Annotated in this window: 84 protein-coding genes and 15 pseudogenes; 62 read left to right on the top strand and 37 right to left on the bottom strand. The window is 68.6% G+C overall.

Going from position 1 to position 96,710, the window contains the following annotated elements:
- Positions 1-912: 912 nt before the first annotated feature.
- Both ACZ7LU_RS22320 and ACZ7LU_RS22315 read left to right on the top strand, forming a co-directional pair.
- On the top strand, positions 913-1,554 hold the full coding sequence (locus ACZ7LU_RS22320) for a ScbR family autoregulator-binding transcription factor (RefSeq protein ID WP_471917748.1): 642 nt from the start codon (positions 913-915) through the stop codon (positions 1,552-1,554).
- 364 nt (positions 1,555-1,918) lie between these two features.
- Entirely contained in the window at positions 1,919-2,701 is a 783-nt protein-coding gene (locus ACZ7LU_RS22315) for a glucose 1-dehydrogenase (RefSeq protein ID WP_471917747.1), read from the top strand.
- Between the two features lie 193 nt (positions 2,702-2,894).
- On the opposite strand, the gene ACZ7LU_RS22310 is transcribed toward ACZ7LU_RS22315, so the two are convergent.
- A complete protein-coding gene (locus ACZ7LU_RS22310) occupies positions 2,895-3,590 on the bottom strand; it encodes a ScbR family autoregulator-binding transcription factor (protein WP_468716244.1) in 696 nt (231 codons plus the stop codon).
- Between the two features lie 676 nt (positions 3,591-4,266).
- Positions 4,267-4,965: an HAD family hydrolase gene (locus tag ACZ7LU_RS22305; protein ID WP_471917746.1), complete on the bottom strand. Its 699-nt coding sequence runs from the start codon at positions 4,963-4,965 to the stop codon at positions 4,267-4,269.
- 754 nt (positions 4,966-5,719) lie between these two features.
- Here ACZ7LU_RS22305 and ACZ7LU_RS22300 point away from each other — a divergent pair.
- The 3 genes from ACZ7LU_RS22300 (at position 5,720) to ACZ7LU_RS22290 (ending at position 9,508) form a co-directional block, all read left to right on the top strand.
- Complete coding sequence (locus ACZ7LU_RS22300; RefSeq protein WP_471917745.1) at positions 5,720-6,739, top strand: ScbA/BarX family gamma-butyrolactone biosynthesis protein; 1,020 nt, start codon at positions 5,720-5,722, stop codon at positions 6,737-6,739.
- 587 nt (positions 6,740-7,326) lie between these two features.
- Positions 7,327-7,938 (top strand): HPP family protein, encoded by a 612-nt coding sequence (locus tag ACZ7LU_RS22295; protein WP_471917744.1) that lies wholly within the window; start codon positions 7,327-7,329, stop codon positions 7,936-7,938.
- A gap of 385 nt (positions 7,939-8,323) precedes the next feature.
- Positions 8,324-9,508, top strand: coding sequence for an alanine--tRNA ligase-related protein (locus ACZ7LU_RS22290; RefSeq protein WP_471917743.1), 1,185 nt, complete (start codon positions 8,324-8,326; stop codon positions 9,506-9,508).
- Between the two features lie 164 nt (positions 9,509-9,672).
- On the opposite strand, the gene ACZ7LU_RS22285 is transcribed toward ACZ7LU_RS22290, so the two are convergent.
- From ACZ7LU_RS22285 to ACZ7LU_RS22275, 3 genes are all read right to left on the bottom strand, one after another.
- Positions 9,673-10,203 (bottom strand): GNAT family N-acetyltransferase, encoded by a 531-nt coding sequence (locus ACZ7LU_RS22285; RefSeq protein ID WP_471917742.1) that lies wholly within the window; start codon positions 10,201-10,203, stop codon positions 9,673-9,675.
- A 40-nt stretch (positions 10,204-10,243) separates the two neighbouring features.
- Positions 10,244-10,795 carry a TetR/AcrR family transcriptional regulator gene (locus tag ACZ7LU_RS22280; RefSeq protein WP_468089188.1) on the bottom strand — a complete coding sequence of 184 codons (552 nt, stop codon included), beginning with the start codon at positions 10,793-10,795 and terminating at the stop codon, positions 10,244-10,246.
- A 198-nt stretch (positions 10,796-10,993) separates the two neighbouring features.
- Positions 10,994-12,394, bottom strand: a complete 1,401-nt coding sequence (locus ACZ7LU_RS22275; RefSeq protein ID WP_471917741.1) for an amidase — start codon at positions 12,392-12,394, stop codon at positions 10,994-10,996.
- A 440-nt stretch (positions 12,395-12,834) separates the two neighbouring features.
- Between ACZ7LU_RS22275 and ACZ7LU_RS22270 the strand changes: the two genes are divergently transcribed.
- Entirely contained in the window at positions 12,835-13,851 is a 1,017-nt protein-coding gene (locus ACZ7LU_RS22270) for an MBL fold metallo-hydrolase (protein ID WP_471917740.1), read from the top strand.
- 64 nt (positions 13,852-13,915) lie between these two features.
- On the opposite strand, the gene ACZ7LU_RS22265 is transcribed toward ACZ7LU_RS22270, so the two are convergent.
- Both ACZ7LU_RS22265 and ACZ7LU_RS22260 read right to left on the bottom strand, forming a co-directional pair.
- Positions 13,916-14,545: a phospholipase D-like domain-containing protein gene (locus ACZ7LU_RS22265; RefSeq protein WP_471917799.1), complete on the bottom strand. Its 630-nt coding sequence runs from the start codon at positions 14,543-14,545 to the stop codon at positions 13,916-13,918.
- Positions 14,546-14,888: 343 nt separating this feature from the next.
- On the bottom strand, positions 14,889-15,740 hold the full coding sequence (locus ACZ7LU_RS22260; protein WP_471917739.1) for an alpha/beta fold hydrolase: 852 nt from the start codon (positions 15,738-15,740) through the stop codon (positions 14,889-14,891).
- Between the two features lie 182 nt (positions 15,741-15,922).
- Between ACZ7LU_RS22260 and ACZ7LU_RS22255 the strand changes: the two genes are divergently transcribed.
- The 3 genes from ACZ7LU_RS22255 to ACZ7LU_RS22245 all read left to right on the top strand — a co-directional run bounded on the left by ACZ7LU_RS22255 (position 15,923) and on the right by ACZ7LU_RS22245 (position 18,308).
- Positions 15,923-16,414 (top strand): DUF6228 family protein, encoded by a 492-nt coding sequence (locus ACZ7LU_RS22255; protein ID WP_471917738.1) that lies wholly within the window; start codon positions 15,923-15,925, stop codon positions 16,412-16,414.
- 320 nt (positions 16,415-16,734) lie between these two features.
- Positions 16,735-17,139, top strand: coding sequence for a MarR family winged helix-turn-helix transcriptional regulator (locus ACZ7LU_RS22250; protein WP_471917737.1), 405 nt, complete (start codon positions 16,735-16,737; stop codon positions 17,137-17,139).
- Positions 17,140-17,222: 83 nt separating this feature from the next.
- Positions 17,223-18,308: an FAD-dependent oxidoreductase gene (locus ACZ7LU_RS22245; RefSeq protein WP_471917736.1), complete on the top strand. Its 1,086-nt coding sequence runs from the start codon at positions 17,223-17,225 to the stop codon at positions 18,306-18,308.
- Here ACZ7LU_RS22245 and ACZ7LU_RS22240 read toward each other — a convergent pair.
- A pseudogene (locus ACZ7LU_RS22240) lies at positions 18,295-18,812 on the bottom strand (transposase); the annotation flags it as partial. The gene ACZ7LU_RS22245 and the pseudogene ACZ7LU_RS22240 overlap by 14 nt on opposite strands.
- 1,653 nt (positions 18,813-20,465) lie before the next feature.
- On the opposite strand from ACZ7LU_RS22240, the gene ACZ7LU_RS22235 reads away from it, so the two are divergent.
- The 4 genes from ACZ7LU_RS22235 to ACZ7LU_RS22220 all read left to right on the top strand — a co-directional run bounded on the left by ACZ7LU_RS22235 (position 20,466) and on the right by ACZ7LU_RS22220 (position 24,704).
- Positions 20,466-21,524 (top strand): hypothetical protein, encoded by a 1,059-nt coding sequence (locus ACZ7LU_RS22235; protein ID WP_471917735.1) that lies wholly within the window; start codon positions 20,466-20,468, stop codon positions 21,522-21,524.
- A 93-nt stretch (positions 21,525-21,617) separates the two neighbouring features.
- The gene (locus tag ACZ7LU_RS22230; protein ID WP_471917734.1) at positions 21,618-23,147 is read left to right on the top strand and encodes an amino acid permease; all 1,530 of its coding nucleotides are present in this window, start codon (positions 21,618-21,620) and stop codon (positions 23,145-23,147) included.
- Positions 23,148-23,238: 91 nt separating this feature from the next.
- Positions 23,239-24,039 carry a GNAT family N-acetyltransferase gene (locus tag ACZ7LU_RS22225; RefSeq protein WP_471917733.1) on the top strand — a complete coding sequence of 267 codons (801 nt, stop codon included), beginning with the start codon at positions 23,239-23,241 and terminating at the stop codon, positions 24,037-24,039.
- On the top strand, positions 24,036-24,704 hold the full coding sequence (locus tag ACZ7LU_RS22220; protein ID WP_471917798.1) for a hypothetical protein: 669 nt from the start codon (positions 24,036-24,038) through the stop codon (positions 24,702-24,704). The genes ACZ7LU_RS22225 and ACZ7LU_RS22220 overlap by 4 nt, the downstream gene beginning before the upstream one ends.
- 34 nt (positions 24,705-24,738) lie before the next feature.
- On the opposite strand, the gene ACZ7LU_RS22215 is transcribed toward ACZ7LU_RS22220, so the two are convergent.
- A complete protein-coding gene (locus ACZ7LU_RS22215; RefSeq protein ID WP_471917732.1) occupies positions 24,739-24,954 on the bottom strand; it encodes a hypothetical protein in 216 nt (71 codons plus the stop codon).
- A gap of 123 nt (positions 24,955-25,077) precedes the next feature.
- On the opposite strand from ACZ7LU_RS22215, the gene ACZ7LU_RS22210 reads away from it, so the two are divergent.
- The gene (locus ACZ7LU_RS22210) at positions 25,078-25,659 is read left to right on the top strand and encodes a TetR/AcrR family transcriptional regulator (protein ID WP_471917731.1); all 582 of its coding nucleotides are present in this window, start codon (positions 25,078-25,080) and stop codon (positions 25,657-25,659) included.
- Between the two features lie 305 nt (positions 25,660-25,964).
- On the opposite strand, the gene ACZ7LU_RS22205 is transcribed toward ACZ7LU_RS22210, so the two are convergent.
- Positions 25,965-26,168: a hypothetical protein gene (locus ACZ7LU_RS22205; protein ID WP_471917730.1), complete on the bottom strand. Its 204-nt coding sequence runs from the start codon at positions 26,166-26,168 to the stop codon at positions 25,965-25,967.
- A gap of 853 nt (positions 26,169-27,021) precedes the next feature.
- Here ACZ7LU_RS22205 and ACZ7LU_RS22200 point away from each other — a divergent pair.
- Positions 27,022-27,624 (top strand): annotated as a pseudogene (locus ACZ7LU_RS22200) (GntR family transcriptional regulator); the annotation flags it as partial.
- Here ACZ7LU_RS22200 and ACZ7LU_RS22195 read toward each other — a convergent pair.
- Together ACZ7LU_RS22195 and ACZ7LU_RS22190 are read right to left on the bottom strand one after the other, a co-directional pair.
- On the bottom strand, positions 27,619-28,113 hold the full coding sequence (locus ACZ7LU_RS22195) for a hypothetical protein (protein ID WP_471917729.1): 495 nt from the start codon (positions 28,111-28,113) through the stop codon (positions 27,619-27,621). The pseudogene ACZ7LU_RS22200 and the gene ACZ7LU_RS22195 sit on opposite strands and share 6 nt — an antisense overlap.
- A 716-nt stretch (positions 28,114-28,829) precedes the next feature.
- Positions 28,830-29,281: pseudogene (locus ACZ7LU_RS22190) on the bottom strand (GNAT family N-acetyltransferase); the annotation flags it as partial.
- A gap of 126 nt (positions 29,282-29,407) precedes the next feature.
- Here ACZ7LU_RS22190 and ACZ7LU_RS22185 point away from each other — a divergent pair.
- The 7 genes from ACZ7LU_RS22185 (at position 29,408) to ACZ7LU_RS22155 (ending at position 33,924) form a co-directional block, all read left to right on the top strand.
- Complete coding sequence (locus ACZ7LU_RS22185) at positions 29,408-29,809, top strand: hypothetical protein (protein WP_471917728.1); 402 nt, start codon at positions 29,408-29,410, stop codon at positions 29,807-29,809.
- 1,137 nt (positions 29,810-30,946) lie between these two features.
- Positions 30,947-31,459, top strand: a complete 513-nt coding sequence (locus ACZ7LU_RS22180; protein ID WP_471917727.1) for a DUF6192 family protein — start codon at positions 30,947-30,949, stop codon at positions 31,457-31,459.
- 1 nt (position 31,460) lies between these two features.
- Entirely contained in the window at positions 31,461-31,547 is an 87-nt protein-coding gene (locus ACZ7LU_RS22175; protein ID WP_471917795.1) for a DUF6192 family protein, read from the top strand.
- A 50-nt stretch (positions 31,548-31,597) separates the two neighbouring features.
- The gene (locus tag ACZ7LU_RS22170; protein ID WP_471917794.1) at positions 31,598-32,173 is read left to right on the top strand and encodes a GNAT family N-acetyltransferase; all 576 of its coding nucleotides are present in this window, start codon (positions 31,598-31,600) and stop codon (positions 32,171-32,173) included.
- A 556-nt stretch (positions 32,174-32,729) separates the two neighbouring features.
- Positions 32,730-33,014, top strand: a complete 285-nt coding sequence (locus ACZ7LU_RS22165; protein WP_471917726.1) for a hypothetical protein — start codon at positions 32,730-32,732, stop codon at positions 33,012-33,014.
- Entirely contained in the window at positions 33,011-33,283 is a 273-nt protein-coding gene (locus ACZ7LU_RS22160) for a hypothetical protein (protein ID WP_471917725.1), read from the top strand. Before ACZ7LU_RS22165 ends, ACZ7LU_RS22160 begins: the two co-directional genes overlap by 4 nt.
- Positions 33,268-33,924 carry a hypothetical protein gene (locus ACZ7LU_RS22155; protein WP_471917724.1) on the top strand — a complete coding sequence of 219 codons (657 nt, stop codon included), beginning with the start codon at positions 33,268-33,270 and terminating at the stop codon, positions 33,922-33,924. The genes ACZ7LU_RS22160 and ACZ7LU_RS22155 overlap by 16 nt, the downstream gene beginning before the upstream one ends.
- A gap of 87 nt (positions 33,925-34,011) precedes the next feature.
- On the opposite strand, the gene ACZ7LU_RS22150 is transcribed toward ACZ7LU_RS22155, so the two are convergent.
- Entirely contained in the window at positions 34,012-34,269 is a 258-nt protein-coding gene (locus ACZ7LU_RS22150) for a WXG100 family type VII secretion target (RefSeq protein WP_471917723.1), read from the bottom strand.
- Here ACZ7LU_RS22150 and ACZ7LU_RS22145 point away from each other — a divergent pair.
- Entirely contained in the window at positions 34,234-34,476 is a 243-nt protein-coding gene (locus ACZ7LU_RS22145) for a hypothetical protein (RefSeq protein ID WP_471917722.1), read from the top strand. The genes ACZ7LU_RS22150 and ACZ7LU_RS22145 overlap by 36 nt on opposite strands.
- Positions 34,477-35,229: 753 nt before the next feature.
- Here ACZ7LU_RS22145 and ACZ7LU_RS22140 read toward each other — a convergent pair.
- Positions 35,230-35,931, bottom strand: a pseudogene (locus ACZ7LU_RS22140) (hypothetical protein).
- 294 nt (positions 35,932-36,225) lie between these two features.
- On the opposite strand from ACZ7LU_RS22140, the gene ACZ7LU_RS22135 reads away from it, so the two are divergent.
- From ACZ7LU_RS22135 to ACZ7LU_RS22115, 5 genes are all read left to right on the top strand, one after another.
- Positions 36,226-36,750 (top strand): hypothetical protein, encoded by a 525-nt coding sequence (locus ACZ7LU_RS22135; RefSeq protein ID WP_471917721.1) that lies wholly within the window; start codon positions 36,226-36,228, stop codon positions 36,748-36,750.
- Positions 36,751-37,262: 512 nt separating this feature from the next.
- Entirely contained in the window at positions 37,263-38,144 is an 882-nt protein-coding gene (locus ACZ7LU_RS22130) for a hypothetical protein (protein ID WP_471917720.1), read from the top strand.
- A gap of 515 nt (positions 38,145-38,659) precedes the next feature.
- Complete coding sequence (locus ACZ7LU_RS22125) at positions 38,660-38,914, top strand: hypothetical protein (RefSeq protein WP_471917719.1); 255 nt, start codon at positions 38,660-38,662, stop codon at positions 38,912-38,914.
- A gap of 195 nt (positions 38,915-39,109) precedes the next feature.
- On the top strand, positions 39,110-39,289 hold the full coding sequence (locus tag ACZ7LU_RS22120; RefSeq protein ID WP_471917718.1) for a hypothetical protein: 180 nt from the start codon (positions 39,110-39,112) through the stop codon (positions 39,287-39,289).
- A gap of 189 nt (positions 39,290-39,478) precedes the next feature.
- Positions 39,479-39,610, top strand: coding sequence for a hypothetical protein (locus tag ACZ7LU_RS22115; protein ID WP_471917717.1), 132 nt, complete (start codon positions 39,479-39,481; stop codon positions 39,608-39,610).
- A gap of 490 nt (positions 39,611-40,100) precedes the next feature.
- Here the strand turns inward: ACZ7LU_RS22115 and ACZ7LU_RS22110 are convergent, their stop codons facing one another.
- Positions 40,101-40,508 (bottom strand): hypothetical protein, encoded by a 408-nt coding sequence (locus ACZ7LU_RS22110; protein WP_471917716.1) that lies wholly within the window; start codon positions 40,506-40,508, stop codon positions 40,101-40,103.
- A gap of 458 nt (positions 40,509-40,966) precedes the next feature.
- On the opposite strand from ACZ7LU_RS22110, the gene ACZ7LU_RS22105 reads away from it, so the two are divergent.
- On the top strand, positions 40,967-41,473 hold the full coding sequence (locus tag ACZ7LU_RS22105; RefSeq protein WP_471917715.1) for an RICIN domain-containing protein: 507 nt from the start codon (positions 40,967-40,969) through the stop codon (positions 41,471-41,473).
- 248 nt (positions 41,474-41,721) lie between these two features.
- On the opposite strand, the gene ACZ7LU_RS22100 is transcribed toward ACZ7LU_RS22105, so the two are convergent.
- Together ACZ7LU_RS22100 and ACZ7LU_RS22095 are read right to left on the bottom strand one after the other, a co-directional pair.
- Positions 41,722-42,051 (bottom strand): hypothetical protein, encoded by a 330-nt coding sequence (locus ACZ7LU_RS22100; RefSeq protein ID WP_471917714.1) that lies wholly within the window; start codon positions 42,049-42,051, stop codon positions 41,722-41,724.
- Between the two features lie 61 nt (positions 42,052-42,112).
- Positions 42,113-42,978: pseudogene (locus ACZ7LU_RS22095) on the bottom strand (IS5 family transposase); the annotation flags it as partial.
- Positions 42,979-43,472: 494 nt separating this feature from the next.
- Between ACZ7LU_RS22095 and ACZ7LU_RS22090 the strand changes: the two are divergent.
- Complete coding sequence (locus tag ACZ7LU_RS22090) at positions 43,473-43,925, top strand: hypothetical protein (RefSeq protein WP_471917713.1); 453 nt, start codon at positions 43,473-43,475, stop codon at positions 43,923-43,925.
- A 127-nt stretch (positions 43,926-44,052) separates the two neighbouring features.
- Here ACZ7LU_RS22090 and ACZ7LU_RS22085 read toward each other — a convergent pair whose 3' ends face one another.
- The 5 genes and pseudogenes from ACZ7LU_RS22085 to ACZ7LU_RS22065 all read right to left on the bottom strand — a co-directional run bounded on the left by ACZ7LU_RS22085 (position 44,053) and on the right by ACZ7LU_RS22065 (position 45,683).
- Positions 44,053-44,532 carry a hypothetical protein gene (locus ACZ7LU_RS22085; RefSeq protein ID WP_471917712.1) on the bottom strand — a complete coding sequence of 160 codons (480 nt, stop codon included), beginning with the start codon at positions 44,530-44,532 and terminating at the stop codon, positions 44,053-44,055.
- 16 nt (positions 44,533-44,548) lie between these two features.
- Positions 44,549-44,740, bottom strand: coding sequence for a hypothetical protein (locus tag ACZ7LU_RS22080; protein WP_471917711.1), 192 nt, complete (start codon positions 44,738-44,740; stop codon positions 44,549-44,551).
- Positions 44,737-45,249 carry a hypothetical protein gene (locus ACZ7LU_RS22075; RefSeq protein ID WP_471917710.1) on the bottom strand — a complete coding sequence of 171 codons (513 nt, stop codon included), beginning with the start codon at positions 45,247-45,249 and terminating at the stop codon, positions 44,737-44,739. The genes ACZ7LU_RS22080 and ACZ7LU_RS22075 overlap by 4 nt, the downstream gene beginning before the upstream one ends.
- 89 nt (positions 45,250-45,338) lie before the next feature.
- Positions 45,339-45,519: pseudogene (locus ACZ7LU_RS22070) on the bottom strand (hypothetical protein).
- Entirely contained in the window at positions 45,519-45,683 is a 165-nt protein-coding gene (locus ACZ7LU_RS22065) for a hypothetical protein (protein ID WP_471917709.1), read from the bottom strand. Before ACZ7LU_RS22065 ends, ACZ7LU_RS22070 begins: the two are co-directional and overlap by 1 nt.
- Positions 45,684-45,969: 286 nt before the next feature.
- Here ACZ7LU_RS22065 and ACZ7LU_RS22060 point away from each other — a divergent pair.
- The 13 genes and pseudogenes from ACZ7LU_RS22060 to ACZ7LU_RS22000 all read left to right on the top strand — a co-directional run.
- Positions 45,970-48,506 (top strand): annotated as a pseudogene (locus ACZ7LU_RS22060) (RHS repeat domain-containing protein); the annotation flags it as partial.
- A complete protein-coding gene (locus ACZ7LU_RS22055) occupies positions 48,492-49,262 on the top strand; it encodes a DddA-like double-stranded DNA deaminase toxin (RefSeq protein WP_471917793.1) in 771 nt (256 codons plus the stop codon). The pseudogene ACZ7LU_RS22060 and the gene ACZ7LU_RS22055, both read left to right, overlap by 15 nt.
- A 935-nt stretch (positions 49,263-50,197) precedes the next feature.
- Positions 50,198-50,745 (top strand): annotated as a pseudogene (locus ACZ7LU_RS22050) (IS5 family transposase); the annotation flags it as partial.
- A gap of 194 nt (positions 50,746-50,939) precedes the next feature.
- On the top strand, positions 50,940-51,653 hold the full coding sequence (locus ACZ7LU_RS22045; protein ID WP_471917708.1) for a SpoIIE family protein phosphatase: 714 nt from the start codon (positions 50,940-50,942) through the stop codon (positions 51,651-51,653).
- Between the two features lie 297 nt (positions 51,654-51,950).
- The gene (locus ACZ7LU_RS22040) at positions 51,951-53,987 is read left to right on the top strand and encodes an ATP-binding cassette domain-containing protein (protein WP_471917707.1); all 2,037 of its coding nucleotides are present in this window, start codon (positions 51,951-51,953) and stop codon (positions 53,985-53,987) included.
- 65 nt (positions 53,988-54,052) lie between these two features.
- Positions 54,053-55,519 carry an NUDIX domain-containing protein gene (locus ACZ7LU_RS22035; RefSeq protein WP_471917706.1) on the top strand — a complete coding sequence of 489 codons (1,467 nt, stop codon included), beginning with the start codon at positions 54,053-54,055 and terminating at the stop codon, positions 55,517-55,519.
- Between the two features lie 67 nt (positions 55,520-55,586).
- The gene (locus ACZ7LU_RS22030; RefSeq protein ID WP_471917792.1) at positions 55,587-56,849 is read left to right on the top strand and encodes a methyltransferase domain-containing protein; all 1,263 of its coding nucleotides are present in this window, start codon (positions 55,587-55,589) and stop codon (positions 56,847-56,849) included.
- A complete protein-coding gene (locus ACZ7LU_RS22025; RefSeq protein ID WP_468088428.1) occupies positions 56,846-57,013 on the top strand; it encodes a hypothetical protein in 168 nt (55 codons plus the stop codon). The genes ACZ7LU_RS22030 and ACZ7LU_RS22025 overlap by 4 nt, the downstream gene beginning before the upstream one ends.
- The gene (locus ACZ7LU_RS22020; protein ID WP_471917705.1) at positions 57,010-58,383 is read left to right on the top strand and encodes an NUDIX domain-containing protein; all 1,374 of its coding nucleotides are present in this window, start codon (positions 57,010-57,012) and stop codon (positions 58,381-58,383) included. The genes ACZ7LU_RS22025 and ACZ7LU_RS22020 overlap by 4 nt, the downstream gene beginning before the upstream one ends.
- Positions 58,384-58,416: 33 nt before the next feature.
- Complete coding sequence (fxlM, locus tag ACZ7LU_RS22015; protein ID WP_471917704.1) at positions 58,417-60,786, top strand: methyltransferase, FxLD system; 2,370 nt, start codon at positions 58,417-58,419, stop codon at positions 60,784-60,786.
- A gap of 100 nt (positions 60,787-60,886) precedes the next feature.
- Entirely contained in the window at positions 60,887-61,645 is a 759-nt protein-coding gene (locus tag ACZ7LU_RS22010; RefSeq protein ID WP_471917703.1) for a hypothetical protein, read from the top strand.
- 245 nt (positions 61,646-61,890) lie between these two features.
- Complete coding sequence (locus tag ACZ7LU_RS22005) at positions 61,891-62,916, top strand: alpha/beta hydrolase (RefSeq protein WP_471917791.1); 1,026 nt, start codon at positions 61,891-61,893, stop codon at positions 62,914-62,916.
- A gap of 224 nt (positions 62,917-63,140) precedes the next feature.
- Positions 63,141-63,299, top strand: a complete 159-nt coding sequence (locus ACZ7LU_RS22000) for a hypothetical protein (protein ID WP_471917702.1) — start codon at positions 63,141-63,143, stop codon at positions 63,297-63,299.
- Between the two features lie 38 nt (positions 63,300-63,337).
- On the opposite strand, the gene ACZ7LU_RS21995 is transcribed toward ACZ7LU_RS22000, so the two are convergent.
- From ACZ7LU_RS21995 to ACZ7LU_RS21980, 4 genes are all read right to left on the bottom strand, one after another.
- On the bottom strand, positions 63,338-63,697 hold the full coding sequence (locus tag ACZ7LU_RS21995; RefSeq protein ID WP_471917701.1) for a RidA family protein: 360 nt from the start codon (positions 63,695-63,697) through the stop codon (positions 63,338-63,340).
- A 46-nt stretch (positions 63,698-63,743) separates the two neighbouring features.
- Positions 63,744-65,237 carry a carboxylesterase/lipase family protein gene (locus ACZ7LU_RS21990; protein WP_471917700.1) on the bottom strand — a complete coding sequence of 498 codons (1,494 nt, stop codon included), beginning with the start codon at positions 65,235-65,237 and terminating at the stop codon, positions 63,744-63,746.
- Between the two features lie 20 nt (positions 65,238-65,257).
- The gene (locus ACZ7LU_RS21985; protein WP_471917699.1) at positions 65,258-66,172 is read right to left on the bottom strand and encodes an MBL fold metallo-hydrolase; all 915 of its coding nucleotides are present in this window, start codon (positions 66,170-66,172) and stop codon (positions 65,258-65,260) included.
- Between the two features lie 354 nt (positions 66,173-66,526).
- A complete protein-coding gene (locus ACZ7LU_RS21980; RefSeq protein WP_471917698.1) occupies positions 66,527-66,685 on the bottom strand; it encodes a hypothetical protein in 159 nt (52 codons plus the stop codon).
- Between the two features lie 855 nt (positions 66,686-67,540).
- Here ACZ7LU_RS21980 and ACZ7LU_RS21975 point away from each other — a divergent pair.
- From ACZ7LU_RS21975 to ACZ7LU_RS21960, 4 genes are all read left to right on the top strand, one after another.
- Positions 67,541-67,750, top strand: a complete 210-nt coding sequence (locus ACZ7LU_RS21975) for a hypothetical protein (RefSeq protein ID WP_471917697.1) — start codon at positions 67,541-67,543, stop codon at positions 67,748-67,750.
- A gap of 507 nt (positions 67,751-68,257) precedes the next feature.
- Positions 68,258-71,044: a helix-turn-helix transcriptional regulator gene (locus tag ACZ7LU_RS21970; RefSeq protein WP_471917696.1), complete on the top strand. Its 2,787-nt coding sequence runs from the start codon at positions 68,258-68,260 to the stop codon at positions 71,042-71,044.
- Positions 71,045-71,598: 554 nt separating this feature from the next.
- A complete protein-coding gene (locus tag ACZ7LU_RS21965; protein WP_471917695.1) occupies positions 71,599-72,018 on the top strand; it encodes a nuclear transport factor 2 family protein in 420 nt (139 codons plus the stop codon).
- 522 nt (positions 72,019-72,540) lie between these two features.
- Complete coding sequence (locus tag ACZ7LU_RS21960; protein WP_471917694.1) at positions 72,541-73,290, top strand: VOC family protein; 750 nt, start codon at positions 72,541-72,543, stop codon at positions 73,288-73,290.
- Between the two features lie 108 nt (positions 73,291-73,398).
- Here the strand turns inward: ACZ7LU_RS21960 and ACZ7LU_RS21955 are convergent.
- Together ACZ7LU_RS21955 and ACZ7LU_RS21950 are read right to left on the bottom strand one after the other, a co-directional pair.
- Positions 73,399-73,958 (bottom strand): annotated as a pseudogene (locus ACZ7LU_RS21955) (IS701 family transposase); the annotation flags it as partial.
- Positions 73,957-74,235: pseudogene (locus ACZ7LU_RS21950) on the bottom strand (FAD-dependent monooxygenase); the annotation flags it as partial. The pseudogenes ACZ7LU_RS21950 and ACZ7LU_RS21955, both read right to left, overlap by 2 nt.
- Before the next feature lie 65 nt (positions 74,236-74,300).
- Here ACZ7LU_RS21950 and ACZ7LU_RS21945 point away from each other — a divergent pair.
- The 5 genes and pseudogenes from ACZ7LU_RS21945 (at position 74,301) to ACZ7LU_RS21925 (ending at position 76,523) form a co-directional block, all read left to right on the top strand.
- Positions 74,301-74,969 (top strand): TetR/AcrR family transcriptional regulator, encoded by a 669-nt coding sequence (locus tag ACZ7LU_RS21945; protein WP_471917693.1) that lies wholly within the window; start codon positions 74,301-74,303, stop codon positions 74,967-74,969.
- 5 nt (positions 74,970-74,974) lie between these two features.
- On the top strand, positions 74,975-75,187 hold the full coding sequence (locus tag ACZ7LU_RS21940) for a hypothetical protein (protein WP_471917692.1): 213 nt from the start codon (positions 74,975-74,977) through the stop codon (positions 75,185-75,187).
- A gap of 41 nt (positions 75,188-75,228) precedes the next feature.
- Positions 75,229-75,417: pseudogene (locus ACZ7LU_RS21935) on the top strand (NUDIX hydrolase); the annotation flags it as partial.
- Positions 75,418-75,571: 154 nt separating this feature from the next.
- The gene (locus tag ACZ7LU_RS21930) at positions 75,572-76,111 is read left to right on the top strand and encodes a hypothetical protein (RefSeq protein WP_471917797.1); all 540 of its coding nucleotides are present in this window, start codon (positions 75,572-75,574) and stop codon (positions 76,109-76,111) included.
- Positions 76,108-76,523, top strand: a pseudogene (locus tag ACZ7LU_RS21925) (hypothetical protein). Before ACZ7LU_RS21930 ends, ACZ7LU_RS21925 begins: the two are co-directional and overlap by 4 nt.
- 143 nt (positions 76,524-76,666) lie before the next feature.
- Here the strand turns inward: ACZ7LU_RS21925 and ACZ7LU_RS21920 are convergent.
- Complete coding sequence (locus ACZ7LU_RS21920; RefSeq protein WP_471917691.1) at positions 76,667-78,058, bottom strand: sporulation protein; 1,392 nt, start codon at positions 78,056-78,058, stop codon at positions 76,667-76,669.
- A gap of 331 nt (positions 78,059-78,389) precedes the next feature.
- On the opposite strand from ACZ7LU_RS21920, the gene ACZ7LU_RS21915 reads away from it, so the two are divergent.
- The 7 genes and pseudogenes from ACZ7LU_RS21915 (at position 78,390) to ACZ7LU_RS21885 (ending at position 85,621) form a co-directional block, all read left to right on the top strand.
- Complete coding sequence (locus ACZ7LU_RS21915; RefSeq protein WP_471917690.1) at positions 78,390-80,156, top strand: asparagine synthetase B family protein; 1,767 nt, start codon at positions 78,390-78,392, stop codon at positions 80,154-80,156.
- 28 nt (positions 80,157-80,184) lie between these two features.
- Entirely contained in the window at positions 80,185-80,619 is a 435-nt protein-coding gene (locus tag ACZ7LU_RS21910; RefSeq protein ID WP_468308829.1) for an NUDIX hydrolase, read from the top strand.
- A gap of 72 nt (positions 80,620-80,691) precedes the next feature.
- Positions 80,692-82,011, top strand: a complete 1,320-nt coding sequence (locus ACZ7LU_RS21905; RefSeq protein ID WP_471917689.1) for a UDP-glucose dehydrogenase family protein — start codon at positions 80,692-80,694, stop codon at positions 82,009-82,011.
- On the top strand, positions 82,008-82,604 hold the full coding sequence (locus tag ACZ7LU_RS21900) for a GFA family protein (RefSeq protein WP_471917688.1): 597 nt from the start codon (positions 82,008-82,010) through the stop codon (positions 82,602-82,604). The genes ACZ7LU_RS21905 and ACZ7LU_RS21900 overlap by 4 nt, the downstream gene beginning before the upstream one ends.
- 221 nt (positions 82,605-82,825) lie before the next feature.
- Positions 82,826-83,329 (top strand): hypothetical protein, encoded by a 504-nt coding sequence (locus ACZ7LU_RS21895; protein WP_471917687.1) that lies wholly within the window; start codon positions 82,826-82,828, stop codon positions 83,327-83,329.
- Positions 83,284-83,952, top strand: a complete 669-nt coding sequence (locus tag ACZ7LU_RS21890) for a hypothetical protein (protein WP_471917686.1) — start codon at positions 83,284-83,286, stop codon at positions 83,950-83,952. The genes ACZ7LU_RS21895 and ACZ7LU_RS21890 overlap by 46 nt, the downstream gene beginning before the upstream one ends.
- Positions 83,953-84,845: 893 nt before the next feature.
- Positions 84,846-85,621 (top strand): annotated as a pseudogene (locus tag ACZ7LU_RS21885) (IS5 family transposase).
- Positions 85,622-85,915: 294 nt separating this feature from the next.
- Here ACZ7LU_RS21885 and ACZ7LU_RS21880 read toward each other — a convergent pair.
- From ACZ7LU_RS21880 to ACZ7LU_RS21870, 3 genes are all read right to left on the bottom strand, one after another.
- Positions 85,916-86,170, bottom strand: coding sequence for a PIN domain-containing protein (locus ACZ7LU_RS21880; RefSeq protein WP_471917685.1), 255 nt, complete (start codon positions 86,168-86,170; stop codon positions 85,916-85,918).
- 300 nt (positions 86,171-86,470) lie between these two features.
- Complete coding sequence (locus ACZ7LU_RS21875; RefSeq protein ID WP_468308820.1) at positions 86,471-87,037, bottom strand: hypothetical protein; 567 nt, start codon at positions 87,035-87,037, stop codon at positions 86,471-86,473.
- Positions 87,038-87,048: 11 nt separating this feature from the next.
- On the bottom strand, positions 87,049-87,432 hold the full coding sequence (locus ACZ7LU_RS21870) for a hypothetical protein (protein ID WP_471917684.1): 384 nt from the start codon (positions 87,430-87,432) through the stop codon (positions 87,049-87,051).
- A 424-nt stretch (positions 87,433-87,856) separates the two neighbouring features.
- Between ACZ7LU_RS21870 and ACZ7LU_RS21865 the strand changes: the two are divergent.
- A pseudogene (locus tag ACZ7LU_RS21865) lies at positions 87,857-88,081 on the top strand (transposase); the annotation flags it as partial.
- 236 nt (positions 88,082-88,317) lie between these two features.
- Here the strand turns inward: ACZ7LU_RS21865 and ACZ7LU_RS21860 are convergent.
- The 4 genes and pseudogenes from ACZ7LU_RS21860 to ACZ7LU_RS21845 all read right to left on the bottom strand — a co-directional run bounded on the left by ACZ7LU_RS21860 (position 88,318) and on the right by ACZ7LU_RS21845 (position 91,146).
- Complete coding sequence (locus ACZ7LU_RS21860) at positions 88,318-88,593, bottom strand: hypothetical protein (RefSeq protein ID WP_471917683.1); 276 nt, start codon at positions 88,591-88,593, stop codon at positions 88,318-88,320.
- Between the two features lie 118 nt (positions 88,594-88,711).
- A complete protein-coding gene (locus tag ACZ7LU_RS21855; RefSeq protein ID WP_471917682.1) occupies positions 88,712-89,023 on the bottom strand; it encodes a hypothetical protein in 312 nt (103 codons plus the stop codon).
- A gap of 368 nt (positions 89,024-89,391) precedes the next feature.
- Positions 89,392-90,009, bottom strand: coding sequence for an SMI1/KNR4 family protein (locus ACZ7LU_RS21850; RefSeq protein WP_471917681.1), 618 nt, complete (start codon positions 90,007-90,009; stop codon positions 89,392-89,394).
- Positions 90,010-90,368: 359 nt separating this feature from the next.
- Positions 90,369-91,146: pseudogene (locus ACZ7LU_RS21845) on the bottom strand (IS5 family transposase).
- Positions 91,147-91,432: 286 nt separating this feature from the next.
- Between ACZ7LU_RS21845 and ACZ7LU_RS21840 the strand changes: the two are divergent.
- Both ACZ7LU_RS21840 and ACZ7LU_RS21835 read left to right on the top strand, forming a co-directional pair.
- Positions 91,433-91,954, top strand: a complete 522-nt coding sequence (locus tag ACZ7LU_RS21840) for an NUDIX domain-containing protein (RefSeq protein ID WP_471917790.1) — start codon at positions 91,433-91,435, stop codon at positions 91,952-91,954.
- Positions 91,955-92,012: 58 nt separating this feature from the next.
- On the top strand, positions 92,013-92,738 hold the full coding sequence (locus ACZ7LU_RS21835; RefSeq protein WP_471917680.1) for a nucleotidyltransferase domain-containing protein: 726 nt from the start codon (positions 92,013-92,015) through the stop codon (positions 92,736-92,738).
- 38 nt (positions 92,739-92,776) lie between these two features.
- On the opposite strand, the gene ACZ7LU_RS21830 is transcribed toward ACZ7LU_RS21835, so the two are convergent.
- A complete protein-coding gene (locus tag ACZ7LU_RS21830) occupies positions 92,777-96,526 on the bottom strand; it encodes an nSTAND1 domain-containing NTPase (protein WP_471917679.1) in 3,750 nt (1,249 codons plus the stop codon).
- Positions 96,527-96,710: the final 184 nt, after the last annotated feature.

Here is a 96,710-nt window from a genome sequence, read left to right as displayed (position 1 = left end):
CCGCCCACGGCCACCCACCCACCGCCGCACCCCGATTCAAAGCCAAACCCCCACCCCTGTCAATACAAAACCGCGCAGCTGGTTTCTACCCCCACTACACCACCCCTCCACCACCCCTCCACCACCCCACCACACACCCACAAGGCACCAACAGGACGCCCACAAGGCACCAACCCGACACCCAGACCCGCCCGGCCAGCAGACGGAAACCCACAACTCCAAAAGCCCCAGCCACCCCACCGACCCAGCACACCGCCAAAGCCCCAGCAGATCTGAAACCCGGTAACACGTCGGTCACCCGAACCGCTCCAGCAGCGCGAGCACCGGCCGGATGCCGCACCGCCCCGAAGACCCCAGCACCCGTTACTGCAACGGTGAAGCTGCGCCAGCAGACCGTGCTGCCATCTCGCCGACCCGGACCGCCCGCCGGGGCAATCCGAGGCCCAGCGACAGATGGCCGGCACGACAGCCCCACCCCGCGCAGGCGCCCGGACTCCACTACCGGCCCCACCCCCAGTGACGCCCCAACTCTTCCCCAATACCAAGACCCGGAAGGCACACCCCAAGGCGGTCCGGACCCGGGCGACCGGACGGCCGACCCAGCTCACAAACCGCATGAACGGTTTTTAGATAGCTGCCGTCCACCCACCCCGGACGGCCCAAAACTTCCCCCGGTGACACCAGGCCTGGAATCTGCGGCAAACCCCGCCTTCCGGCCAAAGCCCCAACCCCTCCACCCGGACCACACCCGGAAAGCCGTCGAGGTAGCCACCCGTCCACTCCCACCCACCGACAAGCGGAACGCGTCATACCCCAGCCGCCCCCAAGATCCGGCATGCCCCAGCCCTGGAGATCAAACCGGCAAGTTGGTTTTATACGCCGACGGGAAATCATTCTTGACGGGAGTCACCAGTGAGCAAGCAGGAACGGGCCACCCGTACCCGCAACGCCCTCATCCTCTCCGCCTCCACCCTCTTCGACCAACGCGGCTATACCCGCACCAGCTTGGAAGAGATCAGCACCCGCGCCGGCGTCAGCCGCGGTGCCCTGCACTTTCACTTCCCCAACAAGGCGGCCCTCGCTGACGCCATCGAGCAAACCGCAGCTCGCACCCTCCACCACACCGCACACCCCACACCCCCTACCAAGGTGAGTGCCCTGCAGCACCTCATGGACCTCACTCACCGCATGATCCACCTTCTCCACCACGACATCACCGTCCGCGCCGCATTCCGCCTCACCCACGACCCCGGCCCTCGCACCCACGACCTCCGCCACCAATGGCACACCTGCATCCATCAACTCACCACCCAAGCCGCCCGAGAACACACCCTGACACCCCAGACCACCCCGGAAGCCCTTACCACCACCATCACCGTCACCACGACCGGCCTCGAAGTCCTCACCCGCACCAACCCACACATGCTCACCCCCACCCCCCTCACTCACTTCTGGCAACTTCTGCTCCCGACCATCACCCACCCCCACACGCTTGCCACCCTGCACCCCAACGGCAGCCCCGCACCCGCCGACACCGCCAAGACCGCCAACTAGCAGCCCTGCACAGCCACTCCTCGGCAAGTCACGATCACGCCCCCGGCCTGCACGCCTAGCGCCACCTCCCCACACAGCAACGGGCGCACCCATGCCAACCAACCGCTGGACAGGCTCGGGAAAGGAGCGGAGCCTGTCGACGCCGCAGGCGGGGGCAAGGGCGAGGGCCGGGCGGTGCGGAGTCATCTGTCGCTTTCGCCGGTGCGCTTCCCCTTCGCTCACCGAACCGCCGACCCGGTCAGCAAGTAGTCAAGATCCAGCAATGCGACCTCTGTTATCGAACAGGCACGCTAGGCTACCGACAGGTCGTCACGCCTCGGCGGGAACGGCGTTGCAGCGGCATGTGCCGCCCGAGGCATGGAGGATGCCCCAGATGACGCAGGGTCAGGGTTCGCTTGCGGGGAAGGTCGCCCTTATCACCGGGGCGAGCAGTGGGATCGGCGCCGCGGCGGCCCGGGTGTTCACGCGGGAGGGCGCGCAGGTGGTGCTCATATCCCGGCGGGAGGACCGGCTCCAGGCCCTGGTCAAGGAGTTGCACGCCGAGGGGGCAGAGGCTGCTTCCTACTGCGTCGCGAACGTGCAGGTCGCCGCCGACATGCGGCGGGCCGTCGACTTCGCGGTGGAGACCTACGGGCAGCTGGACGTCGCGTTCAACAACGCGGGAGCAGCCGTGGCGAAGAGTCCGCTGCACCTGATGGACGACGCGGCCTACGACCTCATCATGGACACCAACGTCCGCGGAGTGTGGAACTGCCTGCGTCCTGAGATCGGCGCGATGCTGGAGAGCGGCGGCGGAGCGATCGTGAACACGAGCAGCGTGGCCGGCCTGGTCGCGACCTCGGTCGCGGCCCCTTACATCGCCTCCAAGCACGCCGTGGTCGGACTGACCAAGGTCGCCGCGGTCGAGTACGCGCCCAGCAACATCCGCGTCAACGCCATTGCTCCGGGCCTCGCCCGCTCCGAAATGGTCGAGGACTGGTTCGCCCGCTTCCCCGGACAGGAAGCCAAGAGCAAAGCCTCCTCCCCGCAGAACCGCATGGCCGAACCCGAGGAGATCGCGGAGGCCGCCGCCTGGCTCTGCAGCGACCGCGCCTCCTTCGTCACCGGCGCCACCATGCCCGTCGACGGCGGCGCCACCGCCTGGTAGCACACCGATCGGGCATCCGGGCCGGGGACCCGACCACCAAGTACTTCAGTGGGCCAGCGCCCCGGCGACCACAGTGCGGGTTCCACCTGAAGCCTAAGACCTGAAGCTGAAGCAGACGCGGACACAGACGCGAGCGCAGCCGTAACGCAGACGCAGACAAGGCTGGCCTGAGCAAAGCAAGCTCAGGCTCAGCTCAGTTAAGTACAGGCTGGTCGGCGTCAGTTGATGGATTGGTCGAGGAGACCAGGACGGGCTGAGGGACGGACACCGCCTGTGCGTACAGGCGTGCTCCCCGGTCAGGGGCGAGGTCGAGACGGGCCAGGACCGCGGGCACCGTGATCGCCGGTATCACGTGGTCGTAGAGCACCGAGATGCGCCGCTCGACGTCCGCCAGCCCACTCTCGAGCTGGGAGAAGAGCTGAACCCCGTGAAAAGAGCTGACGATGAGCTCCGCGGTCTGCCGGGGCACCACGTGGGAAAGGATCTCCCCACGATCCTTGGCCTCGGCGAGCGTCTGGGCGGACAGTTCTATCCAGGCCGGCCAGGCACTGCCATAGTGCTCCCGGCCCTGCGGGTCGGAAGAGAGCACCGCACCGGCTCGTACCACCGGATCACGCGGCAGCCGGTGTGCGAGCAACAGCCCCGCGTCCACCCACTCCTGGACCTTGAGATCCTGCGGCGGCCCCGCGTAGGCGACCTGCGCCTGCAGCACTCCGCGCGCCAAGGCTTCCTTGGAGTCGAAGTGGAAGTACAACGCGCCCTTGGTGACCCCGGCCTCCTGGAGGATGTCCGACACCGTGGCCGCCGAATATCCATGCTCGGCAAAGACCGTCGCAGCCGCCTCCAGTACTGCGCGGCGGGTTCTGACAGCACGCTCCTGCTGCGCCACGTGACCTCCCCTGCACTCGTGCCCGTATCGGGTATGCAGCGGACCCGAAAAAGAAACCGTCGTGGAGGTACCTTACCCACAACCCCACCTGCGGACTCGGCCGGGGATCTTTCCCCATCGTTCCCCCTGGCTCCACCCGCCCGACAAATCGACACTCAACCCACCAAGGCGCCCTCTCCGCAAGGACAACCCACGCCAAACGTCTCCACTCACACACCTTCCCACTCACACACCGTTCTCTGGGCCCCGGCACGTGGGGGGAGTGACACGGCAAGGAGGTGCGGATCGTGGACCGTTGACCAGTCGACGACCGCACGCAGGCCGGAACGAGACCTGTGCTGACGCCGACCGCTGAGCAACCGGCTCCACAAAGGAGAAGGGGCGCATAGCAGTGAGGATGATGGACGCCATCCACGCCATGCAGGCCTGGCCGATGGCCGATATCGCACCAGCAGACCAGCCAGTTCACGACGGCGTGCGGTCCGGCAGGTCGAGCGGGCCACCGCGGCGCACTCCCATGAGCCCGCGCCCCGCTCTCACTTACCCCATTTCAGCTCGACACGGCGAGGCGCCAGATGCACACCCGTCCCCTCAGGGCGGGTTGGGCCATCAGGCCAGGGAGCGTACACGCGTGAGGCTTGCCGCATACGCTCCCCAGGCCTCCTGCGTGCGCTCGTCAGCTCTGCCGCGAACGCTCGTCCGGCCAGTTGCGTCCGGCCGCTGCCTCCGCGTCCACCCTGCGCAGGAGCTCCTCGTCGATCTCGTCCAGCGATCGGACCACATGACGCACGCCGACCTGCTCCATCAACGGCCGCTGGTACCCGTGCTCGTAGTCGCTGGGGTGCCCGATGAACGCCACGCCGAGCTCCCGCGCCGTCTGCGCGACCCGTGCCACATCGTCAATGAAAAGCACCTGGTCGAAACGGAGCCGGAAGACATCCTCGGTGATCTCCCGGATACCCGGACGGAAATCATTGGTGCACACATACACCGGCTCGTCGAAATACTCCGCCAAATCACCCAGATAACGGTCGAAGTGCGCACGCTCCAAACCGCCGTAACACACCGTCCGCACGCCGAACGACCGCAGCCTTTCCATCAGACGATGCGCGCCTTCCAGCACCCGCACCGGGTGCTCCAGCAGATAGCGCTCCCGCTCCTCGAAATACGCGGTCAGCAAGTCCTCCGCGGTGCCCCCCAATACGTCCGCCGCCGCCTGCGCTGCAACTCGCTGCGACTGCGACAACAGCACCTGCTCCAACCCCGCCCCGTACTCACCGCCCCGCGACTCCACCAAGCGGCGGATCACCGGGCCGAAACTGTCATTCAGCAACACCCCGTCAATATTTACCGCCACCAGGCTCAGGTGCGCCAACCCCTTCGGACGTCCTCCCTCATGAACACGCGAATCCGAGCCGATCGCTCCAGCCTCGACCGGATCCGACCCGACCGAACCAACCTCAGACGAACCCTGATGACCCACCACGCCAACCCCCACAATCTGACGATCGATGCACAACAAACTCAAACAGGCCCAACTGGACGCGCCCCGACCAGACGTGACCTTGGAGCAAACCAACAGCCGCACCCAGCCAGGGACCCCCAGCCTCGCCACCCCAACCGGCAAGCAGCCGATCAGGCCTGGCGGAGCAGACCAGCCAGCATCAAGCAAACCAGAGCTGAACAGTCCCGCAATCTCCCGAAGCAGACGAACCAGCGGGCGATCCGAACGGGGACTATACGGACAGGCAGCGAGAAGGGCAGCAGGAAGGGCGGGCCGGAGATACAGCAGACAACGGGCGGCGCGGCAGGCAGACAGGAGACAGCGGGCAGGCGGAGCGACGGCCGGCCGGGCAAGACCGATCAACGCGAAAGCATAACAAGGGAACCGGACTGCCGGTTTTCCATGGATAAACGGACGGAATAATTCCCCTTTCACAGAAAACCGCAAACCGCCTCCCACCAGGAACGCAACTCGCCACCACTACTCAGCGTCACAGAAACTCGAATCTCCAGGAGCCCCATTTACCCTGCGCCCAACCCGTGTAATCGCCACCGACCCTTGAAAAGGAAACCGGTGGGTATGTATGTTATGGCGTCACTTTCATTCACCTCCGGGGGAGAGGTTCATGAGCAGCAGTCTCGCCATGCCCGAGTCGAAAGACGCCCAGGGCAACCGCAACACCCACACCGCCCGCATCGACGGTCAGCCGGCCCAACTACCCCGGCTCACCACGACCGTTCCCGCGGAATACGTCCACCGCGCCGCCCTCGCCGAAGTCTTCCTCACCGACTGCGAAAAAACCGGTGAGAGCACCTTCGTCCTCACCGGACAGTGGCCCCGCGCCCATACCTTCTTCACCACGTCGGACGGACGCCACCACGATCACCTCCTGGCCTGCGAGACCTTTCGCCAGACGGGCATCTACCTGGCTCACGCCGAGTTCGGCGTACCTCTGGGCCACAACTTCGTCATGCAGGACATGACCGTCACCACCCATCCGGAACACATGGTGATCGGCAGCACCCCCACCAATCTCACCCTCAACACCACGATCACCCGCGTTGGCCGCAGTCCCAACTTCACCATCAGTCTCACCATCGTCAATCAGCACCACCACACCATCGCCACCTGCTACGGCCACTTCACCTGCATATCCCCGGCTGCCTATCGACGTCTGCGCGCCGCCAACCCCACCAACCCCCACGCCACCAACCCCACTAACCACACCCTCGAAGCCCTCGAGCACACCCCCATTCACCAAGACCCCACCACTTACGGCCGCGTCCACACGCGCGACCTCGTGCTCGCCCCCACCCACGAGCCCCACCGGTACCGCCTCAACCCCGACCCCACCCACCCCATCCTCTTCGACCACGACGGTGACCACATTCCCGGCATGGTCCTCATCGAGGCGGCGCGGCAAGCCACACACCCCCACCCTCCGACCACCCATCTCACGCACAGCCACACCGAGTGGCACCACTACGTCGAGCTCAACGCCCCCTGCCACATCACCACCACTCCCCCCACCACCACCATCACCCCCACCGGTCACACCACCACGCAGACCGTGACCAGCCACCAGAACAACCACGCCACCCACACCACGACCCTCACTCACACCACCACTCACACGCCCACGTAGACCAGCAGTTGCAGCACTTCCCCCCACCCTTCGCGGGCCCATCCACACAGCACAGACCGCCGGCGGGCCCCACCCTGTCGGCGGCTACACCGCGATTGCCGGTCCGTGCTCAGCGCGCCCACGTTCCAGCTCAGTCCGTGCACGTCCCTGCCCCCACCCTGAGTGCGCCTCAGGCCCACCAGGGATGATCACTTGCACTCACGCACGCGCCGAAATGGCCATGCCTGCTGCCAGTCGGCTGACCTCTCGTCAGCGAGTGGAGGCGACTGAGCAGACGTGCCCGCGCGGCGGGACGGCCAGGTTCACAGTGACGCCATCGGCGCCGGCCAGCACCTCCCGGCCGGACGCGACCGGACCGGACCAGACCGGCGTGGCGACGGCCCCGGCCCGGCCCGGCCCCGGCGACCCTGACCTGCAGCGACGAGTCATCGCCCCATAGGATTCGGGGCGAGTACGCGGATATCCAGACCCCGGACCGCCGCCGGTGCCCCCGTCCCTGCCGACCCCGAGGGAAGCCGGGCCGACTCCTGCCCGCCTGCCCCGCCGTCCGGGTCTCCCGCCGGACCAGCCCCCGGAACACCACTGTCTTGAGCACCGAAGCAGTCACCGAAGAAATCACCGAAACAGTCATAGACGCAAAGCCGTCCCCGTCTCCGTCCCCCGCCTCGTGCCCCGCGCCGTCCCCGTCCACCCGGTCCCGCATCCGCGCTCGCCTCGCCGGGCGCGCGCCCGCCCCGCCGCCGGCGGGTACCGCGCTGCACAACGTCAGCGTCGCCACCGCCGTGCTCCTGGCCCTGGTGGCCATCGGCTCCCTCATTCATGAGCCCGTGCTCATACCCCCGCTCGCCGCGTCCGCCGCGATCATTCACGGTGCACCGAGGCTGCCACTGGCCCAGCCACGCAGTGTGATCGTCGGCCATCTGCTGTGCGCCGCCGTCGGCTATGCGGTCGTCGCCGCCTCGGGCAGCTCGCCGTGGGCGGCGGCCATGGCGGCCGGGATCAGCTTGGCCGTGATGACCGTGGCTCGGACCCCGCACTCCCCCGCGTGCGCGACCGCCGTCGTCATCGTCCTCAACACACCGCGGCCCACGACCTTCGTGCCTCTGCTCGTGGGCTCCGCCACTCTCCTCGTCCTCGTGGGCTGGGCCGCCTCGTGCGCCCGCCCCAGCGCGCCGCGCTACCCCGCCTACTGGTGGTGACCCGGGCCGCCGGCCGACCGGTCAGGCCGCAGGTGTCACACACGCATAGCGGACCCACCACAGTGCAGCCCCACCCCCCCCACCCCCCCCCGCAGCGCCCGGGTGTCGAGCACCTCGCGGAAAATCGTGTGACCCGGCGGGCCGGGCGCGTTATCGTCGGCTGCATGAACGTCACCGGCCCACGCAACACCGCGACCGCGCGAGCGACCAGCTCGCCGGTTGCCGCCGCCTGACGTCTTTCCTTCTTTCCATCGGCGACCGGAAACGGCCCGCCGATGTTCCCGTGGCCCCTGGCTCTCTCGCCGGCTCCCTCGCCACGATCCGACGACCGCGCGGACCCGTTGTCCGGTGCCTCCCCCGCTCGTACACGCGAAGGAGCCACCTCATGAACACCGACTCGGTAATCAGCACGTTCGTCGAGTACTTCCAGGAGCGCGGCCATCACCGCATCACCGGGTCGACTCTGCTGCCGCCGCCCGGGGATTCCGTCCTGTTCACCACTTCGGGCATGCACCCCCTCACCCCCTACCTGGAGGGGCGCCCGCACCCACTTGGCAGCCGACTCGTCAATGTGCAGCGCTGTCTGCGCACGACGGACCTCGAAGAAGTCGGGGATCCCACCCATCTGACCGTCTTCGAGATGCTCGGCACCTGGTCACTCGGCGACTACGAAGGGCCGCAGAGTCTCCACTGGGGATACGAATTGCTCACCGAGGGCCTCGGCATCGATCCCCGCATGATGCACACCACGGTCTTCGGCGGCGACGACCGCACCGGGCCGGACACCTCTTCCCTGGAAGTGTGGGAAGAGCTCGGGGTCCCAGTGGAGTTGACCGTGGAGGACAACTGGTGGTCCAACGGGCCGACCGGCCCCTGCGGTCCTGATTCCGAGATCTTCCTGTGGACCGGCGACACCCCGCCCCGGTCGACGCCCACGCATGACGACCGCTGGGTGGAGGTGTGGAACCACGTCACGATGCGCTACCGCAGGCTTGTCGACGGTTCGCTCGTGCCGCTCCCTCAGCAGAATGTCGACACGGGGCTTGGCTTGGAGCGGCTGGTCTCGTTGCTGCAGGGCAAGTCGTCGGTCTTCGAGTGCGATGTCTTCGATCCCTGGCGTCTGCTGGTGCCGGGGCTGTGGCAGCTCGACGAACCGTCGCTGCGGATCGTCTGCGATCACCTGCGTTCGGCCGTGGTCGTGATCGGCGACGGGGTGCGCCCGAGCAACACCGGTCGCGGCTACGTGGTGCGCCGTCTGATCCGGCGCCTGCTCACCGTGCTGTGGCGCGACGATCCCACACGCGGGCTCGGCGACCTGCCTGGCGATCTGATCCAGCACACTCTGGACCACTTCCACCAGGACGTGGACCCCGTCGACGTACGCGTCATCCTGCTCGACGAGGAGCGCCGGTTCCGTCGGCTTCTTGAGCGCGGGCAGCGGATCCTCACCCAGCCCCGATTCCAAGGGCCCCTCGACGAGGAGGACTTGCACTATCTCCACGACACCCATGGCCTGCCGCGCGACCTCGTCCTGAGCCTGCGTCCGGAGGGACGAGGGCCCGACGCCTGAGGAGCCGGAAGCCGGAAGCTGAAGGGCCTGAGAGCCTGAGGACCTGACCGCGCTGCTGCTGGTCCGGCTGCCCGACCCGGGTGGCCCGGGTGGCCCGGGGACGGCCGGACCAGCAGGAATATGCCGCCGCATCTCCTCGAAGCTGCTTCGAGCTGCTCGAAATCTCAGAGCCTTAGCAGACCGCCCACCCACCAGTCGTGTGGGTTGCCGTCGTTGGCGATTGCGCGGTTCCTCAGTGTTCCTTCCACGGTGAAGCCCAGCTTCTCGGCGACGGCGCGCGAGCCGGTGTTGCCGACCATGGCCCACCACTCGATGCGGTGGACATCGAGTGTGGCCCATCCCCAGTCGCACAGCGCTCGCGCGGCCTCGACCGAATAGCCGTGGCCACGCTGCTCCTTGACGGCCCAGTAGCCGAGTTCGAAGACGCCCCGACTCATCCGGGTGAGGCAGTATGTACCGACGAACGCCCCACTGCCCTTGCGGAAGGCACCAAGGTTGTAGTCCTTGTCCGTGGCCCAGCCAGCCGGCCACTCCTCGCAGACGCTCTTCTCGGCGTGCTCGCGCCGGTACGGCACCGGAACCGGCGTGTAGTACTGAATGTCCTCGTCCTGGCAGGCGTGATACACCGCGTCCACGTCACCGGGCGTGAAGGCCCGCAGCACCAGACGGTCGGTCTCTAGAGTCACCGGATCCATTGCGGCAGTATGAACATCTTCCGCCGATGGCGGCCAGGGATTATCCCGTAGAGGTGTCGAGCACTCCGGCCACCAGGCGGCGGGCGTACGCGGCGTCGTGGCCGGTCGGACGGAAGAGGATGCGGTACATCACCGGGGCGACGACGTGGTCCAGGACCGTCTCGACGTCAGGGACGGCCTCACCGCGGTCGGCCGCACGCGCCAGGATGATGTCGATCTGTTCGGCTGCGTAGGCAGAGCACTGCCCCGCGTTGCTGCCATCGGGATCGCCGAGCAGCGCGTCGCGGATGTAGGCCCGGCCTGCGGAGGACGACATCTCGTCGAGGAACTGCTCCGCCCAGGCTTCGAGATCGGAGGTCAGGTCCCCTCGGTCGTCCGGCGGCGCCTCGGGCCGCAGGCGCTCGACCGCCACATCCGACAGGAGCGCCTGCAGGTCGCCCCAGCGGCGATAGATGGTCGAGGGGGTGACTTCGGCACGGGCGGCGATCAGTGGAACCGTCAGTGCGTCACGGCCCACCTCGGCCGCGAGCTCGCGCACGGCGGTGTGCACCGCTTCTTGTACTCGGGCGCTGCGCCCGCCCGGGCGCGCCATCGGCTTACGACTCACGTCACCACCTTAGAGCGAATCCGTCACATGGCTGAATGTGTGATGTGTGTGCTGTCGAGGGCACGTCTGCACACACGTCGTGACAGCACACACATCGTGTGTGCAGACGTCGTGACAGCGCGCATGACGTGACAGCACGCGCGTCGCGACAACGCTCACGCAGGGTGCCGCGCCCGGTGCCCGTCACAGAGCGACTGCCGCCGGGGCGAACGAGTGGGCAGGGACTGTCTGCTCGTAGGCATGACCCACCCGCAGGAGCACGGCCTCGGCGAGCGGGCGGCCGAGGAGCTGCATGCCGATGGGCATGCCCGCGCGGTCGCGGCCGACCGGCACGGACAGTGCCGGTACGCCGGTGATGTCGGCGGGGGCGGACAGGCGTACATAGGCATCGGAGACGCTCTCCGAAGTGCCGTCGGCCCAGGTGATCGTCTCCTGTTCCGAGCGCACCGCGGTCGCGGGAACGGTCGGTGCGACGACCACGTCGACCTCGTCCAGCATGCGCAGCCAGGCCTGGCGCATGAGCGTGCGGGCTCGTTGCGCGCGCAGGTAGTCGCCGGCGGACATGAGTGCGCCGGCTTCCAGGAGGATCCGGACGTCGGCCCCGTACTGTCCGGGGGCCGAGCGCAAGGTCCGCTCGTGGTAGGCGGTGGCTTCCGGGACCATGAGGCCCCATTGCGTGGCCTGGACGTACCGGGTCATCGGGATCTCGACCTCGACGAGAGTCGCGCCGAGGGTTTCCAGTTGGGCGACGGCGGCTCGCACGGCGACCTCGACCTCGGGGTCGACGTGGTCGAAGTAGTAGTTCCGGGGGACGCCGACCCGCAGGCCTGTCAGGTCCGTGCCCGGGGTCGGCCGGTAGTCCACGGGAGGCACGGAGAGGCTGGCGGGGTCGCGCGGGTCGTGTCCGGCGAGGACGGACATCGCCAGGGCCGCGTCCTCGACGGTACGGGTCAGGGGGCCGACGTGGTCCAGCGTCCAGGACAGGGACGTCACGCCGTGCCGGGGAACGAGACCGTACGTGGGCTTGAGGCCGACGACGCCGTTCAGCGCGGCCGGCACGCGGATCGACCCGCCCGTGTCGGTCCCCAGGGCGAAGGTCGCCGCACCCGCCGCCACGGCGACGGCCGAACCGCCGCTGGAGCCGCCGGCCACCCGTTCCAGGTCCCAGGCGTTGTTGGTCTGCGGCGTGGTCAGTCCGTAGGCGAACTCGTGGGTGTGGGTCTTGCCGACCAGGGCGGTGCCGGCCGCGGCCAGGCGCGCCGCGACCGCACTGTCGGCGTCCGCCCGGTGGTCCGCCCGGACCCGGGAGCTGGCCGTGGTCGCCACACCGGCGACGTCGATGAGGTCCTTCAGCGCCACGGGGATTCCGTGCAGCGGGCTCCTCACGTGCCCGGCGGCGACTTCGCGTTCGGCATCGCGCGCCGCGACACGTGCCCGCTCCGCCGTCACTGTGACGTAGGCCTGGAGGTGGGGTTCCGTCTGCTCGATCCGGTTCAGTACCGAGTCGACGAGTTCCACGGGCGAGAGTCGACGCGCCTGTATCTCGTCCGCGGCAGCGGCGAGGGACAGCTCATACGGCTGCATGGTGGTTCTCCTCCGGGGTGTGGTGGGTGGTGGGCTGAGGCGACGGAGGGACCGGGGTCGGCGGGAGCAAGGACGGTGGAAGCGGGGGCGGCGGGGTGGGTGGGGTGTCCGCGAAGTCCAGTTCGCGGAGGAGGGCGACGACGGAGTGGATGTGGTCCGCCGTGGCGGCGACGGCCTGGTGCCGATCGGTTGCCAGCGGGAGGCCGGCTCGCGCTGCCCATCGGGCGGCCTCAGGTGGTGTGAGTTCTTCGATGGGGGTGGGCATGGGGATCCCTTCCGTGTCGGGGTGAGGTCGCATGTCTCAGGCGTTCCGAGGGCGGGCGTCGACTCCGCCACCACTACCAAAAGCTAAGCGTTTGCGTTAGGCCAACGGTAGGACCTACGCTCACTTAACGCAAACAGTTAGCTTTTAGCGCTCGACTCGGAACGGACGGACCGACATGAAGGCACCATCAATGAACAAGGCCCCATCAACAAACCAGGCGACCCAGCCCGCCGCGACCAACCAATCGGCACAGTCAGACCGGGCCAGGCCGACCGCGTCGCCCGCTGCCGCCAACGCGCTCCCCTACTGGACCGTCGGCGACATCACCGTCCACCGCATCGACGAAACACCTCTGCCGCCCGCGACCGGGCCCTGGCTGTTGCCCGACGCCACAGCCGACGTGGTCGCACAACAGCACTGGCTCCGCCCCGACTTCGCCGACCACCAGGGCGTCCTGCATCTCGACAGCCACAGCTTCGCGTTCGCCGTGGGCACGCTGCGAGTGCTCGTCGACGCCGGTATCGGCAACGGCAAAACACGAGCCAACCCGGCGTGGCACAACCTCCACACCGACTACCTGCAACGCCTCACCGACGCCGGGTTTCCCCCGGACTCGGTCGACCTGGTCGTCCTCACCCATCTGCACACCGACCACGTCGGCTGGAACACCCGGGAAGTGGACGGCGCGTGGGTCCCAACCTTCCCCAACGCCCGTTACGTCGCTTCCCGCACCGAGCGGGAGTTCTGGGCCGGGTACGACATGGACGAGGCGCGACAGGAGATGTTCCGCGACTCCGTGCATCCGATCGAGGACGCCGGACTGCTCGACCTCATCGACGTCCCGGCCGGTGGCACCGAAATCGCCCCCGGCCTACGCCTGATACCCACCCCTGGTCACACCCCGGGCCACATCACGGTCCAGGTGAGCGATCACGACGAAACGGCCGTGATAACCGGCGACTTGATCCACCACCCTGTCCAACTCCCCCGCCCGCACATCGGCAGCTGCGTCGACATCGACCCGGCCCAGGCCGAAGCCTCGCGCCGCGCTCTCCTCACCTCGCTCGCCGACACCGACGCCCTCGTGCTGGGAACCCACTTCCCTGACCCCACTGCCGGTCGCGTGGTGCTCCAGGGGGACGCCTATCGGCTGACACCGGTTCCACCGACGCGCCGGGCGCTCACACGGTGACGTTCTGGGGCAAACGCCGGTTCGAGGTCAGGCCAGCACGCCAGTCACTCCGTCACGCAAACCCTCAGTCCTCGAGCCCCTCAGTCACGTGGACGTCGAACATGGGGGTGGCATCCGCGTCGTACGGGAGGGTGGAGAGGACGTCGGCGTAACCGCGTTCCATGGCCTGCCGTTGGCGTGCGGTGCGCGGGTCGGCGGGGAGCGCGGCCAGGCGGGCCATATGTTCCTCGTGGGCCTGGGTGATCTGGTCGGCAGTCGCACGCCAGTCGGCGTCGTCCGGTGCGCGGGCCAGCTCCACGCAGACCGGTTCCGTACCCTCTGCCAGCGCGGCCGCGGCCCGGTCGTGACCGTCCAGGAGCAGCCATCCGTCCAGGAAGGACACCCACCACAGCAGGACGGGGGCGAGGGTACCCTCGCTGACATGCTTGCGGTATGCCTTCACGCGGGCGGCGTCCGGTGCCGGGAGCGGGCGCAGCGGCAGGATGCCGTGCCAGCCACCCCCACAGAGCTGTTCGAGAGTCACCTCGGGCCAGTCACGGACGAGGTCACAGCTCCAGATGCCCGGAGCGAAGGTGGTACGCGGGGTGAGCCGCCAGCGCCCGTCGTGGAGGGGGCCATGCTCCGCTCCTTCGAGCCAACGCGCGTATTGGTGCGCCCAGTTGGTTCGGTAGGGCCAGTTTGCACCGGTCCGCATCGCCGCCGCGGTCAGAGGCGGCAGCAGAGACCGATAGCCAGCCAGACGGCGCAGGTGAAGATCGCGACAGCAACCATCACCCTCGGACCGGGCCTGGATGAGCGGCTGTTCGTCCTGGAGAAGGATCCAACGGCGCTCCGTCGCCCGCTCGAAGCGCAAGGGCGGCCGGGTGACCTGCCCTCCGCCCGGAATGGTCAGGACGAGCCCGCCCCCGGGCAGTGGTTCCCGTGTGGCCCTGATCATGGGATCAGTGTGCCAGTACTAAGGCGGTGCTCGGCAAGAGATGTGCTCGGCGAGGACCGTCCAAGCGCCGTTCCAGCCGCACCCGTGCGCTGCGCGGCCTCTACGCAGCGAAGAAGTCGATGAGCGCGCGGGCGACCTGACCGGGGGCGTTCTCCGTGGGGATGTGATCCGCGTCCGGGACGCGGATGAGCGTGGCGTGCGGCATCTCCGCGGCGAAACGTTCGGCGTACTCCACCTTCTCGTGGAGGTCGTCTTCGCCCCAGACGAGCAACTTGGGCTTCGTGGACCGCTTCAGCGCGGGAACGAGGTCGAGGGTGTAGCGGCTGTCGGCCGCACCCGCCAGGGCCATCCAGGAGCGGCGAACCCGTGCGTCGTGCCACGGATCCACGTAGTCCGCGATCAACGCCTCGGTGGCGGCACCGGCGAGCGCACGCGTCACCGCCTGCCGCCGGGCCTCGAGCACACCGTCGACCGTGTCCGTATCCGGGTCCGGGCCCTTGCCCGCATCTCGGAACCGGGCCACGTGGGGTGCCGGCCAGGAGTCGTAGAGGACCGAGTTGACCAATGCGAGCCGGGATACCTCCAGTCGATCGCGGGCGACAAGATGCTGCGCGATGGCACCACCGATGTCATGGCCTGCCACGGCAATCGGCTCGGAGAGTTTCAGCGTGGTGGCGAATCGTGCCACCCACTCCGAGAGGGCCGGGACGGTGGCCGTCTCCGCGGTGAGCTCACCCCCCGAACGCCCAAGCCCGGGCAGGTCAACGGCGATGGGCCGCAGCCCTGCCTCCGCAAGGCGTCCGAGTACGGGGAGCCAGACCCGGCTCCAATACGTTCCGTGCAACAACAACACGGCAGGGCCGTCCCGCTCCACGGTCAGGTAACTGGCCTTCTCACCGTCGACCTGAACGGTGGTCCGCAGCACTTTCGCTTCGGCGCTTTTGTTACTCATGGGACGACGGTGACCGAATCCGACCTCCTGGCCGAGAGACCAGAAAGACAAGCACAGGTACATTCCTGCCAAGTTCCCCTGATGGACACCACCGATCCCGACCGTCTGCCTGAGCGCCCGTCCACCCGCCTGACAGGAAATCACGATGCCGCCGGTCGACAGGTCGGCCTACTGTTCAACCGATGAGCACTCACACGCACGACGTCGGCCACGACGAGTTGACCGAGGTGACCATCCGCTCCCAGGGCAACTCGGCAGTGGCGGTGAAGTTCTGTAACCGTTTCCGTCCGGACGAAGACTGCGTGCACTACTCCGTCGAAGCCTGCGCGCCAGGACTGACTGCCCGCATCGATGAAGTGGTCGCATGGGCTCGGGGCTCGGATTTGGTGCCCTTTCTCGAGGATCTGGCCCGGGACTTTCGAGGGTGGGACGGCGAGCGAAACTGGCAGAGCAACGACCGTGATCTCACCCTCTGCGCGGTTGCTCGGCCAGGCGGGCAGACCGGGTTGTCCTGGACTCTTCGCCCCTGGTCGGCCGCGACCGGCCGCTGGGAGGTTTCCGTCACCACATGGTTGGAGGCCGGCGAGCAGATGTCCGCCTTTGCCTCCGATCTACGCCACTTCCTTCGGGGCGAAGAGGTCGCGGGCTCGAATCACGCCGACCTCGAAGACTAAAACACCACGTCTCTGGACTCGGCCACGGTCGCCTTCAGCTTTCAGGAGTGGCAGCCCGGCAAGGCCATCTCCAAGAGTTTGACCATGGCCTGAGTGCGCGAGCTCGCATCTGCCCGGTGGAAGTCCAGGCCACTCGGAGGCTCTGACAGGAGTCGCACTGCGGCCTTGCGGTTCTCGGCTCCGGTTCTGCGTGCGGAGGTCCGGCGCGGCAGCGTGTGCGCCCATGCGGTGAGGCAAAGCCCTGAAGCTTGATAGTTAGCCCAACAACAGTTAGCGTGTTAACTATGGATAGATCGAACCGAGAGAGCACGTTGGAGCTGATGCGGTGGGTTGTGTGGGGGCAGCGGCGCATCGCTGAAGACTGGATACGGGAACGCGGCCTCACGCACGAGCAGAGTGCCGTGCTGTCGTACCTGTCGAAGAACCCGAACGCCATTCAGCGTGACGTCGCGCGGGCCATGCGCACCAGTGCGCCGAGCGTCTCGCGGCTCCTCGCCGGACTCGAGCGGCGCGGACTCGTGGAGCGCCAGACACAGGAGAGCGACACGCGCAGCCGCCGGGTGCATGTCACCGCAACGGGCTCCGAGCTGATCCAGGGGTTCGAAGAGGCCATGGACCGTGTCGAGGAGTCGATCCTCGCGCCGCTGGGCACCGCAGGGCAGGCTCAGCTCCATGAATTGGTGGAACAGCTCGCGTCCCGGATCGAGCCACCCAGCTCTCCCTGACCCGGCTCTACCGCCCCTCACGGCGGCCGGGAGCCTCGTGGGCAGGACCGCCGGTTCCTCCAGCAGCAGTAAGGAACACAGACATGACCCAGATAACGATCATCGGTGCCGGTCTTGCGGGGCTGACACTGGCACGAACTCTGGCAGTTCACGGAATCCCGTCCACGGTGTACGAAGCGGAGGCGTCTGCTCAGGCCCGGGGCCAAGGCGGCATGCTCGACATCCACGATTACAACGGACAGCACGGAATCCGTGCCGCCGACCTGATGAACGGCTTTCGGTCCCTTGTCCTCGAAGGCCGCCAGGCGTCCCGCGACGTGGCACCTGACGGCACCATCCTGGCGGACCGGCCCGATGACCCGGCCGGAGGCCGCCCCGAGGTGCAGCGTGGCGAGCTTCGGCAGTTGCTGCTGGAATCCCTGCCTCCCGGCACGGTCGTCTGGGGCCACAGGACTCAGAGTGTTCGGACCCTCCCTGACGGTCGTCACGAAGTGACCTTCGCCAATGGATCGACGATCGAGACAGACATCCTTGTCGGTGCCGACGGCGCCTGGTCGAAGGTCCGGCCGCTGCTCTCCGATGCCACGCCCGCCTATGCCGGACGCTCGATGGTCGAGACGTACCTGTACGAGAGCGACACCCGGCACCCTGCCACCTTGGCGCTGGTCGGTGGCGGGTCGATGACCGCCTACGACGAAACCACTCGCATCGGTCTCGGCGTGCAGCGTGAGCGCGCGGACACCTTGCACTCCTACGCCATGTTCGACCAGCCGCTCGACTGGTTCGACGGCATCGACTTCAATGACGGCCCTGCGGCCGCCCGTACGGTCGCGGCGATGTTCGAGGGGTGGGCGCCGGAGCTCGTCGCCCTGGTCGCGGACAGCGACATACCGCCGATCTTCCGCCCCTTGTACGGGCTACCGATCGGACACCGCTGGGAACATGGACCCGGGGTCACGCTCATCGGCGACGCCGCCCACCTGGCACCGCCGGACGGCGAAGGAGCGAACTGGGCACTCTTCGACGCAGGCCAGCTCGGCGACGCCATCGCCCAACAGCCCCAGAACGTCGACGCGGCCATCCGCGCCTACGAGGCCGCGCTCTTCCCACGGAACATCGACACGGCGACCGCCGCCGCAACCTACTACCCCGAATTCAAACCGTGCTGACCCACAGCAGCTGGGCAAGCCTGGGAATCCACCGCAGGCGTTGGACGTGGCGGTAGCTGATCAAGCAGCCGGCGAGGCCAAGGAAGGCTTCGCGGATGTCGTCGCGTCGTTCCCGCCGGATGCGTAGGCGGCGCAGGCCGTGCAGCCAGGTGCTCGTGTGCTCGACGACCTAGCGGAAGATGCCCAGGCCGGCGTCGTGTGGCTCGCCTCCATTCGCGATCACGGGGCGGATACTTCGCTGCCAGAGCAGGCGACGGTACTTGTCGTGGTCGTGGTCGTAGCCGTGGTCGTAGCCGCAGTCAGCCAGCAGCGCGTCGGGGGGCTGCCGACCCGGCCTGCGACGGCGGACGTTCTTGTCGAGCAGCGGCTCAAGTCGGGTGCCATCGTTGCGGTTTCCGCCTGTTAACGACACCGCGAGCGGTATGCATGTCCGTCAACGATGAGGTGGTGCTTGCTGCCCGACCGGGCGCGGTCGACCGGGCTGAGCCCGCTTTGGGCCCCGCCAAGCACTCAGCGATGGGGCGGCGACAAAACGACAAAACGGGGCCTGTACGCGCAGTGCGCGTACAGGCCCCTGATCGAGCGCCGGGCAGGCCTTGCACCTGCATCTCCCCGCAGGAAGCGGGGCGTCTTTCCTTGGACCACCAACGCATCACCAGACACCACGTGTTGTGGCGACCAGTTCAAGATCTACTATACCCCGGAAAGTTCGAGAAGCGGTCACCGGCTAGCGCCTGGACATACGGTCCAGAGCGTCGGCGAGTACGGACACAGCACTCGGACTCGTGGGCTTCCGTTCCATCAAACTGGCCGGCTCGGGCCCGCTGCGACTCCCGGGCTTTCCGTGACGAGGAACTTGGACAGATCGAGGGTGACCGGCAGACGTACTGGTTCCAGACCCTCATGGATGAGGCGAGATCAGGCACCGTAGCGGCTCCAAGCACGGTGCATCTCCGCTCGTGAAACCATCCGATCACATTCAGTGACCACCGCACCGAACTAGCCGAATAAGTCTGCGTCTTGGAGACCACCACTGGGAGCACCCGTCGCCGGAGCGCAGCGCCCCTCACAGCGTCTATGCGCCCAATAGCTTGCCTCTTGCCTGCACCGCACACAGCCTGCCTGCTCTACAACCAACTCGCTCATCTGCCAACAAATTGCAGGCCCCCTCCCCTCGGGTAGCGGTGGCCCCTGTGCGGTGAACGGCATCAGCGTCCACGAAGAAGAACGTGACACGACACCCCGGCAACGTGACGGTACCGACGCAAGGCGCTGTGGCCCGTCCCCGGCCTCCCCTCCGGCGGCGAGGAAGCGTCGTCCGGCAGTCTCAGCGGGTTCGCGTGGACCGGGCGCGCTCGTCGGCAGCGGTCGCGCGTTTCATCAAACGACCGGGCCCCGGCAACGCGCCGTCTCAGGGCCCCGACTGAACGATCCGATCACGGATGGCGACGCTCTCTTGGCACATGGCCGAAACCTGCGTCTGAACCACCGAACAATCTTGGTTTCACTAGTCATCCGCCACTCCAGGCACTTAAGTACCTGTCGGGCACTCGCTAGCGGCCACGGGCGAAAGCCGCCGGTCGGGGCCATGCGCCACGGCCGCCTCCGCGCTGCTCGTCGGCCCCACCGCTGTGCTCCACATGACCGTGCCACTCCGTGCCAACCCGCGCCAACTCGCCCCACACCGTGTCCCAACTGCCCCGAGAGTCCTCCTGCTTATGGCCGCCAGTGCACACCGGTCGGTGTCGTCTTCACACCACCCGGCGACGCGCAGCGCTCATGACAGCGGCCGACAGGCGGCGAGCCGCAGAGGATGCCTCGAGCAGCCGTGCCGCGCCCTGCGCCACCGGTTCGAGTCCGAGGACACCGAGACCCTGCAGCCCGCCGGGACCGGCGCCGCCAGGTCTGGGCAACGGTCATGTCAGCGGTCATGGCAGCACCGTCAGCACCGGCTGGTCGCCGCGTGAAGACCACCAGACCACCGACACGGCAGGCGCAGAAGTACGGACCGAAGACTTACCGCGTACGACTGCAAGCACAAGAGAAGCCCAACGGGCCGCCACCCGGCATGAAGCCCGGCCTACCCATGACCGCGGCGGCTCCAAATGCCGGTTCTCCGCTGCCCACCCTGTGTCCGGTCGACCCAGGGAGGCTTTGATGGAGAGAACCAGCGCAGCTGGCGCGGTGAATCCGGCCGGCCGGGACACCGACCTTTATGCGGCAGTGCAGGACATCCAGGCGGGTTACTGGCTGGAGATGCGGCAGGTACTGGCACGGACGGAGAACTGGCCGCAGTGGATATCCCGCACTCAGGTGCTGGGGGTCGTCGCGGCGCAGGCCAACGTCGTGGAGTTGTGGCTGAAAGAGGAACCGTCGAGCCTCGCCGCCCGGGTGATGTACGCCAGAGTCGCCACCGAACGGGTGCTGCAAGCCCACCGGAAGCAGTGGACGCGTGACTACCGGAAGGCAGGTGACCTGGAGAAACTGGTGACCCGGGCCCGGGAGGGGTGCCACCGGGCAAGCGAGGAGAACCCCGACGACCCAGTGCCCTGGATATGCCGCCTGGCCCTGGCCGAAACGGACGTGGCCGGCCGCTACCCGGAGCATCACGTGACTCCGCCGCCCCACGAGTATCTGCTGCCTGACGGGCCATGGGGCCTGCTCGCGGAAGTGCATCGCCGAGATCCGTTCAACCGCGAAGCATGGCACCGCATGTCCCAGGCGCTCCAGGCCCGCCCAGGTCCGGCGGGCCGCCAGGCTGTCGCGACGGATTTCGCCCGTTGGACAGTCTCCTTCGCACCACCCGACTCGCCGCTGCTTCTGCTGCCCCTCTATGCCCGCGTGCAGGAGCACCGGGAACGACAGGTCAACGGGTCCGCGGCCATGCTGAACCTCCTGTGGACCAGGGAAGACACCACCCGGGCAGTCACGCAGGCATTCGAGGGCTGGTTCCGCAAGCGCGAGCCGGCGACCAGTTCCCAGCTCGACCTGAACTACCTCGCATACGCCTTGGCGAGGGGCGGCTTCGTTCAGTGGGCCACCGAAGTGTTTGACGCCATCGGGGACTTTGCCACTCCTGCCCCGTGGCACTACGACGTCCGATACCCCGAAAAGCAGTGGCGGAAGGCATTCGAGGAAGACCGCGAAGCCTGCCGGAGATCCCGCCAGCAATCCCGCCTGAGCTCCCGCCCGCGGCATGCAGGAGAACACCCATGACCTCCGACCTGCCCCCCCCACCACGTCCCACTAACAGCCCGGCAGCCACCCGCCTGCACCCCCTTGTTTGCAGCTTTCCTCTGCGGAGAACCAATGACTTCGGTAAGAACACCGCGCCAGCAACCGAACCCCATCGACGACGATGAGGAAGAAGACGCGCGCATCCTCGAGTCGCTGGGCTACACCCAGCAACTGCACCGCCGGATGGGGGCTTTCGGCAATTTCTCAGCATCCTTGTCCGTCATTTCAATCATGTCGGGGACCTTGCTCCTGTTCGGCTACGGCCTGAACTCGGGAGGCCCCGCGGTGATCACGTGGGGGTGGCTCGCCGTCGGGCCGCTCGTGTTGTGCCTGGCCGCGGCGCTGGCGGAGATCACCTCCCGCTACCCCACCAGTGGCGGCCTGTACTACATGGCCCGCCAGCTCGGAGGCGAGCGGTGGAGCTGGTACACCGGCTGGCTCAACCTCCTGGGCCTGCTCGGCGGAATCGCCGCCCAGGACTACGGCATCGCGACCTTCACCGCCGCGTGGATGAACCTGCAATTCGACTACACGCCGACCCCGGGCTCCCTGCTCGCCCTGTACGCGGTCATCCTCGCCCTGCACGCGGTTCTGAACCTCTTCGGCACGCGGCTGATGAACATCCTGACGTCCGTGAGCGCGTGGTGGCATCTCGCGGGGGCCGTCGTCATCATCGGCTCCCTGGCGCTCGTGCCCTCCCACCACCAGTCGGCCGGCTTCGTCTTCTCCGAGTTCACCAACAACACCGGCTGGAGCGCCCCGGTATACGTAATCCTGCTGGGCATGCTGCTGCCGGTCTTCGCACTGGCCGGCTACGACACCTCGGCCCATCTGAGCGAGGAGACCAACCACGCCTCCGTCGCCGCGGCCCGCGGGGTCTTCCGCTCGGTGGCCGTGTCCTGGATCGCCGGCGGCATCCTCTTGGCCACGCTGCTGTTCGCCGTCCAGGACTACACCACGACCCTGGACAGCCCGACCGGCGTACCCGTGGCGCAGATCCTTCTTGACGCGCTGGGCATGGCGGCGGCCAAGGCCTTGCTGCTGGTGATCATCGTGGCTCAGTTCCTGTGTGGCTACACCGTGACCGCCAGCGCAAGCCGGATGATCTACGCCTTCGCCCGGGACGGTGCCCTGCCCGGATCAGCCCGCTGGAAGAAGATCAGCCGCCGCACCGCCATCCCCGCCAACGCGGTCTGGCTCGCGGTCACCGTGGCCTTCGTACTCGCACTGCCTTCCTTGTACTCAGGCACGGCGTTCTCGGCGGTGACCGCCATCTCGGTCGTGGGATTCACCTCGGCCTACGCCATCCCGGTGCTGCTGCGCCTGATTCACCAAGACCGATTCTCCCCGGGGCCCTGGCACCTGGGCCGCTGGAGCCGGCCGATCGGCTGGATCGCGGTGGTGTGGGCGGCTGCGGTCACGGTGCTGTTCCTGCTGCCGCAGAGCAGCCCGGTCACTGCCACCACCTTCAACTACACCCCCGTCGCCGTAGTGGTGGCCTTCCTCATAGCGGCCCTGTGGCGGCGCTTCGGACGCGACTCCTACCACGTGCCGCGATCCGGCTCCCCCACCGAGGACAAGCAGTTCGAGGGCATCATCTGATCACGACGACGCCGAGACCCTCAACGACACCCCGACCACCGCAACAACCTCTGCAACATCTACAACCCCCTCAACAACCCATTGGAGCACGGTGACCGGCCTCACGGAATCCATCGAATCGGCACAGCAGCTCACCGTCGCCTGGCGCGCCCTGGTGCTCGACCGCGAGGCGGACGCGGATGTACGCGACCTCCCCGGCATCGCCGTCCGCTGGGCCGACTGCCGGTTCTCGTTCTACAACTGCATCACCCTGACCGACCCAGGAACGGGGGCCGATCTCCTCGCGCAACGTCTTACCCAGGCGGCAGACATCATGCGTGCGAAGAAGCACCCGGGCTTCCTATGGCTCTTCGAGGACCTCCTGGCCGACGAGGCCCGCACCACGCTGGCCGCGGCGGCCGAGCAGGCCGGCCTGCAGTACGCCTTCCCCGGCACGGGCATGGCCGGAGACCTACTGCCTGTCCCCGACCCGGTCCACCCCGACCTGACTTTCGTGCGTGTACGCGACGACGAACACTTGCGCGCCTACGCGGACCTCCAATCACGGGCATACGGCTTCCCCGTGGAGGAAGGCCGCGACGGTCTGGTCGGATCCGCCCTCTGGAAGAGCGAGGTGTACGCGTACCTGGCCATGCGGGGCGACGTTCCGGTGGCGTGCGCCGCGACGATCGAAGCGCAAGGCCGTCTCTTCGTCGCCTTTGTCGCCACCGACCCGCAGTGGCAGCGCAGGGGCTACGGCGAGGCAGTCACGCGCAAGGCGCTGCACGAGGGCGCCCGAGCCACCGGGCTGACCCGCGCCACTCTGCACGCGACCGTCGCCGGGGCCCCCGTATACCCGCGCATCGGATTCACGCCGAACTCACCCATCCACTTCTACAATTTGAAGGAATGACCTCTTTCAATGTGGCAACTGGTCGGTTGGGCGCCGAGCGGACCTGCCAGGGCGAGGACTGCCAGGGCCGTGGCCCTGGCGAGGCTGATGAGGAAAACGAAGACGGCGAAAATCAGGGTGCCGGTAGTGCCGCGACCGACCTGTGCCTCCGTCCCGCCTTCCGGGTCGTACAGGATCTCCACTCGCCCCGCGTGCTCGGACGTACCCGTGAGCTGGCGGACCCGGCCCTCCAGGTCGGCGAACTCATAGGCACCGGCGTACACCCGCCGTCCTTCGACGAGGACACCGTGGTTGCTCAACCGCCAAGTCTCCCGTGTGAACTCCCAGCCCCGTACACGAAGTGGCGCAGTGGTACTGCGACGGAACCGAACAACCAGCACATCAACGCGACATACCACTCGTACGCGCCGAGGACGCACCTAGTAAGCACACTGCACGGCCTGCCTGCCGCATTCGCGCTGACGCGAGCCGAAGCCGACGAACGCGAGACCCTGCTGGCCATGCTTGGCGCCGAACCGCAACTGGTAGCCGAACGGCTCGGCCAGACTCTGCTCGGCGACAGGAACTACTTCGGCGCCGCCTTCGAGCCCCGCTCCGACAAGAGGGCCTACGCCTTCCACGGCCCCGCCACCGCGGCAGCAATCCGCTTATGGCTCCGCCCATGATCCCCCGAACAGTCCCTCATCCACTCGCACCGAGTCAGTTGCCAGTCGCCTTACGAACCTCGTGAGCCCGCCCCGCGATGATCGCGCCGATCACGACGGCCAGTACATACACGGTGATGCTCGCGGCGAAGCCTCCTGGTAGCCACCCCAGCAGGCCGGCGTTGTCGTGGTCGACGAGCTGGCGGATTGCGCCCTGGGCTCCGATGACGAGCAGCGCCATGCCGAGCGCCTGGTAGAGGCCGTACTTCATGGGATCCTCTCAGTCAGATTGCGTTTTACCATGCAGTTGCACTGTAAACCGGCGATGCCCAGTTTTACAATGCGATCGCATGGTGAAGGTGGAGAGGAAGGCGGCGGTACCGTGCCGAAGATCGTGGATCACGAAGCGCGCAGGACGCGCCTCGTCGAGGCCGTTTGGTCATTGGCCGTGCGCGGCGGCATCGAGCAGGTGTCGCTGCGTAAGGTCGCCGAGGAGGCAGGCGTCTCGATGGGCCAGATCCAGCACTACTACTCCTCGATGCAGGCCCTGATCCGCGACGCCCTCGACCGAGCCGTACAGGCCGTCAACGCCACCATCGAGAACGCGGTCACCGCCGCCGACACGACCAGCCCGGAGGCTGTCCTCCACGCCTGCCTCTACGCCCTGATCAGCCCGGCCCAGGAGAGTACCCGGCTGATGCGCTTCGCGCTGGCGGCCGCGGGCCGGGCAGTCTCCGATCCGACGATGGCCAAGGTCCTGGCGCCGGGCGACGACGAGCTGCTCACCTTCACCGCCGGCCTCATCACGGCAGCCCGGGAGGAACGGGGCAGCAAGCCACGCTGCGAGGAACGTACCGACGCCGATATCTGCTGGTCCCTCGCCACCAGCCTCGGCGTGGACGTCGCCCTCGGCTACCGCACCCCAGAAGCCGCCGAACGTCTCCTCGACCACCACATCGAGCAGGTCCTTCGCTAGCCTGTTGCAGAACCGCTTGCAGAACCGGGAAATGATCTTTCGCGACTGTTTCACGGCGCCTCCCAGAGCAGCGGAAATGGGAGCACAATCGGGCAGTCGACCTTGGCTCAGGTGGCCGGATCTGAGCGAGATCGCCGTTCTGCAACAGGTTTTGGCTGGCGCGCGACGCCGGACGCCTGCTCCTTGCGGTTCTTCTCGGAGCCGTTCGTCCGCTTGCCCACGGCCCGCCCTTCTTTCTCTCTGACGACAACGCGCAGCGTGGTCCAGCTTGTTGAGGCGCGGCGGGCGTGCTGGTTGTCCGGCTGCTACCAGCGCAGGGTCGGCCGGGGGCGGGGGGCGGGGGCGAGTCCGGCCTGCTCGGCGACGGCGACGAGGCGCTCGGCGGCCTCTTGGCCGACCGCCTCGACTAGGCAGTCGAGGTTCGAGGCGATCAGGAGCCAGAAGCGCCGCGGCAGCAGCCTCAGGCGGGCGACGGCGTCTGCGAGTGCTCCCGCTTCCAGGGCCATCATGGCCTTACGTCGGGTGTGTCGGGCTTCAGCGGCACCTTTGCCTCGCGCACCAGGTCGACCAAGAGGGTCAGGTCGTCGATGACCGTGACCGCGGTGGTGTTCTCGATCAAGCTGGGCTCGTAGCTGCGCCCGAGATCGTGGGCCTGGTGGACGGTGATGCTCTCCTCGCGGTAGCCGGAGGCGAGAAGAGGGGCGCAGCCCGGCGTAGGCGGCGTGGGACTTGCCGGACCAGTGTGGTGCCAGGAGGAGCAGGCGGGCGGTGTCGCCGCCCAGGATGGTGGAGCACCGGCTGGGGCTGGATACCGAGGCGATCGCCGAGCTCGTCGGCGGGGAGTGCGATGTCTTCACGTCCGCGTGCGCAGATCAGCTGGCCGTTCTGCACGGTCCCGTCGGCAGACGTGCCCTGCGAGGCCCTGGGTGTGCCGGCTGTGTCCACTCGCCGTGTCCATACCGCCTCAGCTCCGAGACGCGGCCCCGCCTTCGCGCGGAACATCGGCCGGGCAGTACACGTGCCACCGGTACCCCCGGCGGACACGGACACCGGCGCCTGCTTGTACGTACACCTCGCAGTGCCCGGCCGCGCACACCGCCGCGTACTTGTTTGAGGGCAGTCGGCCCACGCCCCGCTCCCCACGTCACTCAATGGGTCACGATTCGCTGGCTCCCGGGCGATCCACCCGGGAGGCCCGCTCACAGTAACCACCACCGAACCGCGTGCTGCTGCCGCACCTGATGTGATCATCTGACTCCCCCATGCCTGCCAGGTTCCGCGCAGCCGGGGGCAGCCGGTGAACATGGCGGATAAGGCTGCCGCCCCACCGGACTCCATCACCCTACTGCCCCCTACCAACGGACCGCCGCAGCCCTCAGGCGGCAGATCCTGTCAGGACAATTGCAGCCGGGAGAACAACTGCCCTCCGTACGAAGCCTCCAGGAGCAGTACGTGATCGCCGGCGGCACCGTCCAAGCGGCGCTGCGCCTACTACGCGCCGAAGGACTGATCGACGTCGTGCACGGCCGGGGCAGCTTCGTCGCCGCACCCCTGCCCCCCAGAGGTAAACTTCACAAAGGCGATGAGCGCCGGGGCGGTCGATACCCATCGCACCGAGGAGTTGGAGAACACCTTGCGCGAGATCCTCAGTCACATTCGGCCGCAGGGGCATCCGGCCTGGAAACTCAACACCTGCCTAGTGACCAACGCCCAGCTGGCCAGGTGGTGGGCAGTGCTGGGTGTCACCTCTGCAGAGAGACCAACATGAACACTCTGGCTGAATTGCGTGCACCCGCCGCCGGTCTGGAGGGACGGATGTTGCCGGTGTCCGCAGGCCCGCGTACCGGCGACGGACGCATGTGGTTAACAGAGGCCGCAGCTCTGGAGGCCGAATCCGACCGGCTGGAGGCGTTGGGCGCCAGCAGCTCTCTTCAGACACTACGCGCAGGAACTACCTGTCTATAGCCGCGGTTTTTTGCACTCCTTGGGTGAGGCGGCCGATTCGGTGAAGGCGGTGATGAGCTTCTTCATGTCAGATTCGGCTGCGTTGTCATGAGTGACTCGCACCGACGCGAAAAGCTTGTCTTTGAGTCCGCCCTGGTTCGGGCAGTTCACGATCCCCACTGCTCCCGTGTTCGAGTAGATGTAGCGGTGGTCCTTCGTCATTTCGTCGAACGGTCCGACAGCGACTGCGTCCTCAGCGACACGTCTCAGCGTGGTGTCATGCCCCCACCACTCAACGGTCGCCGAGAAGGCCTCATGGCCGTCCACGCGAAGGCGGCAGCGCTTGTTCCAGGTGCTGGAGGTCGGGTGAACGGAGATGTGCTGCCCTGCGGGGAGTACGGCTTTCAGCAGATGTGCAGGGACTGCGATGCCGCACAACGAGTCTGGAGGGCTGTACTCGGCGGGCGGGCTGGAGCAGCCAACTGCGGCGATACTGATGGCGAAGGTCACGAGAATCGGCAGGGAAGCCCGGGTTCTTGCGCCACTACTCATCACGTACTCATCCTCCACATGTGGGTTGTCTGCTGACCCGACCTCCGCGGCAGTTCTCTCGTGCCGTCAGCCGTCGAAGTGGCCCCCGTCGACGCGATGTTACGGAAGCAGGTAGACCGTGTACCGTGCCTGGACAACCAGCACCTGACGGCGCGGCTGGAACAGCGCGGGCGCAGCGTGACGGGGTCTCAGCCTGGCTCCGCAGCGGTGTAGAACAGCGAGAGCGGCAGGACGCCGAGACAAGCCTGTGGCGGCGGAAAGGAGCCGGTGTCCGGCGTCGCGCGCCAGCCAAAGCCTGTCGATCACGTCTCGCAACAACTCGCAGTCTGGTGCGGGGATTTGCCCGCCGAACCGGTTGACCGACGCCCGGTACGCCTCCGCCAGCTGTGGGTCGCCAGCGCGAGAATGCTGGAGAGCGGAGGCTCACCTGGCTCTGACGTCTCATCCACCCGTACGACCAGCTGGCGTCGGTCGTCCTCAAGCTCATCTGGTACGCCCCGGGGCAGGCGCCGTTCACCCCGGAAGCGCCGCTACCCTTCCTCAGTGCCTGTCTGGATACCTCAAGATCACAGGTCAGAGTCGTCACGTGCCGGCGGGAATGAGTTGCCGTTTCACTGGCGCGTCACGGTGACGGCTTGCAGCGGCCCGTGAGTCCACATTGATGCTCTGTGAGCTCAAGCGGACGGCGTGACCGGGGACCGCATGCCGAGCCACTGCTCGGCGCCCCATGCCTCGAACCGCTCCACCTCGGCGAACCCCAGCTTCACCGCGAGACGCATCGAGGCGGCGTTGGCGCTCTGGGTGGTGAGTACCACCGGCTCGCCGGGAAGCACGCCGGCGAGCCAGCCGAGGGCCGCCGCGCACACCTCGGCGGCGTACCCGGATCCCCAGGCCTGCGGCAGGAACAGATAGCCGAGATCGTCTTTCCCCACAGCAGTCGGGTGGCGATGCCCTGTTGCCCTCCTGAGCGGGATCTGGCCGATCATCGACCCGTCGAGATCGACGACGAAGCTCCCGGGCCACCACCCGGGCATCCCGGACAACTCGCGCTTGAACTCGTCACGTGGCCGGGGCCTGCCGAGGTAGGCGTGCACCTGCGGGAGGCGAGCAACTCGATGAACGCCGCCCCTCGCAAACCACAGTCGGGGGCGTGGGTCATGATGTTTGCATGACCGCATCCACGTCCGTTTCCCCCACCCTTGCAGAGAGGCCTCGTCGAACCATGCCGGGGTCGCTATGGCGTGGGGCGGTGATGATGCTGGCCGCATGTGCGGTGGTGGCCGCTGGAGCGTGGATCGACTCGAAGTTCGTCATCGACTCCGGCGTGGAGCTGGCCAGCCTGGCAAGCACGGTCGTGGCGCTGGCGATCGGTGTTACCGCCGTCCTCTGGCTGCGGGCCCGGGACGGCTTCCTCGTGCCCATCGTCCTGAGCGCCGACGCCGCCGGTATCGGCGGCGCGTACACAGTCCGGGACGGGCTGCTGGACGGTGGCCGCCTCCACCTGGACACGCTCGTCGTCGACCTCCCCAACATCATGGCAGCAGCCGGAACCACCGTCTTGATCCTGACACTGGCCTGGGCCGCCATCAGTGGACACCGGCACCCGCGTAAACCGGGGACCAACATCGGTGACTCCGCACGCCGCCCTGACTAACGCTATGCCGTTTGGCGAGCCGCGAGAGCGAGAGGAGGAGGAAGTCCGTAACAAAGTCCCCAAGCGTCCCCTCCTCTCCCTCTCACCCCCGACAACCCCAGAACAACCCTCTCGGAACCCCCTCGGAGGGTTCCGAGAGGGTTCCGAGCACGGGGCGGTGCGGCGGGCGAAGGCAGTGGCACCGGGCAGCCCTGGCTGGCGCGCGGCGACGTCGGCCGTTAGCGCGCATACCGAGGAGCAGCGAGCCTCGCGCCGTGCGTCTCGCTCCACGAGTTGTAGCTGGACGAACGCGGTCGGCACGTCTTCAGCGGCCAGCAGAGCACGGGTGGTGTCGGGCGCGCGGGCTTGACGCTCTGGTGTGGGCAGCGGTGTTCTGCGGGAGGCTTGGGCTGCCCTCAGCCATCATCCGAACAACATCTCGGCAATCCGCTCGAACGCCGCGCCGACGGTCTGCTGCTCGTGGGCATCTGCTTTGTCGTTGATGTACGGGACGGTCGGGGCCAGAACCGGGAGAACGGTGTTCAGTCCTCAGAGGTAGTCCTGCGCGCGGGCCCCGGCCTGCTTCCGTGCGCCGAGCAGCACAATCCCTGCGCACCTTACCTCCGGGAACGGCGCGAACATGCCCTTGAAGTCGCTTGAGGTTAGCCGCCAGCGCACCGTCCACCGGTTCGCGCGCATCACCGCCAGCCACCTCTCGTCCCAACGGGCAGGAAGGCTGCGGCCGTTCGCACCGGTGGTCTCGCCGTCGAGCAGGTCCCCCGGGCCGGGGTGGTGCCCAGGCTGGCGACGCCGATCCAGTGGTCGGCCGTCCAGGCCGGCCTCGCCGACAGCCCCTGTTGCCGCAGGCGGATGAACCTGGTTGTCCGTAGCGTGATCACCGACGGACGGTCAGAGCCCAACTTTCTACCCCTGTTGATCTCGCACAAGCGCCTCAGTGGGGGACTCCGTACCCACCGGGCTCTCCGTTCGCAATGGCCTGGCAGCGGGCTTTGCGGAGAGGTTTCGGGTGCTTCGCGCGCCGTGGGGACTCGCCTTTCCGAAGTGCGGCAGCAGGCGGACTCTGCCCGTACCGGGCGAGCCGGGGTCCCCCTTCACGGCCATGGGGCCGTGCTCCGGCCTGGCAGGGGGGTGGGCGCCGTGCTCAGTACGGAGCAGATCGGCAGCGTCAGCATCGAGCGCTATGGGCAGATCGTGGAGAGGCTGCGCGAGGCCGTCGAGAAGTTACCGAAGAGCTCGTTCATCATCGGCGACGGTGCGCTGGGAGTCGTCCCGATGCAGGAGTACGGCGGCCGGTCGGTGCGGGACGACCTGTTCGGGGTGCCAGCATGGCTGCACCGACTGTCGGAAGACGTCAACGTGCCCTACAACACCCTGAAGTCGTATCGGTGGGTGGCCAGCCGGTGGCCTGAGCAGCACCGATTCTCTGGAGTGGCGTTCAGTACCCACCAGACCCTGGCCGCGATCTCTGACGACGAGGAACGGTGGGCGGCGGTCAAGAACCCGCCGCTGGACGAAGGGACCGGCAAGCGGCGGTGGACGCCGGAGACCGCCCGGCAGCGCGTCGGCTACCACGGGCCGGGCCCGGAGACAGCGCAAGGGAAGACCGAGGCCGTGCACGACCTGGTCGCCGACGGGCAGGTGGCGACCTGATCTGCTGCGGCGTCCATCAAAGGCACTCAACGCCATGACCGACGACACCGCCCGGCACCAGGTCAATCACGCTCAGTACCTGTTTTGATCCTCGGGGCACCCCTTCATTGCTGTGATCGAGCTTGAGATGCTGTGACCATGCATGCCTTGGTTGCCCCGCTGGTGCCCGTTGGTTGTTTGGCTACTGCACCCCAGCCGTCCATACCGGTGGAGGGTGGTTTGCTGCTGCGTCCCTGGCTGGTAGAAGACTCTGCTGCCGTTGTGAAGGTGTTTCAGGACCCGGACATTCAGCGTTGGCATCTGAAGCGGGCCGACTCAGAAGTGGAAGCCCGAGAATGGATCATGCAAGGGCAGCGGGGTTGGCAAGACGAAATTGCCACCCACTGGGCTGTCGTCGACGCCGACAGCGACACTGCTCTCGGCCGGGTTTCTCTGCAATCAGTGATCCTCATGGGCGGTCAGGCTGAGATCTCGTATTGGACCGCACCCTGGGCCCGCCGTTCTGGTGTCTGTTCCCGAGCTGTCGCCACGGCAACTGACTGGGCCTTGAACGTAGCCGGATTCCACCGTCCGGAACTCGGGCATTCAGCGAACAACCAGGCGTCATGCCGCGTGGCGATCAAGACGGGTTTCTTGCAGGAAGGCGTCCGTCGCAACGCGCTGCTCCATGCGGACGGCTGGCACGACATGCATCTCCACGCCCGCACCCGATAGCACGCTTGATCCGGAACCGCCGTCTGTTTGCTGGTCAAATAGGGGGCCCTCTTCGCCCGACTGTCCGTTCGCGGCTCACGCCGGGTCATGACGCCGGGCTCGTCAGCACACGGTCCCGAAGCTGGTCTGTGAGCCGGTTGATCGCGTTGACCAAGGATGTCACGCCGTCGATCGGCGCTCTCCTACGTCAATTGCGGCTTCCGCGTCCTCAATGAGTTGGAGAGCATCGCCCGCGAGTTCCCCCACCCGTGGCAGCCTCTTGCATGCTGAGACCGAGCAACTCGTCGGGAGCCCGCGCAGAGGTGAGGCCCGCCAACTGGCCTTGGCAGGACGCCATTTGCTGGAGAGCAGCATTCAGGGGTTCGTACGGCACATCTCGGCAACGAATCACAGCACCCAAAGTCACCCATTCGGTGGCGTGATCAAGGGTTCAGAGATGGGTTCTCAGCGAACCGGAGACTGCTGCGGCAACCTTCGAGGCGTTCTTGCAACTCGCGGTGCTCCTCACCAGCTGCCGGACCTAGCGTTTCAAGGTGGCGGTCTCCGTGGCCGTAGCGTGGGTCAGTTCACCGACGCCGGCCGTCTCCCTGTCGCGGAGCTGACCCATGAGCTCACCGATGCGGTTGCGCTGGGCTCGGATCTCGCTGTGCGCCTGGGTGAGTCCTTCCTCGGCATTGAAGTTGAGCGCCGCCTGAGGTTGGGTGTCGCGGATGCCCACCAGAGCGGGAGGCTGGACTTCTACCTGCCGATTGCACAGTTTGGTGACACTCCCATCGCGTCCTCGTTCGTTGCCGGCGAGGTCAACATGAATGTGATCCTGGAAATTCTCTCGGCTCCATGACATCCGAAGACGGCGGGTATGATTCCGTCGAGGTTGACGGTGTGCCCGGAGCGCGACGCGAATTAGCCATGGAGGCGGATGCCGACGAAAATATCGGGTTGGCCTCGTGCCGCGTGCACTATATGGCCGCTGTACCGAAGGATCCCGGCCGATGGCTGACAATCACCTCCTCAACCATGGGAGGCGGCGATCCAAATGATGAACTGGCAAACGCCACGGTGTCCCTCTTCGACACCATAATCACAACGTTCCGTTGGAGTGCAACATAATGAGCTGGCTAGAAGTCGACTACGACGTGGAGACATGGGTTGAGATCCCCCCGGAGTGGACTATCGGGGTGGAGCCTCTTGAAGGTGACGACAGCCAGACCCCCCTCCAGTGGGCGCACGAGACGGCTCAGATCTGCTGGGAGGATGTTGTCGAGGATCCCGACGAAGGGAGCGTAGGGTTCCTCGCAGAAACTCTTCTGGAGTGCGTCGAGAGATATCCCAAGATCTTCCCCGGGTTCGAGGTGTATCTCTATCTCCCGGAACCGGATTCGATGCCCATTCCAGTGTTTCTGACCAGCTTCGAGGCCAAGGGCAACAAGGATGAGGAGCTGCGCCTACTGACTCTTGCGGACGATCCTGAAGCTATTGAGAAACCAATCGCAGAGGAGTTTTTCACCGCATCCCTGGGGTCTGGATTGCGGGTGCTGAGATATACGGTCGACTCTGAGAGCAATGCGGTTCTGTCAAGCCTGCGGTATGCGTGGCGTGACACGGAGCATGACCAAGATGTGGTTGTCCTCGTCAGCTCTCCAGCGCCGGCCCAGATTCTCGGAGCGCTCGATGCCATCGATGCGTTGTGCCACACGATTACGCTGCGGGCAGACGACTACGTGATTCCTGATGACGAGAGCGACGACTGATACAAGTGGCGCTCCAAGCCGCATGGGCGTGCACAGGGCTGGCGCAGCAGACAGCCACTCCAGCCCTGTGTTGCAACGCTCTTGGAGTCACTTACTCCTCGCGGCCCTGCCCAGCTCGTCGTCGATCTGCTCGAACTTGTCGGCGGCATTGGTGAGGTAATCGCCCATGCCGTGCAAACCATCCTGAGTTTTCTTGGCACCGGTGACGAACTCATCGAAGTTCTCGTCAAAGGCCTTCGACGCGCTCTTGGTGACGAAGCCCGTTTCGACCAGGTTCGCGATGTACTCGGCGACATCGTCGCCGTACCCATGGCCCGCACCACACGCGACGTCGGACTCCTCCACGCGAAGGCGATGTTCTCCGCCCTCACCGCCCACGGCGTCCAGTGGGCCGACGGCAGCCAGAGCAGCGCGGAAGCGGGGATCTGGTGCACCGGCTTCCGACCTGCTCTGGCCCACCTCGCCCCGCGCAACCTCCGCGATACGCACGGGCACATACCCACCGACGGCACGCGCGCTCTCGACGAGCCGCTGCTGCACCTGCTCGGCTAGGTGACTGGACCGGCGCCGCCTCCGCCGCCCTCATCGGCGTCGGGCGACCGGCGTGGGAGGGTGTTGGTCGCCAGGCCACGGTGGCCCGACCCGGCCCGCGCGTGCGCCGCGCGGTCGGCGTCCGCAGTGGATCCCCGGGGGGTGTTGGCAACGGGTGCGTCCCGATGGGCGGTCGGGCTGCAGGTTCCCGGCGTCACGTACGACCCGGTGCCCGCCCGCGGCGATCGGCTGCTGCGCCTGTGGGGCATCGACGGATCCTGGGCTTCGGTCGCGGTGGACGACTGGCAGGCACCGCAAGCCGTCACACAGCATGGCCCGCGGCGGGTGTGGGACGAGGTGTGCGCGGCCTGGCAGCGGTGGGAGGAGCGCGGCCGGCCCGGCCGCAACCGTTTCGGCATCACGACCCGTCGCACGGGTAGTTGCCGTATCTGGGTCGACGACCCCGCCTCCCCACTCCCTCGCCACGACCTGTCCGTGGACGCAGGCGTCTGCCGTCGTCGGTCAGGCGGTCCACGCGCCGTCCTCGGCCCGGCCGGTGGAGATCTGGGGTGTGACCGGCCGTGCGGGCGCAGATCCGGCCGTTTGCGCTGTGACGGGCGGGGCACAGCCTGCCAGTTCCTCGCGAGTGAGCGCCGCACGGTCGTCGGGAAGGTTCTGGGCGGGCATTGTCGCGCGGGCCTGGCCGCCTTACTGGATGGCTGGGACACGGCGGGCGGGGAGCGCCGACGTAGCGCTGTACGGGCGCACGCAATCTCAGGCGGGTGTGGGCGCGGGTGCGGGGCGCAGCGCCGCGAGTGGGGAGCGCCGGCCTTTCTCCACCGCGCGCAGCTCCCAGTCGACTTCGGGGTGGGCGGGGATGACCGCGTCGACGCAGGCGGTGGTGTAGAGCGCGACGTCGACGGCCCCGGCCCGGCTGGTGCCGAAGCGGACCTCGATTGACTGCGGGGAGCGGACCCATTCGGGCCGGACCATGTGGTCGAAGTCGGCACGGCGTACCCGTAGGCGGGCGGCGGCCTGCTCGGGGCCGAGCGGGGTGTCGGCGGCGACCAGGTCCGCCAAGTCCTCGCGGCGGCAGACCTGGTCGACCTGGTCGGGGTGGTGCAGCGTCCCGTCCGGGTTCGCGCTCAGGTCGACCAGCAGGCCGCGGTCGACGAGCCGGCGCACCACGAACGCGGTCACGTTCGCCCGCTCGCCGTACGTGGTCGGGTTGGGTGTGCCGAGCGCGTTGGCGATCCGGTCGGCCGCCGCGCCGCCGCTGATCGGCGGGGAGGGCATCGCGGCCCGGATGGCGTCGGCGTCCAGCGCCTCCACAGCGGCCCGGGACCACTACCAGGAAGACGCGTCCGGCGCCGGGATGAGGCCGGTGTGCCGCGCCCACCGGAAGGCAGCTGCGGACACCTTCAGGCGCTTGGTGGCCTGGGTCGCGTCGTACTCAGCCCGTCGTACTCGTGCCATGAGATCACCTCTCGTTCGATTAACAGTGGAACATAACATGGCAGAACGTTCTTAGAAGTAGCAAGCTGCCATAAAAACAGGCAAGTTGGGCCCACGCGGCCGGAGCTGCGCACGCGTACACGAGGAAGAAATTCACCCGTCCGGGGCGACGCCGCGCCGCGGTCAACCCTCGGGCCCGGCTGCCACGAACCACTGCACCGCCCGTCCGGTCGCTACGCGGCAGAACGTTCCAGTCCGCCACCAAACTTCGGGAACGAACGCAAACGACTCCCCGGGCCGCGAAAGGATGGGGGCATGATTCAGCTCCCCACCCTTGCCGCCGACCGTTCGGGCGACCGCACGGTTCAGCTCGCCGTCACCCAGGCCCGGCACTCCGAGCACCCCGACCGCACGACCTGGGGGCCCGACGACACAGCGCCCGCGCATGACCACTGGGACTGGCGGGAGTTGGTCGTAGACGGCGAAGGTGACCTGTGGATCCGCCTCACCGGCGATGGCCCGCACAAAGGCGAATGGCAACTGCGCGGCCACAAGCCGCGGCTGCCCCTCGAAGAGAACAGCAGGCCGCTGCCGTGGCAGGATCTGGCCGCCGCGTACGGGCCGCTCACGGACCTCCCCGATGACTGGTACCGCCAGCGCAACGAGATCCTCGAAGCGGTCGCCGACGCGATGAGCGACATGGACGACATCCTCTTCCACGCCTGGGGCGCCAACACGCGCGGCACCGACCGCGCACACGACCCGCTGATGAGCCGAAGCACGATAGCTGTCACCAAGGCAGGCCAGTTGTCACCGGGAGCGCCGGACAGGACGTGCTGAGCCGGCCGCTGGGGGCGCGGGGAGCTCCGGCGACTGGCTAGAGCGCCGGAGCTGGTGACACCGGTCCTGCTTTGCGGGCTGCTGGTGACAAGACGAGCGCCGTCGGGCGCCGGGCCGGCCGGGAGCGCGTGTGTGAACCGGCGACCTGCTACGGGCCGCCGTGGGAGACGCCGGATGAGCAGTTGTTCCGCCAAGACCTCTGCTGCTTCGCCGCCGCACCTGCCCTGCCAGCTCCCCGAACCAGGAGGAGAGACGCCATGAACGCTCAGGATTCGGGCGCGGCCCGACACGATCTGCGCATCAACGTGCCGGATGACGTCTACGAGCAGCTGCGCCCTGAGCCCCGGGGGCCGTTCTCCCCCTGGCGAGAACAGGCCGGCCCACACGCGGATCATCGCGGCATCGGATGTGCCCGTCCGGTCACCGCATGCTGCCCACCCGCACCTTGCGCCAGCGTCTCCCCGCCACGTATCCAGGGAAGTTGACGATCTCACGCCAGAAGAGGGACTCCCGTGCACGATCACGAGAAGGCCAGCTCTCACACCGGGGCGGGCAACAGCCGTATCCCTGCCCGTTGGTCCGTATCCGCCCCGCCCCCGCAGCATGGCCTGCTCGGCCTACAGGCCGCTGCGGGCAACGCCGCGGTCGTCCAGATGCTCCGCAGCGCCGACCGGCTCGATGTGCAACGCGCCGTGGAGCCACGGACTGCCCCCGTCGCCGGTGCCGCCCACGAGGGTCGCGGCGGCCCGGTCGCCGTACAGACCGCGCCCACCGACGGGAAGCCGCCGCCCGTACCGAACAAGCCCGACCACCTGAGGCTCGGGGGGGCCGCGCAGACCTCCAGCGCCGATCAGACCAACTCGGCCGGGCAGACGTCGGCCGCCGCGGAGTCCGCGCAGACGCCCGATATTCCCGCGCACGGGTACACGCTCGCCGAATCGGCAAGCCTGGTCGTCTTCCGAGCCGATGGGCGCTCTCCCGAGGTCATCCGGCAGGCGAACGGGATGAGGTCCCGCAACAACCCGTCCGTCGCGACCGAACTCGCCGCGTTCCTTGAGGACCCGATCGCCTACGCCCGGGCCCATGTCAGCAGCCCCAAGCCGACCTTGGTCTCCACGGCGCTGGACGAGGACTGCGGCGGGTACGCCAGCAACGACCGGTACCTCTACCAGATCCAGGTCAGCGGCTGGCATAAATTCGCCGCGCCGCCTGCGCGGAGCAGGATCCTGACCAAGCCGACGGTCTACGCCAACAGCACGTCCCTGGAGACCGCGACCGCGGCCGTCATCGGTCCCGTCGGCCCCACCCAGGAAATGGATTTCATCGGGGGAATCCCCCTGGCGGCCCTCACTGGCTGCCGCCGACCGGGGGAGAGCGGCTTCAGCGCGCTCTGACGCCCGCGACGGGGGGCGGTGCCTGCCCGGGGACGGGCCCGTCACCGCCCCGTCATGCCCCCGCCGCCCTCAGCAGACGGGGAGTCTCGGGACGGGCTGGTCGTTGTCGGTCCGGGCCCAGCAGACGTTCGTTCAGCACCTGTGGAGCCGACGCGCGAGATGGACGGTGATGTCGGCGTCAATCGCCGCGGCAAACGACTCCCGGTCCGCCCCTTGATCAAGGGCTCGGGGCGTACGTCGCTCTCCTCCAGGCTCCTCGGCTCCTGTACAAGATCGTGCACCGAGCAAGACGCCTCGTCCCCACCGGCCCGCCATGAGGCCGCCCACCGCCTCGTCACCAAAATCCAGCCCGGCCTGCCCGCATCGACGTCCGTCGACACAAACAGGTTCTCTTAGCTGCACTGATGTCGACCACCTTTCCTGACCCAGCACGTGTAGCGACCATGACGTCACGGAAGCGCGGCGCAGAGCCGCCGACTCCCGATCTTCGCTTCTGGTGACAGAAAGAATGCTGAATGAGCGCATGTGACAAGTCGAATGCCTTGTTGGTGACAACCAGGCTGCTTCGCCCGGTCTCATTCACCACGTCATCCGGCTCTGCTGGTGACAACTGCTGTGCTTCGGCACAGCTGATCGGCGGCGACGACACAGACGACATCATCGTCCGCCACGCCCAGAACGTCGCCGACGGGCTTACCCAGCAGGCTGCCAAGATCCGCACCTCCCTGGCAGTGGCGCACATGGTCACGCCCTTCGAGCGCACGAGCTGACCAACCGCTGCAGCCGGAGCCCCTTACGACCGCGCCCGCTGGAAGGCGGCCGCGAACCCCCACAAACGACCCCGACCATGGGGCTGAGCATGGGCCCCGCCGCACCGACCCCAAACCCCGACCACCGCTGGTCAGCACGATGCAGTGGGGATCTCCCCTCTTGGTGCGTTCACCCCACCGAGTACGGTCCGACGCATGGCGACCCTCGACGCGCTCCTGGCGGCGCTGACTGAACTGCGCGGTGATCTGGAAGCACACGGCTGGCAACCGGATGAGCACGAGCGCGTCGGCATCCCCAACCTGACCGGGCACCGTGTGCGCGAGCACGATCTCCCTGAAAGCGATCTGCTGGCTTCGACCGGTGCCTCGTCTTGACGCACTATCCAAGCCGAGCTAGCCACCCGGCGTGGCTGGATCAGCCAAAGGCTGACTTTTCTGACCCGTGAGTACGGAACGAGGCTGAAATGTCTGCGGCTGACCGGCAATTGGCCGGTAATTCTGCCGCTATCCCTTGATGATGGGACCGCCCATGCGGCAGCCCAAACAACGCTGGAAGGTATGCATATGACGGTGGATGCCAGCACGCAGCAGGAGCGCGTCGCGGGACGGGTGTGGACGGTACGCCTGGACCCCTACGGCCGCCCCTCTGCCGGCACGGTCCGGCTCTCCTGCTCCCGCCCGCCCTGCCCCGATTAGCGTTTCACCGACGCCGCCGCGGGCCGCAAGGGCGCGGTCGAACACGTCAACCTGTACCTGGCCCACATCCGCGCAGGCGGCGGGCCGCGCGGCGACGCGTGGTGCGCCTGCCGGGCCGACGACTGCGCCTGGCACACCCCCGATCCGACCGCTGGACCACGCGGCAGCGCACGGACGACGGCCGGGTCCGGAGCAGTGCGATGCGGCGGCCCGGTGGTCCTGACCGTGTACGCGGACCGAACCGGACAGCTGTGGCGGATCGCGGAGATGTGCGCGCGGTGCGCGGCCGCCACCGCTGACTGCCGTGTCCTGGACACCGCCGCACCCCCGGCCCGCACCACCCCCGGCCGGGACGAACCCGCCGGCGACAACACCGGCCGCCACGGCGGGCGATCAGGTAGCGGCGGTCTTCTCCGACCACCACCCCTCCCCCGCGACCGGTGCTTCGTCCGCCCCCGCCACCGCACCGGTCCCCTGCGCCCGCGCCGCCTCACCGGCCAGCACGCCCCGGCGGGCGAAGAGATGGGGGAAGATCGCCCAGCGGATCGTGCCGCACGACCTTCAGCCCGACGTCCTGCGCCTGGAGCTCATCGACCTCGGGGACGCCTTCCGTGCCAACCAGCAGCGCACCGAGCCCGACCTCGCCCTCCTCGCCGAACTCCACGAGCGCAAGGCCCGCGCCTTCCGCCTGTGGGCCGACGCCAGCGGCGACGGCGCCCTGCAGCACGAGGCACAACGAGCCGATAAGGCCGCGCAGACCACCCGCGAGATGCACGCCAACCGCGGCGGCCCGCCCGCCGGCGGCACAGCGGACGACGACGGTCCGGTGGTGGAACGGCTGCTGGGCCGGCAACAGGCCGTGCACGCCCGGGCCGTGCTGGACCACGTCCAGGCGCATGCCCCGCGCCCGGAGGCCGAGGTGCGCCTGCAGTGCTCATGCTCACCCTGCGGGCCGCCCCGCCGGCGTCCGGAATGTCACCGGCCAGGACCTCACCGGCTGGCTCCAGGACGATGCCGAGCGGATGCTGCAGCAGCTGGTCGACGCCGACTAGCTGCGCCTGCCCGGCACTGTCGCCGAGGCGATGGCCTCCCGTCCCGAGAACCCCGTCGCGGTCACCGTCCCCACCCTGCTGCCCGACCGGCCCCGCCCGTTCACCTTCGGCAAGACCACCCGCACGAGGATCTCCGGCTGGGCCCAGAAAGTCGTGGGTTCGTCAGGGGGCGGTGACGTCGGCTCGGCGCCGTGGCCGCCACCTCCACTGAGACCGGGCCGTGGCAACGGCCTTTCGTGGACCGGATGTTGTCGGCAGCCGTGCACTGGCGCGCGGATCGCAGCTGGAGCAGACTCCCATTGTCATGGTCTCGCTCAATCTATGCGTTCCGGAGGATCCCATGGTGTGGAAGAGGTTGGCCGTGATCGCTGCAGCTGCCGGGATGGTGATGGGGCTGAACGTGCCCTCAGCGAGTGCGGCGGCCGCGAGGTCAGCGTTCGAGGGCATGCCGCACATAGACAAGTGTCTGGACTATCGGTCTGATCCGGGATTCGGAGTGTATGTGACCGACTGCAACTTCGGCGGCTACCAGACGTGGTACTGGGACGACAGCATCGATTACACAGCCCTACGGCAGAAGGCCACGGGATTATGCCTGACGGCGCGAAACGGACTCATCGCGATGAAACCGTGCCTGGCCGACGATGAGGCAGCGTACTGGGACGTGACACAATACGGGGAGGACGGTGCACTGATCATCAACTGGGTAACGAAGACGTGCCTGGCCAGGAACACTCAGGACCGGGTTCAACTGTCGTCGTGCACGGGTGGGCCTTCCCAGCGGTGGGCGGTCCGGCACATCTCCTATTAATAGCTGACTCTGTCGGGGATCTTGCGCGACACAGGGTCGGCAGGATGATCGCTGCGAGGCCTCGCTCGTGTCCAGCAAGCTGTACGCCCTGTTCAGCGGTGCGAAGCCGTGGAGCGCAAACCCGATGTGACGCTCTTACGGACGCCGCTATGGAGGCGCGTGAGACCGGTGAGCCTTCTGAGGCGTGATCGCACCTTCGTCGAGCCCCGGGCCGCTGCCTGGCTCAACCAGGTCACCTAGGTCGTATTTTAGAAGTCGGTGGTCCATCCGGCTGGCCGCCCTGGAATGTTGCGTGCGGCCAGCCAGACGATGAGGTCGAGGGCGATGCGGCTGATGTCCGTTTCCGTGTGCACCCTGTGCTCGTGAGGGGCTGAGTCGCGGCGGACGATCTCGTATCCGCCTTCGTCCAGGACGGCCACGGACGCGAACCAGGTTGGATCGTCCGTATCGGGCTCGATGACGATGAACGTGTTGTCCGTGTCGTCGAGTGCGCTGATCATTTCGAACAAGGCGTCCTCGGAGGCGCCCTCAATGTGGTCACCGTTCTCGCTGACGACGCCATAGCCTCTGGCCCCCAACGGAACGGTCCTCTCCCTGTGCCCGGCACCCGATCAAGTCAGCATCGCATGGGGCGGACTCCAGCCACTCGTTGATCGCTGCGACTTGGACGACCGCCAGGTAACGCACAGCCAGTTTGTCGAACCTGGTGGCCACAGCCCGGTTGTGCTTGAGACGATTGATTCCGCACTCGACCGCATGACGAGCCTTGTAGTCCTCGCGGTCAAAGGCAGGAGGCCGTCCGCCTGTTGACCCCCGGCGCCTTCGATGTCCTGCCTGATCAGTCGGCTCCGGGATGGTGCACCGGATGCCCCGGCGTCGCAGATAGGCACGATTGGCTCGGGACGAGTAGGCCCGGTCACCCCGCACCCGCAGCGGACGGACGCGAGGACGCCCCGCCCCGAGCCGGGGCACGCGAATGGCTTCCAGTACGGCGATGAACTGCGGACTGTCACCGCGTTGTCCAGCCGTGATCAGCACCGATAACGGCCGTAGTCCCTGCTCGCAGGCGAGATGGATCTTCGTGGTCCACCCGCAACGTGAGCGTCCCAGACCATGGTCGTCGGGCTCGGGACTGCTTCCGCCCGGCGGTTCCTTCTGGCTCTGCCCGTCGCGCCGGGCACCGGCAGCATGCTGATGGGCACGACAGATCGTGGAGTCGACGTTCACCTCCCAAGTGATCAGCCCGGCCGCGTCAGCCCGGGTCTGCAGACCTGTGAGCACCTGTGCCCACACACCACCGCGCTGCCAGCGTCGGAAAAGCCCATAGACGGTCTGCCACGGCCCGTATTCCGCTGAACGTCCCGCCACGGTGCCCCAGTCCGCACCCGCCTGCGAATCCCATCGATCAGCTTTCGTCGATGCCACGATGGCCGGCCCAGCACGGCAACCGGCAACAACGGCTCCAGCACCGCCCACTGGCCATCCGAAAGATCCCCTCGCCCCACACCGAGATCATCACGGCCCAAGGCACGGCACAGCAGCCACTTCTAAAACACGACCTAGGGGTCAGCAGTCCTGCATCGCCCCGTCGCCCTCAAAGGTCGCCACCGCACTTGGTCTCCCCCGGCGCACGGCCGCCTGATCTCACGCGGGCTCATGGAGGATGTCAGCGGGTGCCGGGAGTCTTCGGGTTCACCTGCAGCCAGTGTTCGTTCGGCTGGGAGGTCTGGGATACACCAGCGTTCGTCGCGCCCGACTATGCGACCGCCCCGATGCGCCCCCGAGGAGGACCCGGCCGCGGCACCTGCGTCCTGCCTGTGGGGTGCCGCCAACAACAAGTGCATCAGTCGGGAGTCGTTTCACCCGAAGAGCGCCGGCACCACCGAATACGCCGCAGTGATGCGCAAACGGCTCGGAGAGCTCGGATACACGGGATCCTGACGGAGTGACCAAGGAGACCACCAGGCGCACCCGGCCGACTACAGCCGGGTGCGCAGCCATGACCGTACTGGCTGCCGCTCTCATACTCATCGCCATCGGGCTGATCGTCAGCATCGCCGTGCCGGCCTTCTTCGAGAGACCCAAGCCTTCCGGGGAGGAACAGCTCGGCAAGCAGTCAGGACTGACCCTGTACCGCCTCCGCCTCGCTGTTGAAGACGGCCGGCTGACCGGTGCGGAAATCGCTCAAGCAGCCGGAGGCAAATGGACCGCGAAACGCGACCCGGACGCATCTCGCATTGTGGTCGGCTACGAGCCGGGCCCCTCGTGCTACCTGTTCGAGGTACCCGTGCCGCCAGGTCCGAAGGCCGCGGTGACGCGTGAACGCATCAAGCACTGCCCTGCCTTCGATGAGAAGACCAGCACGGCTGGAGTGTCGACCCATGGCACGCAGCCGAGGCCCAGGCAGGACGGCCGAGACAGGCCTTCGTCGATTCCAGCGCAGTACCGGTAGAAGGTGGAGCAGCCTCACGACCCGTTGTCGGCCGCGTCCTCGCTGCTGGGCGTCAAGATACCTTCGGCGGGAACGGTCGCGCCGTCGTCGCCCTCGCTGGTCTCGGCCTCGTACCGGGCCGGGGCGGTCATGCGCTCACCGCCGCGACGGCGGCGTTCAGGAGCGCGACGGCGTCGGCCTCGTACGGGTCGGTGAACAGCTGGTGGTCGCTGACGTCGAACGGCGCGTAGCGCGCGGTGATGCGGTGGCCGGGCACGAGGGTCGTCTCCTGTCCCTCCAGCGCGGCGGTGAGCCGGTCGTAGTCCTGCTGGGCATGCCGGGTCTGGGTGTACGGGCCGACGCGCAGCAGGGTGAAGCCGTTGAGGCTGTCGTCGCGCTTGCAGGCCTCGAGGTAGAGGGCGTAGTGCGCGAGCTCCGTGCCGATGTCGTCGGGCAGGGACAGGTTCGCGGCGGCGTGGGTGAGCATCGCGTAGCCGGGCTGCCAGATGCCGAGGATCGTCGCCGTCTCGCAGCGCAGCCAGCCGCGCTCGGTGTAGCCGAGCTGGCGGCCGTGGAGGTAGGCGGAGGCGTGGCCGGTGTCGGGGTGGACCAGGGCGACGGCGATCATGTCGGGGCCGTGGTCGTCACCGGGCCTGGGGTGTGCGCGTTCCCACGAATGGCCCGATCCGCACGGCGATGTCCTGGGAACAGCCGGGTGTCCAGGGCTGCGGGTTGCGCAGGGCGGTGAGCATCGCACGGAACTGGTCGACGACGGCCTGGTCTTCAGGGGAGAGAGCGCCGGGGGCGCGGTTGCAGCGGCGGAAGCGACGGATCATCGGAGGGTCTCCTGCTCAATGGTGGGGTCGGTGGCCGGGCGCAGGTAGCGGGCGGCGGTGTTCACGAAGGCGTCGTGGGCGTTCTTCGCGGCCTCACGGGCTGCGGTGAGGTCCTCGGTGGTGGCGTACGCGTTGCGGATCGCGTACGTGAGCGTGATCATGCGGTCGGCGGCGGCGCGCACGGCCTGGTCCTCGATGAGGACGCGCAGGGCGACCAGCGGGCGGGTGATGGCGCTGCGGGTCGTGTGGCTCTCGCTGCGCAGGGCTTGGACCCGGTCGGTGCCAGCGTTCGTGAGGACAGCGTCGCCGCGCGCCCAGAGCGCGCGGCGGTGGTCGCTGGTGGCGCAGGCGAGCGCGGTGATGGCCTCCAGGCGGTCACGGCGGATCGCCTCGCCGTGGCTGGCGCGCACGGAGTGTCCGGCGGCGCCCCCCTGGAAGCGGCCGGAGACGAGCGCGCCCAGCAGGGTGGCGACGATGGCGAGGGCGGCGGCGATGAAGGTGGGTAACACGCGGTTCCTCTCGGTGTGCTGGAGGAAGGTGGGAAGGGGGGAGCGCCGCGCCCGGTTCTGCTGGCCGGGGGCGGCGCTGCGAAGGGGTGCTACTGGGAGGCGGCATCGGTGACCACGAGGAAATGGTCGGTGCGCAGGTCCATGACGACCTGCGCGTTGGCGCCCCTGGGCGCGCTGCGCGGCGGCGTACTCTTCGGCCGGCCACGAGCCACGGGGTGCTTCGGCGGGGAACCGCTCCAGGACGGTCCGAGTCTGCGTCGTGGCGGCTATCAGGCGTCGCCGCCTTTCACGCGCTCGTGGATGTCGATGAGGTGGGCGGTGGCGTCGGGGTTGTCCGTCCAGCCAACCCGCGCTCCGTACGCGGTGAAGACGGGGACCTGGTCGCGGTCGGCGTCGAGGATGACGACGTAGTCGCCGTACCTGTCGAGGACCATGTCCCGCAGGAAAGGGAGTGGTGCGGCGTCCAGGACCCCCAGCACGTCGCTGGTAAGCCGCGCAGGCGCGCCGGGCGCCGACTACACCCGCCCGGTCCAGCGCTGGACCTCGGGACGTGTACGGCCGGTCTGGCCTGCGGCGCCGTCCTGCGGCTTGGCACGACGCTGTGGCTGGTCCAGGGCGCCTGTGACGCGCAATGCATAAGCACCCGCCCAGTTCACAGGGCTGCTTCGTGTTTCGGCTTCGCCGCCGCGGGCGCTCGTCGCCATCACTCGCAGCTGTCAGACCCGGGCTACCGAAGCCCGTGCCACCTTCGACTCCTACGGCCGCACCCTGGCCGCCACCGACCTGACGGCGGATGTCACCGTCACCGGCACCGGCGATCCGGTCGTGGCCGTGCGCAAGGACGGCCGCACCACCACCACGGCCTACAGCCCGGCCACCGGGATAGCCATGAAGATCACCGAGACCAGCCCGCCGACCAAGGCAGCCGACCCGGCCTCGGCACAGACCACCGTCACCGAACTGGAGCCTCTGCGCGGCCAGCCCGCCACCAAGATCGACACGAACGACAAGTGCATCGAGATGACGTACGACGCGCTGGGCCGTTCCGCGAAAGTCTGGCTGGCCGACCGCAAGACGAGCCAAACCCCCAGCTACCAGTTCAGCTACTTCGTGGACGAGGGCAAGGCAGTCGCGGTCCGCAGCCAGACACTGAACAACGAAGGCGGCCAGGTCGCCACCTACACGATCTACGACGGATTCCTGCGCGAACGCCAGACCCAGACTCCCGGCCCCGACGGCGGCCGCATTCTCACCGACACCTTCTACGACGAACGCGGCCTGCCCAGTAAGACATTCGCCCCCTACTTCGAGGCCAAGGAAGCACCGGGTCGAGCCCTGTTCAAGCCGGACAACGCCTGGAGCGTGGAGAGCCAGACCCGCACCACCTATGACGGACTCGCACGCCCCGTTGAGGAGCAGCAGATCGCCGGCACCGGCGACGGCGGCAAGGTCCTGGCCACCACCAAGACCATCTACCGCGGCGACCGCACAACCGTCATCCCGCCCGAAGGCGCCACCGCTACCACCACCCTCACCAACGCCCGCGGCAAGACGACCGAACTGCGCCAGCACCACACCCGCAACCAGAGCGCGGCCTTCGACACCATGTCCTACAGCTACTAACTGACCAGCGCAGCACCGTGCTCGCCAGCATCTACGACAACCTCGGCCGCAGAACCGAGCTGCGCAAGGACGGCGCCACGGGCGATCTGCGCGCCAAGTGGGTCTACGACACCATCGCCGGGGCCAAGGGGCAGCTGGCCGAGTCCACCCGCTACGTGGACGGACAGGCCTACACCTCAAAGGTCACCCGATACGACTCGCAGTACCGGCCGATCATGACCGCTGTGGTCATCCCCGACAGCGAGAAGGAGCTGGCAGGCACCTACCAGAGCGGCACCACCTACTTTCCCTCCGGCCTGGTCAAAGGCGTGAGCTACTCGGAGGCGGGCTCCCTGCCCGCCGGCGGGTACTCCACCACCTACGAGAAGCAGACGCTGCGCCCCGTCTCCGTACTGGGTGATGGCTTCCAGGCCGACACCAGCTACACCCACACCGGCAAGCCCTACTGGAACGAATTCGGCAGCACCAACGGCAAGAAGACCAAGGTCACCTACAGCTACGAACAGGGAACCCAGCGCCTGGCCACCTCCAGGGTCGACCGCCAAGACCAGAGCGGAGTGGACCAGCACAACTCCTACCGCTATGACGAAGCGGGCAACATCCTCTCCGTCGCGGACGTCTCCCGCACCGGCACCGACACCCAGTGCTTCACCTACGACTACCTGCGGCGGCTGACCGAAGCCTGGACCCAGAACGACAAGACCTGCGCCGCCGCTCCAGCCGCGGGCAAGACCGGTGGGACAGCCCCGTACTGGCACTCGTACACCTACGACAAGGCCGGCAACCGGCTGACCGAAACGCTGCACGACGTTGCCGGAGACGGCACCAAGGACACCGAACGAACCTACGACTACCCCAAGCCCGGCGACCGTCAGCCACACGCCCTGGACTCTGTCACCACAAAACAGCCCAGCGGCACCACCACCAAGGACTCCTACGACTACGACCCCACCGGTAACACAATCGCTCGCGCCCTGCGCGGTGGCACCCAGACACTCACCTGGGACGCCGAAGGCCACCTCGCCAAGGTCAGCGAGCCGGTCGAGGGCGGCAAGGACAAGGTCACCGAGTACCTCTACGACACGGCAGGCAACCGCCTGATCGCCCGCACACCGACCGAGACCACCCTCTACCTCGGCCACACCGAGGTCACCCTGCCCAAGGGCGCCACCAAGGCCAAGGCCACCCGCTACACCTCTCTCGGCGGCGGCCACCAGGCAGTCAAGGACGACGACGGCACCATCACCTTCACCACCGCGGACCACCAGGGCACGGGACAACTCTCCATCGGGGCAGCGGATCTGAAGCTGGCCCAGCGTCACACGCTCCCCTTCGGTGGGTTGCGCGGCGAGACACCGAAGTCGTGGCCAGGCACCAAGGGCTTCGTTGGCGGCACCGACGACACCAAGTCGGCGGGCTTCACCCACCTTGGCGCCCGCGAGTATGACCCATCCACCGGCCGCTTCCTCTCCGTAGACCCAATAATGGATCTGACGGATCCCCAGCAGAACAACGGTTACACATACGGCAACAACAACCCCCTCACCTTCCCCGACCCCACGGGCGAAATTCCCTGCAAGGATGGCGTCAAGCAATCCTGCGGTTCCACCTGCTCCATCATGGTGTGCACGGGCGGCGGCGGTAATAGGGGTGGCGGAGGACGCGGCGGGGGCGGTGGTGGCCACACCTGGGGCGGCGGCAGCAACTCCGGCACCGCAGCCGGCTCTCAGGCTCGTCAGCAGTATCGATGCGGCGGGTTCTACCCGCAGTCTGGTTACGGTACCGGTGGGGACAAGTTCCTCAAGGCTCAGGCGCAAGACCACACCCCGGTCCCCGACTTCTTGGATACGCTAGCGAGCGCGGCCAAAGCCGTCGTCCGCAAGATCACCAAGGGCCCGGATCCTCGGACTCTATGCAACCCAGATGATCGCACGGACTGCAAAGAAGTCGTGCCTCTCACTGGATCAATCGATGTAGGGCCCGGAGGCCTCGCACGGAGCCTCGTTGGAGCTGCGGCCAAGTCCGCTACCAGCACGGCGGTCGTCGGGGGAGCCCTCAAGGACCTGCCTAAGGACTACTCGCGGCGTACCGTGGGAATCCTTGATGTCGGCGGAGACCGGCTTCCTATGATCAGCGGCCGCGGCGGGCAGTCCGAACTGCTAAAGAACCTCCGAGGTCGATTGAAGGCGAATTCAAATCACGTAGAAACACACGCCGCCGCATTCTTGCGATCTAATGCAGGAATCAAGAAAGCGGTGCTGTACATCGACCACCCGACGGGAGCGTGCGGCGCGTGCAAGAGCACGCTGCCCGACATGCTTCCGGAAGGCGTTAAGCTGTGGGTTGTTTCTCCTCGAAAGACTGAAACATTCGTTGGTCGCGCAGACTAACAAATATAGATGAAGGGGAGGGTCGAATTTGCAGATTCGACCCTCCCCTTCGCGTACTGCCTACTAGGGTAGCGGCTCTTCCGTTACGTCACGAGTGTCTAGATGCGAGAGCCACTCAATCTCCGAACGCTCCGACCAAGACAGGTTCCGCAGCTGATTGGCCGCCAACATGACGTCGTATCCGGCTCCAGGGCGATCTCCCGGATGCACCAGCGCCAGCCATTCCTGGCCGACCACAACTCTTGCCCCTGGGGCTGGCCAATTCCACGTAGGGAAGGGCAGCTCGCGGGCATCAGGCCACGCGGAGATAGATTCTTCACTTACTCCGGATGCAGTCTTCTTTACTGGCGCACCCAAGACCGCCTCAAGCACGGTCGCATGAATCAAGAATTCCCAAAGATTCTCACCCGTGGGAGTCCACTCCGACCCACCAGATGGATCTCTTTCATATACCGGACCATCCTGCCTACGAGGATCGAAGGACCAAACCCAATTTCCCTGGTTCTCCACCCAGAACGGAACTTTCCCGCCCTCGTGCTGGAGTTCCGGCAACGGAATAGCATAATTGTGAGAGTTGATCACATAACCCCATCGGGATGCAATCTCATGCCACTCTACTAGCGCACTTGGCGCTAGGCTCGACTTGGGTGTACGCACTGCAGGCAGATTCGGCTCTCCGTACCAATCCCTAAGGAAGTGAAGCAAGCTCTCTCTGTCCACTGGAACGATTGAAGTCATGAAATCATTATGCGGCATGCCGAGGTAGCGACGGCGACCAGACCGTGTGATGTCACTGTGCTTCCAGTCCATCGCATTGACCTCTGCCGGGCGGTGAGCGTCGCGGAGTCTGCTGCGAAACGACGTCGGCCAGGGGCTAGGTCGTCCGGTGGCTTTAGACGTCGCTTCTTATGGCGTGACCGCTCGTTGAGCCGTGCATGGCGGATCTGGTTGAGCGTCTGGTGCCGGACGAGTTGTGGGTGGTGTTCCGGCGGGTGGTGCCGCCGACGGAAGTGATACGTCCGCAGGGCGGTGGCCGACGTCGAGCGAGTGATCGGGAGGCGCTGGCCGCGATCATCTTCGTGGCGACGTTGGGTTGCACGTGGCGGCAGCTGCCGCCGATGTTCGGCCCGAGCTGGCAGACGGTCTACCGCCGGTTCGCCCAGTGGAGCCAGGACCGGGTCTGGGCCCGGCTCTACCGCGCGATCCTCGACGAACTCGGAGTACGAGGCGAGCTGGACTGGTCGCGGTGCGCGATCGACTCCGTGAGCTTGCGGGCCGCAAAAGGGGGCCGCTGACCGGACCGAATCCGACCGATCGCGGCAAACTGGGATCGAAGATCCACCTGATCTGCGACCGGAAGGGACTGCCTATGCGAAAGGGAGGTCGTTCGCGGTCTTGGCAACAGCTCGGCGGGGGTGCGGCTGTCGTGGGGCCAGCACCAGGGCGCGGCGCAGCAGCAGCGCGAGCCGATCGGCCAGGTCGATGACCGAGGCAGCCTTGTCGGGGGCGAGACGGAAGATGTCCGGATAGCGGTCCTCGGTCCTGCCGGTGAAGAAGTCCTCCCCCAGAGCTAACGGCACGGGCCCGCGCCGCTGGCTCTCCCCCACGCCAGGAGACTCAGTCGAGAGTTGAGCAGCCCGAGGGCGAACGAGGCCGTGGCCGCCTACGAGGAGACGAATGAACCAGTCCGTGATCATCGGCACAGCCCAGCGACCGGGGACGGAAGCACCGTGCGCGGACGGACATGATGTCCAGCGCACCGGCGATCGCGTCACCGCCGCCGTCGTCGACGGTGCCGGACACCACCCCGACACCGTCCGGTACGCCGGGATCGCACCCGCCGTCATCACCCACATCGGTGCGAAGCTCGGCGGCCTGGCCGGACTCATCACCGCCGGACAGATGGCTCACGCCTACGACCGTCCACCGCACGTCTCCGCCGTCTACGCCCGCATCGAACCCGGACGCGTCGGCATCCTGTGGATCGGCGATTGCCGGGCATACGGCTGGAACGGCAGCGAGCTCACCTGCTTCAGCACGGACCAGACCATGGGTGAGTTCCTCCGCGTGCACGGGGATGTGCCGGCGCCCATCGTCGAGCACCACGACGCCTGGGCGAGACTCGGACTCGCCCAGGCGTCCGCAGCGACGTGCCGCGAAGCTGAACTCCCCGAGGATGTCCGCCTCGTACTGCTGTGCTCGGACGGCGTCTCCGACCAGGTAGATCCGGAGACCTGGCGCGAGCTGTGCGCGACGCACGCCGAGGACCCGCAGGCCCTGGCCGACGCGCTGGTCGTAGCCGCCACCGCGGACGAGAAGGGCTACCGCGACGACGCCACCGTCGTGGTGCTGCTGCGTCGCGGCGACGAACCCGACTTCGTCCGCGACTAACCGACCGCACGGGTTATGACGCCGCGCCTGGGACTGCAGGTATCCCCGGGCAGGCAAGAGGACACTCCAGCCCCGAGCTGTGGCTGACAGTCGATTGTCACTGCGCCCGACCGTCGGCGTTTCGGCCAACCACCCCCGAGCCGAGGCACCTTGCGCGGCAAGGGTGGGTGCACCGCACACCTTCGGAAATCGCTGAATCCCGGGGCGCACGATCCGTCCGAAAGGAACAGGTGCTCGAAATCGTGCGGCGTCGTTGAGCACGGCGACGCCATCACCACGCCCACGAAGGGGAACACATTGACGCCAGTCGAACCAGGCAGCGAGAAGATGGCGAGCGGCCCGCAGGCCGGAGCCGCGGACAACATCTCCGACGCCGAGCGGGAGCTGTACGGAGGCCGTCTTCGTTACGACCGGTCCTTCGTCAGGCACGAGGGGCCTCTGACCCGGCTGAAGTTCGGGCACATGGCAGCCGCGCTGCCGCACATGGTGGGCATGGTGCTGCGCACCGGCTGGAGGGCGGACCGGCGCGCCCTGATGGGGGTTGTGGCGGCCGAGCTCGGGCAGGGTGTGACGGCTGGGTGGGGGCTGGTGGCGGTCAACGGCGTCCTCGCGCAGTTGTTCGCCGAGGGCCCGACCGTGGACAAGCTCCGCGAGGCCCTGCCGTCCCTGGTGGCGCTCGCCGTCGCGGCGGTGGCCGGCGCCGTTCTGTCGGCCTGGTCGACGGCCATGTCCGGCCGGCTGGAGCCCCAGGTGGAGCGGGCCGTCTCCGCGCGGTACTACACGGCCGTCACCGGTGTGGAGGTGGAGGCGACCGAACGGCCGGAGGTCCAGCGGATCTTGGAGGCGGGAAGGTTCGGCACGGAGTCGGCCCGCAGCATGCTGCGGTTGTCGGTCGGCGTCGGCAATGTGGTGATCGGCATGGCCGCGGCCGCGGTCGTGCTCGCCGCCCTGCACTGGGCGCTGCTTCCTATGCTGCTGGCGATCGCCCTGCCCAAGGGGTGGGGTGCGGTGCGCTCCGCTCGCCGTGACTACCTCTCCCGGATGAACTGGGTCGACCACCGCAGGGCGATCGCCTCCTTGCTGGCCTACCTCACCCGTCCGCATGCCGCCGGTGAGCTTCGCGTGCACGCCGCCGGCACGAAGCTGCTGTCCAGCTACGAGGAGATGTCACGGCAGACGGAGGCCGAGCAGCGGCGCCTGGCCCGGGCCCAGGCGTCCACGGACCTGGTCGCGGGCGCGTTTGCCGGTATGGCGTCGCTGGCCTGCTACGGGGTGCTGTGGTGGCTGCTGTCGACCGGCGGTCTGCCGCTCGCCGTCGGTGGGACCGCGGTGATCGCCATCCGCACGTCGACGGCGCGGCTCACGTCTTTGGTGCAGCAGGTCAACCGGCTCTACGAGGAGCTGCTGTTCCTCACGGACACCGAGGACGCCATCCAGGTGGCGGGCGAGAATGCGATCCCGCTCACCGGTGCCCCGCTGCCCGCGCCGGTACGGGAGGTGAGGACGGAGGCGGTTTCGTTCACCTACCCGGGTGCCGACGGGCCCTCGCTGAAGGGGGTGAGCGTGCGGGTGCCGCGGGGGAAGGTGACGGCCTTGGTGGGGGCGAACGGGTCGGGGAAGACCACTCTGACGAAGTTGCTGGCCGGACTGCTGCTGCCCGCCCAGGGAGACGTGTGGTGGGTGGGCGAGTCGGGCGAGCAGGTCGAGCTGCGTGCAGCGGCCCGCGCCGGGGTCTTCGCCGAAGTCGGAGTGTTGGCGCAGGACTTCCCGCGCTGGGAGATGACGGCGGCCGCGAACGTGGCCATCGGTGCCGGTGACCGTCCCCGGGACATGGGCCGTGTCCGCGAGGCGGCCGGTGAGGCGGACGTGCTGGACCTGGTCGAGGGACTGCCGCACGGCTGGGACTCGATCGTTTTCAAGGGCTACGAACGCGGTGTCCAGCTTTCGGGAGGCCAGTGGCAGAAGCTGGGGACAGCTCGAACTAGGTACCGGCAGGCGCCGTTCCTGCTGGTCGACGAGCCGACCAGTGCCCTCGATCCGCATGCGGAGATCGCCGCGTTTGAGGGGCTGTGGTCCCTGGCCGAGGAGGGGCACGCGGTCGTGCTCGTCACCCACCGGCTCGCCGCGACCATGCATGCCGACCACATCTATGTCCTCGAGCAGGGATGTGTCGTCGAGGACGGCACCCACGAGGACCTGATGGCCATCAAGGGCGGCCTGTATCAAGGGATGTTCACCGCCCAGGCCGCGCAGTACGGGATCGCGTCGACAGCCGACGGTGTGCCCGGCCCCCGGGGCGGCGCCCAGCCATCCGGCCATGAGACCGCGAGCTGATCCAGCTGCGCAATCTCCCCCTCCCCGCAGCCCTCCCCCACGACATCGAAGGCGAGACGACGTCCATGTCACCCAGTTCCACCGCGATCCGCAGGACCGTCGAGGCGTACCTCACCCGGCACCCCAACGAGCGTGACGCCCTGACCGGGCTCCTTGCCGCGCTCAGCCGGCCCCTCGACGCGACGGCCCTGACGACACTGTCCGGGCACATCACGTGCAGCGCCGTCATCGTCGACCGGCAGGGCCGGGTTCTGCACCTCCGGCATCGGGCCACCGGTGGCCTCATGCGCGTGCCGGGCGGCCACGTCGAGTCCGGGGACCGCACGCTGCTGGCTGCGGCGCTGCGGGAGGTGTCCGAGGATACCGGGATCGCACCGGGTGCCTTGTGTCTGACGCCTCAAGTCCTTGGCGCACCGCTTGACATCGACGTCCACGACATCGCCGCCCGCTCGTCCCAAGGCGAACCGGCCCACCAGCACTACGACTTCCGCTACGCGTTCTACCTCGTCGACGAGCAGCACCCGCCGGTCACTGTGCAGGACGAAGAGGTGTCTGGTGCTCAGTGGCTTGGGTTCGCCGAGGTCACCTCACCGTCTCTGCGCGCGAAACTCCTCGGGGCACAGCTGGACGGGCAGCCGGAGCCGGTGAACGCCTCCGTATTGATCCACAATGGCGCCGGTTCCTATCTGCTGCATCTGCGCGATGACCGGCCCGGCATCTGGCAGCCCTGGACATTGGCCCTGCTCGGCGGCGGCCGCGAGCGCGGCGACACCAGTCTCGAGGACACGCTGCGGCGTGAACTGTCGGAGGAGGTCCCGGGGCTGCGCCTGAAAGACCTGGAGGCATATGCCGTGGAGGAGGACACCAGTGTCGACGGGCTCCACGTACCGATCCAGGTTTTCACCGGCCGGTGGAAGGGCAATCCCGACCTTCTCGATCTGCGGGAAGGGGTCTTGCTGCACTGGTTCACTCCCGACCAGTTGGAGCGGCTGCGCCTGAGCCCCGGACTCGCGGACCTGATTCGCCGCCACGCCGCCGAACACCCGCCGCGGGTATGCCCGGACGCGGCACCGCAGGTGTGGGACGGGGGCAGTCGGACCGTGCTGAACGGGATCGGCGTCCACCTCCACCTCCAAGACGGTCAAGGGCGCATCCTGCTGGGTCTGCGTCACCCCGACGTCCGTTACGCGGGCGGCTCGTGGCACTACCTGGCCGGGAAGTGTGAGCAGGAGTCCGCCATCGCGTGCCTGATCCGCGAGGCGTGGGAGGAAGCGGGTCTGGTCATCGACCCTGCGGATGTGGAGCTGGCGCATGCCGTACACGTCGTGGACAGCCTGGGCGGTCTGCCGTTGCTGCAGCTGGTGTTCCGGGCTCGCCGTTGGAAGGGCAGCCCCGAGGTCCGCGAGCCCGGCAAGTGCCTGGCGTGGCGATGGTGGCCGCCGCATGAGCTTCCCGACCAGCTCGTGCCCTATACCCGGACGGCCATCACCAGCATCGCCGAAGGCCGCGCCTACTCCCAGCTGGGTTGGTGAGCAGGTGAACAAACCCACCGGTTGGAGCGAGTCCACGCCCTTGATGCTGGAGCATCCGGAGGAGGAGATGGCTGTGACGCTCCCTGAGCCCCCCTCCGCCTCCGGCGCCTCGCTCTGGCGACACAACACCGGCGACACCCCGGGAGCTGTGGCGGCCCGGGCAGGGATGGTCGCCCGGCTCGAGGAAGACGGAGCGCTTGGCCCCGGACCGGTTCGAGAGGCGCTGCTCGCACTGCCGCGCCAGATCCTGATGCCTCAGGCGTACGTGCGGCGCAGCCACCCCGACGAGACGCCGCCGCGCTGGGATCTGCTGGACTTCTCCCTCCCGGGCGACCGGGCGGAGTTGCTGGAGCGGCTGCACAGCGGGGACAGTGTCGCGATCCAGCACGAGGGCGAGCCGATCCTCGGCCGTGTTCCCGGGCTGCGTCGCGGGGGCGTGGTGACCGCCATGTCGAGCACGATGAGCCTGACCGCGGACCTGCTGCAGCAGTTGGACCTGCGGCCTGGCCAGCGGGTGTTGGATGTGGGGACCGGCGCCGGGGTGACCGCGTCGGCAGCCTGCTTCGTATGCGGTGACGCGGGTGTCGTCACCCTTGACATCGACCCGCACGTCACCGCGGCCGCCCGCGAGCGGCTGTCCGCTCTGGGCTACCGGCCGGCCACGGTGACCGGGGAGGGCACCACGGGGTGGGCCGCCGGTGGCCCGTATGACCGGATCTTCGTCTCCTTCGCCGTCCGTCGCGTGCCGCAGGCCCTGGTGGAGCAGTTGGCGCCGGGCGGGCGGGCGCTGATGACGCTCGCGACGTCGTCGCCGTCGTGGCCGGGCTTGGCCATGATCGAAAGACGACGGGACGGGAGCGTCGAGGCCCAGCTGCGGGCGGTCGAGTTCGGGCACCGGGCCGGTGCCGGCTTCGACCGGCTGTTCCTGTCCGCCGCGTTCCGCGCGGAGATCACCACGGGCGACGGGTGGACGCAGCGCAGCCGACTCGCGCCGCCGGCGGACACGGCGCGCGGCATGTGGCTGGCCCTGGACCGCCTGTATCCGGGCCTGGTGCGCGACTTCAGTGCCGGGGACCTGACGATCGGCGCGCCCGAATGCCGGTCGTGGATGCGCGTGCGCTCCGTCGGCCACCGCCGGTGGGATGTGACGACTTCGGGGCCGCGGGACATCTGGGCGGAGATCCAGGATGTCGTCGGCCGGTGGCGGGCGGCCGGTGCACCGGATGTCTTCCGGCTCCAGTTCGACGCCGACGGCGGCCAGCGGGCCGCCAGCCCGAACGGTGCGCTGACCTGGCAGCTTTCCCCTGGCGAGACTGGAGATGCACGATGATCTGCCCCAACCGACCGGTCTCAGCGACGGTTTCGGGCAATGCCCTGTTTGGGCCCGAGGCCGCCGCTCTCCGCCTGCTCCAAGGCCATGCCGGCGCCGGCGTCCTGAAGGAGGACGCGGTGTTCACCCTGCTGCTCGCGCGCCACCCCGGCGGCGCTGCGTGAGCGGCACCCCGCGGCACACCGAGCCGCTCGACGTCCACCTGCTCGCCGTACGCAAGGGCGCGGCAGGCCCTGAGGTGCTGCTCTCCCGGCGGGCCGGTGACGTGTACGCGGCTGGCTGCTGGCATCTCGTGTCCGGGCATCTGGACGGCCCGTGGGAGGACATGGTTGCCGCCTTGGTGCGCGAGGCCCGGGAGGAGGCCGGGGTCGTCATCGACCGGGCCGATGTCCGGGCGGCCGTCACCGTGCATCACCGAGCCCCTGCCGGCGGCGCCAGGATCGGGGTGTTCTTCGTGGTGTCACGGTGGGAGGGCACCCCGAAGGTCATGGAGCCCCATGTGTGCGACGCCATGGGGTGGTTCTCCTTCGATGCCCTGCCGGAGCCGATGGTGGCGTACTGCCGGGCCGGGTTGGATGCCTACCGGGCCGGCGCGCGGATGGCCGTGCACTTCCAGGAGCCCGGCGACCCGATCGCCTACGACCGGTCCGTCGACCGGCTGGTCCCGCTCCCTGAACCCGCCGCGCGCGGCGCGGTCCCGGACCCGGCGGTGCGCACGTTCACCGAGCAGGCGGTCGGCCGGATCACCGCGTGGACGGACGTGTCCTGGGCCCGGGAGGAAAGCCGCGTGTGGCAGGTGGCCGGCGCCGAGGGCGGCAAGTGGTATGTCAAGACCCACCAGAACGACCGCTTCCACCAACGTGAAGTGGACGCCCTGCGCAGCTGGGTCCCCTGCCTCGGGGCAGCCGCACCCTGGCTGGTTGCCGCCGACCCCGCGCTGCGGACCATCGTGCTCACCGCGGTGGGCGGCCGCACCCTGCACGGCGCCACGTACGCGCCCGAGCCACAGCGCCTCATCTTCCACCGCAGCGGGCAACTCGCCGCGGCCATCCACCACAGCGCCCCGCCCCGGCCGACCGCCGCCGGCCTATCGCTGGGGAAGCTGGAGCGCCACCTCGCGGGCGCCCTGCCACACCTCGGCCCCGGCGACGAGATGTTCATCCGCGCCACCCTTGAGAGGGCCGCCGACTTGACCCCCTTGATGACGGTGCACACGCATGGTGACTTCCAGCTCCGCAACCTGCGCTGGGACGAGACCGCCGCTGCTCTCTACGTGATCGACTTCGAGCGGTCCGAAGGCGGCCCGGCCGTACGGGACTTCGTACGACTCTCCGACGCCTGGCACGGCCGGCCCGACCTCTTCCAGGCCGTGATGGACGGCTATGGCCGCAGCTTCACCTCGAACGAGGAGGCCCACTTCATGGTCCTGTCCGTCCTGGATGCCGTCTCCTACGGCGCCGCCCACGATGATCCCGAGCTCGTCGAGCGCGGCCGGCGCACGCTGGCCCGGCTCCGCGCCGCACTACGCCCCTGAACGCCACCGCGCCTACCAACGAGGAGCAGCACGTTGACGTACACAGCCCGTGATGAGTGGGAGAAGCACTTCGGTGCCGGCAAGAACTTCCGGCAGGTCGGTGAGCGCGAGCGGGAACTCCTCGCCGAGCACACCTCCGCCCCGGATGGCGGCCGGGCGCTCGACGTGGGCTGCGGCACCGGCGAGCTGGCCACCTGCCTCGCCTCCCTCGGCTACACCGTGGACGCCATCGACTTCGCCGACAGCGCGCTCGCCCGGGCCCGCGAGAAGTACGCCGACATTGAGGGCGTGCGCTGGCTGCAGCTGGATATCGAGCGCGACGACCCTGCCCCGCTGCATGAAGAGGGGTATGACCTGATCACGCTGCGCCTGATGTATCCGTTCGTGCAGGACAGAGGGCGCCTCCTGCACGGGCTGGGTGAGCGGCTGCGGGACGGCGGTGCTCTCGTCGTCATCACCCCGGTGGCGGCGACCACGCCCGCGGAGCGGCGCGGGATCGCCTTGGACGAGGACGAGATTGCCGTACTCGCTGCCGGATGGGAGACGGTGGAACGTCTGGACGCGGACGGCCTGGCCTTTGTGGTGCTGCGCGGTCCCTGTCACGCCGGCACGAGGGCCATCGAGAAGCGGCCGACCACCGCCCATGCCTTGACCGGCGCCCTCGCGGTCGTCACCGACGACGCCGGCCGGGTCCTGCTCGGCCGCTCCCGCCGCGGCATGCTGGAACTGCCCGGCGGCAAGACCCGCGGCCCGGAGGACTTCGCCGCCGCGGCGGTCCGCGAGCTCGCCGAGGAGACGGGCCTGGTCGCCGACCCGGCGGATGCGTACGTGGTGACGATGCTGGTGGACGACAGCCACGGCATCCCGCGGCTCACGTCCGTCGTCCGCATCACCGCGTGGACGGGAACGCTGACCAACCCAGAGGCGGACAAGTTCGACCGCTGGGAGTTCTTTGACCTGCACGCTCTCGCCTGTGTCGGGGACGTTTTCGTCCCGGCCGCACTCGCGATCGACAGCGTGTGGCCCGGCGTCATCCCGGACCTGCCGCCTGTGGTCTCCTACCCGCTCGCCACCGATCGGCCGCCTGTGCCAGGTGAGCCGGGTGAGGCAAACCGGCTGCGGCAGGCGATGGCCCAGACGGTGGTCGACGGCGGCTGGGCCCCGTCCGAGCCCGTCCGCGACGCGCTGCGCACGGTGCCCCGCCATCGTTTCGCCCCGGAAGTGAACCTGACGGCCGCGTACGACGGCGGCGACCGGGCGATCATCACTCGACGCGACGAGACCGGGACCGCCAGCAGCTCGATGTCCGCGGCCTGGCTCCAGGCCGACATGCTCGAGAGCCTGCGCCTTCAGCCGGGTGCGATCGTGTTCGAGGCCGGATCCGGTGGCTACAACGCCGAGTTGATCGCCCACGTCGCCGGGCCCGACGGTCGTGTGGTGAGCGTCGACATCGACCCGTGGGTCGTACGCCGCACCGGCGCCTTTCTCACCGAGGCCGGCAGTGGACGCGTCAGCGCCGTCGAAGCCGACGCGGCCCTCGGCGCGCCCGCCCACCTCGTACCCCGCGGCGGCTTCGACGCCAGCATGATCACTTACAACTGTTGGGACATCGCCCCGGCCTGGCGCGAGCAGCTGGCCGAAGGCGGGCGCCTGGTCATGCCGCTGGAGATGGGCGGCTACACCAAGGCGATCACGTTCGAGCGGCGCGGCGAGGTGTTGCACGCCCGCCGCTTCACCTACTGCGGCTTCGTCCGCGACCAGGGACAGCAGGCCCGCCCGGCACCGGTCGTCCCCTTGCTCGACGGAGCGCTGACACTGCGCTTCGACGACGGTCCCGCCGCCGAGGCGGAGGGCCTGGAGGCGGCGTTGCGCGGGCGGCGGCACGAGGTCGCAACCGGCGTGACCATGGGGGCGAACGCCTACTTCGGCTCCCTGCAGCTGTACGCGGCCACCACCCTGTCGGGCTTCTGCCGCCTGGCCGCCCACCAAGAGCCCGCGGAGGCAGTGACCGGCATCGCGAAGGACCGCGACGCGCCCGCGATCATCGGCGAGGCGTCGTTGGCCTACCTGATCCACGTCCAGACCAAGGACGGCGACAGCCCGCAGGGCAAGGAGTGGGAGTGGGTCGTGCGCGCCTTCGGCGAGCAGGGGCCCGGGCTCGCCGAGCGGCTGGTGGCCACGGTCCGGTCCTGGGACCGTCACATCCGCGCCGAGGCCAATGACCAGCACGCCGATCCCGCCCTGACGGTCCACCCGCTCGGCACGCCCGACGGCGCGCTGCCTGCCGGCGACGTCCTGGACAAGCTGCACTGCCGCTTGGTGTTCCGGTGGCCGGGACGTGACGCAGTGCTGCCCCGTCCCGTTGAACGTCCTGTGGCCAACGCTGTGGCGGAGGGGGTGTGACGATGGAACGGGCCGTGCGTCAGGCGGTGTTCGCCGCTCCGGCGGCGCGCGACGAGCTCGACCGGATGCGGCGCGCGCGGCCGCAGCCAAGCAGTTCCAGGTGTCCGCGTCGGGGCCGGAGGTGTGGGGGTGGCAGGGCCGCACGCTGGGGCGCCGGGCGGGAGACTGCTGGCTGCGCCTCGTCTCCGCCGAGGCCGGCAAGGCGGGCGGACGGCTGTGGGAGGGGACGGCGACCGCTGACACGTGCGTGCCCCAGTCGGTACCGCGGCCGCGGCTTCGCGGCGTTCTCGACTGGACCACACCGGACATCGCCTACCGGGCGGAGCTCACCGAGTACGTGCCCGTCCAGCCGGTCACCAGCGGAACTCCCGCCCTCGACCAGGACCTCGCTCTGCCCGACTCGTGGTGGTCGGAGCTGAAGTCCGCGCTCGGGACGCTCGCGACGGTGCCCACCGACCGGGAATCGGTACGGCAGAACTGGGTCGACCGGAACTTCCGCCGCTTCCTCGGCATCGACCCCTTCCGGATCCGTGAGACGACGACCGGGCACGCCGATCTGCACTGGGCGAACCTGACAGGTGCGCCCCTGGTCCTGTTGGACTGGGAGAACTGGGGCCAGCTGCCCGTGGGCTACGACCTGGGGCTGCTGCACGCGTACTCGCTGGCCGCGCCGGCGACCGCCGCCCGGATCCGCCGCGAGTTCGGCCACGTCCTGGACACGGACGCAGGCCGGACCGGGGAACTCATCGCCCTCGGGCAGCTCCTCCAAGCGTGCTCCCGAGGCGTCCACCCGCACCTCGCCCCGCTCATCGCCCGCCAGGCCGAGCACCTCACCAGCATCCCTGTTCCCACGCGCTGACCAGCCCTGACGGCCTGGAGGAATCCCATGCCCCGCCCACGCCTCGACGTCGTCGTTCTGATTCTGCGGAGCTTCGGATTCCTCGACACCCCCGAGGAAGACCTCGCCGTCTTGAAGGAGGCCGCCCGCGTCCTGCGGCCCGGCGCGCTCCTGGGAATGGATCACTTCCCGCCCAACAGCACCACGGCTCAGGTGGGTACCCGGGTGCAGAAGGGGCCTGAGGCGACGACCACCGTGCACACCACCTGGATTCCGGCGACCGCCCGGTTCAACAGCCGCATGCCCACCCGCTACTACAAGGACGGCCACGTCGGACCGTTACACAGCTCCTCGCGCCTCTACACCCCGGAGGACCTCCGCACAGCTCTCACCGAGGCCGGGTTCGCATCCACTTCCTGCACGTCCGCTCGCCGGAGCCGGACACATTCCCGCTCGTGCTCACGCACGGGTGGCCGGGTTCGGTGCTCGAATTCCTGGAAGTCCTCGGCCCGCTCACCGACCCGCGCGCGCACGGCGGTGACCCGGCGGACGCGTTCCACGTGGTCGCGCCGTCATTGCCCGGGTACGGCAGGAGTGACAAGCCGTCGACGACCGGGCGGGGCATCACTCGCACCGCGCGCGCCTGGGACATGTTGGTATCACTGGGTTACGAACGGTACGGCGCGCAGGGCGGTGACTGGGGTTCGGCGGTGTCCGCGGCGCTGGGCGAGGTCGCGCCCGAGCGGGTCGCCGGCGTCCACCTGAACCTGGGATCCGTGGCGGCGGGCACGTTCGACGACCCGACGCCTGCGGAGCTGGCGAATCTCGAGGCCGAGAACGAGATGCAGCGCACCGGCCGGGGGTACTCGGCGATCCAGGCGACCCGACCGCAGACGCTCGGCTACAGTCTCACCGACTCCCCGGCGGGACAGGCCGCCTGGATCGCCGAGAAGTTCTGGGCGTGGACGGACAACGACGGCCATCCCGAGGACGCGTTGTCGCGGCAGACGATCCTCGACGAGATCTCGGTCTATTGGTCCACTGCGTCGGCCACGTCGTCGGCGCGCCTGTACTGGGAGAGCTTCGCCAACTTCCGGGACAAGGTGACCGCGCCATCCGGGCTGTCGGTCTACCCGCGCGACATAACCCGCCCGTCGAGGCGGGAGGCCGAGCTGCGGTTCACCGACCTACGCTGGTTCGAGGAGCTGCCGCACGGTGGCCACTTCGCCGCACTGGAGCAGCCGGAGTCGCTGGTCAAGCAAGTACGCGGGTTCTTCCGCCTGTTCCGCTGACTGTCCGTGCCACCCCCTGGGAAGCCCGCGCCCAGGGGATGGTCCTGTCCGCTCCGCCCTCCCGCCGACATCACTCGTTCAGCTCAACGAGATGACCGACGGTGGGAAACGACAGCTCGATTCGTTACACAGCGCTACACGCCACCTCGCCGTAGCTATACGAGAACAGGGCCGACCAGGGCTGATCGTCAGGTTCGGGCTTTCGGAGGCGCCCTGCACACTTCTTGGATGAGCACCCCGAGGGCTTCCTGGCACAACACCACACACGACGGGCGACCGTCGACCTCGACCATCTCGAGCACATCCGCCAGAACCCCGCCGACGTCACCCCCAGTGGCATCCTGCACCTGATCTTCGAAGTCGTCGCCTATGCGGCCGACTAGGCCGAATGCGGCAACGGCGGACACTGCCGCATCGCCCTCTACCCCGACGGCTCCATGGCCATCACAGACGACGGACGGGCACCGACACGCGCCTCGACGAGTTCGTCTACGGCTGCCGCGTACGCCTCGTTCAGCTCGGGCAGGTGGGTGGGGTCGGTGAGGTAGACGCGGAGCATCACGATGTCCGTCAGGCCGGCGCCGGCCGCCTTGAGTACGGCGGTGAAGTTGCGCAGGGTCTGCGCGGTCTGCTCGGCGACCGTGGTGCCGACGACCTCGCCGGTATCCGGGTCGAACGGGAGCTGCCCGGAGACCTGCAGGGTCGGGCCCTTGCGGATGCCCTGGGACAGCGGGGCCGGCAGGGTAGGTGCGTTCTCGGCGGTGATGATGGTTCTTGTCATGGTGTGTCCTTGGCGGAAGGGCGCACACAGCGCTATGTGCGAGGGGTCAGGCCCAGGCCTGTCGTTCCTGGCTGCGAGGGTCGTCGACCTGGACCCACTCGGCGTCGATGCGCATGGTGGCCCGGCGTGTGGTGTCGTACTGGTCCCAGCCGGGGTTGCCGGTCCTGGCGAAGCGGATCCAGGCCCCGTGCGTGCGTGCGGCGAGGTCCGCGGGGGGCTTGTCGGGGCCGAGCAGGGCGCCCTCACCCACCAGTTGCGGGAGTTGCGCGATGTCGAAGACGAAGGGGAGTTCCATCGCGTGGGTGGCGCCGAGGTCTCCGTCCAGGGCGTGGGAGCGCCAGGCGAACTCGTAGCTGAACGTGGCCGACTGGGGGTGGGCGGCGTGTGCGCCGGCCAGGGCCCAGCTGCCCGCGCCGAACAGCGCGTCGCCCATGATGGCCGACCGCAGCTCACCGAAGGACGCCTCGGGGCGGGTCTTGCGGTACGTCTCCACGAGCTGCGCGGGCTTCGGGTGCGAGCGCGCCGCGGTGTCGTCGACATCGTCGGCGGTCGAGGTGGCGTACTTGTCCACGGGGACCAGGTAGAGGTTTCCCTCTTCGGTGTTGATCCCGACGAGCAGGTCGACATCGGCGCTCAGGCCGGCGGCGACGGATACGGCGGGCTGCGTGTCTAGCACCAGGCTGAAAGGGCTGAGGCCGAGCAGCGGGTCGTGGTGCCTGGCGGTCTGCAGATCGATGCCCGCGAGCTTGGAGGCTGCTTCCACCAGGCGCTCGTCGGAGATGTCCGCGAAGGCGTCGAGGTGCGGCTCGATGCCTAGTTCCTCGGCGGCGGCCTTGGTGACACGGGCGGCCTGCTCGGAGGTGAACGCACCCAGACCGCTGCCGCTCTGCACGATCGCCCGGCGGAAGAGGCCCGCGGCCCCGGGGGTGGCGAGGACGCCGCCGACGACGGTCGCCCCGGCTGACTGGCCGAAGAGGGTGACGTTGTCCGGATCACCGCCGAAGGCGGCGATGTTCTCCCGCACCCAGCGCAGTACGGCAACGACGTCGAGCAGACCGCGGTTGGCGGGCACCCCGGGGATGTCGAGGAACCCGGCGATGCCGAGCCTGTAGTTGAGCGTGACCAGGACGACGCCGTCGCGGGCGAAGGCGGAACCGTCGTACAGCGCGGACCGGGTCGACCCGGCGACGAACCCGCCGCCGTGGACGAACACCATGACGGGCAGGTTACGGTCGCCGACCGCGGGCTGGAAGACGTTGACGGTGAGGTAGTCCTCGCCGCGGCTCCATCCGGGGCCGAAGTAGGGGGCCATGTCGATGCTGCCGAGCTTGCGCTCGGACTGCGGGGCGTTGGGGCCGGGCGCGGTGGCGTTCCGTATGCCGCCCCAGGGCTCGTGCGGCTGCGGCGGGGCGAACCGGCCGGCGCCCAGCGGAGGGGCGGCGTAGGGGATGTTCAGGAAGGTGGCGGTGCCGTCGCCCTGACGGAGACCGCGGACGGCTCCCTGCGCGGTGGTGACGACGGGGGCGGGTTCGTGGCTCACAGCTGTGCCTTTCCGGGGTGTCAGCCCTGCTCGGAGTACGGGGCGAAGGGCGCCCAGCCCTTGATGTCGAACGTGTTGCCGTTACGCGCGATCTCGGCGGCACCGTGGCCACCCAGGTGGGCGGGGATCAGGAGCGCGTTGTTGTCGGCCGCCCAGCCCAGCACCTTGCGGCGGGTGGCGCGGGCGCCCGCGGGGTCCTCGCAGAAGCAGCTGTTGGCGTCCGGCTCGACGATCTGCACCGGGTTGTGCAGCATGTCACCGACGAACACCGCCCGGTCCGTCCCGGAGCTGAGGGTCAGCACGGAGGAGCCGGGGGTGTGTCCGGGAGCCGCGTCCAGGCGCAGGTCGGCGTCGATCCGGTGGCTGTTCTCCCACAGCAGCGTCTGCCCGGCCTCGTGCACCGGGGCCACGCTGTCCTCGAAGACGTTCTGGTTGCCGCGGCCCAGCACCGGCTGGTGGCCGTTCGCCGGGTTCCAGAAGTCGAAGTCGTCCTTCGGCATCAGATACGTGGCGTTGGGGAACGTGGGAACCCACTGCCGCCCGTCCAGATAGGTGTTCCAGCCGACGTGGTCGATGTGGAGATGCGTGTTGATCACGATGTCCACGTTCTCGGGCTTGATGCCGGCCCGGGCAAGGTTGGCCAGGAAGTCCGTCTCCAGGTGGCTCCAGACCGGCGCGTACGGGCGCTCCTTGTGGTTACCCACACCGGTGTCGACGAGGATGGTCTTGCCACCGCTGCGTAGCAGCCAGGTCTGGATCGCGGAATTCACGATGTTGGTCTCAGTGTCCAGGAAATGCGGGGCCAGCCAGTGGACGCCGTCCTTCCAGACCTGCTGCGAGCTTTCCGGGAAGAAGGCGTGGGGCTCCATCTCGACGGGGCCGTAGTATTCCCAGACGCGGGTGATGGTGACATTGCCGAGCGTAATCTGTTCCATGCGATTTCCCTGGGGTTCGGAAGGTTTACCCAACCGTACGAGCGGCTCCGGCGGGCGCGGTATCCGTCACGTGACTGCACTTGCGCGTATAGCTCTGAGCAGGGGTGTTTCCTCTCTTGGCCCCAGTGAGAGGCGAGGCGGATCCCCGTTACGAGTTCCGTTCCCGGATATCTCCTGGACGAGTGCGTGGCTACGTCGCCGCGTTCACGAGACGGCGGCCGAATTCGTATTCGCGCTTGCGGGCCGTGTCGTGCGTGGTGGCTGCCCCTGCCTTTCATGTCAGCGGCTTTGATGCCTGACGATCAGCGAAATGCAAGGGTGTGCGGTCACCCCGTGATGCGTTCTGTCGGGGTGTCAGACGGCTTGGGCGCCTTCGCACTGGTCGGGACCAGGTGGTGCGGCCGGGTCCGAGATCAGCGGGTCCAGGGCTCGCACAAGTGCGGTCAAGGTCGAGTCGAGGCGATTGATGTGCTGCAGCAGGCGGTGCTCCGGCGACGGCCGGCTGCGGCTCACACGCTGCTCCTCCGAGAGCAGGGACAGTGCCCTGACGACCCTGGGGCGTGCTGTGTGCGAGGAGATTCCGGGGCGCTGGCCGGTGATGCGGATCAGGTGGGCCACGGTCTCGTGCGCACGGTCGGCCGCGGCGTTGAGGCGGGGGCGCAATCGGGGGCATGGCCCGCCGGGAGACGCTCGGCCGTGGCCGCCGGGCTCCGGGCGTGGTACGCGTCGGCCTCAAGAAGTCCCAGCAGGTGGCGGGCATGGTGACGTCGGCCGCGCTGCGGATTGAGCGGATGGGTGAGAGGCGGACAGGCCTTGCGGAAAGACTCCAATGCCTGGTCGAGGTCGCGTGCCGCGCGGTCCAAGCTCGTCGGGGTTTCCGCGTCTGTGCTGCCTGACGCGATGCCCCGAAGGAGGCGGTCGAGGACGCGCAGGGAACCGACCAGCTCCTCGTCACCGGCTCGGCGAACCGTCGTGGGAAGGACGAGGCGGCGGCAAGGATCCCGCAGGACACTCCCAGTGCAGTCTCCTGGACACGGAGGAGCAGCACCTGAGATGACCGCCCGCGACGGCGAGGGCCGAGGCCGTCGTCACCTGGAAAGCCTGACGGGTGGCTTGGCGCGCCAGGCTCTCGGTGTCTGTGTCCCTGCGTGGCACGGCCCCGAAGGTTGGTGGGGCGGGCTTGTGAGGAGGTGTCCCGAACCCTGCCGGGCGGCCGCGCTGGCCGAGAAACCGCAGGGCTGCGGCGAGTTCGTCGACCGCGGGGAAGCAGCCCCGCACATGTGCGGAGCCGGTCGGCCGGTTCGCCGGGCCGCCTTCGTACCTCTCCTCGCACTGTTCGGATGCACAAGCCGTTCCCACGGTGGGCTGGTGCCGGAGAGCCCGGATCCGCTGCACGAGCCGCTGCCGCGCCGTCCGTCCCGCCAGATCGTTGCGGGCCACCGGTGTGCGGGCCGCGCGGACCGTGAGTATGGTCAGGCGCTGCGCGGCCACCTCCACACGACCAATGTGCCGCGGCAGGGCCTCGGTGCCCTCGTCGACGGCGCGCTCGTAGGTCCTTTCGCGGGCGCACGACCGTGAGGGGTGTATCGGAGTTCTGGCCGGCCACCGCCTGCGTCGCCAGTATCGGAGCGCGGGGGTTCCGTCCGGTATGCGTCAGGTGACTGCTCTCGGAGGTTCTGCGGCACGCAGGTGGAGAACCGTGGGGTAGTTCGCGGCGGCCTGGACAGTGAAACCAGACAAGGCATCCGTGTCGGCGTTGACGACCGCACAGCGCCGGACGATCCTGCGCCCGTCGACGACGGCTTACGGTTCCAGGGGCTGGCAGTGCACGGACTGGGGACAGACAGCCGCCAGGTACCCAGAGGGTCACGCGACGCTCGGCGCATCTCGGCACCGCCGTTGTCGAGACGCAGGGCCGACTACGTAGAGATGGCGTACAAGCCGACCGCAGGCGGACGGAACCCGAGGCCGACCAGCCACGAGCGTCCAGCGACCATGACAGCGCCTGGTTCGGCACCGCTCCTGCGGGCGCTGTAGCGGTTCCCCCACGTTAGTGTCTGGGGGTATCTCGATTCTGGAGCATCCGTGGAAAACGATGGAAGGGCTCGTGGGGACCAGCGCTCGACGCGCGATTCCGGTCTGGCTGTGGTGGGCCGAGAAACCGAGACCGCAGAAATCATCCGGCGTGTGGGCGCTGATCGGTCCCACAGCCACGTGTTGATCGTCACGGGTGACCCCGGTGCCGGAAAGAGCACGCTGCTCGGCCTCGCGGCCGATCGCGCACGGGGTGCGGGTGGCCGAGCGCTGCGGGCGGTGGGGAGCGAATCCGAGGCGCACCTTGGATTCGCCGGTCTTCATCAGATGCTGCGCCCGGTACTCGGTGATGCGGAGGGACTGCCGTCTCGGCAGCGCTCCGCGCTCCGTGCCGTCCTGGGGCTCGAAGAGTGTGCGGAGACTCCCGACGCGATGCTCGTCGGTCTGGCGGTCCTGACCTTGTTGTCGGACCTGACGGAAATCGCCCCGCTGCTGGTGGTGGTCGATGACGCCCAGTGGATCGACCGCGGCTCACTGGACGTTCTCTCCTTCGTGGCGCGACGCATGGACAGCGAGCCCGTCACCCTGCTGCTCGGAGTCCGCACCGCGGACGCACTGCCCGGCTTCGACAAGGGATACGAGCGCCTCGAACTCGGCCCGCTGGACGCTGCGGCGGCCAACCGGCTGCTGGACCGGCAGCCCACGCCGCCCACCGGCCGAACCCGGGTGCGGATCCTCGAGGAGGCGGCCGGCAACCCGCTGGCCTTGGTGGAACTCGCCCACGCCACCGCGATCCGGCGCCCCGAGGGTAGCGGCGTGGAGGGCCCGCTGCCGGTCACCGACCGACTGGAGCGGATCTTCGCGGGGCACGCGGCGGACCTACCGGAACCGACCCGCCGCATCCTGCTGCTGCTCGCGGCCGCCGACGCGGCGGACGCTCAGGCGGCGGCCGTGGGACTTCCCGAGGCGGACGACGAGGCATGGGTACCCGCGGACCGGGCCGGTCTCGTACGCCAGGACGGGTCCAGGATCTCCTTCCGGCACCCGCTTGTCCGGTCCGCCGTCTACCATTCCGCGTCGTTCGAGGAACGCCGCCGGGCCCACCTCGCTCTCGCGGAGTTGCTGCGCGAGGAGCCCGACCGCTGCGCCTGGCACCTCGCCGCCGCAACCGTACGCCCCGACCAGGACGTGTCGGCCGCCCTGCAACAGACGGCGGACCGGGCCCGGCGCCGGGGTGGCTTCGCGGCCGCTGCCGCGGCCCAGGAGCGCGCCGCGGAACTCAGCCCGCGCCGCGAGGACCGGGCGCGTCTTCTGACCGAAGCCGCTGCCACCGCCGTATTCACCGGTCAACTCGGCTGGGTGGAACACCTGGCCGCCGCAGTCCGCGAATGCACCGACGACCAGGCGCTGCTGGGCAAGGCCACGCTGGCCACCGGACAGCTCATGTCCCTGGGCCCCCATCACACAGCAGCCTTCGCCCTGCTCATGCGTGTCGCCGACGAGGCGGCGGACGCCCGGTCGCCCCTCGTACTCGACGCGCTGGCCGCGGCGGCGGTGGTCCGTTACTACTCGGGCGACGAGTCCCAACAGCGGCAGATCCAGAGCCTGCTCTCCCGCATGCCCGACGATGCCGCCGGAGCGGCGCTGCACGTCTGGGTACTGGCCGTCTCCGACCCCAGCAGCTCAGGAGCCTCCCTCGCACCGGTGCTGCCCGGGCTCATCGCCGAGGCCAAGGGCGACGCCAGTCGCCTGACCGCGCTGGCCATCGTCGCCTGGCTGCTCGACCAGACCACCCTCGCCGCCAGGACCTTCGACGAGGCATTCGACCAGTGGCAGGCCCGTGGACAGCTCCCGGACGGACTGGGATGCGCGGCTGGCTGGACCCTCCTGGAGCAGGGCCGGTGGGCTGAGGCCCAATCGGTGGCGGCTGACATCACGGCCATGGCATCGTCGGCCGGACTCGACCACGCCGAGGCGTGCGCCCAGGCACTCGACGCCACGGCGCTCGCCCTGCTCGGCGAGTCGGCTGACGCGCGACGGAGAGCCGAGCAGGCGCTGACTCTTGTCGACCCGCTGGAAAGCCGCTCCGTCGCGGTCTTCGCGCGTCGGGCCCTGGGCCTGGCAGCGGTGGCCGACGGCGACTACGACACCGCGTACACCCAGTTCCGCTCCGCGTTCACCGACGCCGGCGATCCGGTTCACTACCACGTCTCCTACACCGTCCTGGCCGAACTCGCCGCGTCGGCCGTCCGCCGAGGCCGACAGGAGGACGCCGCCGAACTGCTGGAACGATCGGCGCGGCGCCTGAGTACGGGCATGTCGGCACGGCTCACCGCACTGCTCGACCGAGGCCGCGCCCTGCTCGCCGAACCGGAGTGCGCGGAACCGTACTTCCAGGCGGCACTGGCGGAGGATGCAGGTGAGCAGTGGCCGTTCGAGCGGGCGCAGACACAGCTCGACTACGGGGAATGGCTTCGGCGGCGGCGCCGTATCGCCGAGGCCCGCCCGCTGCTGAGCGCCGCCCTGGAAACCTTCCAGCGGCTGGGCGCTCGGCCATGGACCGAGCGGGCCAAAGCAGAACTGCGCGCTGCCGGCGTCGAGGCCGCCGGCAGCGTAGTGCCCAGTGCCTTCACCGAACTCAGCCCCCAACAGCAGCAGATCGTCCAGCTCGCCGCCCGGGGCCTGACGAACCGTGAGATCGGAGAGAAACTGTTCCTCTCGCCGCGCACGGTCGGCTCCCACCTCTACCGGGTGTTCCCCAAACTGGGCATCACCGTCCGATCACAGCTTCGCGACGTGGTCGAAGGCACCCTCTCGGGTGCCAGTGCCCATATCTGAGACGGCAGGGCCCGCTGCTGCACGAGTGCCGGCCCCGCAGGTCGCTTCTCCTGTTCCTGGGCTCACTCGAGGGAGACCACCCCGTCGGGCAGCCATCCCTCCCAGTAACCGTCGATGAGGTCGAGTAGCACGCGTGACTCCACCCGCACGTCCGCGTCCCGCAGTTCGGCCGTTGTCCATCACCGCGCGCTGGGCGAAAGCAGGGTGCGGACGTCGCAGGGCCAGCCCTCTGCCGCAAGGACCGTCAGCACGCAGTACCCCCCGCGTCGGCGATCCCTGGAAGCGAGAAGCCGTCCTGTGACGGGGGCGATCCGCAGTTCACGGCGAAGGTGGTGTGCCGCGGCCCGGCGGGAGGACTCCCCCGGCCGTATCGGGCATCTGGGAACGCTCCATGCGGATGGTGCGCTACGCGCGGTGCTGGTCGCGGGTGTGCGTGCAGCACGGACGGTGGGCCCTGGACGCGGATACCGAGCAGCCCGTGCGCTTCGCGCGGAGTTTCGCAGGCTTCTCAGCCCTATACCACTGGCACCCCGGTGCGTCCTACGCTGGTCTGCATGCCGCAGCACCCCAATATCGAAACTGCCCTGCGCTACCACCAGGCGGTCTCCCAAGGAGCCACGGGGGAGGAGCTGGCCCGCTTCTTCCACGAGAAGGTGGTGCAGCAGGAGTTCCCCAACTCCCTTTTCCCCGACGGTGTCCGCCGCGATCTGGCCGCTGTGCTCAAGGACTCTGAGCGCGGCCAGCAGGTCATCAGCCAGCAGCGGTTTGAGGTGCACAACACGGTCGCGGCCGACGATCTGGTCGCCCTCGAAGTCACCTGGACCGGCACCCTCGCGGTTCCGCTGGGCGACCTCCCCGCAGGCCACGAACTGCGCGCCCACATCGCGGTCTTCCTGGAGTTCCGGGACGGCAAGATCCATGCCCAGCGGAATTACGACTGCTACGAGCGCCTGGACCGTGCTGCGGGCACCTGAACGGGCGCCGACGCCCAGGTGCCGGGCGGCGAACGACCAGGATGGCGGCCACCGCGCCATCGATGGCCCCATCATCGACACCGACGCCAAGAACGGCAAAGGATCAGCCGCCCGACTCCTGGGCCCAGCCCTCCGTTACGCCCCGGTACAGAGCCCCGAGCCTGCGCCAGGGCGAAGCGGTGTCCCGACCGGGACACTTCGGGGCTATCGAGCCCGCCTTTGAACCTCTGTTGATCTCGTACACGCGCCACGCCACCCGAACGGCCAACCCCCACCGCACAAGACGCCCTGCTCCTGGGCGTGGCGAAGGCGGCCGACGCGGACAGCGTCGTCAACAAGGTTCCCTAGGGACTGTCCGATGGGTCAAGCCGGATGCCGGTCTCTCCCCCCCCCCGGCCCATCACCACACGCCAGGATCGTCGGCCTTCTCCGGGGCCTTCTGCTACCGGCTTCCGCTGCAAGGCACACTGCCGGTGGCAGGATGGCATGATCGCCACCCACGGAACCCTCCAGGAGCGTGAAATGCAGTCCGAGTCACCGGAGTTCGACCACCTTCTGCACTGCGTCCCCGATGTCGAGTCGGCCACCGAGGCGTACACGGCGGCCGGCCTTCCAGCACACGCCAATCAGCCGTATCTGGGCTTCCGGAACGGCGCCTGGCGGCTCGACGCCCGCTATGTCGAGATCCTTACCGTGGTGGACCGCGCCGAGTTCACCGACTCACCCTTCGGCCAGGCCATGACCGCATGGATGCCGCACGTCGACGCGTTGCTCGCCGCAGGCGGAGGCGCACTCAATTTCGCCACGCACGTGACGGACGTGAACGCCACCACGGAGCGGCTCCGCCGCGCCGGACACAAGGTGGACCTGCATGTCTTCGCCCGTGAAGGCTCACCGGTGTCATTCACCGAAGCCGTGCTGCAGGAGGCCCCCACATGGGCCCCGTTCTTCATCACGTACACCCCGGACCGACAGGTCATACTCGACCGGTACAGCTCGGGGCGGGTCGCGCGCGGGCCGCACGACCTGGCCGGCTTCGTCATCGAAACACCCGACCCGGCAGCATCCGCCACGTGGTTGGGCGAGCTCCTCGGCATCCCGGTCGACCAGGCGAGGAACGTGGTGCCGTTGCCTGGCGGGGAGGTGCACTTCACGCCCGGCCCAGCCGACGCCATCACCACGCTTCTACTGACCGAGGGCGCTCCGCCCTCGACATCCGTCGCGGGTTTGGATCTCCGCCCCCTGGGCTCTGTTCCGCCGGACACGCCCTAGTAGTGCTTCGTTAGGTTCTGGCTCTGGTGAGTGGTCGGCCGCAGGTGGTGCAGGTGCCGGTCCAGCACCGCAGCATGTCCTGCAGAGTGTCGAGGACTTGGTAGAGGCTCAGGCTGGAGTCGGTGCTTTTGGGTGGAGCCGCCGGAGGGTGAGGAAGGCCTGGGCGGCGGTGACGAGGGTGACGTGGTGGTGCCAGCCGCGCCAGGTGCGGGCCTCGAAGTGGTCCAGGCCCAGGCCGTGTTTGAGTTCGCGTAGTCGTGCTCGATGCGCCGGCGCATCTTCGCGAACCGCACCAGGTCGGCGATCGGGGTGCTGGCGGGCAGGTTGCTCATCCAGAAGCCGGTCGGCTCGCCGGCGTCGTCGGGCTGTTCGACCAGCAAGGTGCGCAGCGGCAGCACGCCGTTCCAGCGGGCACGTCCGCCGGCCGGTTCCTGGGCGGTTGCGCGGGCGAGTTTGCCCACCGGCCGCACCGGGAGCACGGCGAAACGGGAGGTCATACGGCCCTTGCTGCCCTGGCGCCAAGTCACCTCCTCAAAGCGGGCAGAGGCCTCGACGGAATCGGCCAGAGTCTGGTGTGGTTCGCGGTAGCAGGACCGCGTCGGTGGCCCCAGCCCGCCATAGGGCGGCCGATACGGCTCCGCCGCCTCCGGCTGGACGGCCCCCTTGGGTGTAACCGTGCCGGGAGTCGAGGGCACCGAAGTCCAGCTGGGTGGGCAACCCCGCAAAGTGCCAGCCCGGCACGGTCCGGCCGAGCGGGAGGAACCGGTCGAGCAGCCCCCGCTGGTCCATCAGTTCCACGCTGCGCGGGTGCAGGCTCAGCGCCCGCGAATGGCGCTGCGGTTCGGTGCGGCGCAGGACCCGGGTCCGTACGCCCGCCAGTGCCAGCTCGCAGGCGAGCATCAGCCCGGTCGGGCCCGCGCCTACGACGATCACGTCGGGGTTCATCAGAGATGACCTCCTCTATTTAGTGAACGGCGTTCACGTGAACGGTGTTCAATATAGTGGGGTCCATGAGCACACCGTCAAGCCCAGGCAGGGGCCGGCCCGCCCGGCTCAACCAGGCCCGCACCGTCCGGACCGCCCTCGACCTGCTGAACGAGTCCGGGCTCGACGCGCTGACCATGCGCCGGCTCGCCGATGCGATGGGTGTCCAGGCCGGTGCGCTGTACCGCTACTTCGCGACCAAACAGGACCTGCTCACCGCCATGGCCGAGCACATGGTCGGCGGCGTCGCCGACGCCACCGGCCCGGCCTGGGACGGCGACTGGAGAGAGGGAGTGGCGTGCCTGGCCCGAGCACTGCGCACAGCCCTGCTCGCCCATCGCGACGGCGCCCGCGTCTACGCCGGTACGCACTCGACCGGCCCTAACACCCTGGGCTTCGCCGACCGCCTCATCGGGGTGCTGCGTGCGGCGGGCTTCAGCGACGGTGAGGCGGCGCGGGCGCTCTACACGGTGTCCCACTTCACCGTCGGCCACACCCTGGAGGAACAGGCCGCCCTCCGGCCGGAGGACGGGGGGCCCACCAACGCGGGGGCCCTGCACGAGGCGGTGGTGGAGGCAGGGACGTATCCACACCTTGCCGCCACCCTGCCGGTGCTCACCAGTACGGACTTCACGGCACACTTCGAGTTCGGGCTGCGGCTGCTCCTGGACGGACTGCGTGCCGTCCGGCAATGAGCCCGGTGACGGATCTCCCCGCCGCGGTCTCCCTGCGGGGCGTGAGCGTCGGGGCCGGCAGCAGCGAAGCCGCCCGCGAGCGGCCACTTCCCGGCCTGCTCGCGCGCCTACTCGCGCGCCTGCCCGAAGCAGAACGCGACGAGATCATCCACACCGAGTCCTTCACCCGGCTCACCCCCGGCCCCGCACCCGGTGCCCCTCACCGGCTCGTCGCCTGACCGACCGCTGTTCCCATGGTTCCGCCCGCATCGGAGACGAGATGACCGCCACGCCCTCCCCTGACGCGCCGTCCAGCACGATGATGACCAACGAGGAGTACGGGGCCCTACGTGCCTCGACCGCCTTGTGGGCCGGTACGTCCGTGCTGATCACTGATCAGCGCGGCCGGGTCCTGATCCAGCACGTCGACTACCGCACGACCTGCCTCCTGCCGGGCGGCGCCGTCGACGCGAACGAGTCCCCGGCCCAGGGCGCCGCGCGGGAACTACTGGAGGAGCTCGGCGTCACCATGACCGTCGACCGAGGGCTCGCCGTCGACTGGGTCAGCGCCGACAGCCTCAACGCGCCCGCCATCCAGTACGGGCACATGCGTACCGCCCTGGATGCCCGCACCTCCACCGGCTACGGCAGCCGCGAGCGCAGGGGCTTTCACGGGGAACTCGACGTCGAGACCGCCCTCGCCGCCGCGGCCACGGCTGCGCGACGCAGCGGCGGCCGGCGAGAAGATCTCCGGAGCGGCAGCGCGGCGTGCGATCGTCGGAGCGGCCTCGATCCCGAGCTTCGAAGGTGCCCTGACCACTCCGAAAGCCGCCGCGAAGTTCCTTGCGCGGGACGGTCTCGTGCTCTTCGACAACCCGGACGCCTTCCTCATCTGCGCGTTCAAGCGCGACACTGCCCTGTGCGATCCGGACCCCGGAGCGACGGCGCCGAATCAGTTCGCCTGCCAACTCGGCTGCGGCAACGCGATCCGGACCGACAGCCACGCCCAGGCCGCGCGGGAGCACGCTGATCGGCTCGATGCGAGGGCAGCCCTCACGCCCCAGCCCTTGGGTGACCGGCTGCGCCTGACCGCCGGCTGCTTCCGCACTCTCGCCGAGACCCACGACGCCACCGCCCAGACCGCTGAGGAGGCCCTCGCATGACCCCACAGCCCCGGCCCGACGACGAGCGGACCCGCATCCGTGAGGCCATAAACCGACTCCTCACCGGGCAGCCGAGACCTCCGACGGCAGTCTCACCGTCAAGGCCCTGGCAGCCGAGGCCGGCGTCCACCGCATGGCCCTCTACCAGCGGCACGCGGCCCTGAAGAACGAGTTCGACGAACGCGTCCGCACGGAGACCAAGCAGATCCCGGAAACGGAGAAGCAGCTGCGGGGGACCGTCAGTAAGCTCAAAGAGACCGTCGCGAATCAGCGAGCCGAGCTGGAAGAGCTCCGCCATCTGGTGACCAACCTGACCCTCGCCAGCGCCGTCCTCACCCTGACGCCGGATGCGCCGGCGGAGCCCGCCCCCGCACCGGACAACGTCATCCCGTTCCGTCCGCCCACCACCTGAGCCGACGGCCATGCTCAGCCGTCCGCGACTCGAACAGACGGCTGAGCACACCTACCCGTACGCGATGGCGCACGGCGGAGTCGTATGCGACTGGGGACGTTCGCTGGCGCTTGCCCCCTCCTCGAGGAGGGGGCAAGGTCGTCTCAGGCGGCGATGCCGAGTTCGGTGCGGGTGCGGTGGATGAACTCGCGGACGGCCGGCTCGCGCCGCCAGGGGGCGAGGGCGGTGTTGAACTCGCGGACGTAGTCCTTGGCCCGGCTCGACTGAACACGGGCGAGGATGTCGACGGACCGGTTGCCCAGTTCGAGGCCGTGGTCGAGATCGCGAGCCTGGAGGTGGGCGGTCCCCACGATCGCGAGCCGCATCCCGACCGAGCGGGTGAACACCCCGGACGGCATGGCGGCGGCCCGCTGGTTCCAGGCCAGCGACGCCTTGGGGTTCTTCAGGTCGCGGAAGACCTCGGCGGCGTCCGCGGACAGCCTCGCGTGGTGGTAGAAGTCGATCCAGGCCGGCTCGTCGCCGCTGGTCTGGTCGGCCTGGCTGATGAGGTCCTCGGACGCGGCCAGGGCCCGTGAAGCGGCCCTGGCGTAGTTCTCGCGGGCGTGGGCCCGGGCCTCGATGAGCTTGGTGAACGCCAGGACACGCGGGGCAGCCTGGCCCTTCGCCCGCTCGAAGGCGCCCTGGGCCATATCGACGGCCTCGGAGGGAAAGCCCCTCAGCAGCGACTGCATCGCCATCGTGGTCAGGACATAGCAGCCGAGCTGGACGTCCCCGCCCGCGCGGGCCAGGCGGAGGGCCTGGATGAAGTGCCGCTGGGCGACGTCGTGCTGGCCGACATCGAAGGCGGTCCACCCGGCCAGCCGTGACAACTCCGAGGTGACGGAGAACAGGTCCCGGCCGACGTCGTCGGTGAAGGAGCCCCGCAGGAGCGGGGCGGCCCGTTCCTGGAGGCAGACGGTGACGGAGTTGGCCTTCCAGTTCCCGCCGCCGTATTTGGAGTCCCAGCGGCGGGCGTCGTCGGCCGCATCGCGGAGTTCTTCCAGGTCGGCCCGGCCGACCTGCTTGCCGCCGGCGAGGTCGGCGGCCTCGTCGGCGGGGGTGACCAGCCAGCGGGTCACGGGGGTGGTGAACGCGGACACGGCGAAGCCGGATCCGGTCAGGAAGTCGCGGCGGTTCACGAAACTCCAGAACGATGTGGCCACTCGGACCGCATCAGCACGGTCCCGGGGGAAATCCAACCCCACATCGGCGTCCGGTGTCTCCGCATCGCCCATACCGATTTCAGACAGAGACACGGGCCGCCCGAGCCGTTCGGCGAGGGCTTGGGCGAGGAACGTGGGCACCGGCCACTTGGGGGTCATGCCCCGCTGGCACCAATTCGCGAGCGAGGTATGCGAGTAGTCCGTTTCCATCCCCGCGTGCTTGGCGAGCTGGTTGACCCGCAGGGCCAGGGACTTGTGGCTCGCGCCGCAGGTCTCGATGAGCCGGGCCAGGTCCGCGTTCGGCGGACGCTTCCGACGGCTGGTCGATGCCACCCGATTCCCCTTTTCCACCAGGTCAGCAACAGGGCTGCTGACGAGGAAACGCCATGGGGCCGGGCTGCGTCGACTGGGCATTTTCAGTCGTACGCATTCCGGCTGGGCACGGGAGACCGGTCCGGCTTCCCGCGTCTTGAGGCACTGAGGGTATTGCCCTGCGGCCCCAGCGTGAACCTGCTTCGCGAGTTGTGAGCCCCCCTGCGAGCCCTCCCCGCGGCACGGGCCGAACGGTGTGATGAGGGCACAGGCCGCCGCCGGGACGCCAGGAAGGGGCTCCCGGCGGAGGCCGCCGCCAGGCACCACGACTTCACGCTCGGGGGTGAACCAGATGTGCGGAATTGCAGGACTGGCCGGAGGCGACGCCGTCCGGCACGAGAAGACGGTGGCCGCGATGGGTGCCTCGCAGCACTACCGCGGCCCGGACGGCACCATGCACGCCGCCAGCAGCGACCGCCGGGCGGTGCTGGCCATGAACACGCTGCTGATCGTCGACCCGCAGGCCATGCCCGGCCCCTACCTCGACAGGGCCACCGGGCTGCTGCTGGCCTTCAACGGGGAGATCTACAACTGGCGGCAGCAGGCCGCCGCCTGGGGCATCGAGGTCCGCGAGCGGGAGTCGGACGCCCACTTCCTGCTGCGGGCCTGGGCCAAGATCGGCCCGTCCTGCCTGGACGGCCTGGATGGCATGTTTGCCCTGGCCGTCTATGACCCCAGGGGCGCGAAGCTGTCCCTGGCCCGCGACCGGCTCGGCGAGAAGCCGCTCTACTGGCGCCTGGACGGCGGCCGGCTCGCGTTCGCCTCCGAGGTGACCACGCTGACCGGCTACGGGCCGGCCCCGCTGGTCTTACGGCCGGAGGTCACCGCGATCGAGACCCCGACCGGCGTCGACACCCCGTTCCAGGGCATCCAGCTGCTGGCCCCGGCCACGCTGCTGTCCTTCGACGTCACCACCGGCTCGATCGATCAGATGACCTGGTGGCACCTGGAGGACCGGGCCCCGTTCACGGGCACCTACGAAGAAGCTCTGGCCAGGTTCTCCACGATCCTGGCCGAGCAGATCCCGCTCAGGGCCCCGGCCTGCGACTTCTCCCTCCTCCTCTCCGGCGGCCTGGACTCGGCGGTCCTCGCCTACCTGATGCGGCCCCCGGTCTGCATCACCGTCCGCTACCCGGGCCAGGACCGCCTCGACGAGTCCTCCACGGCCGCGGTCATCGCGCGGGACATCAAGGCCGAGCTGGTCGTGGTCGAGCCCGACCACGTCGACTTCACGACTGCGCTGCCGCACATGATGCGGGCCCTGGACTACCCCATGGGCAACGCCTCCACCTTCTCGGAGCACATGGCCTACCGGAAGATCTCCGACCTCGGCCTGCGGGTCGCGATCGGCGGTCTCGGACCGGACGAGTTCCTGATGGGCTACGTCCGCCAGGCCCTGGTCCTCTTCGGCCCCGACGCCGTCCTGAAGTCCGGCCTGGAGGCATACCGGCCGCTGGCCGCCAAGCTCATGCACGCCGCCGGCGAACCCCTCGGCCCGGCAGAAGCGGTCACCCGACTGATCCTGCGGGGCCCGGACCCCGACGGCCGTCTCCGTGATCTCGTCGCGGACGCGATGGCCCGCGCGGGCGGGGACCTGGCCCGCAGCCTGACGCTGGCGGACCTGGCGACGGCCTGGAGGCCGCTGGTGATGACCAGCGACAAGCTCGCCTCCGCCTACGCACTCGAACGCCGATCCCCCTACCTCGCCCGCGACCTGGTCGAGTTCTCCTACCGGCTGCCCGTCGACTACAAGATCACCAACCCGGCCCAGGGCAAGCGGATCCTGCGGGACGCCGCCAAGGCCCTCGGCCTGCCGAAGGAGGTCTGGGACAGCCGGGACAAGCTCGGCTTCGCCTCCCCGGTCCCCTCCTGGCTCAACGGCAACCTCGCCACCTGGGCCGACACCCAGATCCGCATGGCCCTCACCGACGCCCCACCCGCGTTCCGCCCTCTCCTCGAAGGGGGGTTGAAGGCCGGTGGACGCTTCGACCGGACCCGCATGCAGGCCCTCATGGCAGCCGCCTGGTTTTCGGACCAGACGGTGAGGGCAGCCGCATGATCCCCAACTCGGTTATTACGGTGAGGGGATGCACTCGAAGACCACCACCGAGGAGCCGGCCGCCGCCCGCGGAGCCGTTGCGATCATCACCAACCGCCGCGGCGAACTCCTCCTCCACCTCCGCGACGACATCCCCGCCATCGCCTGGCCCGGCCACTGGAGCCTGCTGGGAGGCGGCTGCGACCCCGGCGAGGCTCCGGCCGCCGCGATCGTCCGCGAACTCGACGAAGAAGCCGGCCTCACCGCCGAATCGCTGACCGAGCTGTTCGAGACCCGCGACGAGCACGGCTCCGGGCAGATCATCACCTTCTTCGCCGCCACCTGGGACGGCGACGAGACCCGCCTCCCGCTCTCCGAGGGCGTCAAGCTCCAGTTCTTCGCCCCCGAGCACATCGACATGCTCACGATCCCCCCGTTCATCCGGGACGGGATCCACCGCCATCTGGCCGCCAGGCCCTCCTGATCACCCTACCCTTCTGGGCGGGGCAAGGGTGGGGCCGCCCGCGGCGGCCCCACCCGAAGGGACACCCCGCTCATGAAGATGACCGTCATCGGATGCGGCTACCTCGGCGCCACCCACGCGGCCTGCATGGCCGAGCTCGGCCACGACGTCCTGGGCATGGACAGCGACATCGACAAGGTCGCCATCCTGAACTCCGGCCGGGCCCCGTTCTTCGAACGCGACCTCGATGACCTCCTCGCCAAACACACCGCGACCGGCCGGCTCCGCTTCACCGCCTCCTACGGCGAGGCCGCCGACTTCGCCGACCTGCACTTCATCGGGGTCGGCACCCCGCAGCAGCCCGGCACCGACGCCTACGACCTCACCCACCTCTTCGACGCCGTCACCAAGCTGGCACCCGGCCTGACAACCCCGGCCGTCATCGCGGTCAAATCCACCGTCCCGGTCGGCACCGCACCCCGCGTCGCCGGACTCCTCCGGGACATGGCTCCGGCCGGGGACCTCATCGAAGTGGCCTGGAACCCGGAGTTCCTCCGCGAGTCCTTCGCGGTCGATGACACCCTCCGCCCGGACCGGCTCGTCCTCGGCTTCAACTCCGACCACTCCTGGGCCGAGGCCCTGCTGCGGCAGGCATTCGCCAAGATCATCGAGTCGGGGACGCCGACCCTCGTCACCGACTGGGCCACCGCCGAGCTCGCCAAGGGCGCCGCGAACTCCTTCCTCGCCACCAAGATCTCCTTCATCAACGCGATGGCCGAGGTCTGCGAGAAGTCCGGCGCCAACGTCGCCGAACTCGCGAACATCCTCGGCCATGACCACCGCATTGGCCGCCACGGCATGCAGCCCGGCCTCGGCTTCGGCGGCGGCTGCCTACCCAAGGACCTCGGCGGCTTCATCACCCGCGCGGACGAACTCGACGCCGGCGAGGCCGTCGGCATCCTCCGCGAAGCCGCCATGGTCAACGCCCGTCGCCGCCAGCGCGTCATCGACCTCGCCCGCGAGGAACTCGGGCCCGACCTGCGCAGCAAGCGGATCACCGTCTGGGGCGCCGCGTTCAAGCCCGAGACCGACGACATCCGCGACTCGCCCGCCCTCGCCGTCGCCCAGGCCCTCCACGACCTCGGCGCCACCGTCACCGTCACCGACCCCAAGGCCCTGGACAACGCCCGCAAGCTCCACCCCGAACTCGACTACGTCGAAGACCCCATCGCCGCCGTCGATGACGCGGACCTGCTGCTGAACCTCACCGAGTGGCACCAGTTCTCCAACATCGACCCCAAGAGGCTCGCCACCCGAACCAACAGCCCCAAGGTCATCGACGCCCGCGGCACCCTCAACACCGACCAGTGGCGTGAAGCCGGCTGGATGACCCGAGCCCTCGGACGCCCATGAGCCGCGATTTCGTCACCCGGCCGCGTGACGCCTCCGCAATCGGCGCACGCGGCCGGGGGCCACGCCCGAGCCGTCAACAGCGTCCTGGCGATCACGGAAACGATGGCACACCGATCGGCTCAACTTGCCTATCGCGCTCGGGAGATCACCTGATGAACGCCACCGCAGCCGCCGATGCCCAGGGAGCTGAAGCAGCCCAGGAACGTACCGGCGGCTGCCTGTGCGGCCGGATCCGCTTCACCACCGAAGGTCCCGCAGCGTTCCCTCACACATGTGCATGCAGGGATTGCCAAAAGCTGGGCGGCACCCCAGTGATGTGGTGGGTGGGCTTCGCGACGGTCTCCTGGACCGGCGAGGGTGGCGAGCCGACCTGGTACGAGACCTTCCCCGGTGAGGCGAAGCGCGGCTTCTGCCCCACCTGCGGCAGCCGCGTCGCGGCGATCGACAGCGACGTCCCGGAGATCGGCATCAACGTCACTGCCCTCGACGACACCAGCGGCCCAGACCTCGTGCCGATCCACGCGTCCTTCCGCGACAACGCCGTGCACTGGCTGCCCCCGGTGCCGGAAACCGAGCACAACGCGGCCGGTTGACCGTCTGCCCTCGGCTCGGCCACGTCACCTGCGGCCTCGAAGGCCCCGGTCGGCGCCGCGGACGCAGGCCGCCCCTGCTGCTTCCCCCAGGTCAGATAGGACTGTCAGTGGCTGCTGTCACGATGTGATCGCACTGCGTCACACCTTCTGGAGGAACGGGGCATCCCTTGGGCAAGGCATCACGTCGTCGCCCTCAGCATCAGCAGGGACAGGGGCGCCCCTTGGCACCGACCTTCTGCGACGTCGACTTCGATCGCGGCTCTCGTGCTCACGGACGCGGGGTTGCCCCCGCGCCGCCAGAGGGCTGGGTGATCGGCCGGGCCGGGCTCGTCCATGCCGAATGGAGCGGGGCCGAACTCCGCTTCACGGGACAAGAACTGATCGAAGGACCCCGCCCTGCCAGCCTCCTGATCAACGCTCTGCACGGAAAGCAGCTAGTCATCGGCCACGGCATCCTCACCGCCGATTTTCGCGCGGCCGCCATGGTCACCGACGTCCCAGACTCCCTGCTCAAGCGGACCGTCGACACGCTCGCTTTCGCTCATCGCACTCGCGGCAAGCGCTACCCCACCGGCTGCGGTCTGGCCGCGCTGGCGAAGGCGAACCTCCGCGATCCGCGCGCCAAGCCGAGCCAGCCGTCTTCCGCCCCGGGCTTCGGCCGGGCGGAGGCATGCACGGCATGTCTCCCGAGCGGGGCGACAACGACCCGCGCGAGGACGCGCTGACCGTTGCCCGCCTCTGGCAGACCATGGTCACCACGCGGGCACTCTCCTGGGGAGCAGGAAATCCCTCCTGGACTCACTACGACGGCGACACCCGCCCTGGCACGCCCGCCGGCGCCGCCGCCTTGGCGGACGAGAACATCGCCGAGCTCACCGGACAGCTACGGCAGATCGAAGCCGTCGAATGGGCGCAGCGAGTCCGTTTCGAAGGCCGCGTCATGCGGCCCACCAGCACCGACTCAGTGGCCGCCATGCTGGCCCTCCACTCCGCCAAGGACCTTCCCGCACCTCAGCAGGTCCGAGAGCTCGCAGACGCCCTCCAAGAAGCCGGAGAGATCCCGCCGGACCATCTGGACAGCGAGGATCTCCTCACCGCCGTCCAGTGCCTCGGCCCCCGCCAGAACATCGACGTCCGCGAACGCATCCCCAACGGCAAGAAGCTCACCAAACTGCTCAGGGAAAACCTCGCCATCTATCTCTGGGAAGTCACCCATCCGGAGTGGATGAAGATGTTCTGGGAGACCCACAAACTCGCCAGGACCACTTCCATCGGTGAACTTCGCCTGTCACACCTCAAGCTCGAGCAACGCAAGATCCGGGGACGCGTGCTCAACGTCTTCGATTAGGAAGCTGCACGGCCGGAATTCCTGCGAACTAATACGGCTCTGCCCTACTTTGGCGAGATGAGTCAGCTGTGCCAGCGAGCAGGGCCGCTCCCCGAGTGGCGCGGTGGTAGGTCACCCAGAGGCTACCTTCGGCGCGACCCTGAACCCTGAACACAAGGACTTGACAGGGAATTATGCTCATGTGTCCATGAGGCGCGGGTCTCCGGCGGGCCGCGGTGAAAGCGCAGCCGAGGCGCGTCCATGCATGGCTCGCTTGAGCGTTTTCACCCAATTCACGTGCCCTTCGACGACGCCGGAACTCCACGGCAGCGTGAGGAGCCAACTCGAAGGCGAGCGACCGCTGCCCGCTCTGCTGTCCCGCTCCTCAGTCACTGTGCCATGGCCACCGCCGACGCGCATAGCCTCCCCATGACCTGGTGCGCGGCTGCCCAGCCTCCGGCACTTCGCCCAACACCTCGAACGCGACCTCGACGCCGTGACCACCGGCCTCACGCTGCCCTGAAACTCCGGCGTCATGGGCAGGAAGCGGCGGCGACACTACGCATCCACTTTTCCGCCTCCGAGCCACGCCAATGCCGCTTGGCCAGCCCGGTTCGCGCCGTGGGCAGGTGCCTGCTCAGTTCCGGACGAACAGCCGGGCCGCTCCGGAGACGAGGGCGAGGGCGAGCATTCCCGCGAGCATCCCGACGCCGATGATCATGAAGACCGCGAAGAGCCGCATGCTGAGGTCGTCCGAGCGTGGGCGATGGGCTGCCACAGGAGCGGGACAGTGAGGAGCAGAGCCCTCTTACTGTTTCTAACAAAAGCTGTTGATCATGTGACTCTTGACGTGTCCGCTCGTTGGTCTGGTTGTGGCGAACCGTCAGTCGCGGCCGTGGATCGTGTCGGATTAACTGTGGTCGCTGATCGAGCCGTTGCTGCCGAAGCCAGGTCCGAAGAAGGTTGAGGGCAGACCGAGGGTGCCGGACCGGCAAGCGTTGTGCGGGATCCTCTTCGTCCTGCACACCGGCATCCAGTGGGCGTACCTGCCCCAGGAACTCGGCTTCGGCTCGGGCATGACCTGCTGGCGGCGCCCGAAGGCCTGGAACGAGGCTGGCGTCTGGGACCAGCTCCACCAGCTGCTGCTGGAGGAACTGCGGTCGAAGGACCAGCTGGACTGGGAACCGGCGGTGATCGACTCCTCGCACGTGCGGGCCGCCCGACGGGGCCCAAAAGCGGGCCCAGCCCTGTCGACCGCGCACGGCCGGGCGGCAAGCACCACCTCATCGTCGACGGACAGGGCATCCCGCTCGCCGTGTCACTGACCGGCGCAAACCGCAACGACATCACCCAACTTCTGCCCCTGCTCGACAAGATCCCGGACGTCGCAGGCCGGATCGGCAGACCCCGCCGACGCCCCGACGCACTCCTGGCCGACCGCGGCTACGACCACGACCAGTACCGCCGCCTGCTCTGACAACGAGGCATTCGCCCCGTGATCGCACGGCGGGGCGAGCCACGCGGCACCGGCCTGGGCACCTTCCGCTACGTCGTCGAGCGCACCATCGCCTGGTTCCACGGCTTCCGACGCCTACGCATCCGCTGGGAACGACGCCACGACATCCACGAGGCCTATTTCGGACTGGCCGTCCGCGTGATCACCTACCGCCACGTCCAATGGCTTTGTTAGTGCCTCTTAGGCGGGAACACGAGCCGGGGTGGCGGCCCTTCCCGACGCTGCTGGAGCTCGCGGCCGGCACCACTGAGGGAGACGAGTATCCCCAGGGACAGCGGCAGCCACCGCTTCATGAGAGCGTCGACGCTGACCAGCTGCGTCCCTTCTCCCCGTCGTTATCAAGTTCCGGTCGAGCGTAGCCGGCCAGACAGCACCGGCCGAGCAGGTCGCCCGCACTCACCAAGAGCCCTCCCTAGATTCGTACGCCACTTCACCCTCGACGCGCCCTCGACGGGACGTGTGAACGGGCTACCTGGCGCTGAGGGCGACGGCCTGCACGAGAGCATCGACCTGGTGCAGGGTCGCGGGGGCGAGCCCCGTGCTCCTACCGGCCTCCCGGATCACCTGCTTGCCGAACTCGCGAGCAGGGGCGACAGGGAGGATGCGGTGCCCGAGCGCAGAGCGGGAACCGACCATCCACCGGTAGAACTCATCGGCACGGCGGCGCAGCTCCCAGACGTCGCTTCCGTCGGCGGATTCCATCAGAGTTGTGGAGTGCTGCACGATTCCGGACCGTACGGCGCACACGCGCCTGATCGAGGAGATGGCCCCTTCGCCATCGCGGCGGCGCAGCCGAGGTAGAGCAGTCCGGTACGTACCAGAGCGCTTCCCGGTCTATCACCGCCCACACGGCGGCACCGAGCGCGGTACAGGAGCCGAGGGCCGCAGGCACTGCCAGACCCCAGGCCGCGAACGCGAAGCGGCGGTGGGGGCGGGAGGCGTGCATCCAGGCCGGAACCGACGGTTCGTCCTGCACGGTCTCACTCATGAGGACGACGGTACCGCGAGGCGCTGACAGCCCGGTCATCGCGACGTATCGGGTCGGTCGACCTGCTTCAGCGGTCGGTCCGCGTACGGGTAGAGCGGCGTCTGCCGCGCGAGCTCTGGCATCTGGTCGAGGCGAGCGGACACACATGGTCCGCGGTAGTGCCACCGGGCCCAGTCGAGGGCAGCCCGCTTCGTCTGCTCGCGCCGGAGGAGGCCGAGGTCGGGGTGCCAGACCACCCAGTCCAGATGTCCGTCCCGGTGTGAGCGCCACATCATGAACAGCGTGAGCGCGATCGCGGCGCTCAGCCCGGCCCATGGCAGGGCGAGAAGGGCGGCTGCCTCGCGGAGGTCAGGAGGCTGGGCCCAGAGCAGCAGCAGGGACAGGACGGGAGTCACCGCCCAGGCGACCCAGTACGCGTAAGCGCCGTGCATGACCCGCCGGTTCACCACCACGGCACCGATCAGTGCGCCCGCCGCGGCCAGTATCGGCCACCGATGGCCCGAGCCGGCCGCGAGGACGACGCATACCGCGGCGGCGCCGGTTAGCCCGGCCGCCGTCGTACGGTCCTGCCGCCTACGAGCGTCGGCGGTGTTGGTCGGCATGGTCGAGGTCCTCAGCAGAAGGGAGAGCGGGGGCTGCCGCTGAAGTGCCGCACCAGCGGGTCGAAGACCTGGTGGCGTACCGCGTGCTCGGCTGCTTCGCACTCTACGGGGTGGTCGAGGCCGGGCAAGTCGTCCGGCCCGAGCTGCAGAACGGCCGCCCACTCGATGCAGTCGGGGCAACCCGGCGTCCGGGGTGGGTTCAGCCGGTGCACGACGATCTGGTGCTTCTTCCACTGCATCTCGGCTTCGTACACCCCCCGTACCGCCTCGCCGGAGTCCACGGCCCCGGTGTAGGCGTCGACCCACGTGGTCATCAGGGCGCGGCCGTCGAGGCAGCACGGCGTGGGCAAGCCCGGGATGGTGAGTGGGGAGGGCGCGAGGGCGTTGTCCGGCATAGGGCAGACCGTACCGGGCGGACGCTCGCGCAGAACAGGGAACGAACCTTCCGGACGTCCGCGCAGTTGGCTGACTCCCGTATCCGTGCACCCATGCACTGCTGTCGTGGCACCCGCGTGACCAGCAGCGTTTTTCCAAATTCGCGGCAGCGGCACACGGGAGCTGGAAGAAGCGGAAAACACGGTGGATGATGTCGAGGGCTTGCGGATCGAGGTCTACCGCAGGTTTCAGTTGACGGGCCTTCCCCTCGCTGATCTCCCCTCGGCCCGGCCAGCTCTCCCGCCGGCGGCGCAGTGGACGTGGTGGAGTCCCGCGAGCTGGGGGCCGTCATCGTTGGGTGGGCGTGCAGCCCGGAGTTGCTGAAGTAGGCCGCCGACGCCACCGACCGCAGGCACTCCGCCCCATCGGGCCCGCGTGCGAGGTATCGAGACCATGCCCGACATGGGGCCCCGTCCCGGGGCCGAATTCCTCGCAGCCGCCGGCGGAGACCAGACAGCGTTTGGCACCCTGGACCCGCTGACGGGATTCGCTGGTCTGACCCCGGTACCGCGTGATTCCGGGCGCGTCTGTGACAACCTGCACCGGCCCCGCCACTACCACCGCGGCCTGCTGCGGGCCTGCTACCTCGCTGCGATGGCCAGCCTCCGCTGGGAGAAGCCAGCCGAGCCCGGTCGGCTCTCCCCCGCCCGGGTCCGCCGGGGGTTCAGGAACCTGCGCACGAATCTGCCTTGCCCGACGCGTGCACCCAAACCCAGCCGGCAGGGCCCTGGTAGGCCACTCGACTCGAAGAACCGGCACCCTGCCGTCCGCTACGACATGGGCAAGACCAGCAGAGGCCCTGAAAGCATCACAGAACGCGATCAGCTAAAAGGCGGATCACGACTTCAAAATGGAACGGCCAGCCCCGCCTCGCGCAATCGAAGCAGTGCCATGCCCATGCACTCAGCGACCGAGGCCCCCTCGGCCCTCATCCCACCGTCCAGCGGCCCACCAGAAGCGGCAAACGTCCACGCTGGCTGACCGTCACGCATGCGCTCAGCGTCGACCCGGATCATGGCACCGGCCCCCTGTTCGCCAAGCCACTCCAGGATGGACAGCGTCACGTCCTCGACGCCGCTGTCCAGATCCACCTTGGGCCGTCGCCCCATCCCCTTGGCCATGACCACAACCCTACTCAGCATCCGATCAGGTCGCGTCACGCACTCTCGAGGCGGCTCAGACCATCTAGGACAAGTTCAAAAAGCTGTTGCGGCAGTCAGGCAACGGGCCTGCGCAGAATCACCACCGTCTCATCGTCGCGGCACAGCTCCCGATGTCCTCCTCGACATCACCCCCGGCAGCAGCGACGAGTGCGTCCGCGAGTGCCTGCGGGGCGTCACCGTGTTCCCGACACAGGGCCTCGGCGGCCTCCAGGTCCACCTGGTCTGAGATCCGGTCGCGGACGAGCAGCACCACGGGAACGTCGCCGGGGATCTCCAGCTGGCGGCACGTCATCTCCCTTGCCTGCGCCAGGCCGAGCCGCGACCAATTGTCCTGGGTCTCCGCGATCTCAACGGTGATGCCGCCGTTCCAGCGCAGCCACTGCCCCATGGTCTGGTCCGTGCTCCACTGGGTGAGCTTCTCACCGTCCCAGCCGTAGGCCCGGCAATCCCCTTCCCTGGCAAGTCCTTCTGTCCAACCCTCTGGAGGTCCTGGCCCCCAGTAGGGAATCGGGGGGCCCGCCGCCGATTCCCAAGGCTCTCGACCGCCCGCCCCGCAACCGGCCCTTTCAGACCTTCGGGCGTCAGGACCTTGGCCCTAACGTTGCCGCTCCATTCATCGCGGGGGCGGTTGCCGCCGTCGGCGACTTTGGAGTTGGGTGACCAGTGGCCCTGGCGGCGGATGGCCGCGGAGGAGGCCGTTGTCATCGGCGGTAGTGGCACCGGCGGCGCGCGGACCGTTCCCTGGACCCTGCGTCTTCACCGGTCATCGGTAAAGCCGTATTCGCGGCTCAGCCGCCCCATGTCCCACTCGACCTCGTGCGGCAGGCCCTCGGTCCAGGACAGAGTTCCGGGAAAGTCCGGGTCCTGGTCCGTCGCCTCCCACTCCTCATCGCCGGGTAACATCGCGATCCAGGGGCGCGTTGAGGCCAAGACGTTTCCGGTGAACTCCAGGACGCTGGCAAAAGAACTCCACAATTGGTCCTCGTCCCATGAGTGGCCCTGCACACGGTCCCACTCGCCTAGGCGACCCGTGCGCGGATCGGTGAGGAGCTGCAAGTTCCCGCCGATCTCCCCGACGGGTATGAACGGCCCCGTCTGCGGCTCAAATCTGCGGGCGTCCCTGGCCCACTCCGCGTACCTCTCGGCGATCTTGCCGCAGCTGTGCAGGGTCCACCCGATGGGGAGCACCGTGATCAGACCTGAGCCGTCATGCCGTAGTAGCGACTCCTCGACATCCGGCGGGAGCTGGACCCCGATTCGCTCATACAGCCTCTCCAGATCGGTCTCGGTGCACGCGCCGGGTAATGGCTCCTCATTCGGCGCGTGTTCGGCCAACCAGCGTTCGATCCTCTCCCACGACTGTTCAACCGACATGTGGTTGCTCCTCACTTTCGTCGACGCAGACTTGGGCTGATCGTGACGTCGCTGAACGGCAGATGCCAGAGCCAGCCGGTGGCGTCTCGCCTGTCAGGCAGTCGTTCCGGGGCACATGAAATCCAGCAGCCCCGTGTCGACCATGCCATCCGGTCGCACATACACAGGTTCACCCGCCCCCAGACCGATCCGGGCCACCGCCTCCGGCAGGTCCCGTACCCCCAGCACTCCCTCGGCTCGCAACGGTCCCCACCGCTCTGGATCCGGCACCCTCACCACTTGCCACGTAATCGCCGTCGTCGTGCCCTAAGAGGGCCTTTTACCCGTTGTTTCATCCCGTTCCGCGCGGTTGATGTGGTTCATGCTCCTCGCCAGGTTGGTTCGTGGGTGAGGCGGCGGGTCACGAGGGCGGTCATCGCGTTGTAGATCATGGCGGTGGAGCGGGTGGGGAGGGCTTCGTAGTCGCGGGCCAGGCGGCGGTGGTGCATGAGCCTGCCCAGGGTGCGTTCGGCTCCCACCTGCGGGGCAGGACTTTGAAGCCCTTGGTGCCGGGGGCTCGGAGGACGACTTCGAGGTCGACGCCGAGGTGGGCGGCGTGGTCGACGAGGTCCTCGCCGTAGCCGCGGTCGGCCCAGCCTTCGCGTAAACCGGGATGGTCGGCGGCGGAGCGGTTGAGGAGGCGTTCGCCTGCGACGGAGTCTTGGATGCTGGCGGCGGTGACCAGCACGGTGAGCATCAAGCCGGTGGTGTCGATGATGATGCTGCGCTTGCGGCCGACGATCCGTTTGCCCACGTCAGCGCCCTGTTTCACGGGCGGGAACGTTCGTCGAGGTCTTCACGCTCTGGGCGTCGATCACGAAGCCCGTCGGCTCCGCGTTGCGGCCCTCTTCCTCGCGGATCCGGCGCCTCAGCAGGGTTGTTCCAGTGCCGGGAGTCGTGCGGCGGGTAACGCCAGGGGATGCCAGTGCGGGCGACGTAGAGGATGGCGTCAAGCAGGTCACGCAGATCGTGCTGGGGCGGGGTGCCGATGTTGAGCCCGTGGCGGGCCTTGCCGTCCCGCCAGCTCGTCAACAGCGGTTCTACCAGGGCCCATCGGGCATCGGACAGGTCGCTGGGATACCGCCGCCGTTCTCTCATACCGCCAGGAGGCGGCAAGCGCGAGCGGGACGGCAGGGCGTGCGAGACCGGAGCTGAGACATTCGGCGTGAACCAGCTCCTGTTGGGATGAAACAAGAGCAGATGGGGCGCAAAAACGACTTCACTGTCTCCTCCGCCCCAACAGAACCACTGCCCCCTCCCGCTCCACCAATCACTCACCATTAAACGGTCTTAAGCGCCACAGAAGCGGGCTAAACGCCATCTCAGTGTGTGTTTGAGAACCGACAGATCCCGAGAAGCAGCGCTGTCAGTGGGCTATGCCAGGGTGTGCGGCGTGGACGAACTGGTGGAGCGTGTCGATGATCAGGATTGTGTCCTGGGGGTGGTCAGTCGTCGGCAGGCAGTTCGGGAGGGTTGGCTGCACCGGGTCGCCGTTACGGTGTGCCGTGACGAGGGTGGGCGGATCATCGTTACCCGACGGTCGGACCAGCTGTCGCGCTTCCCCGGGTTCTATGAGGTCGTGGTCGGTGGAGCCGTGGGTGTCTGTGAGTCCTATGAGCAGGCCGCCGCGCGGGAGCTGGCCGAAGAGCTGGGCATTCGTGCGCAGCCGCGCTTACTGTTCACGTTCATTAACCGCAGCGGTTTGAGCCCTCACTGGCTCGGCGTTCACGAAGCCGTGGTGCCGAACGCCGTGGCCGCTGATCCTGATGAGATCGCTTGGCATGGCTGGCTGACCGAGCCGGAACTGCGGCAGGCCCTGCTGGAGTGGAACTTCGCCCCCGACAGCCACGCAGCTTTCAACCGGTATCTCGCGTTCGGACTCCGTCCCAGAAATGCAAGGTCGTAAGCCAAGCAATGCTTAGCGATCTGTCTCTGGCAGCTGGAAGCTGGCACGATGAGCACCCATGGATGATCAAGAAGCTGTCCAAGCCCACGCTCTCCGTGTAGTCAAAGAGCACTCTCCGCACGCCCTGGGTTCCATACTCGGAGGCTCTGCCGCTCAAGGGCGCGCTACTTCGTCCAGCGATCTGGACGTGGCCGTGCTTCTCCCTGACTCGGAGACCAGCCGCCGGGAGGTGATCCGTCATGAGGGCCGCATCGTCGAGTTGTTCCTGAACACCCTCGCGGACGTGCCGGAGTTCTTCGCATGGGACCGCGCTCGACGTCGCGGAACCGTCCTGTTCATCTATGCCCAGGGTCTACCGCTGCTTGATCCGCACGGACATGTTGCCGGTGCGCGTCAGCTCGCCCAAGACGTACTCGCCTCTGGGCCTCCTCCGCTCACGAAGGCCGAGTGGGAACACGGTCGCTATGTTCTGACCTGCTTCCTGGACGACCTGATCGATACTCCGGCGGGTAACCGGTATGAACAGCTGTCCCTCGCTGACCAGGTGTTGCGGAAAGCGGCAGACCTGGTCACCGCCCACCACGGTGCTTGGACTGGCATTGGCAAATGGGTTCCCCGCCGGCTGCTGAGTGCGGACCCCGTACTCGGCAAGGCCCTGTTGGACGGCCATCAGGTTGTAGCCGAGCGTGCCGACCCCCTGCCGTTGGCCACCGCAGTGAAGCAGGCGCTGGACCTGTTCGGTGGACCGTTGATGGACGGGTATTACCACCGGTGGCGAGCATGAGCTGATGACGGCCACAGCGGGCGCTGGTCTTCCTTGGCTCAACACGTCCGCCGGTACGGGAAGTCCGGCAGGTACGTCCGCCATTCCTGCCGGGTCAGTCCGCCGCGTGTTCGCGCGCACACGCTGTCCGCGGCGCGACCCGCCGTGACGGAGATGCCACGTACCGCGCCGCGCGAGGTCATGACGCGCAACTCCTCGCCGTTGAAGCCGAGGGCGAGAACGGGGCCGCCCGTACCCGCGTACCGAGCGCCGTCGAGGCGCGGCGTGTCCGTCTCCCAGGCCTGGACGGAGCCTTCGGCGTCACTGGCGGCGACGTAGCGGCCGTCCGCGGAGAAGGCCACGACCCGCTGCGGCTCACCCCCTCTCGGCCCGTCCTCCGCCAGAACGGCGAGGGCGCGGCGGGCCCGGCCGTCCCACAAAGTGAGCCTGCCGTTCTCATCGGCGATGGCGAGGAAGCGGCCGTCGGGGCTGAACGTGCCGGACACCAGCGAGTCCTCGCCGCGCAGCACGGGCCGCGAACGCCCGGTCCCGACATCGGTCATCCGGCCGTTCAGGGAGAGGAGTTCACGGCCGTCGGGTGTGAGGACCAGGCTGCCGGTGCCAGGTCGCGCGGTGTGAAGCAACCGCGTACCGGCCTGCCCGCCACCCGATCGACCGTTCCCCCCAGCGCCCCGCGTGCCCAGCCGCCAGACGTCGACCTTCATGTCGTCGACGTCCTGCATCTCGGTCGGCGAGCCCGCCGTCACGGGCGGCTCGCCGGCCCCGGGCAAGACGAGGCTGTCCACCCGCGACGCCAGGTCCGTCGGTGGCGCCTTCTCCTTGCCGTGCCGCAGGTCCCATCGGCGGATCCTCGTGCCCATGAGTTCCTCGACGCCGTAGGCGAGAGCGGCGCTGTCCGGGGAGAAGGCCAGGGCCGGGCCACCGCAGTCCGCGCACACCCGCCCCGGCAGCGTACGCAGAACCGTGCCGTCGCGACCGTCGCGCAGCCGGAACTCCCCTGCGCCGGAACGGCGTTCCAGGGTGATCAACGTGCGCCCGTCCGGGCTGAAACGGGCCTCCTCGATGCCGGGCGGCCGCCGCGTTCCGCGCGGTCCCGTCAGGGCGTCGCGGACGTCGAGGGTGCGGACCACTCGGGTGCTCACTTGTAGGCGGACCGCTCCGGCCCTCTCGTCCAGGCGCACTCCGTGCGCCGTGAGCTCGCTCACCGGGTGCCGCATCAGCGGAGCCCCCGGGTCGGCGGTGTGCCACAGGACCACCTCCTGGTCCCCAAGAGCGACCCCCAGGGTGCCGTCCGCGCTGAGGTCCACGTCCGGTTCGTACGCACCGGGCAGCTTGAGCCACGGTCGCTCCTCCCCCGTCCGTACATCCCAGGTCCGCACGCCCCCTTCCACGGGGACGACCAGCGACCGCCCGTCCGGTCCGAAGGCAGCCTCCTCAGCCGCGCAGAAGGACCGGTCGAGAGCGCGCGGCCAGGTTTTGGGCAGGTTCTGGCCCGTCCGCACGTCGCGGACGAGGAGCGGGCCCGACTCAGCCCCGCACGTCGCGAGGAGCCGGTCGTCGTGGCTCATGGCGGAGAACGGCGCACCGGCCTCCACGCCGCGGATCCGCGTGACGACTGTGCGCCGCCGTACGTCCCACACCTGGATGTCACCCCGGGCTTCGTGCTGGACGATGAACAGCCGCCCGCTGGGCGCGAACCTGCCGTCCGTCCCCGAGCCCGTGCCACCTCCCAGTGGCCGGCCCAGCACGCGTTCGCTCCGCAAATCCCAGATCCGGAACCCGTGCCGGGTCGCCCGTGCGATCAGCCGCCCGTCCGCGCTGACGTCCGCGTCATAGCCGGAAGGGTCGAAGGTGCCCGGCCTGTTGTACGTACCGATCCGCCGCCCGCCGTCCAGTGCCCAGCGCGTCACCCGGCGTCCGGTGGAACCGGTCAGGGTGCGCCCGTCCGCACTCAGGAACCGCGCCGCCGCGGGAGCGGCCGCCGCACCGTCCCCGAAAAACGCGTCCCGCTCCCGCTGTGCGGCTGCGCTGCGCACCGCCTCTCTGGTCTCCGGGAGGTCCGCGATCCGCCAGGCGGCCACGCTCAGCCGCATCGAGGTGACCGGGTCGGAGGTGCGCAGCGTCTTCGCGACACCGGCGATCCGGCGTGCCTGTGCCTCGGCGCGCTGCCGATGGCCGTTCCTGCTCTGCTGCCAGGCCAGTGCGCCCGCGACCGTCGCGAGACAGACCAGCAGGGCGAGCGCGCCGAGGAGGACGCGGGTGCGGCGAGCGGCCCGCGTACGCGCACGTGCGCTCTGTTCCTGTGCGGCGATCCCGGCGCGCAGGAACTCGTCCTCCCGGTCGGTGAGTTCACCTTGGCCACCCCCACTGTCCCCGCCGTCCCCGAACGCCTCCCTGGCCGCCCTGAGCCTCGCCCCCCGGTACAAGGATCCGAGGTCCCGGCCCAACTCCACCCAGACGCGGGCGGCTTCGGTCAGCGACCGGAGCAGGCGCAGCCGCTCTCTGTCCTCCTCGATCCAGGACCTCAGGCGTGGCCAGGCGCCGATCAGCGCCTCGTGTGCGAGCTCCACGGAGGTGCCGTCGACGGTCAGGAGGCGGGCCGCGACCAGCCGTTCCAGAACGTCGGCACAGCCCGGCGGCAGTTCGGCGCGGTCGACGGGGCGCCGCGTGTCCGCCGTGCCGTCGCCCGGTGCCACCATCCGCAGCAGCAGCGTGCGCGCACGGGCGGTGTCCGTCTCGCTCAGGCTCCCGTAGACGGCCTCGGCGGTGTGCGCGACGGCGCCGCGCACGCCTCCGATCGCCTCGTACGCCGCCTCGGTCAGCATTCTGCCGCTGCGCCTCCGCCAGACTTCGCGCAGCGCGTGGGCCATCAGCGGCAAGCCACCTGGTTCGTCGGCCACTTCGGCGACGATTCTGGCGGTCAGGGCGCGTTCGACGATCAGGCGGCCGGCCACGGCCGGTCCGACGACCGCCTCGCGCAGACCGGCCTGCGACATCGGCCCGACCAGTACATGGGCCTCGCTCAACGCGGCGGCGAGCGGGCCGTGTTCGGCGCAGCGGCCGTAGAAGTCGGCGCGCACCGCAAGGAGTACGCGGAGCCGGGTGGCCGGGTCCCGTGCGGCGAGCAGTCCGTCGAGGAAGGCGCCGCGTTCGGCCGGGTCGTGGCAGAGCGAGAAAACCTCCTCGAACTGATCCACCACGAGCAGGGTGTCGCCCTCGCCGTCCGCCGGGGTCAGCAGCTGCCGGTGCGCACGGTCCGGACGTTCGCCAGGGGTCAGGATGCGGATCGCCGCGGGGCGCGCGAGCCCGGTCGACTGCCGTAACGCAGGGATGAGTCCGGCCCGCAGCAGGGACGACTTTCCGCAGCCCGACGCACCGACCACCGCTGCCACGCGCCGCCGGGCCGTGAGGTTCACGAGGGAGGCCACGAGGTCGTCGCGGCCGTAGAAACGGTCCTCGTCGCCGGTGCCGAACCGGGCGAGGCCCGGGTAGGGCGACTCGCCTTCGTCCGTCCCGTGTTCGGCGTCCTCGGCCACCGTCTCGTACCAGTGGCGCTCCCACTCCTCCGGGTCCCCGCCGCACGCGGTGACGTAGGCGCGCAGCACCGGCAGCGTCGGCAGCCGCTCGCCCGCAGCAGCCGCGGAGAGGGTGGGCGCCGAATAGGGGACGCGCTGCGCCATCGTGCGGTACGTCGGGCTGCCGGCCTCGGCCCGGAGCTTACGGAGCCGGTGTGCCAGGTGCGGGACCGGGCCCGCCGTCGGCTCCAGCGGTTTCTCGCGACGTCCCACCCGACACGCCCCTCCCGGCCGCCCGGCCGGCACCCCGGGCGGCACTCCTTCGGTACTCACCGGTGCGCGCCGAGGCGCATCGGGGACGCGGTCAAGATCGTGAACCACGCTAGCAATTGATTGATGCGGCGGAACAGGGCTGCCCATCAATTCGTGCGCCGCTGGACTCGACCGTCGGAGCCCG

Source organism: Streptomyces sp. NPDC039462, from assembly GCF_055639375.1.
Note: the sequence above shows the minus strand (reverse complement) of the source record. Positions and strands in the feature narration are given on the sequence as shown.

Excerpts from the sequence above, each read along its gene's own strand:
- ACZ7LU_RS22315 (WP_471917747.1), top strand. The coding sequence starts at position 1,919 with ATGCCCCAGATGACGCAGGGTCAGGGTTCGCTTGCGGGGAAGGTCGCC.
- ACZ7LU_RS22300 (WP_471917745.1), top strand. The coding sequence starts at position 5,720 with ATGAGCAGCAGTCTCGCCATGCCCGAGTCGAAAGACGCCCAGGGCAAC.
- ACZ7LU_RS22290 (WP_471917743.1), top strand. The coding sequence starts at position 8,324 with ATGAACACCGACTCGGTAATCAGCACGTTCGTCGAGTACTTCCAGGAG.
- ACZ7LU_RS22285 (WP_471917742.1), bottom strand. The coding sequence starts at position 10,203 with ATGGATCCGGTGACTCTAGAGACCGACCGTCTGGTGCTGCGGGCCTTC.
- ACZ7LU_RS22280 (WP_468089188.1), bottom strand. The coding sequence starts at position 10,795 with ATGGCGCGCCCGGGCGGGCGCAGCGCCCGAGTACAAGAAGCGGTGCAC.
- ACZ7LU_RS22275 (WP_471917741.1), bottom strand. The coding sequence starts at position 12,394 with ATGCAGCCGTATGAGCTGTCCCTCGCCGCTGCCGCGGACGAGATACAG.
- ACZ7LU_RS22270 (WP_471917740.1), top strand. The coding sequence starts at position 12,835 with ATGAAGGCACCATCAATGAACAAGGCCCCATCAACAAACCAGGCGACC.
- ACZ7LU_RS22265 (WP_471917799.1), bottom strand. The coding sequence starts at position 14,545 with ATGCGGACCGGTGCAAACTGGCCCTACCGAACCAACTGGGCGCACCAA.
- ACZ7LU_RS22260 (WP_471917739.1), bottom strand. The coding sequence starts at position 15,740 with ATGAGTAACAAAAGCGCCGAAGCGAAAGTGCTGCGGACCACCGTTCAG.
- ACZ7LU_RS22255 (WP_471917738.1), top strand. The coding sequence starts at position 15,923 with ATGAGCACTCACACGCACGACGTCGGCCACGACGAGTTGACCGAGGTG.
- ACZ7LU_RS22250 (WP_471917737.1), top strand. The coding sequence starts at position 16,735 with ATGCGGTGGGTTGTGTGGGGGCAGCGGCGCATCGCTGAAGACTGGATA.
- ACZ7LU_RS22245 (WP_471917736.1), top strand. The coding sequence starts at position 17,223 with ATGACCCAGATAACGATCATCGGTGCCGGTCTTGCGGGGCTGACACTG.
- ACZ7LU_RS22235 (WP_471917735.1), top strand. The coding sequence starts at position 20,466 with ATGGAGAGAACCAGCGCAGCTGGCGCGGTGAATCCGGCCGGCCGGGAC.
- ACZ7LU_RS22230 (WP_471917734.1), top strand. The coding sequence starts at position 21,618 with ATGACTTCGGTAAGAACACCGCGCCAGCAACCGAACCCCATCGACGAC.
- ACZ7LU_RS22220 (WP_471917798.1), top strand. The coding sequence starts at position 24,036 with ATGACCTCTTTCAATGTGGCAACTGGTCGGTTGGGCGCCGAGCGGACC.
- ACZ7LU_RS22215 (WP_471917732.1), bottom strand. The coding sequence starts at position 24,954 with ATGAAGTACGGCCTCTACCAGGCGCTCGGCATGGCGCTGCTCGTCATC.
- ACZ7LU_RS22205 (WP_471917730.1), bottom strand. The coding sequence starts at position 26,168 with ATGATGGCCCTGGAAGCGGGAGCACTCGCAGACGCCGTCGCCCGCCTG.
- ACZ7LU_RS22185 (WP_471917728.1), top strand. The coding sequence starts at position 29,408 with ATGATGCTGGCCGCATGTGCGGTGGTGGCCGCTGGAGCGTGGATCGAC.
- ACZ7LU_RS22170 (WP_471917794.1), top strand. The coding sequence starts at position 31,598 with ATGCATGCCTTGGTTGCCCCGCTGGTGCCCGTTGGTTGTTTGGCTACT.
- ACZ7LU_RS22160 (WP_471917725.1), top strand. The coding sequence starts at position 33,011 with ATGACATCCGAAGACGGCGGGTATGATTCCGTCGAGGTTGACGGTGTG.
- ACZ7LU_RS22145 (WP_471917722.1), top strand. The coding sequence starts at position 34,234 with ATGGCCCGCACCACACGCGACGTCGGACTCCTCCACGCGAAGGCGATG.
- ACZ7LU_RS22135 (WP_471917721.1), top strand. The coding sequence starts at position 36,226 with ATGATTCAGCTCCCCACCCTTGCCGCCGACCGTTCGGGCGACCGCACG.
- ACZ7LU_RS22125 (WP_471917719.1), top strand. The coding sequence starts at position 38,660 with ATGAGCGCATGTGACAAGTCGAATGCCTTGTTGGTGACAACCAGGCTG.
- ACZ7LU_RS22120 (WP_471917718.1), top strand. The coding sequence starts at position 39,110 with ATGGCGACCCTCGACGCGCTCCTGGCGGCGCTGACTGAACTGCGCGGT.
- ACZ7LU_RS22115 (WP_471917717.1), top strand. The coding sequence starts at position 39,479 with ATGACGGTGGATGCCAGCACGCAGCAGGAGCGCGTCGCGGGACGGGTG.
- ACZ7LU_RS22110 (WP_471917716.1), bottom strand. The coding sequence starts at position 40,508 with ATGCGCCTGGACGTGGTCCAGCACGGCCCGGGCGTGCACGGCCTGTTG.
- ACZ7LU_RS22105 (WP_471917715.1), top strand. The coding sequence starts at position 40,967 with ATGGTCTCGCTCAATCTATGCGTTCCGGAGGATCCCATGGTGTGGAAG.
- ACZ7LU_RS22090 (WP_471917713.1), top strand. The coding sequence starts at position 43,473 with ATGACCGTACTGGCTGCCGCTCTCATACTCATCGCCATCGGGCTGATC.
- ACZ7LU_RS22085 (WP_471917712.1), bottom strand. The coding sequence starts at position 44,532 with ATGATCGCCGTCGCCCTGGTCCACCCCGACACCGGCCACGCCTCCGCC.
- ACZ7LU_RS22080 (WP_471917711.1), bottom strand. The coding sequence starts at position 44,740 with ATGATCCGTCGCTTCCGCCGCTGCAACCGCGCCCCCGGCGCTCTCTCC.
- ACZ7LU_RS22065 (WP_471917709.1), bottom strand. The coding sequence starts at position 45,683 with ATGGTCCTCGACAGGTACGGCGACTACGTCGTCATCCTCGACGCCGAC.
- ACZ7LU_RS22055 (WP_471917793.1), top strand. The coding sequence starts at position 48,492 with ATGGTGTGCACGGGCGGCGGCGGTAATAGGGGTGGCGGAGGACGCGGC.
- ACZ7LU_RS22045 (WP_471917708.1), top strand. The coding sequence starts at position 50,940 with ATGAACCAGTCCGTGATCATCGGCACAGCCCAGCGACCGGGGACGGAA.
- ACZ7LU_RS22035 (WP_471917706.1), top strand. The coding sequence starts at position 54,053 with ATGTCACCCAGTTCCACCGCGATCCGCAGGACCGTCGAGGCGTACCTC.
- ACZ7LU_RS22030 (WP_471917792.1), top strand. The coding sequence starts at position 55,587 with ATGGCTGTGACGCTCCCTGAGCCCCCCTCCGCCTCCGGCGCCTCGCTC.
- ACZ7LU_RS22025 (WP_468088428.1), top strand. The coding sequence starts at position 56,846 with ATGATCTGCCCCAACCGACCGGTCTCAGCGACGGTTTCGGGCAATGCC.
- ACZ7LU_RS21995 (WP_471917701.1), bottom strand. The coding sequence starts at position 63,697 with ATGACAAGAACCATCATCACCGCCGAGAACGCACCTACCCTGCCGGCC.
- ACZ7LU_RS21985 (WP_471917699.1), bottom strand. The coding sequence starts at position 66,172 with ATGGAACAGATTACGCTCGGCAATGTCACCATCACCCGCGTCTGGGAA.
- ACZ7LU_RS21965 (WP_471917695.1), top strand. The coding sequence starts at position 71,599 with ATGCCGCAGCACCCCAATATCGAAACTGCCCTGCGCTACCACCAGGCG.
- ACZ7LU_RS21960 (WP_471917694.1), top strand. The coding sequence starts at position 72,541 with ATGCAGTCCGAGTCACCGGAGTTCGACCACCTTCTGCACTGCGTCCCC.
- ACZ7LU_RS21945 (WP_471917693.1), top strand. The coding sequence starts at position 74,301 with ATGAGCACACCGTCAAGCCCAGGCAGGGGCCGGCCCGCCCGGCTCAAC.
- ACZ7LU_RS21930 (WP_471917797.1), top strand. The coding sequence starts at position 75,572 with ATGCCCGCACCTCCACCGGCTACGGCAGCCGCGAGCGCAGGGGCTTTC.
- ACZ7LU_RS21915 (WP_471917690.1), top strand. The coding sequence starts at position 78,390 with ATGTGCGGAATTGCAGGACTGGCCGGAGGCGACGCCGTCCGGCACGAG.
- ACZ7LU_RS21910 (WP_468308829.1), top strand. The coding sequence starts at position 80,185 with ATGCACTCGAAGACCACCACCGAGGAGCCGGCCGCCGCCCGCGGAGCC.
- ACZ7LU_RS21905 (WP_471917689.1), top strand. The coding sequence starts at position 80,692 with ATGAAGATGACCGTCATCGGATGCGGCTACCTCGGCGCCACCCACGCG.
- ACZ7LU_RS21900 (WP_471917688.1), top strand. The coding sequence starts at position 82,008 with ATGAGCCGCGATTTCGTCACCCGGCCGCGTGACGCCTCCGCAATCGGC.
- ACZ7LU_RS21890 (WP_471917686.1), top strand. The coding sequence starts at position 83,284 with ATGTCTCCCGAGCGGGGCGACAACGACCCGCGCGAGGACGCGCTGACC.
- ACZ7LU_RS21875 (WP_468308820.1), bottom strand. The coding sequence starts at position 87,037 with ATGCCGACCAACACCGCCGACGCTCGTAGGCGGCAGGACCGTACGACG.
- ACZ7LU_RS21870 (WP_471917684.1), bottom strand. The coding sequence starts at position 87,432 with ATGCCGGACAACGCCCTCGCGCCCTCCCCACTCACCATCCCGGGCTTG.
- ACZ7LU_RS21860 (WP_471917683.1), bottom strand. The coding sequence starts at position 88,593 with ATGGCCAAGGGGATGGGGCGACGGCCCAAGGTGGATCTGGACAGCGGC.
- ACZ7LU_RS21855 (WP_471917682.1), bottom strand. The coding sequence starts at position 89,023 with ATGGGGCAGTGGCTGCGCTGGAACGGCGGCATCACCGTTGAGATCGCG.
- ACZ7LU_RS21850 (WP_471917681.1), bottom strand. The coding sequence starts at position 90,009 with ATGTCGGTTGAACAGTCGTGGGAGAGGATCGAACGCTGGTTGGCCGAA.
- ACZ7LU_RS21835 (WP_471917680.1), top strand. The coding sequence starts at position 92,013 with ATGGATGATCAAGAAGCTGTCCAAGCCCACGCTCTCCGTGTAGTCAAA.